The sequence below is a fragment of the Clostridium neuense genome (assembly GCF_045310695.1).
Lineage (GTDB): Bacteria > Bacillota > Clostridia > Clostridiales > Clostridiaceae > Clostridium_S > Clostridium_S neuense.
Genome location: NZ_JBJIAA010000019.1, coordinates 1 through 108,928, shown reverse-complemented (window position 1 = coordinate 108,928; position 108,928 = coordinate 1). Strand labels below are relative to the sequence as shown.

The following is a 108,928-nucleotide window of genomic DNA, read 5'->3' as shown; positions in this document are numbered from 1 at the left end:
TGAATCTGCGGTTTTACCTAGATTAGTACTGCTGTACTTATAAAACTCTTCATTATTTATGTCACATATTTTTATATCTTTATTTTTTATTTTATCTTTAAATTTATCTTGAGTTAATACTATTGTCGCTTTACTATTTTCAAGGGTATATTCTATTCTGTCCTCTGGATAATCTGGATCTATTGGCATATATGCTCCTCCTGCCTTTAAAATACCCATTATTCCTACTATCATGTTGACAGATCTCTCTACAAGCATTCCTACGATGACATCTTTACCTACTCCCTTTTCTCTTAAAGCCCTTGCTAAAGAGTTCGCCCTTTCATTTAGCTCTTTATAGCTCATCTTTTTATCTTCATATACAACTGCAATATCATCCGGTGCCTTTTCTGCATGCTTCTCAAATAATTCATTTATCGTTTTATTCCTTGGGTAATCTGCCTTTGTATCATTAAATTCTACTAATAATCTGTGCTTTTCTCTGTCTGTAACTACATCTATATCATTAATATTTTTGTCACTATCTTTTATAATATTTTCAACTAAATGTTTTATATTAGTAACAACATTTTCTATTGGCATGAATTTTTCAAATGCATCAATGGCATAATCAAAATTAATTTCAACATCCTTATCCTCATCAAATTCTCGAATAAACACAGCTAAAGCATTTCTTTCATGCCTATGACTTAATGTTTTTATATCTGTTTTTGTTCCATTAAAAGCTGCTGCATAATTATGATTTTCATAAGATAAGGTTATATCAAACAATTTCTGATCTCTATCTTTAGAAATACTTGTGTAAATTTCTCCAAAGGAGAGCTTTTGGTGTCTATAGCATGCCTTTAACTCCATCTTTATTTCATTCATTAATTCTAAAAAACTCTTTTTCTTTGATACTTCTATCTTTAAAGGTATAACATTGGCAAAATGACCTACTATTTGCTTATGACTAGCTTTTGTTCTATTTAATATAGGAACTCCAATTACTACCTCTTTTGAATTAGAAACTCTTGAAAAATATGTACCTAATACACCAAGGAAAAAATGAAATACAGAACATTTTTCCTTGGTGCAGTATTCCATTATTTGATTATATGTATTTCTCTTTATTGTTACACTTTCTCTATTACTAAATACCAGTTTATTACTTTTAATATTTCTAACAAATATATTTTGAGGAATACATTTAAATTTATCTTTCCAAAATTCTCTATCCTTCAAATACTTATCCGATTCTCTATATGATTTATTATCTCTTATAAATTCCAAGTAAGAATGTTTTTCTATCTCATTTTGAGAATTATCTATTTCATTGTAATTACTAACTAATTCTCTAACTATAATTGAATGTCCCCATCCATCTGATATTATGTGGTGTATCCTAGAAAAATAAAAATATCTATTTTCATTTACTTTAATAAGTACAATTTCAAATAGATTATCATTACTATTGAAATCAAATGGTTTTAAAAATTCTTCTTGCATCCATTGTAATGAAAACTTTTCAGAATACTCTTTTGATGAAAAATCATAAAATGGAACCTTATATTCTATTTTTTTCAATACTTTCTGAAATGGCTTACCATCATGTTCCTCTATTCTAATTCTTAAACTATCATTATCTCCAATGAGTTTTTGTACAGCCTTTTGGAAACTTAAATAATTAATGTTACCCTTAATATCAACATAACCACCAATATTGTATATTGGCTTATTTTTATATAAACATTGTTCGGTCCATACATCCTTTTGATATGATGTTAAAGGATACTTTTCCACTTCTTGATTGTATAATTGCTCTTTTAACATTTTTTGTATACCCCCATTGTCTAATTTACACGATAATAACTTGATTATGGCAAAATAGCTCCTAAACGTTTTCATTTTCTCCTAATTTTAACCTGTTATGCTATTTTTTAATTAGTTGTTACATGTTTACTATTATAGTACATAATGTCCATATAGTAAAGTTAATTGATTTTATTGAAATTATTTGAAATAAAATAGTGTAAATATTTTTACTTATACTTATTCAAAATTAATCATATTAAAAATAATCAACAAAATCATATAAAAAATAGTATGGTAAAAAAGCACAGTGAGTATCCCGAATTCATTTTGAGTTTCAGCTGTACATGATAATGATAAGTTCATACCATCAATCTCAAACAAATCGTATCCATTCCAAAGAATTGGAGTTTTGCTAAAATCCAAAATATCATTAGAGAGAAGAAAAAGCTCTTTAAAAGCTTCAAAGCTATGCTTTTCATAATACCAATCAAAAATTAAAGGACTACTTTTTCTACTCTGAAAAATTTTATTTTGCAATTCTCTTGATAAATCATTAAGTAAATTTAAATCATTAGGGTTTAAAATAAGTTTTTCCCAATAATCATCAGAAATAGTTTTAATTTTTTCAGTACATTAGATAGATTTTGGACACTTTATTTCATCCTCTTATCGTTACTTTTGTTGGCTATAAACATTTTTTTATTGATTATATTCAATAAAATGTTTACTATATATAACATTATATGTTATAGTTCTTCCAAGGAAGTGATTTTATGGTTAAAAGAAAAAAGATATTCAACACTAAAATCAAAGTACTAAGAGCTGAAAGAGATTTAACTCAGGAGGATTTAGCCATAGACCTTGGAGTAAATAGAAGTACCATACTTGAAATTGAAAGAGGAACTTTTAATCCTTCGTTAAAGCTTTCTTTTAAGATTGCAAAATACTTTGGAAAGACTATTGATGATATTTTTGAAATGATAGAGGAGGAGGAACAATAATGTTAGATAAGTTAATGCTTGAAATTAATGCTTTAATATCTGCTATATTTTGTGGTTCATTTTTTATAATAGCTTTAATTGACAAGGATGAAATGGAAGAGAACAATTTTAATGCTGCACTTAAGGAAGCTTCTGTAATAACAATTATATCTATATTAATCTATTGCTATTATATGCTTACAACAGGAACCAAAAGCATATCAATAAGCTTATTATTTTTAGCTGTTGACGAGCTAAGTGGGTTAACACTTATATTTAATTTTTTAGAACAAAAAGGAATTCATTTTTCTATAAAACTAAAAAACAGAAAACTTGGTAATATAATAATGTATATTTCTACGGCTTTTTCTTCAATACTTATTGTATTAACTTTTTTAAACTTAAAAATGCTTCAAAATAAATCTGGATTTATAGGATATGATATGCTTTTAATTTGTTTGAATTTTATTTTAATATCTATAATAATACCTTTGATGCCAAACGAAAAAAAGAGCATTGATAGAGAAGAAGTTAAAGAAAATAATAAAAAGATGGATAAAGTTTTTAAAATATTTATGCGTATGTTTTGTGTTTTCTGGGGGCTGTTTATAATTTATGTCATATATAGACTAGCAACTAGGTGAATGAGTATTATCTCAGAACATTAAATATAGGCCATAAATCTAAGAGTCTAAATCGTAAAATTCTAAGAGATTTCAATAACTCACTATCGTTCAAACAGATAGAAATCTCTAAGCCTTTTACGATTTAAACTCCAAGATTTATTGGCTTCTATTTAAATTGTTCTTTCAATAATACTCGTTCACCTTACCCGTAAAACAAGGTAAATTTTTCTTCGCTTCTCTACGAAAAATTAATCATATATTATCATATTACCATCAAACTAAAATAAGATTTTCTGTAGTGATCATCATTTATTGTGCATTGTGAATTGTGAATTGTGCACTAAAAAAGTGGTAAGTAAAAATTAAATACTTTTACTTACCACATGTTTTGACACTTTCTCTTCTTCAAATTTCTCTTTAAAGGCTTTCCTTATGAAGTAAAGCGATGTTAATATGACTATTACATCACCTGTTGGATAAGCAATAAAGGCACCTTTCATTCCAAAAATCTTTATAAACAAGGTAGCTAAAGGTATAAATATTACTATTTCCCTGTATATTGATAGAAGAAAACTCTTTCTTGCCTCGCCTATAGCCTGATAATAATATATTGTTACATAATACACTCCTAATAGTGGAACAAGAAGTACACAGGTTCTAAAGGAACTTACTGTTTGATCTAATAAAGCCTTATCCTTTAAGAAGAATCCTATTATTGGATAAGAAAATTTCATAAATACAATCCAAAATACAGTTGAAATCGAAACGATGTATTTAATTGAGCATTTTAAAATATTCTTTACCCTTTTATAATTTCCTGCTCCAAAGTTATAGCTTATTATAGGCTGCATCCCTGAGCTTATACCAATTACTGCAATAAACATAATCATTAAGACTTTTGTGACTATTCCGACAATAATTATTGCAGAATCTCCGCCAATTGGATGTAGAATGTTATTAAGTACTGCTCCAACAAAAGCATCTACCATCTCTATTATGAAAGTTGAAAATCCAACGGTTATGATTTCCCATATTATGCTTTTATTTACACATTTAAAGGTTAACTGTTTTGAAAATTTAATCTTAAACTGATTATTCGTTTTGACAAACATAAATAATGCAAATGCAAATGAAATTACTTGTGCTGTAATATTAGCAACTGCACTTCCTGTAAGTCCCATACCACAAACTACAACAAGAATGTAGCTAAATATTATATCAAGTGATATACCTATAATATTTGTATAAAGTATTATTCTTGCCTTACCGAAAGATATCATTATATAACATGCCACAATTGCAAGTGCCTGAAAAACTCCACCTATCAGAAGTATTGATACATATTTATCTGCTAAAACATAAATTTTATCGCTTGCACCAATAGCGTAAATAACAGGTTTTCTGAAAAAATATATTAAAATCGAAACCGTTATTAAAGAAATCAAAGTTAAAATAAGAGAATTCACTATTACGCTTTTTAATTCTTTTATATTTCTTTCTCCCAAAGCTCTTGCTGCATATGCTAAGGTACCAGATGCTATCAAAAGCCCAATTGCTATCATAAGCTTTTGTATTGGATAAGCTATCGTAACAGCTCCTATAGCTTCAGTTCCTACATACCTTCCAGCAAAAACTGTATCAACAGTATTATAAAGTTCATAAACTAATGATGAGAGTATCGCAGGTATCGCAAATTTAAAAAGCAATTTACTTATATTTTCTGTAAGGAAACTTTTATCATTTGCTCCCATAAAAACCACCTCAATTCTTGTAGTTTAAAGTCCTTCTAAACTACAAGTTAATTATACTATTTATATAAGGTGGAATTCATCAACTAAAGTGCTCACATAAAAGTACCAATATGCTATGTTGATAAAATAGCTTTTTTTCGCTAAAAGCAACTAAAACCAAATTTTTTACTTATTTATACCTTCTACGGCCCTTATAATTATCAATACAGCTCCGTAACCTTGAATTTTGCTTTGAATATTAAATATTGTACTTTTCTTTATACTCTTAAAATGTATACTAGGAAAAGATGATTTATGAAGTATCTCCTTTTCTTCTTTACTAAGTCTTTTAGGTCTCCCCATATCCATCCAGTAATTATAAGAAGAACCGATTTTCTCATTTATATCATATGCTGTTACTCTTACTGCTGAAGGTATACCAACAATATTAATAGAAAACTTCTTTTCAGTAATATTTCTACTTCCTCTAAACTTTGAAAACTTGTCAAAGAGATTAAGGTTGTCTATATCTTCATGATAACTATAAAGTAAAATCTGGTATTCATTATCACTCTTAGTAACTATATATCCATTTTCTTTAGCAACTAAGATGTCGCCTAACTTATTCATTAAAAAGTAAGCATAATATGAGGGTTTTTTTATTCCCTTATCATTTATAAGCCCTGGATATCCAAAGAAAACCTCATTTGTAAGATTAACCTGCTTATCAAGAACATCAAATGCCCTTAACACATTTGTACTTGACTTCTTATTTACAATGCTGTTAATTACAGAAGGCAGCATATATGCAGTATCATATATATAATTTATATCATCATTATAAGAAAATTTCTCTTCATCAATTGCAAGTTCATATTCTTCTAAAAGCAGTTCTTTAGCTTGTTTTACTACTTCATCCTTCATTTTATCTACAAATTGGAATTTAAATTCACTGAAGTTTACAGTATCTAGTTCATTAAAATAACTCAAAAAGGACTTTAATGCTTTTATAAATTCATCCTGTAAAAACCCATCATCATCAAGTACTATTAATACTCCTATACCAAGTGTATCTAAAAATTCTAAAACATCTCTAGCTCTATTCCAGTTATAAAACTTTGAACCCGGAAAGATTCCCATATCCTGACTAAATACATTTAAAATTCTTGCATACTTGAAGCCAATTTCATCCTGAATCATCTCAAGTATATCCTTATTGTCCTCAATTAAAAGTTCAAAAGCATCTCCAACATTAATTACATCCTTAAAGTCTTTTTCAAATTCACCAATTTCCTTTGACATATTAAGTGTTACCTTACATATCTTTTCTTCATAATTGTATCTATCATAGTCCTCAAGGTAATAGGTTATATGCTCAATGCTATCTTTAAGCTCAAAATAAGTTATTTTCTTCTGCTTTTGAAATTCTTCCTCATTGACCTTAAACTTTTTTCTGTATTGGGTTGGTGAACATTTAAAGCGAATTTTAAAGTGCTTATTGAAATACCTTGTATGTGAAAAGCCAACTTCTTCTGATATTTCAGATATAGTTTTATCCGTATCTAATAAAAACTTTAGTGCTTCATCAACTCTGGTTAAGTTAAGAAGATCTGTAAAGCTGTAACCTGTTGTATCCTTTATTTCATGGGACAAATAATGTGTACTTAAGAATTCTTTTTCTGCTATATCCTGAAGTGTTATATTGTCATTATAATTGTTAAATATATACTTTGTGATTCTGTGATATCTCTCAAGCTGCTCTTCTTTTTCTCTTAAATCTTCTCTTTCACTTGTGAGATAGTGAAAATTATTTATGAGATGATATAAAATTTTTACTAAGATGTCTTCGATAGCTTCATCATAATTATCTTGCCTTTGAACAGCTTCACAGGTTACTCTTGCAAGAAATGTCCTAAGTTCATCATACTCTTCACCCTTTTGACCATTATCATCAGTTATATTAGTGTAAAAGAACATATTCTGAATATCATTATAATATTTTTCAAAAAAATTTGGGTCAATATGAAATACTAATATCATATTGTTCTTATCCCTACTCACAATACTGTGGGCCTCATCTATATTGACTATTTCTATATCATTTTCAATAAGCTCATACTTATCGGAATCTATAGTCACATAAAACTTTCCTTTAAGAACATATAGTATTTCTATGGAATTATGCCAATGCACAGGATACTCCATTATGTTGGCACAATAAACATTAACTGGCATATCCTTTTTATAGGTTATGTACTCTCTTCTCATAAAACACCCCCTAACAAAAATAAAACCACATTCACTTTACACAAACATGATTTTAATATATAATAAAAAAGCTTATAATTTACCATTTTGAACTACAATAATTCTATTATATTATAGCATATTATAGTTTTCAATGTCAACATACAATTTACCCATAAAATCACTTGTTTTTATCAAAAATTTTTAGGAGGTAGTATTAATGTCTAATTTTAATGAAGATTCTAATGAAGAAGCCTTATATCTTAAAAAAGCTCTTGATTTTATAACTGAAGAGTTAAATAAAGAAACACAAAATATCAATAGCTTTAAAAACAACCTTATTACTTCTAACAAAGAAATGTGGCAGCAAACCTCTCATTCCTCGGAGGATTTTGGCAAAGCAGCAGAAATGAATCAATACCTTTCAGAGATAAATAATAAATCACATATATTTGAAAAATCCAATAAAAAAATATCAGCATATAAAAAAATGCTTTCCTGCCCCTACTTTGGCCGAATTGACTTCTCAGAGGATGGTTTTGATGAAACTGAAAAAATTTATATTGGGATGCATAACTTACTTAATGAAACTACAGATGATATTTTAGTTTATGATTGGCGAAGTCCAGTTGCCAGTATGTTTTATGAAGGTGAACTTGGAATAAACCAATACAAATCGCCTATGGGTATGGTGAGTGGTACTATATCCTTAAAAAGACAATATAAAATAAAAGACTCTAAACTAATCTATTACTTTGACAGCAGTGTTCAAATAAAGGATTCTATACTCCAAGAAATATTATGTAAAAATTCATCAGATAAAATGAAAAACATAGTTCAAACAATACAAAAGGATCAAGATGCCATAATAAGAGACACAGAGAACGAGCTTTTAATAGTTCAAGGGTGTGCAGGAAGTGGAAAAACCTCTATAGCTCTTCATAGAATTGCCTTTTTGCTTTATACTGGAATGTCTTCTAATTTGTCTTCAAATAACTTTATAATAATTTCTCCAAATTCAATTTTTAGCAAATATATATCTGGAGTTCTACCTGAACTTGGAGAAGAAAATGTGAATCAAATAACCTATGGTGAATTATTCTCTAAATATTTATACGACAGCTTTAAAATTGAAAAAAGAAGTGAAGAACTAGAAAAGCTAATACTTTCTAAAAATTCTCTTAAACTAACTAATATAAATTTTAAAGGTTCTGAAATTTTTGTAGAAATACTTAACAGACTTATGGATTACCATTCAAAAAAGCTTATTCAATTTACAGATGTATATTACGACAACAAGGTTATTTACTCAAAGGATGAAATTAAAAATATGTTTCTAAATAATAAAATAGGTATAGCTCCGGCTAGAAGGCTTAAGCGAATTGAGAACATGATATTAAGTAAAATTCACCCTATAAGAAAAGAAAGACTAAAAAAAATTGAAAACATTGTTAAAAACAGCTATGGACACGAATTTGAAATAAAGTCCTTCAGCAGATTACTATCAATAAAAGAAACAAAAGCATTCCTTAAGGATATTTATAAATTTACTAAAATAGACTACCTAGAATTGTATAAACTCTTATTTTTTAATTCAAAGTTATTTAAGAAACTATCTAAAGGTCTGCCTCTTCCATCAAACATAGATGAAATAATAGAATATACTAAAGAAAATCTATCTAAAAAATTTTTTACCTATGAAGATTCCACACCCCTTATGTATTTAAATTTAAAGCTAAATGGCATAAATAATTTTTCCCAAATAGCTCACGTGGTAGTAGATGAAGCTCAGGACTACTATCCATTTCAATTTGAAATCTTTAAACTTTTATTTCCTAGCGCTCGCTATACTATTTTAGGAGACTTTAATCAAGCTATGGAAAATAAAAAGGATGAAACAATATATGAAGATATAGAAAAAATACTTCACAAAAACAGATCCATAAAACTATTCTTAAATAAAAGCTATAGATCTTCCATAGAGATAAATGTATTTGCACAAAACTTTCTAGGCAAAAAAAACACTTCCATAAACTTTTTTGAAAGACATGAGGATAATCCGGAGGTAATAGAAGTATCAAATGAGTCTTCAGCATATAACTCAATAGTCTCCGATATAGAAAAATTTCGTCAAGATGGCTTTAACTCCATTGCAATAATCTGCAAAACTAATAAAGAAGCTAAAAAAGCTTATAATTCTCTTAGAAGCTTATCAAAGGTACAATTAATAGACGATGATGACTTAGAAATTGGAAATGAAGCTTTAATAATTCCATCCTATATGGCAAAAGGTTTAGAATTTGATGCTGTTATAGTATTAAATTCTACTGCTTCAAATTATAATAATGATTTTAACAAAAGACTTATATATATAGCTTGTACAAGAGCACTCCATAGGCTTAAGGTTTATAATCTTAGAAGTGCAGAATTATAAATTTTAAGGTTATAGTGAAAAACCAGAATTTAGCGAGATGATGTTGATTTGGAATATTAAATAAAGCTAATAAATCATTTAAATAATGTACTATAAAGGTTCACGCCAAAATTCCGTAGGTACGGAGGAATTTTTCCCTTGCATTACCGTGAGTGTGAAGTAACAATGCTGAAGGAATGATTTAAAAAAATTCTAATAAATCTTGGTTCAAAAATTGTAAAATACTTAGATATTTCAATCTGTTTGAGCAAAGCGAGTTATTGAAATATCTTAGTATTTTATGATTTTTGAACTTTAGATTTATAGGATTTTTTTAATGTGACGAAGCATTGTTACTTCGCGCTAAATTCCAGTTTGTCACGATAAATTTAATACTACTAATTTTAAACTTTCAAGTTATCTATAGTATGAGTGTTGACAAGTCATTATCAATAACTTATCATAAAATGATAATGCACAAAAAGGAGAAGATATAGGCATGAGTATTGTCGAAGTATTTATGATAGGCATAAGTCTGTCAATGGATGCCTTTGCTGTCGCCATTTGTAAGGGTTTAAATATGAAAAAAATCAATTATATACATACTGTAATAATAGCATTGTTTTTCGGTGGTTTTCAGGCTATAATGCCTCTTATAGGCTGGCTGCTTGGAAAACAATTTCAAAAATACATTGTAAACATAGACCACTGGATTATATTTGCTTTACTCGCTATAATCGGAGGCAATATGATAAAAGAAGGTTTTAGTGAAGAAGGTGATTCTTGTCCTGTTTCACAAGAAAAATTAAATTTAAAAGAGCTTACTCTCATGGCAATTGCAACAAGTATCGATGCACTTGCTATAGGAATTACTTTTGCATTTTTAAAAGTCTCTATCCTGCCTTCTGTAATTTTAATTGGCTGCACTACATTTACTTTATCGCTTATAGCTGTTTTTATTGGAAACTACTTTGGTGCAAAATATAAAAATAAAGCTGAAATTGCTGGTGGTATTATACTAATATTAATAGGAACTAAAACCCTGCTGGAGCACTTAGGTTTTATCTAAAACCAGTGCATTTTTAAAGACTATATTTTAAATAAGTATAAAAATCAACACATATTTAAGACATAGCCCTTTCATTATATTATAATTCTTTAAAGAAACTTAACAATTTCAGCTCATTTGTTAGGCTAAAAATTAACTTGTTTTATGTTATAATAAAGTTTGTATATAAAATTATATAGATAAACCGCTTCAACTATTTAAATTTATTTGTATCAAAATGCCCGGAATATGGCATTTTGATACAAATAAATTTCAAGTTTCAAGGTGGTTTATCTTTAACTAATTTACTAATGTTGAATATATATGTTTTTTATATATTTGAAAGGAGCTACATACATAATGAAAAAAGTATTTTTTGTGATAGTCACAGTTATTTTATTATCTGGCGCCACATATTTAACTGATAAAAATTTTTTTAAAACCTACAGTGGCCCTTCTCCAGCACCAACACACAAAGTCACAAAAAAATCACCTGTAAAAGAAGCTGCACCTAAAACCGACACTCCTAAAAAACAATTACCTGACACCTTATCCTATATAGTACTTGTTAACAAAACTCACAAACTATCTTCAGATTATGTACCACCAGATCTTCGTACCCCAAAAGTAAGATTTGAATCCTATGCTGCCCCAAATGTTCGAAAAATGAGATCAAATGCTGCCGATGCAGTTGAGCAATTGTTTGCAGATGCAAAGGATGATAGAATAACTCTATTAGGTGTATCTTGCTACAGACCATATTCCTACCAAGAAGAAGTTTATTCTGCAAAGGTAGAGAAGGATGGTAAAAGTGAAGCTGATAAATATGTAGCAGAGCCTGGAAGCAGCGAACATCAAACTGGTCTTGCTATGGATTTACTTTCAACTGAATATACTTCCTTAGATGATGGATTTGCAAAAACAAAAGCCTACGAATGGTTAAAACAAAACTGTGCTAAATATGGTTTTATAATACGTTATCCAAAGGAAAAGGTATCTGTTACAAAATATGATTTTGAACCTTGGCACATACGATATGTTGGCACAACAGCTGCTCAAGATATAATGAGTAAAGGCATAACATTGGAAGAATACCTTGGAATAACAGACTAAGAATAGTAATATTGAAACTACATATAAATTAAACTGCCGCTGAAATAATTTTGACGGCAGTTATTTTTTGAGTAGAGTACAGAGCACAAAGTACTCTGTACTCTATCTTATGTCTCCTATATCTTTAATTGTAACCTTAGAATCAAAATGCATCTCGGCATTCTTATAGGCTTCCTTCCAGTCTACACTTTTCCAATATGAATTATATTTTGCCCTAACTATCTCCCCTATTCCTATAGGATCACTCCCAACCTTCTGTGTATACTTTAAGGTTTGATATGAACTAGCTTTTATTTCATTATTAATAATAGCTTCGAGTTTTTTCTTCATAATAGGATCATCCGTTTTATCCCATTTGTATTCATCAATTGTTGCATTAAAATTTACATATATATTAACTACTGGTTTATTATCTTTAATTTCAACTTTAATCTTCCTCTTTTTAACTTTAAGTGTTGCTGTTAAATTATGTTCTCCCTGTTTTTCACTTCCTGCCTGCTGAATATTATTGAAATGAGCCCTTAAATCTTGTATTTGCTTATTCTGCATAGCAATAAGCATCATAGTTTCACTTACTCCAATTCTTCCAACCATCTTATCTCCAGAAAACAATGCACTTCCTATTGCCTCAACACCATCTCTTCTTAACTTTAAAAGAGGAGCTACAGGATCCTTGCCCTTATTAAAGTAAGCTATATGAAAATCATATATCCTTGTATTTGGTATATACGAATGTTCAATAGCAGCTTTTATAAGCTGATTAATATATATTCCAGGTCTTGGTTTATTTTTAAAACCTAGTTCAGCTTTCATTAATTCCTTCGTACTTCCATCCACTACAACTACATAAGAAAGCAGTGGATTTTCAGTGCCTCTATTCATCACATTCATTATATTAGCTATTCCCTTTTCTGCTACCTCATCAGAAAAAAGAAGCTGTTGTATCCTACCACCAAGCAGTAATTTCGAGGACACCCTATTATTCGTATCAATTGCCTGCATCATAGAATTTGCTTCAACCATCAAAAGATCTGTGGCATCTTTTCTGTCAGCGCCAATAACAGGAATTATAGAAGTAATTAGTAAATCCCTTTTTACCCCCTTATCGAACCCAACTTCTAGTACAAAACCAACTCTTTCAAAAATTCTTCTGTCCCAACAACCAGTTAGTACAAATAGGCACATAATGCTTGCTATAATTTTAAACGACCTCTTCATATCTTAATTATTCCTCCCCTATGTGCCACCTTTATTTTTAAGGAGCTTATCTTTAATAATTGAAATACCAAAACATACAATAAAAAAAGCATCAATAATAAGCGAATAAATCGAAAACACACCTACAAACTTTTCAGTTTCAGAAAAAGTTTTTGGTATTCTGCTTAATAACACCGTTAATAAAACAAGTAAAGTGACCTTTAAATTCCTTTTCTTTGCTGAAAACATTTTCTCTAAGCCATAATATGTACAAAACATAAAATTTCTAGCCACGCATGCAACTAGCGGTATCCAAAGTATTATAAAAAATAAATCTATTCTCTCTATTACAGGTATATTAATTATTCCAGAAAGAAATATAAGCGAAGTTGGAAGCTCTTTTAACATATTTTCCCCAAAAACTCCTGTAACAAGTGCTACCGTACTAGTGAAAAAAACTGTTACTACTAATACTGCAAGCTCTGCATATTTTAAAGCATTTTCTTTATCTTTAACACAAGGATAAATATAAACAACAAGCTCAAACCCAATATAGGTATATACAGTAGTTTTTACAGCCTTTAGTATAGGTATCATTCCTGCTTCGCCAATCGGGAGCAAATTCATAATATCAATATCTCTTAGTGCTACTACATACATTAGAACGGTTACAGTTACTATGAAAAAAAATTCATGGGCAACCCTACATATTGGAGTTAACCCATAATATAATAAGTACAAAGATGGTATTATGGTAAAAAAGCCTGTTACTAGGGACGGCGTATCTTTAAGAATTTCAGAAGCTACAATATCTCCAATTCTTCTTACTATTACACAGCCTCCAAAAAATGTATACGCTATCAGAAGTAAATTAAACATCTGACCAAGCCATTTTCCATATAAAAGCTTATTTATTTGTATTATAGATTTATTTGAATGCTTTCTTAATAAAATTAGTTGTATCAGCACTAGCAAGCTGCATACCATACCTCCTATTAATGTTGGTATCCATCCATCGTGACCAACCTTTTCTGCCAACTGATTTGGCAGCGTAATGATTCCAGTTCCAATTTCAGAGGTAACTACAAAAACAAAAAACTGCTTTGAGGTTATATCATTTTTCACTTTAATCATTGTTTTTACCTCTCTTTTTATCACGAGGATGTGTTAAAGTTGGTCTCCTTTTTAAGAATTTAAAAGGTACTCTTATAATGGTATCCTTTAAATCTTTAGGTCTAAATGGAATAATAGGTTGAAAATATGGCTGCTCCAAAGACTCCAAAATAACTAAATTTGCAAGCAAAAGTACGGTAATAGTTGCGATTCCAATTACTCCAAAAATAGCAGTTGCTATCATCACTAAAAATCTTATAGTTCTAAGTGTCAAGCCCATATCATATACCGGCGTCATAAAAGAAGCTATAGCTGTAATTGCAACAACTATTATCAGTAATTCGCTTACAATTCCAGCTTGAACTGCTGCCTGACCTATAATTATACCTCCAACAACACCAATTGAAGCCCCTATGTATGTCGGCAACCTTATAGCCGCTTCCCTTAACATCTCAATGACGATTTCCATTATAAACGCCTCCATTACTGGCGGGAAAGGCACTCTAGCCCTTGACTCTGCCAAAGGAATAAGCAAATTAAGAGGTACCATATAATAGTGGAAAGTAGTTAGTGCTATATAAGCACTAGGAAGATATATTGCTATTATTGCACTTATTACCCTTAAAATTCCAAGTAAAGATCCAAAAACCCAATGAGTAGTATAATCATCTAAAGCTTTAAAAAATGAAAACAACGTTACAGGAACAATTAAAACTACTGGAGTACCTTCTGTAATCACTAGAAGTCTTCCTTCAAGCAGTGCTGCTACTGCCCTATCTGACCTTTCTGTAGCTTGATACTGTGGAAAAATTGAATTAGGAAAATCTACAATCATCTGCTCAATATATCCTGCACCTAAAATACCATCAAAATCTATAGAGCTTATTTTGTCATATAATTTCTTAATAAGCTGCGGATCTGCTATACCATCCATATACGCTATATTTACAGTTTGATTTGTAGTACTCCCAACAGATATAGGCTTAAATTTAAGATTGGTATTTTTTATTTTTCTCCTTAATATTGATATATTTACGTTTAATGCTTCAACAAATCCCTCATGAGGCCCTCGTACATTCTTTTCTATATCTGGTTCCCGAATGCCCCTCTTTTCAAACTTCCTTATATTTGCACAAACAGCACCACCCATACCGTTTAATAAAAATGCAGTGCTTCCCGCTAAAACATCACTTATTACTGCTTCCATATCCTCATAGTGCTGAATATTATCAGCTGGCAAACTATTAATTCTTTTTCTATTAATTACAGTTTCATAGTCCATATTGCAAATAGGCTTTATAAAATCTCTTTGAATAAGATCTGTATCTATAAGCCCCTCTATATATATAAAATATCCTTCCGTATTATCATTTAAGAATACTTGTTTTCTTATGATATCAGGACAATCTTTAAATCTTTCATCTATAATTTTCATGTTATCCTTAAGTACTTCTGATATGTTAACTGAATTAGTATTTTTCACCTGCACTTCACCATCACTTTGACTAAAGTATTCATTTTAGTATCTCCTTAAAATAAAAAATAATTCAATCGCATAAATTTGAAGTTTTGGTTCCTTTATACTAAATGAATAAATAATTTAATATTTCACATAATACTAGAAATAGTAATCTTAGTAGGTACAGAGGTGATATAGTTGTTTAAATTCATAAAGAATGTATTCAAAAGCCATAAAACCCATGAAGTTAAACAATCATCTCAAAGCGATGAAAAAAAAATTTCAGCCTCATTAAAAAAGAACAAAAACTATATAAGTCATGAATTTGAAAATTGTTCCGATGTAGAAATAAGAGAAATTAAGATAGCTAATGACCCAAAATATACTGCTATGATTGTGTATATAGATAATATGACTAATTCTAGTACTATTGAGAACTCAATTATACGAAAACTTACGCTTAGATATGAAAGAAATACCTACGAGCTTGGAAGTGTAGAATACTGCAAATATCTCCTTGGAATATCTGATAGTCTTATATATACCTCCATGGAAGCTACAATAAATTCTATATTAAATGGTAATATTGCTATATTTATAGACGGTTTAAGGGTTTCGCTAACAATAGATATAAAAAAACCTCCTGGTAGAGGTGTTGAAGAACCTACTTCTGAAAGTGTTATAAGGGGACCTAGGGAGGGTTTTACAGAATCCCTAGCCACTAACCTTGTTTTAATAAGAAAAAGACTTAAAAATGTTAATTTAAAAACAGAATCCTTTACACTTGGAAGAGAAACTAAAACAAATGTTACTATTGTTTATCTATCTAATATTGCAAAGAAAAAAAATGTAGATGAACTAAAAAAAAGACTAAAAAAAATAGATATAGATGCAGTAATAGTAAACAATTATATAAAGGAATATATAGAAGACGATCCTCTATTCAGTATTCCAACTATATATGCAACAGAAAGGCCTGATGTTGTTGTTTCAAAAATACTTTCAGGCAGAATTGCAGTAATAACTGACGGAACACCCTTAGCTTTAACTTTGCCTGCAATTTTTGAAGAATTTTTAATGAGCAATGAAGACTTTTATTTAAATTTTATTACAGCAACTGTTATAAGGTGGCTTAGGTATCTCTCCTTTTTAATATCCCTTGCTCTGCCAGGCTTCTATGTAGCAATAACAACCTTCCATCAGGAGCTAATACCAACCCCTTTATTGGTCAGCTTTGTAAAGGCACGTTCCAGTGTTCCATATCCTGCCTTATTAGAATGTTTTTTATTGCTCACTGTCTATGAAATACTGAGGGAAGCAGCTCTTAGGATGCCTAAATCAGTAAGTCAGGCAATAAGTATAGTTGGAGCATTGGTATTAGGTCAATCCGCAGTTGAAGCTGGTCTTGTTAGTACTCCAATGGTAATAGTTGTTGCAACAACAGCAATAGCAGCTTTTACTATACCTTCCACAGATATGTATGAGGCATTACTTGTTCCTAGATTTATACTTCTATTTCTTGGTGGCACCTTAGGATTACTTGGATTAATCTGTGGCATAATAGTTTTTATGATTAGGCTTATAGCGCTTCGTTCCTTTGGAGTTCCTTATATGGAACCACTAGCGCCAATTGTAAAAAGTCAGCTGCCTGACATAATTATGAGACGTCCAATGTGGAATAAGCTTAAACGTAATTGGTTTATAACTGGCAAAGCATCTACAAAGCGAAAAACAAGATCATACATTAATCCAGTTGTAGAGGACATAAAAAAGTTGCTAAGAAAATTTAAAAATGGGGAATGAAGCATGAAAAAATTCACTGCAATTATTATGATAATTATTCTTGTGCCTTCAATTACTGGCTGTAGTAAAACAAAACAGGAAATTAATAATCTTTCCATACTTTTAGCAATAGGCTTTGATTTAACACCTGAAGGTAAGTATCTTTTTACAGCACAAATATTAAATACCCAAAAACAAAACTACAGATCTAAAAAAGCTCCTTCCAGTGTAGTGGTGTTTTCAAGCGAAGGTAATTCACCCTATGATGCTATGAACCATATGTCCACAAGCCTTGGCAAGAATTTATTTTTAGGTCATACTGCATATATAGTTGTAGGAAGCCGCTTAGCCGAAAATGGAATTTCACTTGTTCTTGATTCTGCTTTAAGAAGTCCTGACACTAGGCCTAATCGTCCCCTATTGGTAACAAAGGGAAACGCCTTAGATATAGTAAAAGCAGTAACTACCGATGAAAAAATACCTGCCAATGTAATTGACAATATACTAAGGTTCCAAATTGATAAAGGATATGTCCCCTTAACTTCAAGACTTGATTTTGCAACTGCCCTAGAGAGTAAAACCGCTGCGCCAATAGCTGGAATGATCAACCTTGAAAAAAATATAAATGCTGACAATACCTTTAAGGTATCTGGGACAGCTGTATTTAAAAAAGATAAACTTATAGGTTATTTAGATAAAAAAGAAACTAGAGGAATGCAGTGGTTAAACAGTAGAGTTAAAGCTGGAAACTTAGTAGTTCAAACTAAAGAAAATGGAATTATATCCTTTGATATATTAGAATCCAAAACTACAATTAAGCCAATAGTAAAAAATAACAATGTAACAATGCAAGTAAACGTAAAAGAAAAATCAAATATAATAGAAATGACTGAAGATATTGATCCCATGAAAAATCCAGAAAAGTTAAAAAAATTAAGTGAACTTCAAAATAAAGCAATAAAAAGTGAAATTGATCTTACATTAAACACAGCTCAAAAAAAGCTTAAAGCCGATATATTTGATTTTGGAGGTAAAATTCACAGAGATAATCCAAAGTTTTGGAATACAATTAAAGGTAATTGGGAAAAAATATTTCCGGAACTTAAAATTGAGGTAAATGTTGATTCATCTATAAAGAGACCAGGTATTATTTCAAAACCAATAAGGTAATAAATATTAATTATTTAAGGAGAAGCACATTATGAATACAAAAATATCTGCTAGTCAACTATTTGCTGCAATTACATTAGTGCCCTATGGCAGTGCTGTACTTTTTTACATTAATCCAGAAGCAAAGCAAGATGCTTGGCTAGCTATACTAATTTATATAATTCCAGCAGTAATATTACAACTTATATATACAAGCTTATGGAACAAGTATCCAAATGACACTTTAGTTACCTATATGCCAAAAATCTTTGGAAAAGTAATTGGCTGCACCTTAAGTATATTATATATCACCTTTTTTGCATATGAAGCTTCTAGAGTACTGCGTGATTTCTCTGAATTAATAGCTATATCATCAATGCAAAGAATACGTCCATACATAACCTCTGCAGCGCTAATGATTACAATTGCATATGCCCTTTTTAGTGGTATAGAAACACTTTCTCGCATAGTTCATATTTGCTTCTACCTATGGATTTTTTTCTTTGCAGCAGAATGGATATTTCTCTATGTCACGCCAAATGAATTAAAGTTTTATAATTTAAAACCATTCCTAGAAAACGGACTCATACCTATTATAAAAAACAGTTGGAAGTTAATAAGTTTTCCATTTGGTGAAAGTGTACTCTTTACAATGTTCTTTCCTATAGTTAAGGAAAAAGCAAAAGTAAGAAAATCTGCAGTACTTGCCATAATATTAGAAGGAATTCTTTTGTCCTTAAATACTATTATGTTTATAGCTGTACTTGGGGTAAGCTTTGCCTCAACCTCATTATTTCCACTTTTACAAACTCTGCGTACCATGCACATAGGCACAGTTTTAGATAGATTAGATATTTTTATAATACTTATTATGATAATAGTAGGCTTTATAAAGATAGGTTTCTTTACATATGGTGCGGTATTAGGCACAACGCAGCTGCTGAAATTAAAAGATACAAAATATATTTCATTGATATTTTGCATAATCATCACTATAACTTCACTTTTAATAGCTAGAAATTACCCTCAGCATATATATATTGGTCAAACACTAACTTTAACTTATGTTCATTTACCTTTAACTATTGCCATCCCAATTATTACATTATTAACATATGAAATCAAACATTTTATAGGAAGTAAGTGAAACTTATGAAAAGGTTTATTTCAATTTTTATATTAATCACATTTATATTCACCCTTTCTGGCTGCCGAAAGTCAAAACAGGAACTAAATGAGCTTGGTGTTGTTCTTAACTCAGGCTTTGATTTAAGTTCAGATGGTAAATACATATTCACTGCTCAAATTTTAAACACGCAGGGTGATACGGCAGCTACTTCTAAAAACAATACCAATGAAACTTCTTCTGATGTAGTTGTTTTTAGCGCCTTAGGAGATACTCCTTATTCCGCTGCAAACAATCTAGGAGAAAGCTATGGTAAACCTTTATTCTTTGGTCATAGTAGATATATAGTTTTAGGAGAAAATTTGGCAAGTTCTGGTTTATCACTGTTTATAGATTCATTACTTAGGATAAGAACAACTAGACCAGACACCTTACTGCTTGTAACAAAAGGTATGGCAGCTGATATTGTTAAAGCATCAACTTCTAATGAAAGAATTCCAAGCAATGAAATTGAAAATATTCATAAGTTTCAAAATGTAAAAGGCTATTCTCCAATGGTTTCTGGCCTTGAATTTGCAAACAGTTTATCAAACAAAACTAGTGCTCCAATTCTTGGAACCATTGCTCTAAAAAATAAATATGGTACTGATAATACCTTTGATGTATCTGGGACTGCAGTATTTAAGGGAGATAAACTCATTGGATTTATGAACGATACCGAAACCCGCGGCGTACAATGGGTTAGGGGAAGGGTTCAAGGTGGAATAATATTAGGTTATTTCTCCCCTAATAAATTAATCAGCTTTTTCCAGCTGCAATCTAAAAGTAAGATAACACCTATATTAAAAGGTAATTCCATATCAATACAAATTGATATAAAATCAGAAGGAAATGTAGTTGAAATGTCTGCTCCTCTAAATCCAATGAAAAATCATAAAATTATGTACGAATTAAACGCTTCACTGTCCAATGCTATAAAAAACGAAATACTTGCTGCCTTAAATACTGCACAAAAAAAATACAAATTAGATATATTTAATTTCGGAAACACTATAGAACAAAAATATCCAGACTTCTGGAATAAAAACAAAAAAAATTGGTCATCGATTTTTCCCAACATTAAAATTGATGTAAATGTAACTTCAAATGTAAATAGACCAGGAGTTATCTCTAAACCAGTAAAATAACTATATATAGTGAAGCCAGCTTAGCTACAAACTATATATGCACCATAATTCCTTGAAGATTGATATTTGCGTATATAAATAGTTTAAGTTTCGCATTGGTTTCGCAATACTAATGGAGGAATGCTGCCTTGAAAACAAAAATAAGTGCTCTAGAGCTAATTGCAAGTATTATGGTATTTGAAAATGGTACTGCTATACTTTTTTATTTAGCCGCAGATACAAAACAAGATGCATGGATAGCAATACTTATTTATACTATACCTGCTGTTATTATGCAAATTATATATACCAGTCTGTGGTATAACTATCCAAATGATAATATAGTTACCTATATGCCTAAAATCTTTGGCAAATATATAGGTTATTTCCTCAGCATAATATATATTTTATTTTTTATTTATGATGCTTCAAGAGTGCTGCGTGATTTTTCGGAACTCATGCTAATTTCCTCCATCCCAGCACTTCCTTTAACATTAGTTGCTGGAGTTCTAATTGCAATCATTTGTTATGCTACCTTTATTGGTATTGAAACTTTATGCAGAACAGTTGTTCCTTTCTTATTTATATTTCTATTTTTCTTTATTTTAACTTTTTTCTTTTTAATAACAACACCTTACACCTTTAATATTAACAATCTAAAACCTATACTTCATAGCGGTTTACCCTTTATAATTGCAAAAGGCTGGATTCTTCTAACTTTCCCATTTGGAGAAGTTCTCCCTTTAACCATGTTGTATTCATCCGTAACTGAACCAAAAAAAGTTAGAAAATCTGTAATTATGGCAACAATTTTTGAAGGATTAATTCATTCAACTAATTGCATAATATTTATATCCACACTTGGTTTAAAATTTGCCTCAACTTCATTATTTCCACTCTTAGAAACCTTTAGATTAATACATGTTGGTACTGCCTTTGATAGGCTAGACATATTAATAATAATTGTATTGTTATTTGGAGGTTTCTTTAAGATAAGTTTTCTTATATATGCCGCAATGCTTGGAACTGCATCGCTAATAAAACTGAATAATGTTAAGTACTTATCAATTCCAATTAGTATAATTGTTCTTATTCTTTCCAAGCTGATTGCCTCAAATTATCCACAGCACATAAAGATCGGCTTCGATTATACTGCCAAGTATATACATTTACCACTACTTATAGCAATACCAATTACAGCACTAATAATAGTTAATATAAAAAAATTCTTTCTACAAAAAAAGAATAATAACAAAACCTAATCAGTTAGTTTTTCTTTTTAATAGAAGCTATAACAATCGAAATAACAGGAAGTATAATAACATAAAGAATTGCATATACAGAATATATATTAATGGCTTGATATACTTCATCTGTATCTGAACTAAACATAATAATTGCCAATACAATATTTATTATCCCCATAGGAATAACTAAAGGTTTATATGATTTTAAGTTAAGTAACTGTGCCATGGATAGCACTGCTGCATATAAAAAAATACAAAGCTTTAAAAATACATTAAATAGATATATTACTGCTATTAATATCTCCATCCTTGTAATAACCTGACCTATATTTATAAGCTTTGCTACTTGATAAATTGGCAGCACCTGAACAGTATAGAGATTACCAAGTACAGCTATATTTCTTAAAATTACAATCAAAAAAATTATGCTTCCTATAATGAGTCCAGAAAACGCAGACTTTTTAACTTGACTTCTAGTATTAACATATGGGAAAATCATCAAAAACACTATTATCTCTCCAAATGGAATACTTATCATAAGATTGACACCTTGAACTAATTGTTTTAAATTTATTTTAAATATAGGTAACAGATTTGATAGGTCAATATCTTTTATCACCAATATGATTACAATTATATTTATTATTATAGCCAATATAATTATAATGGACCCACTTCTTACAATAACCTCCAGCCCTCTTTTTACCGTATACATTACTAATGCTGCCATAACTATTATAAATACTTTATTATCTATTTCAGTAAAAAGATATGTAGAAAAAAAATCTGCTATAAGCCTAAAATTTGTAGAAACTATAAACCAAAAATAAAAAACATATAGTATAGAAACTACCTTTCCAAAATACCGGCCATATACTAAATCATTAATTTCTATTAAGTTTTTTTTAGGAAATTTATCACTTAGTGAAATGTAACCATATAATAAAACTAATATTATAGCAAATCCAATTATCAAAACTATCCAGGTACTTTGCTTGGTTACTCCGCTTATAAATGCCGATGTAAGTGTCTCAGATTCTATTAACCCAATAATTAAAAGCATTAATTGTGTACTTGATATAATACCCTTCTCAATTTTCATAATTAAACTCCTCTGCATCTGTGAGTTAATTTTATTTATAATTTAAATGCAATACATCCTTTATAATGTACTCCACTGCCTTCATAGGATTAGGTATTGGCAAATTCATAATATACATTAAACTTATTATAAATGCTGCTATTAAAAATATAAAAAATACTATAAGTTCACGCCAGCATTTGTTTTTGATCAGTTCTGGAACTTCGAGGAATATTATGGCTATAAAGGTAATTATCAATAAAAATATCATTTTACTTCCCCTTTATTGTTCCTTTGACATAATTGGTTTTGTAATTCTACCTGTTCTTCTTAATCTAGCATCTACACTTACATCAACATGAATATTTTTAAATACTTTATTCCATTCCCCCTCCAGCTTATTCCACTCATTAGGATAATGTTTATATATAATATCTCCAAATCCAAATATATCTGCATTTAGTTCTTGTGATTTTCTTAGTGCAGCTAAAACCTCTTTTCTTATGACCTCCGCTTCCAGTCTCTCAATACTTGCAAAGGCTTTAGGATCAGATAAATCCTTTGAGGAGGTTTGCTCCTGTAAATCGCCTTCTTGTTTTATTTCTATTGTGATGTAAGGAATACCAGCTTTTATTTTAGCCTTTATTTTACTATTAGCATGAGTTGTTAATACATTAACATTTTCCCTACCATTCTCCATACTCACAACAACAACACCATTTCTTACTTTATCAATTCCCCACAAAAGTCCTCTAGTTTCCTGCTTATTAAGAGTTCCAATCATTTTATCCTTTTTAAATACTGCTGTTTCTGAAAGATATAATAGTCCTTTATCATCTTTCTTTGATCTTTGAACCATAGGAGCAACTGGTGCTGTAGTTTTGCTCATGAGTCTAGCTGCAAAATCCTTTAAAGTTACAGCTGGTATTTGTGAAACGTTTTGTTCGTTTTTAACCAATTCTCCTATACTTATTGCTGGAGTACTTTCAATAGCTGGTTCCATATTTAATATTTCACTAGCTGGTCCTTTAGCAACTAAAATCCATACTAAAAGACGAGTCTCTCTATGCCTTAAAAAAAAATCCATATATCTTTCAATGCCATTTGCTGCTGCACCGTCTCCAAATACAACAATTTGATTATGAGAAAAAAATAATTGACGATTCAGTTTGCGATTAAAAGCTTTTACTGCTTCCGAAATACTTTGCCCAGTTTCTTTTAAATTTAGATAATCAACGCCACCCCCAGGACTTCCTCCGCTTTTTGACATACCTTTACTTCCTGCTACCTTAGCTATCTGCACAGTTGTTTCTACCTCATCAGGCTGTTTTCCCTTGTCAACTCCAACGCCCATTACAATAGCTATCTTATTTAACTCACGAGCACTCCTACAAGCAGTTAAATTTAAAGCCATTAAAATACATATAACTATTTTCATTACCAAACTCATGTATTTTTTCATTGGATTCACCTCATGCATATATAAGGATATGGTTATTCCCCTATTCTTGATTTTTATTTTCTGTTGGTACTTGAGGCTTTGAGCCTTCACTTTGCCTTTTTAAGTTATTCCACCCTATGGTTCTAGGTCTTGTAAACATATTCCATAGATGTAATCTTATAATACTATCCTTTAAATCTTCCTTGCTCATTGGCGCTAAAGGTGATAAATATGGTGTCCCGAAGGATCTTAGGGAAACTATGTGTACTAATATAAACAGCCCTCCTATTCCAACTCCAAATATACCAAGACCTCCACCTAAAATAAGAAAAAAAACTCTCAAAATAGCTCCCACATCTGTATACACAGGAACTACAAAACTAGAAACAGCTGTTAACGCTACAATAATTACCATGATCCCTCCTACTAAACCTGCAGACACAGCTGCCTCTCCTATTACAAGTGCCCCTACAATGCTAACTGCCTGACCTACCGGACGTGGAAGTCTAACTCCTGCCTCCCTTAAAATTTCAAAGGTTATTATCATAAGTCCCGCTTCAAGAACCGCCGGGAAAGGAACGCCTTCACGCCCTGATGCCATGGTAAATAGCAAAGTAGTCGGTATTAATTCCTGATGAAAAGTAGACAGCACAACATAAGTAGCCGGCAATAGTACACTTATAAAAAATGCAAAAAGCCTTAAAAGCCTTAAGAAACTAGAAAAAAACGTCCTCGAATAGTAATCCTCTGCACTTTGAAAGCCTTCAATAAAAAGCATTGGTACCGTAAGAACAAATGGAGTTCCATCAACCAAAATTGCTACTCTGCCCTCCAGTATTTTTGCAGCTGTTATATCAGGTTTTTCTGAGTTTCCTACAGTAGGAAAAATTGAATAAGGTGCATCTTCTATAAACTGCTCAATATAACCTGATTCCAAAATAGCATCTGTATTAATTCTACTTAGTCTTTTCTTTATTTCTTTTATGAGTTTAGGGTTAACAATGCCTTTTAAATACACAATGCACACACTAGTTCTCGTTTGCACACCAATCTGCATAGTTTCAAAGATCAAATTTGGATTTTTTATCTTGCGGCGCAGCATTGTCATGTTTATAGCCATAGTTTCACTAAAACCTTCTCTAGGCCCCCTTACTACAGCTTCAGTCTTAGGTTCTTCTATCCCTCGAGTCTTCCACCCCCTAGACTGAATAACTAATGCTTCACTAGCCCCCTCCATAATAAATATAATATCACCAGATAAACAGCCATCTATAAGCTCACTTATATACTTAACCTTTTTTATTTCTCCAACAGAAATTATCCCATCCTTTACTACATCCAAATTTCCTGCTTCCAACTTATCCTCTAAATTATTCAATCTGCTTCCATTCATAAATGGTTTAATTACAGTTTCATTTATAGTAGTCTTTTCTGTCATTCCCTCTAAAAATATAACCGCAGCTTTTATTTGCAATCTAGAGCCAAAGGAAAATTCTCGATAAATTATATCACTGCTTGAGCCTAAAACTTGCTTTAGTACACCCAGGTTTTCCTCAAGTTTTTTAGAAAGTTTTGGCTGAGAATTCTCTTTTTCTTCTGTTTCATTTTTTACCTTCGAACTTTTAAGCTGCATAAATTTAAGTTTTTTATATAAATAATCAAGCATCCTTCTCACTACCTTTTTTATGCTTTTTTTCGCTATTTTTAAACTCTGGATTTCTATATTTAACCTTAAAAATATAGAGAAAAAACTCACATATAAGTGCTACAAATAAAACTGCAGCATAGCTCCAAGAAAATATGGTCATGAAAATTGGATAAACTCCTCTTCCTTCTAATGACTTTTTTAAAAATTCTACAATGCGCATATATTCTCCATCACCTTTAATAGTTAAAAATTAATTCTTTTCTTCTTTATTTTGTAAATCATTAGCAATAATAAAGGTGTAATATTGGTATAAACTATTCCAAAATACTGTGTATCAAAAGGAAACAGCCACTTGTGAAATGCATAACTAGACTCAAAGGCAAGTGAAAACCATAATAAAATAGCAGTTATAACAACAAGCACTAGCTTGTAATTACTAACTTTAAATAATGAACTAAAAGCTAATGCAACAGCGTTCAAATATATAGACATTTTAAAGAACCCACCTAAAAATATAATAATTATAGCTATGGAATCTATATTAGTTATTATGTTTCCTATATTAACAACTCTTACAGTTTCTAGCAAAGGAATAGTCGCTAATGAGGTGTATTTAGCTCCTAATACAGAAATGTCCATTAATACAGTAAAACAAAGCAGTATACCAGATAATATAACAGTTTTAATGGCTGTTTTTCTCACAATGCGTTTTTCACCTGCATAATTCCAGTACATAAGAAAAACAAACATTTCTCCAAAAGGAAATACTGATACCTCCGGAAGCGTTTTTATTATAGGTCCAATACCACCACCTAAAACCGGTGTTAAATTTGAAATTTCAATATCTCCAGACAAATAAACCAGTATGTATAAGCCTATTATAAATACTATTATTATAGGAATAACAACTTCACTTGCACGAGCCAGCACTTCAATTCCCTTTATTAAAGCATACAAGCTTACTAATACAAATATAGAATTTATAAACCATAGCTTAGCCTCCGGAAGTGTAGTTATAATTATAAGTTCACCAAATTCCCGAAGATTACGAGCGCAATGCCAAAAATATCCCAATGTGGTAAGCAGCACATATGGAATTCCTAGCTTATTTCCAAGTATAGCAATAGCTATGTCAACATAATTTTTGTCTGGAAATGCATTTTGAAGTTCTGTATAAATCCATACAAGTATTATCCCAATCAATAGAGCAAGCAAAATTACAATCCAGGCATCTTGCTTTGCTTCAATACCCAGAGCAAAAAGAGTAGTGCTTCCCACCTCAAATATAAACATTAAAGCAAATAACTGATGTTTACTTAGTCGTATCATTTCAATTTCCTTCTTATACAGAATTTCATCTTTAGCTGTATATATTTTTATCCATTAAAACTCATAATATTCATAATTAACCTAATTAAAAACTGCACTATAATTAATTCATCACTTAAATTGAAATATATACTTAATAAATGAGAGAAAATGTTCCTTTAAACCTCTTACTTGAAGGTATAGTATTGAAGAAATAATTTAAATAAAATTTTATAAATATTAGAGGGTAATTATTAAAAGTCTTAGATGTTTCAATCTGTCTGAGCTACGTGAGTTATTGAAACTTCTTAGAATTTTGAGAATACTCCTCTTAAATTTATTACTTCTATTTAATGTTTCAAAGTTTATAACTGTACTTACCTTACATTCCCACTCCATTTTCCGTAGGCACGGAGGAAAATGTTCCTTTAAACCTCTTACTTGAAGGTATGGTGTTTCAGAACAGTTTAAATAAAAGCTTATAAACCTTAGAGGAGTATTCTTAAAAGTCTTAGATGTTTCAATCTGTCTGAGCTACGCGAGTTATTGAAACTTCTTAGAATTTTGAGAATACTCCTCTTAGATTTATTGCTTTTATTTAATGTTCTGAAATACTATACCTTCAAGTACTTCCACTTGCCTTTGTTCATTCTTTTTAAATACATAATAGATCGTGAACTAAAATCAAAAAATATTCCAACTGCTACTGCTGCTAAACCTATAGCAAACCACTTATTAAGTATAAATGATGCAAAAATTCTGCAAACCCACAGTCCAACAAAAGATGTTATCATAACATACATTATATCCCCTGCTGATTTAAGCGTTGCCGAACATAAATTTAATATGGCCATCAAAGGCTCAAGTACTGCAAAGGTTCTTATTAGTATAAGTGATTCATTTATTACAAGAGGATCTTTTGAATAAAGCATAGCAAGCTGCCTAGAAAATATAAGCATAAGAACTCCTATAGCAAATCCAATTACTATAGCTATTTTAAGACTTTCATAAGCATAATGTTCTGCTTTTTTATAATCTCTTTCACCGAGGCTTTGTCCAACAAGTGTCATATTAGCTATTGCAAATCCAAATATAGGGAAGAAGGCAAGTGAGTTTATATTCATACCAACCTGAAAAGCCGCCATTGCCGTTGTTCCCATGCTTACAACAATAATTTCAAGAGCTAAAAATCCGCCTTGAAGTACAGCTTGCTCAATAAAGCCAGGCACCCCTATATTCGCTATTCTTTTCATAAGGCTAAGCTTTAATCTATAATTTTCTTTAAGCGTAAGTTTAAGCTTTAAGCCCTTATAATTGTACAAGGCAAGTACTCTAATAGTTACAGCTATTATTCTAGATATAGTTACCGCCATAGCAGAACCTTTTACTCCAAGTCCATGTACTCCCACAAAACCAATTCCAAACGTTAATGCATAATTTAAAAATATATTAATTACATTAACTATACCCGTTATCACCATAGGCGTCTTTGTATCTCCAGCTCCTCTCATAGCTCCTGAAACAATTATATCAAGAACGAAAAAAGGAAGGTTAAATACAATTATGTGAAAATAACTTAATCCTACATTAAAAACTTTTATATCCGAACCACTAAAGAAAATTTTAAGGATTTGTACTGAAAAGGTTCTTCCTACAATTGTCAAAATCACTCCAACAAATACAGCCATGTACATAGATTGAATAAGTGCTCTTTTAGCCTCAGCTTTATTTCCCTCTCCAATAAGCCTTGCTATTACAACCGTAGTTCCTATTGAAAGCCCAGAAAAAACAGTTTGTAAAAAACTAACTAGCATGTTATCCATACCAACTGCTGCCACAGCTTCCGTTCCTATTCTGCCCATAAATATTGTAGACACCATACCAACCATCATTTCAAGCATTTGCTCTAATATAGATGGCCATGCTAACTTAATTATTTCTTTATCCGATTTCTTGTCTAATTTAAATGCTAATTTCTTCATATCTCTATCCATTTCCTAACATATTTTTATCCTAAGTTTTGTCTATAATAATATAATAACTCAACGCGTAATTCTTGTCATCTAATTTTTTAACAAAACAATCCGTTTTTTTATATATTGTTTTTGAAATGGATGATTAATTGATAATTTAATATTTTTCAGCCTTCTTTTATAAAAATTATTTGTTTTTGAAGTAATCTTACTTTTATATCCATACTCATACTTTGTTTAATTTGCTTAAAGGTACTCATCTTTTTTGCTTCATTAATTAATTTTATTTTATCTTTTACATTAAGTTCTTTAAATTCTGTGCTCACCAATTCGCAATAAATATCGTCGATTTCTTGCTGCCTATCTACAAAGCTTTTTTCATTTTCTGACATCCTAATAATTTTATCACCCTCATAAAACTCCTCACAAGTTATTGGGGCATGAATGTATTCAATCCCTACTGCACACTCAAACGGAATTTTTATTGTTAAATTTTTTGCCTTCCCTTCTAACCTTGAACTATTGTGTTTAGTTTCTTCACTATATTCTATGCTTTTAACTACAACACCATCTAAAAAAAGTCTATTAATCTGTGAAATTAACTTGCATCTTTTTATAATAGCCTTTCTTCTAATATCTATTATACTTATTACATCTCTCGTAAAATTAATAGTATTTTCTAAGTTTATGTTAATTGTGGTTTCAGCTATAACTACAGGAAGTCTAACAGCTATGGTCTCTTGCTTATCGTTGTCAGTTACAAACGTAGACTTCATTAACTCAGACTTATTTTCTACATCTACTTCTACTTGTCTATTTTCTTTATCCCGCAGTCTTCTATGTTTATGCTTATGATTCTTCCGTCTTCTATGATTATTCATATAATACCCTCAAAGTATTGATTAATTTTAACGTTAATACATAAAATCAATAGAGCTCAACGCTCTATTGACTTTTAAAAATTCATTCTATTTTTTTCTTTTTATATCCCAGATGGTTCCTCCCCAATTTTGGCTTGGATAGAAGCTTCCATCTTCAGAATTCTGTTTATTTCCGTATCCATTTCCACCCGTTTGACCATATCCACAGCTTCCGCCGTAGCCTTTTCCGCCTGCTTGACCATAGCCTTTTCCACCTATTTGGCCATATCCATTTCCGCCTGTTTGGCCCTTTCCGTCACATCCGCTTCCGCCTATTGGACCATATCCACTTTTTCCATCGAATTTGTTTCCATCTATTGGGCCGTATCCACTTTTTCCATCATATCTGCCACCATCTAGCTGATCTCCTCCATCATATATACGACCATTGTATATCTGCTGTTTTTGAAGTAATTTAACACCAAGATATACTACAGATTTATCAATAAATTCATCAAACTCCTCTTCATTTGGGAAGCATCCTATAGGTCTTCCTTTTTCATCTATATCCGCATCATATACTTCAGACCATTCGAGTTCTGGATATACTGGTTCATTAAATCTTTCATAACTTGCTCTATCAGCTTCTCTTATATTCTTACCAATTCTCTTTTTATCATAGTACCTTGCTACATCAGGCTGCTTATTTGGGAATACTCTTGGAAACTTTCCATTAAAGTTTACTCTAGTAGCAACCTGAAAAGGAACATGAACAGTAGCATCTTTTATTACACCACATATTCCTGAAGCAGAAGTACCTTTTTTAGATGCGTATTCTATATTTTTTCTAATATACCCACTTATAAATACCTTGTCAGTTCCTCCAATATATCTAGCTTGAGTTAAAAATATTTCTTTTTCTATCCTCTTAATTTCATAAGCAGGTTCATCTAATTTTATTTTAGATTCAACATCAATTTGAATAACAAATTCTGCAAGAACTACAGGAACCTTAAACGTTCCTGGACGTATAGGCCAATTTTCTGCAAGCTCTAGTGTTTTTGATTTTATAACACTTGAATTACATGCGTTTGTCTCAATATTTGCTCCACCAGTGTACTCCATATATTACCTTCTCCTTCTTTTGAAAATAAGATACAATTCTGTACCCTAATATATAGTATTCACATTCATGGAAAAATTTGATTAAATATATTATAAATTAAAAAATAAATGTGGCATATACATTTTAATTAAATTTATAAAACTAAAAAATTGCCAGTACATTAATAAATAGTACTAGCAATCAGATTTCTAAATTATAGTATATAAATGTTACCAGTCACTGCCAACTGCATTATGAACGAATGCAACTATTCTATCTATTGGCAAATCAACAATTGAGCCAAGAGTATTAGGACAGCAGGAAGCAACTTGACCTACTTCCCCTTTACCTTCTTCGCCATAATTCATTGCTATATTTGCTACATCTTCATTACATTCTTTGCTTTCCTTTACTTCCTTAATTTCCTTACCTTCGAAGCCTTTTCTTTTCTTCTTCTTGCCACCATCTTCATAGCAATCGTCTTTTTCAGAATCACCATAAACATTATCTATATAAGGATTGCAGCAGCTTCCAAGGGCACAGCCTGGTGCAGGCCCTATTTGAGTTATAAGTCTTACAAAATTTCCACTAACTTTTACAAGCACTCCAGTAAAACCAAGTCCTGATTGCCCACCACTTGCAGTGTATATTGTAACTGTTTGCCCTAAATGACGCTCTATATCATTTACAATACTAAAGTCATCTGACATTTCCTCACCCTCTTATCATTTATATCCCAGATCCAATAGCATTGTGAACAAATGATGCTATTCTATTTAAAGGTATATCTACTATTGAACCAAGAGAATTAAAGTTACAATCAATTCTTCCATAATTTCCGCATCTTCCATAGCCGTTGCCATATTCGCCTTTACCATACTCACCTTTACCATATTCACCACCGTAATAGTTTCTACCGCCTTTATAACCATAGCCTCCTCCACAGCAGCTTCCAAGTGCACAGCCTGGTGCAGGTCCTATTTGAGTTATAAGTCTTACAAAACTATTATTTATAGCAACAAGCACGCCAGTAAAGCCAAATCCTGATTCTCCACCACTAGTAGTGTAAATAGTTACTGTTTGCCCTATAAATCTAGGTAATTCATCTAAAAAGTTACATTCATCATACATCTTAAGCAACTCCCTTTATCAATTTAATTTTTAATAGTTCCTACACCAACATATTATGTAGTTTTTAGTATGTGTGTTACATAATATGTGCATTACATATAACAAAAAAAGTTGTCACACTAAAAAATTATTCAAACATAATTATTAGTGTGACAGCTTTGCAAACTTCAATATTTATATATTAAACTAAATTTTAATGATGGAATAATCTTAGTTTAGAAAATGCCATCACCATATCATACTCATTGCAGGCATCTATTACAACATCATCTCTTATAGAGCCTCCAGGTTGTACAATATATTTTACTCCACTTTTATAAGCCCTATCTATATTATCTCTAAAAGGGAAAAATGCATCAGAACCTAAAGATACTCCTTTAAGACCTGAAAGCCACTTTAATTTTTCTTCTTTAGAAAGTCTCTCTGGAACAATTTCAAGTACATCTCCCCAATTTACTGTTTCTGCCTCTGTTGTATCATCTCTTAAATATTGATCAATAAAATTATCTTTTTCTGGTCTTGAAACTCCAGCTTTAAACTTCAAATTTAAAACTGCTGGGTGCTGTCTTAAGTACCATATATCCGCTTTTGATGCTGCAAGTCTTGTACAATGAACTCTTGACTGCTGTCCTGCACCAACTCCAATTGCCTGACCATCGATAGCAAAGCAAACTGAATTTGATTGAGTATATTTTAACGTAATCATAGAAATTAAAAGATCACGTTTTGCTTCTTCGGGTAAATTCTTATTGTTAGTAACTATATCTTTAAGAAGTTCATCAGTTATTTCAGCTTTATTTTTCTTTTGCTCAAAAGTTATTCCGTATATTTCTCTTTTTTCTATATCATCTGGTTCATAGTCATTATCTATTTTAATTATGCAGTAATTGCCTTTCTTTTTACTCTTTAATATTTCTAAGGCTTCAGCTTCATATCCTGGTGCAATTATTCCGTCTGAAACAGATCTCTTTAAAATTTTTGCAGTCCCGACATCTACTGTATCACTTATAGCTACAAAATCTCCATAAGAAGACATTCTATCTGCTCCTCTGGCTCTTGCATAGGCTGCTGCTACTGGTGATAAATCTATATCGCAAACATCATATGCTTTTTTAAGAGCATCACTTAAAGGAACTCCAACTGCTGCTCCTGCTGGACTTACATGCTTAAAGGAAGCTGCTGCTGCAATACCTGTTGCTTTCTTTAATTCTTTAACAAGCTGCCAAGAATTTAAAGCATCCATAAAATTAATATATCCCGGTCTACCATTTAAAACTTCAAAAGGTAACTTTCCATTACTAACGTAAATTTTTGCTGGTTTTTGATGTGGGTTACAACCATACTTAAGAATAATTTCAGAGTTTTCCATAACAATTCCTCCTAAAAATATATAATTTAACGCAAAAAAAGCTGGGCAAACATATGATATTACTGTTTACCCAGGCGGTCGATATAATTACAAATCATGCTCCCTATGGTAAATTCCATTTTTCCGCCAGTTACATGATTTAGATATTCAATTACTCAAATTATATAATATATAAATTATTTAGTCAAACATTGTTTTTATTGTGCTAAAATAATATAATGAAACTACTTTATATTAAAAACTCTACTCTGATAATATGGGAGGATTTATAATGAAAAAAGCAGCAGTCGTTTTTAATGGTGGAACAATTTCTATGAAGATAGATCCCAAAATACACGCAGCAGTACCAAGTCTATCAGGAGAGGAAATAATGTCAATGGTTACTGGAATAGAAGAATATGCCAATATCGAATCCTATAATTTTTCAAATGTTCCAAGTCCCCATATGACACCAGAAGATATGCTAAGTTTATCCCTATACGTAAAGGATTTACTCAAGAGAAATGACATTTCCGGAGTAGTAGTAACTCATGGAACAGATTCTTTAGAAGAAACTGCATACCTTCTTGATTTAACCATAAATTCAGAAAAGCCAATAGTAGTAACGGGCTCAATGAAATCAAGCTCAGAGCTTGGTTATGATGGTCCTTCTAATCTATCTGCTTCTATATGCACAGCAGTATCTGAGGAGGCAAAAAACTTTGGTGTTCTTGTTTGTCTAAACAGTGAACTAAACTGTGCAAATGAAGTTGTAAAGGCAAATTCAATGAGTTTAGATGCTTTTAGAACTCCAGGCTTTGGTCCTATAGGTATTGTTGATAACAATGAAATTTTTTTCTATAGAAACCGCGTAGAAAGACAATACATTGATACCAATAAAATAGAATCTAGGGTTGATCTTATAAAATGTGCCTCAGGAATGGACTCAAGTTTCATAGATTTTAGCGTAAATAGAGGTGCGAAAGGAATTGTTATTGAGGCAATGGGGAGAGGCAATATTCCTCCTCTCATGGTAGATGGCATTAAAAGAGCACTTTCAAAGGATGTTGCTGTTATTTTAGTATCAAGATGCTTTGAAGGAAGAGCATTGGACACCTATGGATATCACGGTGGTGGAAAAGAGCTCAAAAATATGGGAGTTATCTTTGGAGATACTTTATCCGGTCAAAAAGCTAGAATAAAGCTTATGCTTGCTCTTGGGAAAACCAATGATCTAAAATACATTAAAAATATATTTGAAGAAGGTCACTATAAAAATGATGCGAAGTAACAATGCTTCGTTGCGTTAAAAAAATTCTATAAATCTAAGACTCAAGAATCATAAAATTCTAAGATATTTCAATAACTCGCTATTGCTCAAACAAATTGAAATGTCTAAGTATTTTACGATTTTTGAGCCAAGATTTATTAGAGTTTTTTTAAATCGTTCCTTCAGCATTGTTACTTCGCTCCCACCGTAGGTACAAGGAAAAAATTCCTCCGTTCCTACGGAATTTTAGGTGTAAACTTGTGCTGGCCATTATATTAAAGCCTTATACCAAAATGGCATCAGCAATAAGTTTTTGATTTTCTGTAGTGAAATGGAAGAAAATCATTGTAAACTGTGAACTAATTTACTTCGCATTCTTTATATATTATAAATTAAACACATGTATACAAAAATTCATTGACTATATTACAAAGGGGGTAATTATTTTGGATTTGAGAGAAAAAATAAAAAACATTCCAAAAACTGAGCTTCACTGTCATATTGATGGAAGTTTAAGGCCTAGCACTATAATCGAGCTTTTGAGAAAAAATAATCTTCCTTTACCTGTTTCAAATTCAAGTAACATTGAAGATAATTTTAAAATAAGCGGAAATTGCGGTTCTTTAAAGGAATATCTAAATAAATTTGATTTTCCTATTAAAGTCATGCAAAAAAAAGAGGATCTTTATAGAGTAACCTTTGAACTATTAGAAGATGCAAAAAAAGATGGGATAAGATATATTGAATTAAGATTTGCTCCCTATTTTCATACGGCTGAAGGGCTAAAGGTAGAAGAAGTTGTTGAGGCTGTTCTCTCTGCCATGAAAGATGCTGAAAGTAAGCTTAATATATATTCTGGTCTTATTTTATGCGCTATGAGACATGAACCAGTTTCAAAATCTATTGCTGTAATTAACCTGGCTCGAAAGTATACTGATAGCGGCGTTGTCGCAGTAGATCTAGCAGGAAACGAAAGTGATTTTCCACCAGAACTCCATAAAGCTGCCTTTGACCTAGCATACGAGGCTGACATTAATATAACCATACATGCTGGCGAAACTGGAATTTGTAAAAACATAATGAAATCCATAAATATACTTCACGCCTCCAGGATAGGTCACGGCATATTTGCCTACAAAGATAAAAGCACTTTACATTATCTTATAAAAAATCACGTTCCTCTGGAGATGTGTCCTAAAAGTAACTTAGATACAAAAGCTGTAGGCTCCTATAAAGAGCATCCAATTAAAACTTATTTTGAAGATGGATTAAGAGTAACTTTAAATACAGACAATAGGACCGTTTCAAATTTGAATCTTGTTGATGAATATATGAATCTTGTAAATATATTAGGATTTACAGAAGCCCAAATTCTTCAAGTTATGCGAAATGGCTTTTTATCAGCCTTTTGCAGCGAGGATTTAAAAAATAAACTTTTAAATGAATTTGAAAAAAGTATAATATAGTAAAACTACTGTAAAGCTTCAACTATTTATGTTCTAAAACGTCAACCTTCAATGGAGCATGGTTCATATATAGTTTGCAGCTTAGCTGGTTTTACTATAATTTAAGAAAGGATTAGTTTATGAGAGTTGATAGTATAATTTTTGATCTAGATGGTACACTTTGGGATTCAATTGAAGGAATTTGTGGAACTTGGAAGGAAGTTCTATCAAATTATCCTGATATAAAAAGGGTGATAACTCCTAAGGACATGGAAGGATGTATGGGACTTCAAATAGCTGATATAGGTAAAAAGCTATTCCCAGATTTGCCAGAGGCTATGCAGATGGAACTCATGGAAAAATGTTGCGAAACAGAGCAAATTTATCTTGGTGAACATGGTGGGAAATTATATCCAAAGCTAGAAGAAACACTCGAAAAGTTATATCAAAATTACAAGCTATTTATAGTAAGTAACTGCCATGATGGATATATACAGTGCTTTTTTAAGGCTCATAAATTAAATAAATATTTTTCTGATATTGAGTGTTCTGGTGTAACTGGATTATCAAAAGGCGAAAACAACAAACTCATCATTAAAAGAAATAACTTAAAAAATCCTGTTTATGTAGGTGATACTATAACAGATGCTGAATCGGCAAAGGTTGCTAAAATTCCATTTGTATATGCAAGATATGGCTTTGGACAGGTTGAAAAATATGATTATGTAATTGATAGTTTTGAGGAAATTTTAAGACTAAATTTATAAAATAAGATTAAATTTATAAAAGTTGAAAATTAACCTTCACTAAAAATTAATATTTAACACTAAATATTATACAAAAAAGGCATATACTTATAATATCGAATTATGCCTTTTGGCTTTACCTTTTTGTAATATCATTTTATAAATACTACTTATTCAATTGTCTTTATAAAATCCGGATCTGCCTTTGAAAGATTTATGTCCTCCACATGTTTTGCAACATTGAAATTTGGGCTTCTCATTGAGCCACCAAGAGCTTTTATTTCCCCCTCAATTTTTTCTTTGTTTTTAGAATCCGTATCTATTATAATTTTATAATTTACATCTGCTATTTCTTCAAAACCTCCCATACCGCTTACCATTGGGCTAGCTGCCAGCATAGGTGATTTATCCCTTTCCCCATCTGGTGCACCTGCGTTAAGAACTAAATCGGAGTTAGTTGGGCTAGATAAAAGCTCACCATTGCTGCCTTCTGTATTCCTCTTTAGCTGAAAATGATCATTTATATCCACATAAGCATTAATGCCTTGATTTTTTAATTTTTGCACAACTTCATTTGCATTTTTTATCCCTTTAAAAAAAGCTTCAATCTTCATGTTTTCCTCCTAAAAAATTTTATTTATATACTAGTCTTTGTTTTGATATATTTTTTATACATTTATCAAGAATTTACTCATCTATTGAAGTAAGCTCCTTTGTGTTTTTTTGAAATATACAAAACTTCAGAAGCATTTAGTCCAGCGTAAAATACCTCCTCCACGTTATGAATTTTATGAAGCTTAAGCTGATCTTTAACCCATTGTTCATCATGTTTAGTTCTTTTCAAATTATCATACAATATCTTACCATCAATAATTATGTCTGTCATTAGACCACTATAGTTTGTTTTAACATTTAAATCTCCAGTTGTTACAGGCTGTTTATCTAATTTGGGCAATATGGTTAATTCTCCATCGCTTTCTATAGCTGCAATCTCTACATCCTCTATATTAAATATATCCTTTTCCCTAAGGAGCATCATTAGTTTATTTACAGTAATTCTTGCCGATTTAAAATTATGATCCAGCAACTTACCGTTACTTATTAGTATGATTGGTTCACCATCTACTATCTTTCTAAAATTAATACTCTTAATATCTAAATAATCTGTAATAACCACCAATATGGTTATTACAATTGCTGAGGTTGCAGCCAAAACTGGTGATTCATGTGCTCCTAATGCTATTCTTGCTCCAATAGAACCAATTGTAACCCCAACTATAAAATCATAAAAGGTTATTTTTGATATTAGTTTTCTCCCAATTATTCTTCCTAAGACCAATAAAATAATATAAGAAAATACTCCTCTAAAACCTGCTAGTATAATTTCCCTTGTCATAGTACACTTCCTATATAAATTATTTTAGCCTTGGTATACTGCCACTCAAAATTATTCAACCACAACTGAGGCAGTTCCAAGGCCTTATACTATATATTTACCTTTGGCTGTATAATTATTCAGATTTACTTTTAGCAGATATTATAAAAAAATAACTCGTGAGCCATTAGCTTTTGAGTTATTTATTAAGTACTCGCTTATATATTTCCTAAACTTACTTTATTAAGATATTTTTTAGCGGTTTTCTCTGCATTTTTCATCAATTCTACATCCGTTGGCGGATTTTCAAGCTTATACCTAGGAAAGTACCTAGAAAGGTGGAGTGGTATTTCTGGACTTATGTTACTTAAAAACTTAGCTATTTCTTCTACTTCCGTCAGCTTATCGTTCTCACCGCTGACTAGCAAAGTAGTAATTTCTACATGACAAGCCCTTGCTGCCCTTTCTATAGTTTCTAGTACAGGTATCAAATTTCCTCCACATAAATCTTTATAGTAAATTGTGTTAAAACTTTTTAAATCTATATTCATTGCATCTACATACGGAAGAAGCTTCTTTAAAGGCTCTTCTTGTATATAACCATTAGTTACAACTACTACTGCTTTATCCGGACTTGTTTCCTTTAAAAGCTTTGCCGAATCATACACATACTCATACCAAATACTCGGTTCGTTATAGGTAAATGCTATTCCTATGTTGTCCTTCATCGACAACACTGTATCTACTAAATCTTCTTTAGATACAAACTGACTTTTGGCTACAGATTGAGAAATAGTATAGTTTTGACAAAAGCCACAGGTAAAATTACAGCCAAAGCTTCCAACGGAAAAAATTTGAGTATGTGGTTTAAAATAATACAGCGGCTTCTTTTCTATAGGATCCAAAGCAGCAGAAGTAATTTCTCCATAGTTTATTGTAACAAGCTGACCATTTTCATGTGCTCTAACGCCACATTTTCCAAAGGTTCCATTTTCAATAACACAATTATGTGGGCACAAGAAGCAGTGAACCTTATTATCTTTAAGCTTTTCATAAAACATAGCCTCTCTCTTCACGTTATCACACTTCTTCCCTATGCCTGATTACTTTAAACTTCTCTATAGAGTATTCTTCATAATGATCTATGCCTGCCTTATCTAAGGCTATTGACAACTGTTCTTCTACTGTATTTACTCCTTCTAAATCTGGGAGCAGAAGTCCAGTTTTACCCTTACTTCTTACAATGACACCATATTTTTTGGGATCAAGCTCTTTCCTTGAAGCAGGTTCAGGTTCTGTTAAAACATCCACCGAAAAAACAATATCCATTAATTCTTCTTCTTCTACTTCATAAAATCTAGGATCATTTAACCCAGCTTCTATAGCATTACGTACAATTTCTTCTGCCACACTATTTGTTAAAGGAAATATAGTTCCTATGCAGCCTCTAAGCTCTCCATGCTTTTTTAAAGATACAAAAACACCTCTTTTTGTATTTTTCATCTCATCTGTAACATAGTCCGGAAGCTTATTAATACTACTGCCCGTGCTTAAATATGTGGTAAGGCTCTCTCTTGCAAGTCTTACATATGAATCACTCTGATTTTTTCTCTTTTCATAGCTTGCGGTTCGAATTGCCTCTATTTCTTTAAGCTTTGGTGAATCCTCAGAGGAAACCTTAAATTTCATAACACCGTAGCCTACCCCAAAGGTTCCTTCATAACTTAAAAGCTCTCCACTAAATTTTTTCCCTTCAAGAGCACCTAATAAGATAGCAGTTGAACGCCTTCCACATTCACCGGCATTACATATTGTCTCTTCATCTATACTGAATACACCTTTAACATCACCCTTTTGCAAAAGTCCAAGAAATTCCTTATCAAATTTTTCACCAAAAGGACTGTATTCATAAGGACCCTCTTCTTTTAATTTATGTGACAAATCTCCACTTGCTATAAAAACCGCATTTTCATTTAGCTCCTCTACAGCTTTATTAATTTGAACACCAAATTTATATAATTCTATATCACTTAAAGGAGCATAAGTAATATGTACAAGCTTATACCCCTTATAATATTTATTTATAAAATACAAGGGAACCATAGCACCATGATCCAAAAAAACAGATGCATTATACTTGCCTAAAAGGGAATTTGAAACCATTACACTAGGTATTCCTTCATTATACACAAGTTCATATATTTTGTTAGTAAGTTTCTTATCAATTTCAAGCTCCATAGAAACATTGTTAACGCCAAATTTCTCTAAGTCTCCATAAATTTTATCCTCGTAGCTAAGAGCAACAGCATCCTGGAACATAACACCATGCGGAGTTACAATTATAATTGTGCTTGGTGCTTTTTCTGCAATTTCTTTTGCAACCTCATCAAAGCTTTTACTGGTAGCACTAATCTTTTTTTCTTCTCCCCTTCCAACATCCGGAAGTACTATAGGAGGATGGGGAAGTAAATAGAAACCCTGTAAACTCATAAAATCACCTCTAATATTTTTTATGTAATTTAGTTTTTCCTATTTTATTAGATTAATGCCTACTATTGTAGGATCGTGTAAAAAATATATGTATATCCTTTTTACAAGTCACCTATGAGACTTAATGCTCGACATAAACACCTTTTTCACAGACTCCTATAGTTGAACTACTTCTTGTACTAAATCATTGGATAAAGATTTTTCCAAAGCAAATCTAATATATTTCCTTGATCTCTGTTATAAGCATTTATAGCTATGACTGCATTCTTTTCTGGAAGTATAATTCCAAACTGTCCATACTTACCATCTGCACGATAAGATTTGTTAGGTCCATGCCAAAACAAATAACTATAAGCATTTGAATACACATCATCTCTATCTGTAGAAATTTGAGGCTTTGCAGTAGCTTCCACCCATTCCTTAGGGATAATTTGCTTTCCATTCCAAATACCCTTTTGCAAATAAAGCTGGCTAAACTTTGCCAAATCATTCACAGTAAGAAATAATCCGCCTGCACCAAAAGTATTTCCCATAGGATCACATTCCCAGGTTGGTCTTAATGTTTGAAGTGGCTCAAATAGCCTTGGCATTAAGTAATCAACTAAATTACAACCTGCTTTTCGTTGAACAATCATACCTGCTAAATATGGTCCAACATTACTATATAAAAATTTAGTTCCAGGCTTATACTTGAATGGGATTCCTAAAGAAAATTTTACCCAATCTTTTTCCTTCATTAATGGTCTTTGAGTTCCCATTAAATAAGCTTCATCATGTCCAACACTCATTGTAAGCAAATGTTTTACTTTTAAACTTTCTAACTCAGGCGGAATCTTTTTCGGAATCGATTCTGGAAAATATTCAATAACTTTATCATCTAAATTTATTAATCCTTCCTTTATTGCCATACCAACTGCTGCCGAAGTGAAGCTCTTACTTGCAGAATATTGATTCATACGCATCTTTGGCTCCCAATCGTACTCTGCAATTTTTTCTCCATCCTTTATTACAATAATTCCACACATCGTAACGTTTTCAACGCTTTTAATAAACGGTTCTAATATACTGTTTTTCACTTTACTTACACTCCCCCATGCTATAATTTACTTGGAAAAATAGAAAACTATTATCCAAGTAATGTAATTATACCACACGATTAACTCTACTCTGTTTTAAATTTCTAAATCAGTGAAACAATATTACTTTAACTTAATAAAAGAACCCTCACAATTTGAGGATTCTTTTATTAATGCTTTAATTTTTCATACCATCCAAAGGCAACTACTACCTTATTAAAATCTGAACTTAAGGATTTTATGACTAGAGTATAATTTCCATTTTGACCTTCTATAAATTTTCCGTCCTCTTCACCTACCAGAGTTGTTTTAGGAGGTACTATTCTTTCATACACATTGATTCCTTTTTGCGGAACTTCAGTGGTTGATTCTATAAACCGAATATCCACCCTGTTTTCTGGAAGTGGTCTTAAAGCTGTATTACTAGGTGAAACCTTATCTGATACCTTGCCCCTTTCAGAAAAATCAACATTCAGCCAAACCTCCGCAGTTAAGTATTCATCTGAAAAATTTGAAATAGTAAATACATTCGCATATAAATTAACACCCGAATCACATGAATTTACTAAACCTGCCCAAGCATTCATTCCATTGCCTACTTTTAAATCTTCTGTTTGTCCTACAAAATATCTTCCCTGCATAGATTTAAATAAAGGTACAGGAATACTAATTACCTCCTTAGGTCTAACACTCTTACCATTTGAAACATATTTAATGTTTTCATATGACATAGTTTTTTCATCTCCCAAGATATATCATTTTAATAATATACTATTCAGAAGAAATAGGTTATGTTATAACGATAGCTTCATACGCTTTTTACTGAAACATTAATTAGCTTTTTTTAACTGCTAATTTTCTTTGATTTTTAAAATTAATGGTGCTCACTAAGCCTTGAGGCAGTCTAACTAGTATTTTGTTAAGTATCCCCGGAATTATTATCTTCTTATTTTTTAAAAGGCCCCTGTAGGCAGCCTCTGCCACAACACTTGCTTCCATGGCACCTGGCATATCTCTCTTCCCCGCAGTTTTACAAAAATTTGTTTTTACTGCTCCAGGGCACAAAGCAGTAACCGTTACTCCATACTGCTTTAATTCCTTACTGATAGCCCTTGAAAAGGATAATACATATGCCTTTGTTGCATAATATACTGCAATAAATGGTCCCGGAGCAAATGCCCCCGTAGAGCCTACATTTAAAATTTTGCCTTTTCCTCTCCTTACCATTTCTCTTGAAAACAGCTTAGTCATTTCAGTAAGTGTGCTAATATTTAGTTGTATCATTTCTATATCTCTTATAAGCTCAGTTTCATGGAAAAATCCAACTACACCTACTCCCGCATTGTTTATAAGCACATCTACCGTAAGTTTCATATTCACAACTTTTTCAAATATCCTGTTTGCAGCACCAGCTTTTGATAAGTCTTCTATTATAATCTCCACGCTGATACCATATTGTGCTTTTAGCATAGAAGCTAATTCATTCAGCTTTTCAGCATTTCTTGAAACCAAAATAAGATTATACCTATGAAAAGCAAATACTTTTGCAAGCGCGTATCCTATTCCACTTGATGCACCAGTGATTAAAGCCGTATCCTTCATAATTATCTCCAATCCATAAAACTAAAATAATAACTTTTTAATTTACATTTGCTTTAATCTTAATTATATTTAGCTATCCTGTCAATTACTAAACTGCTTTAGATGTTTCTTTAAAAAATCCAGCGTTTTAGCCATTATATCGTGAGTTCTGCCATTATCATTAAATAAATCAAATGCATGTCCTCCATCAGTATGATTATAAATATCAATGCTTAAATTATTATCCAGTGCTTTCATAATAAATTTATCAAGAGAATCATTAAGTATAGGATTATCAAGTCCTGCTCTTGCAATAAGCATCGGAGGAATATCATGTGGATTTTTATCTATAATATTTATTGGAGAATATTTTTCTACCTCCTCAGCTTTTATATTAACATCAGCTCCAAACAATTGTGCTGCAACTTTAAAATCAGAGATTCCATAATATGCTGCTATGCATTTCACATTATTAGAAAAACTATTAATACCAGCATATAGACCAAATGGAGCGCCTCCAGAAAAGCACCAAATAGCAATCTTATTTTCATCTATACTTAACTTATCAGCATTTTCTATTAAAAACTTAATAAGCTCATTTATGTCACTATTAACCTCCTCAATCGTAAATCCATCTGATAAAACTCTATGATTAAAAGTTACTGCCTTCAAACCAGCTGCAGCAACTAGTTTTCCCAGTGAAACATATTGGCCTACTTCCTTAAAATTTATATTATGAGCTTCTCCATGCACCAGCACTACAGCAGGTGATTTTTCTTTCGAATTTTTACTAAAGTACATATCCATAAAAAGTTTTGTATTTTCATAAGCCTTATATACTATATTCTTTGATACATTAACCTCTTCCATACTGTCAACTTTATATACCACTTCTTTTTTCAAAATATCTTCCATCTCAAATTTCTCCCTTCACTATATGCTATAATTATAGTCATTGGATTTCTCGTTGTTAAGTAGGCACTTATATGTGTTATAGTAACCTTTGGGATACTATTTTATAGAAGGAGATTATAAAATGAATGATAATAATTGCACAATGATTCATAATGGAATTCCATATAAATGCTCTATTGCATTAGCTTTAAGTGTAATTGGAGGCAAATGGAAACCTCTTATACTATGGCATTTACAGAATAAGGTTCTGCGCTTTGGGGAGCTTAAACGCATTCTCGAGACTATAACTCAAAAAATTCTAACCCAAGAACTTCGAGAACTTGAAGCCGATGGGTTAGTAAATCGCAATGTATACGCTCAAATACCGCCAAAGGTAGAATACTCTTTAACCAAAAAAGGTCTTACAGTTCTGCCTATTTTAGATATGATTAGTGAATGGGGAGCAGACTACTGCAGCACAATTAATAAAGAAGCTAAATAACTTACTTTTCATCTAAAGATAAACCACTCTGAAACTTGAAATTTATTTTTACCCAAATGCCGTCTTCTGAGCATTTTGCTGCACATGAATTTCAATAGTTGAAGAGGTTTATCTATATAGATAAACAAGCTGAAAGTTTAAAATAGCTGATGTTAAAACTTTACAAGTAATATTTTGGACGTTTTAATCAGTTGACAATGGACAGAGGACAATTGATATATGTTCATATAACCAACATGTTCCAAAATACAATTCAGCTGTTTTAATATTCCAAGTTGTCTATCTTTAGCAGCAATTTTATCTTTATATCAGTATCTGTTCCAGGCAAGGGATTGTTAACAATTAATTTTAAATTAGGACTATCAGAAACATCAAAACTAGCAAACTCAAAAATCATCGTTTCCGCTGCTGGATGCTTTATCTTCTTATGGAATCCAATTTTTGTTTCAACTTCATACTTAGACCACCACAAACTAAACTTTTCGCTCTTTTTCTTAAGTTTTTCAATAAACTCAATAAGCCATAGATCATCAATATATTTTGCCGTTGTTGAACGAAACCTTGCAAGCATCCCTTTTGCATGAAACTCCCAGTCAACAAATAAGCTTTTATACGCATCATTATTAAACATCATCCAAACCATATTTCGCTCACATACATTTATTTTATTAAAATCGCCAAATACAGCACTTGCTGCTTTATTCCAAGAAATAATATTCCATCTTGTGTCCATTATAAAAGATGGACTTAATACTAAGCTATCTAGTACTCGTTGAAGAACTGGAGTTACTATTATTTCACTTGAAGAAATCTCTTCTTCTAATACCTGCCCTGCTAAAGTATAAAGATGGGCTTTCTCTTGCTCATCAAGTAGTAAAACCCTTGCCAAACTTTCCAGTACAGCTGATGACACTTTTATATCCCGTCCTTGTTCAAGCCATGTATACCAAGTTAAACCTATTCCAGAAAGTGCTGCAACCTCTTCCCTTCTAAGACCTGGTGTACGGCGCCTTAAGTCTTCTGAAAGGCCAACCTCCAATGGTGAAATTTTGGCTCTTCTTGTCTTCAAAAAAGCTCCTAGTTCCTTATAATGCTCTCTTTTCATATTAAAACTTCCATTTCTATCCTATTATAATTTATACCAGTACAAATAAGCTTCTGTCACCGCCATAAATAACACGCTAATATATTTATATAACAATAAAATATAAGGAGAAATACTAAAATGAAAATATTATTTTTAAATGGTTCACCTAGAAAAAATGGATACACAGTTAACATAATGAAATGCATAGAAAGAAAAATTAATTCCAAACATTGTATTGAATGGATACATGCATACGATTTAAGGATTAGACCTTGCTTAAGCTGCCTAAAATGCAGACCAAATAAGGAATGTCTTCTTCCTAAGGATGACGCACACATGGTATGGCACAAAATTCACTCTGCTGATGTTTTAATCATTGGTAGTCCCACTTATTTTGGAAATATATCAGGGCAATTAAAGCTGCTTATAGATAGAAACCTAACTGCCTTTGAAAGTATGCCTGCAAGTGGATTAGAACCACCAACTCCTTTGCAAAAAGGTAAAAAAGCTGTTATGGTTACCACCTGTAATACTCCATACCCAATTAGTGAACTTCAAAATCAAGCAAAAGGTACTCTCCAAGCCATCGAAGCAATTTTTAAAGCTGGTGGATACACCATAATTGGAAGCATAATTGGAGATGGTTCTCCTTCTAAAAATGAAATTTCACTAAATATAGAAGAAAAAGCAGAATTCCTTGCGCAACTCCTATAAATCACTTGTATCTATAACAAGATCACATTTTGCTTCAATTTTTAATGAAGAAAAGTAATGTTCCTCCATAGGAATCCACTTGCCTATAAAATTTTGCAGCATTTTTTCTCCATTACGCTTTAAAATACGTTCCTGCTGAACTTTTGGAGCTATAGTCAAAAAAATCTTGTAATCATAAGCCTTTTCTAGTGATTTGTGAAGGCTATATGAACCTTCAATAAAAGTAAGGTTTTTAAACTCTTTATGTATAGGTTCTCTTAGCATTCCTTTTGAACAATCATAAGGCCTATAGGTAACTGCTTCATGCTTTTGTAAACCTCTAAGAACTTCCTCTTTAAACCTTTCATAATGCACATTTCCACCAGGCTCTTGAAGTCTTTTTGGGGTTTTAATATCGAAGGGCAAGAAAAAGTCATCCATATGAAATACGTTGCAAGAAAATCTCTTTTCAAAGAGTTTAGCTAAAAAACTCTTACCACTTGCGCACCTTCCATCAATGGCAATAATCACAGGGGAATTCTTACTCTCTAATTTTTTTACAGCTTCAAAAGCAGGCAAATACTTAGCATAAGTTTTTTCATTTACATCTATTTTCTTGTAAAATTCATTTGGCATAGCTATCTCCTTAAATACTTTGCTTTACTTTAATTAATTATTATAATTAGAGTATAATACTTTATCAATTAATTACAACAGTAAAGTACCCTATGAACTATAGATAAACGCTCAAATACAACTAGACTAAAATAAAAGAAAGCAAATCTAATAATTATCAGATTCACTTTCTTTCATAATTAAAGCTAACCTTTAACAGCACCAGAAATCAAACTTTTTTGTACCTGATTGCTTAAAGGTATATATATTAAAATTGTTGGTAGGGTTGCAATAACAAGTCCCGCTAAAATTGGACCCCATTCAGTAGCATGCTGTCCTGCCATTCCCATGATGCCGACAGTCAAGGTTTCCAATTTAGGGTTGTTTAAAAAAGTATTTGCAAACATCAATTCATTCCAGCTTGACAAGTATGTAAAAATCGCAACGGTTGATAAAGCTGGCTTCAATAAAGGTAGATCAATCTTCATAAAAATTTGATATATATTACATCCATCAATGCACGCAGCCTCTTCTAATTCTTTTGGTATTCCTTCAAAAAAACCTGTTATTATAAAAATCCCCATTGGAAGTGCAAAAGCTACATATGGAATTATTAAAGCCCAATAGGTATTTAATATATTTATCTTTCTTAATATTAAAAATAGAGGTAATAATGTAGAATGTATAGGTACCATCATACCTAGTAAAAATATGCCTAATGTAATTTTACTAAATTTCCACTTCATACGAGTTATAGCGTATGATGCTGTTGCTATAAGAATACTTGAAATAACAATAGTTAAAGCAGTGACAATTACACTGTTTATAAAAAATACTCCTATGTTGCCACTGGTAAGAGCACTGTTATAGTTAGAAACTCTCCATACCTTAGGAAGTCCAAGTACATTGCCACCAAAAATCTCTCCATTGTTTTTAAATGAAACTAGCAGCAACCAAACTAACGGATATAACTGAATTATTCCAACTATAATTAATACTATCATTAAAAGTATACCTTTAATACTTATTTTTTTCTTTGAAGCTGCTTTCAAGGTTACTTTAGACTTCAACTCAATCTGCTCCATAAAAATCCCTCCTATTCCTCATTAAAATTCATCGCCCTTTCTACGCTGAAATGCCTTACGTATTATTAAGGTGAATACTAAGCATTCTACAATAATAAATGTGGACATAGCGCTTCCATATCCATACATGTACTTATTAAAAATAGTATTGTACATCAATGTACTTGGAACCTCACTTGCATGTAGCGGTCCTCCATTTGTTAAAATGTAAATTAAATCGAAGGATTTAAAAGAACCTGTAACTGCAAATACTACACACACTTCTAATATAGGTTTAATAAGAGGAATAGTTATTCTAGTAGCCATATGAAACTCAGAAGCTCCATCAATTTTTGCTGCCTCATATATATCTGGGGAAATAGACTTAATTCCAGCATACATTAAAAGCATATGATATCCTATATATTGCCATAAAATTGGAATAAAAGCTGCACCAAGGGCAGTCTTTCCTTCTGCCAGCCAAGCATGTGATAGTCCACCCAAGCCTATCCCTTTAAGAATTATATTTAACATACCATACTCAGGATGATATATTTTCATCCAAAGCTGACCGATAACTACCGTTGATATTATTACTGGTATAAAATATATAGTTCTAAAGAAGCCTTCACCCTTTACACCTCTAGCTAAAATCAAAGCTAATAAAAGAGATATTGGCAATTGAATAACTACTGAAAGTAAAGCAAGAACAAAAGAGTTCTTTACCGATTTTGTAAAACCATCTGTATTATTAACAAATAAATTTATATAATTCTTTAAGCCAACAAATGTTCCCTTTCCAATTCCATTCCAATTCAACAAGCTATAATATGCTGAAAAAATAATAGGAAGTATAATTATTACGGTAAACACTAGTGCAGCTGGAAAAACAAATAAGAATATTGCTTTTTTATCCTTTAAAATCCTATCCATTACTTAATACCTCCAAGAATTATTTGAATTCTCCTGTTAATTAAATACTATAGATAGACAAAATGGTGTGAATTTAAATCTTTCACGTTGTTTATCTATTATGGTTCATAATTAACAGGAGCTTCATAAAAAAGCTTTATCTACTTTTTATTAATTGCCTGCATTTGCTTTGCAAAATTCTCTGGAGTTATTTGTTTACCAAAAATCTGCGCAACTAAATCCTTATGGGTATCTGCATCTGAACCTGCAAGATAACTATCCCACCAAACAACATTTCCTGTAGCTTTTTTAGCTATGTCATTTACCTGCTTAATAAGTGGATCAAATTTTGATTCATCATCACTTAATTTCCATGCTGATACTCCGGCTCCTGAAGTGGATAATCTCTTAGCTATGTTCTCTGATAAATATTTTGCGGCCTTAGCAGCTTCAGCTTTATGCTGTGTATTTGCATTAACCATGAAGCCAGCAATAGGCCCACCTAAAATTTCATTTTCGTCGCCTTTACCGCCAGTAACGGCTGGAAAATTTAAAGCTTCTACTTTGCCCTTAACTGCTGAACTATTTTGTTCAGTAGAACCTGCAAACCAGCTTCCGTTATAATACATTGGTACCTTTCCTTGAAGGAACGGTACTTCTGATTCATCTCTAGTCAGTCCAAGAGCTGCTGAATCAAATGCCCCAACATCTATAAGTTCCTTTAATTTTGCTGCTGCATTAACAAAAACAGGATTTTCAAATGATGCTTTTTTAGCTAAAGCATCATTGCTTAATTTAGCACCACCTAAGCGAAGTGCTAATGCATCGTAATAAAACATTCCAGGCCATTTATCTTTTTCTCCAACAGCTATAGGAGTTATTCCCTTAGCTCTAAACGCTTTCACTGCATTTACTAATTCGTCATAAGTTGCAGGTATTTTTATACCATTCTTCTCAAACAATTCCTTGTTAACATAGAATATACCTATATCACTGGTATACGGAAGACCATAAACTTTATTATTATAGGTTAAATAATCTAGGGATCCTTTAAGCAATTTATCCTTAGTTCCATCTTTTAAATAATCATCCAAAGGCAAAACCTTACCTGCATCAATAAATGGTTGGGAAAAACCAGCTCCCCATGTGTAAAATATATCTGGAGCTTCATTAGCCGATATAGCTGTTTTTATTTTAGTCTTATAAGCTTCATTTTCAGTTCCCTCTGCCACAATCTGCACATTCGGATTTGCAGCATTCCACTGCTTTACTACTTCCTCTACATTTTTCTTATTTGAGTCAGTATCAGAAGTCCAAATGTGCCAAAATTTCAATGTGATTTTTTTATCTCCCCCAGCACTCGAACCATTAGCAGAACTACTACCACACGCCATAAGAGTTGAAGATAATGCAAGTGTTAGTGCTAATGCTGAAATTCTCTTAAACTTTTTATTCATATGACTTCCCCCATTACTATTTTGTTTTTGTTTACAATAAGATAATATTCCATAAACGTTTTCACTTGAATTGAAAATTTTTACTTTTTCTTTAAATATTTTTACCTGTTTAATTTAGCCTTCCTATATTCGCTAACAGAAACTCCAGTATATCTTTTAAAGCAAGTACTAAAATAGCTAGAATCAGAGAAGCCAACTTTTTCACTTATCTCATATGCCTTGAAATCTGTATTACTAATGAGCATTATAGCTTTATCAATCCTAATCTTGCTCAAATATTCCATAAAATTTATATCCATTTCTTTTTTAAATATCCTGCTTAAATAACTTGGATTAACAAAGAACACCTTAGCTGCTTTAGCTAAAGATAACTGAGAATCTCCAAGATTTAATTTTATGTATTCGATTATGTCATCAATAAGTTTACTAGACTTTTTGCTTTTGTGATAATTTACTATCTCTAAAGCTTTAGAACTAATATCTGTTACATATTTTTTGATATCTTGAATCGTATCAAGCTCAAATATACTTTTATATATATTATACTTTTTCAGGTGAAACTCTTCCGCATCTCTATTAAACTCCTTTAGAACTTCAAAAATTATAGATATATAGCCAAAAGCATATTCCTTTATAGTATTTTTAGACATACCTATAAGCATATCTTTTTTTTCAAAGATATCATCTATAATACCCTGTACCTTTTCTTTTGAACCAGATAAGAAATATACTTTAAGCTTATCATCAATCTCAATAGATGTGTTCACGTGATTTTCTGTACATAAACTTATATTGCTATATTTTATTATGGAATCCTGACCCATAATTAATCTATAATTTATGGCCTCCAACGCTTCCTTATACGACTCCTTTATATTTTCTATACCAATTTTAGTACTACCAATTCCAATACAATAATACAGCTCAAATTTATCGAAAATATTGTCTTTTAAATCTTGAGCTGCTCTTTCAAGTACATTTTTCTCACTGTTATCTATAATAACTATTCTATAATCATCATCCAAAAAAATATTTATATCATCGTATTTCTTTAAACTATCCTTTAATTTGTCCAATATCTTAGTTTCATAAATTGTCTCCTTCTTTGAATAGTTATCATGATACTTTAATATTAACTCCATAGCTGCTACCTGAAATTTACTATGCTTAAACTTAAAATTTAAATAATCCATTTGCCTTTTTACTTCATCAATATTCATATCTAAATGAATAAGACTATTAAAAAGTCTTTCTCTTAAAAAGGGTAAGCTTTCAGCAAATTGTTTCTTAAGATTAATATACTCAGAGACAACTTCACGTTCATTTTCTATTTCTTTTTTTACCTTTAAGGCTGTCTTAAGTACTACCTCATCATTAATAGGTTTCAATAAGTAATCCTCAATTCCAGCTCTAATGCTCCTTTGTGCATACTTAAAATCATCATAACCTGAGATAACCACTACCTTGATTCTAGGATACTTTTTCTTTATAAAATCGGCACACTCAATGCCATCCATATTAGTCATACAAATATCCGTAAAAACAAGCTGCGGCCTATATCTATCAATTACCTCTATTGCCTCTTCCCCAGATGAAGCCTCTCCTACAATTTCCATGCCAATAGAATTCCAGTCTATACATCTTTTCAGCAATTTTCTTACTAGGTGCTCATCGTCAACAATTACAACTTTAACAATATTACTTTCCATCATTACCCTCCTCACCTATAGGAATACAAATTGTAACCTTTGTTCCTTTTCCAAGCTTACTTTCTACTTGAAAATTGCTTTTACTATTATAAAAAATATTTAACCTTTCCATAGTTCCATGCAGGCCTATCCCCCCAGCATTATGCTCTTGTATATTTATAAGTGTATCCGTGCTCATTCCAACACCATCATCTTCAACTACAAGTTCAATGCAATCTTTTTTAAGTAAAGTTCTTACAAATATGTTGCCTCCTCTTCTCGTAGGCTTTATTCCGTGATATATTGCATTTTCTATTAAAGGCTGCAGAACTAACCTTAATATTTTATATTCATTAGCTCTTTTATCTATATCCATATGAACGCTAAACATATTATCATATCTTATTTGTTGTATCGTAAGATAACTTTTAACTGTTTGTAATTCTTCCCGAATGTATATAACCTCTCTTCCATTACTAAGGCTTGTCCTATAAAAATTCCCTAATGCCTTTATAATTTCATACACCTCATTATTTCTTCCATCTAATGCCAAACAACTTATGGCATCAAAAGAATTGTAGAGGAAGTGAGGTTTTATTTGAGATTGCAGCACATCTAGTTCAGCCTTCCTTTTTATCTTTTGCTCCTTCACAATTTGTTCTATTAAATTCTCTATTCTGCAAATCATGGTGTTGTATACATCCTTTAGCTTTCCAATTTCATCATTTCCTGTACTTACACTTACCTTCTTAAATTCGCCATTTTCAACTCCTATCATAGATTTTATTAGCTTGTCTATAGGTTTCGTTATGCTGTAGGATATTAATATTAAACCTAATAGGCACATAATACCATTTAGTATAAGCATATTAAGTATAATTGTCTTATATATATTGGATTGATTTGAAAGCTCCTTAAAAGGCACTATACTAATTACTTTCCAGCTTAGGTTATTTTTCAAATAAGATATAATATAATCATTTCCTTTTACTTTCTTAATATAGTAATAGTGACTTCCTTGTACTTTATCTTCAATACAATATTCAGATAAATTATTATAATGAATAATATTATTGTTATTCTCATCCCTAAGCAAAATATTAGTGCTTCCTTGCCTTGTAATATTATTAAAAGAATTTACAATTGCTTCTTCTGGTATATTTACTATCATTGTTCCTATAGGCTTCTGAGTATCTAAATCATTTATAACTCTCATAATTGATACATAATTTTCGTCAGGTTCATTAAACAGACCCCCAGCGTTAAGTTTTATTATAGCTCCTCCCTTTGCCTTAAAAATTTCATCATACCACTTAGTTTGTTTTATATCTTCAAGATTGAAAGACTTATATGATTTTTTATCCACAAAGTATCTATTTCCGTAGTTATCAAATATATAAACAGAAGATATAAACATATTTGATTGTATAAATTCTGTAAGGTATCTGTTGGTAGCAATTTGGCTATCATAATTAAAACCATTGTATCCACTGCGCAAAACATTTTGAAGTCCTTGATTGGACAGTATAATCTTTGATTCATTATTAACTGTATACATAAGCACGTCCAAACTGGAATCTATTGTTTGCAAGGTCTGAAGAGCCATTTCACTTACCTTACGTGTCATTATCCTCTTATTTATCTCATAATATATAAAGGTGCTGAAGGATATTGATAATACAGATAATATAAGATAACATACTACTATTTTTGTACCTATTTTAAAGTTTTTAAATTTCTTAATTAATTTTTTCATATTAATACTCTCCAATACACAAGACTCTATTCTGTTTTAATATGGCAATATCCTTTAAAAGCTTTATTTACCTAAAAAAGTAAAGCTTTTCATCGATGTAATCCATTATATCACAATTTTTTAATTAAATTCAATACACTATAAAAAAGCACTAATCACCGAAGATTAGTGCTTTCTAAAGATAAACCATCTTGAAACTAGAGACTTTAATCCAACTGTCACCATTATATCCTAACTAATATCTCATTTATAGCTTCACTTACCTCTTTTCTTTTGCTGTAAACCCATTCTGCATCAAATTCTAAATTAAATATCTTAGAAAATGAATAATACATATTTATTTTTTGGTAGTATATTTCTAAATTATCTAGATTACCTTCAAAACACTGAGGTTTAAATAGAACATCATGCTTACTTATAAATAACTCATCTACATAACCCAAAAATGTATTCATAAGTTCTTCTCTTGATACATCAAATGGAACCTTGAGCAAATCCCACTGTATTTCTTCTTTTAGTCTATACTTCTTTATCTTATCTAAAATTATTATGTATTCACTAATGTCCATTTTAGTATAGTAGTTCAGCTTTTCTTCCCTAGTACTCCACAAGGCTAATTTTTCGCTTAAAGGCAATCCCTTAATTTTAAGTATGGCATCAGATGGTCCAATAACTGCTTTTTCTATATCACTATCTAAAACTTCTAGCCTATCTCTAATAAAATCTTGAGTGTCTCCAACACTTGCCACATATCCTACATCGTAAATTCCAATTCGACCTGCACGTCCAGCTATCTGCTTTACTTCCTGTGAAGTTAATTCTCGTATTTCTTCTCCGTCAAATTTTTTTATAGTGACAAAAATAATCCTCCTGATAGGCAAATTAACTCCCATACCTATTGCATCGGTAGTTACTAAAACCTTTGTTTCCTTATTTATAAATTGCTCATACTGCATTTTTCTAACCTCAGGTGGTAAATCTCCATATATTACACTAACTTTGATACCTTTAGTAGAATAATTCTGGGCTATTTCAAGTACTCTCTTTTTAGAAAATACTACAACAGCATCACCAGCTTTAACATCCTTATAGTTAAAGCTTTTATTCTCAACTTCCAGTGGAATAGCTCTTTTGTATTCCTTAATTTCATAGTCATCTCTACAGTCTTTCAAGATTGTCTCCAAAATTCCTCTAGCATTAGCTGCTCCACATATATGAATCTCACTGCACTTTAAGCCAAGAAGGGCTCTGCTCCATGCCATTCCCCTTCTTTCATCTTTAATCATTTGAATTTCATCTATAACGGCTATGTCATAATATTCGCTTAAATTAACCTTTTCTATTGTACAAGAAATATGTGTTGAGTCCGGTTTTAATATCTCTTCTTCTCCAGTTAATAAGTCACAAACTACGCCCTCATTATTTAGTTTTTCAAAATTCTCTAAAGCTAATATTCTAAGTGGCGACAAATATACTCCCTTTTTTGCTGTTTTAAGACGTTCTACAGCATTGTAGGTTTTTCCTGTATTAGTATCACCTAAATGAATATAAATTTTTCTGTGCATTTTTCTGGTTTCAGTATATTCATCCTTAGGATTTTCCGGGAACTTTTCTTCAAACTCTTTGGCGATTAACCTTGGTATATGATGTTTAGTGAGTACCGTCATAAAACCTGAATTTAAAAAAGCATTATAATTTCCTTTTATAACCTCTCCAAAATCAAAATCCGTACCATTTTTCTTATTATAATAATCAAGCATTCTCCTAGAAGTTTCCTCTAGAAGTTCTTCATAACTGTCATATATATCTTTAAAATCTCTAAAGCCTTCCCTTTCCATCTCCTTTAACTTTCTCAATTTCTTTCTTATTGCTGACTCTTGTTCTACAAGTGCTCCTGGTTTTGAATGATATACTATTTCTTCAATTTGATTAAATTGACTTTTTATCTTTTTAAATTCCCTTTGTGCTCCATTTTTTTTCATTTATCTTCCTCCATATGACCCCATTTAAATATACAAATAATTCCAATACTAGGCTGTACTTTAAATGAATTTAAAAATAAACACTCATTTAAGGCAAAGCCTAATATAATTATAAATATTATTTCAATATAAAACTATATCTAAATAAGCTGTATGGTAGTAAGGCTAAGATGTGATCGAAATCAGCTTATTAATTATTCATAATTTTGAGACCTGTTAATTCTTTCTTTTCCCACTCAGTTAAATCATCAAAGGTTCTAAATACAAAGCCTTGGCTTTTCAAATATTTTATTATGCCTGGAAGTGAATCCACCGTAAAATATTTATAATAGGTGTCATGCATAAGTACTACTGCAAACTTTTTATCTTTGCACTGAGTTCTAATATTATTTTTAATCTTTTCAACTGGTACTACGTGACTATCTGCATCACCAGAGCAAACATTCCAATCAACATAATTTATTTTACCCTCAGATAGCTTACCCTTTATAGCGGTCAAAACGGATTTACTCAAAAAATCATTAGTAGAGCCTCCGGGAAGTCTAACATATGGAATAGGATCTTTTCCAGTTATGTTTTTTATAGAGCTTTTACATTTTTCATAGTCCTCTTCATATGAGGATAGATTCCTATATATCTTTTTATAATCATGTGAGTAGCAATGTGTTCCTATAGACATACCACTGTCACTTAGTTCTTTTAATACAGCAGGATTTTCCTCTGCTTTTATCCCAACAACGAAAAAAGTAGCCTTTATATTATTGTCCTTTAATATTTTTAATATTTTTCGTGTATTATTGGGCGAAGGACCATCATCAAAGGTTAGAAAAACTTCCTTATTCGGATTATTATATCTGTTTTTGTTTAAATCATATCCATACACAGAATTGCCTAAGAAAAAAGTCACTAAAATAACAATTATAAAATTAATAAATACACAATTTCGTCTCATCTCATTACCTTCTTTTGTAAAATAATATCAAGCTATTTTCACTCTCTATAGCATATTATTAGCTTAATAACGCAAAACTATTATGGATATTTATTGAACTTTAAAAAAATAAGCTGTTGTAAAAAATTACAACATGATATAGATAGACAATTGGCAATTGGTAATTTGAACCTTTTAGCTTGTCTATCTTTATATAGATGATATAATATACTTTAAGCAGATAAAATGGAGGAACTTCTATGAATATTAAAGTATTATGGACAATATCTGACAACATGGGTACTGCAGCAGATTTGAAAATGCTTAAAGATATTAAGCACATGAAGGTAGATGTGATTACAGCAGATAGAGAAGATAAGGTTTCTCTAGGCTTTGCTTTGACTGGTAAAAAATATATAGTACCCAGCGGAGCTTCTGCCGATTATATAGAAAGTATAAAAAATATATGTAAAAAAGAGGGTATAACTACTTTAATACCTCAATACGGAGATGAATTAGTTCCATTATCCCGCAATATACCACTGTTTGACGGCCTAGGCGTAAAGATAATTACAACATCGGATACTGAAAAACTTAGTATTGCTAATAATAAAATAGCCTTATATGACTACTTTACTGAAAGCAATTTTATTCCTCAATATAGACGTGCATGTACATTAAATGAAATAGAAAAAGCTATATTTGAATTAGGCTATCCTAACAAAGCAGTCTGTTTAAAACCTGCAGCATCAGAAGGTAGTAAGGGCTTTCACATAATAACCAATGAAAAAATAGATATATTAAATGAAAGACCAGGAACCGCCAAAATACGATGGGAAGTATTAAAAAGCCAATTGGAGCAATATAGTAAGCTTCCAGATATTCTTATTATGGAATACTTACCCGGCACTGAATACAGCGTGGATTGTGTGTGCAAAAATGGTGAAACAATTGTATGCATTCCTCGCCAGAGGGTTGAAACCTCTATGGGTATAGCTATTGAATCTATCATAGAAAAAAATGACGAACTCATAGCTATATCAAAAAAAATAGTTAAGGCTTTAAACCTTTCCTACAACATAAATATACAATTTAAATATTCAAGGGAAGGACTGCCTAAATTAATAGAAATAAATCCTAGAGTATCTGGTTCTCTTGTAACCAATTTAGGTGCTGGCATAAACATGCTTGAAGTAGCTTTAAACTTGGCCTATGGACTACCTCTCCCAGACCTAAATATAAAATGGGGTGCCAAAATGCTTAGATATTGGGATCAGATATTCATGGAAAAATAATTTGCGGGGCTGTCACATTAAATATATTCAGTCATGGTTTTAAATTTTACGAACTAACTTAATCATTGTACAGTTCACAATTCACAGTAAAGGAATAAAAAGATTATAAATATATAGTTTTAGATTTTTTGAAGCGATAGCGGATAAAAATCATCCTTCACTGTCCTCTGTCAATTGTACTCTATACTCTAAGCAAAATCTTACACTTACGGGATAAGTTTGGTGTTAGTCATTTCAAACATTCAAGTTGTCTATCTATATTGCCGTCCTTCACACATTAATTTTAAACTTATAATTATAGCCATAATACATGAATAGACTACACACAGCAAGTATGGAATATTACTCCCGTGATTGTATTCAGGAGTTATTAAAAGAACATTGGCAAACATATTTTCTGTAAAATGCCACAAGGACACTGGAATAATATTTCCCTTTGATTTTTTAGTAATCCAGTAGTAGCCAAAGCTGTCTGCAATACAACCAAGCCAAAATAATATGAGTGGTGCTGACATAGTTCCCAGCCAAAAGAAATGATAATGCCACAATGCCCAAATGGTTCCCAGAAGTATAGGTGCTAATAAATATCCAAGTGGCTTGTCCAATCTCTCTTGTAAAAATCCTCTCCAACCAATTTCCTCTGCAATTAGGGACCATGCTATTATTAGAAGCTTTTTTACAGTAATTCCTTTCATAAACGTAGTATTACTGGCAAAAACACACCACGTTAATTTTGCGGCAACAAGCAGCACTATTGGTATCATTACTCCAAGCAAAACATAATTTACTTTTATATTTTTAATATAACATTTCTTCAAAAATTTCCGTATACCAATTTTTACATTAAAGATTGAGGTTACAATTATTGCTGAAAGTGTTGGTGCTGCTGCCTCAATACCAAACAATATAAAATTTATAATCCCAGACTTAAATACCCCTTTCTCCAAAAGAACACATATTAGCGGAAGTCCGAATGCAAAGATTAAAAATAAAACAATGCTATTCTTAGTATTTTTATTTCTCACGTTAACCTCTTTTCCTCCTAATTCCATATATTTTAAACTTCAAACTCTAGACCACCAAGACTTGTATATGAATTAGGAAAAGTTTCTCTTGCATTTAATTCCGCTTCAGTTCTATCTTTAAAATCAGAATACATTAATATTAGCTTTTGTACAGTATCCATAGTTAGCTCAGAATCAAAAACTTTAAAATTACCGCATATTACATCTACAGGAAAGCCCCATCATTCTATCTCTAGCATTTTTTCAATAATTTTATCTGACAAGCTGTTTTTCATATAATTTGAACCAATCAAGCCCATGTTCTCCATAGCCCAAATCAACTGTATCAACATACTTAAAGCCGCACTTTTCATATAGCTTAATTGCAGGCATATTTTTTTCATAAACATCCAGTCTAAGAGCTTTAGCATTATTCATAATAGCATGCTTAGTTGCAAAATCCATTAACGCTTTACCTACTCCGCACTTTAAAAAGTTTGGATGAACTGCAAAGGTATATATAACAAAAACATCCGAATAATCAGATTCAAAGCTCCATTTAACCTTGTAATATGCCTCTTCAGGTTTGTGCCTTAATATAATAGAACCAGCTATTCTTCCATTACACCTTGCCACATAAAGAGCATTTTCTTTAATACCATTGGCTGCATCTTCTCTAATAGGATATATACCTTTTATCCATCCAGGATAATTTATTCCTTCTGCTAAATAATCATTTAAGTCATTATAAAGCTGTTCCAATTCATCTATATCATTCACTGTTCCTACTTCAACAATTAAATCCATTTTTTTAATTCCATCCTATATATTTAAATTTGAAAATACATCATAAATTTTATTTGCTTAATAAAGCTTATTTGAGAACTATTTTAAAAATAAACAACATAGAACATTAAAATTATCATTTGTAAATTTATAGTTGTAAACCATAATTTGTCAAATACTACAGTTAAGGGTTTTACCTGCAGTAAAAAGCTATGGATAAACGTGGTATTCACAATTTAAATCTTTCACGTTGTCTATCTATATAAATTTGTTATGTGCGGCTTTTTTCTGAGCACAGACTATTGACATAGTATTTACACCTAAAAGACCTGCAACAGCTTCACATTTTGCCATAAACAAATGAAACACATTGTTTCTATCTATTTCACTTAGGCTTTCATAATTCCCCTGCCCTTTTGCTATTACTACATCTGCCTCATAAAATTTTTCTTTAAATTCACTGCTTACTCTACCCATAACAGTTCCCAAGGAGCCATCCCCATTTTCAATCACCTCAGCTACCTCATGCATGTCCACCATTTTTGCATCTTCAAGTGTAATATCATTAACTATGACTTTCCCTCTTACTGCAAAATATACTTTAATACCTGGAAATTGATTTTTTATGTACTTTATAAATAACTTATCCAAACATATTTCTCCACAATTATCGCCCAAATACATAAGTATTTTAGCATTCTTTAAACTTTCATATAAGCTTCTGCTATCATCAACAACGAGCTTTGTTTTTTCAATATTCCTTAATTTTTCTTTAAGTACATTTACATCAAAGCTATGCTTAGCTTCGAAATCAATTAGATTTCCCGTTATGGCAAGCTTAAGTGCTGTATTAAATTTGTCATTTGAATTGTAAATCATTTCTTCGATTTCCTTCATCATTTTTAGAACTTCTCTGTTATAATATTTCTTTATCTCATCATAAGGATTATCATCTTTTATATGTCTAATTATAATTTGCCATATTTCTCCTGCAATCTCTGGATTGCATTTATTATAGTCAACATCGCTTAAATAATTAAGAGCTTCTTTCATTAATTCTTCTTTTCCATGCCTATCAAGCTCTGACAATTTCATAAGCTTATTTACTTGGTTAATATTACAGTTAATACAATTGAAATTTAACTTCATAATTATAATGCCTCCTAATATGATTGTTCATTAATTGCACATGTTTGGTTACTTTATACATAGCAAGATCAATAGCCTCATTATACCATTGGTGCCCATAATTACAATTACTAATGATAGAATTTAATAAAGCAGGAGAATCGCTACTACCTCTAGCTTCTCCTGCTTTATTCTTTTTGAAACATTCAATCTCTATAAAAATGAACATTAAAGTTACATTTATCTCCTCGTGTATAATTACGTGTAAATTCAATAACCCGATCCTTCTCATCATAACTTGTACATTCAAAGAGCATAACCGATAAATTAGAATCTATTCCAAGCATACGTGCATCTCTCTGATCAAGTTGAGTTAAATCGAGGGTCTGGAAAGCTCTTTCTATTTTAATACCATAAAAATCATATACTTCATAAACAGAGAAAACTCCAAGATCAATACCTTCAAGTTTAGGAACTATGTATTTGGGTATAAAAATTTCCTCTAGTGAAACAGGGACATCATCTGCTAGGCATATACGCTTTATGTAGTAAATTTCATCTTCTGGTTTAATTCCAAAAATTAATGAATACTTATCTCCTGCTTTCCTCAAGATTTTGGTAAGCACCTTAGTGCAAGGTTTAGTATTTTTTTCCCTCATAGTTTGAGTAAATCCACCTAAAATCTCTAAATCCCTCTCAACTTTGTTACCTACAACATATACGCCTTTCCCTTGCACCCTCTTTAAAATACCCTCATTTACAAGAGCGTCAATTCCATTTCGCACGGTCATTCTGTTTATACCATAAGTTTCAGCCAAATCATTTTCTGATGGGATCGCCATACCAGGCATATATTCGCCATCCTCAATTTTGTTGCGAATTACCTCTCGAAGCTGCAAATAAATAGGGGACTGATAATTGATTTCTTCTTTACTCAAACAAGGCACCTCCATACTAAATTTTTAAGCAAGCATTACCAAGCACCACTGTACTTAAGTGTATTAGTCGCACTTTCTGAAACCATATGCATGCACTCTTTTAATCCTTTTTCTACAAAGGTTACAATCACAAGCCTATAAACCTTCTTCTGCATTTTTTCATGCATTCACTGATAAATTCCTCATCGCCTTCATCGCAGGAAAAGAAAACATATTCCACATCATAATCTTTAAGTATTCTATCTTAATTAATGTAGTGTTTCCGCGTAAAACTTTTATATGTGAGGTATCACTGACTTTTCCATCAGAACCTCTAACATTATTTTAACATATTTATAGTCTCCCACAACACCAGTATAAGAAGCTTCTCCGCCAAGTTTACTGGGTTAACACCTGTAAATGTCTGATTAAGGCTTTCATATACATCCTGCAATTATCTCCAACCACAGCAAGTTTCATATTTTCCCTACTTCTGTTTTAATACGCTAGCAAATCTTACCTTATCTGACCTTACAATGGATTTAAAATACTCCACAGGTTCTTCCTTCTCATCATAAACAATACCTGTAAGATAAAAAACTGCTTGACCAGGCTTGATGTTTAAAAGCTCTGCCTCATACTCAGTAGCGTAGGCAATTCCAACCCGCTCTTCTCCCTTCATTATTTGTATTCCGTATTCCTTCTCAAAAACCTCATATAAAGACTCTCTAGAAAAATCATGAAGCTTGAGCTTTTGAAAATGCTTAGCATCTATAAATGAATTTTCAATGGTTACGGGCTCCTCACCTATATAACGGAGACGGGTCAGTACATATACATTATGTCCCAAAGGTACATGCAGCTTTTTAGTAGTTTGTTTATTGCTCTCTATCATATCAAGCGACAATATCCTGTCCGCATAAGACTTTCCATTATCACTTACTTCTTTAGAAAAAGATCTCAAGCCCTGAAGGTTTCTTACTAATTTGGGCTCAGCAACATAAGTCCCTGAGCCTTTCTTTTGATATACCTTTCCTTCTACCACTAATCTTTGTATAGCAGAACGAAGAGTTGACCTATTAAATCCCCACATTTCACATAGGTCCCTTTCAGAGGGAAGCCTATCATGTGGTGCTAATTTATTTTCAATTATATAATACTCAATTTTTTCAATAGCCTCATCCCGAGAACGGTTTCCATTCTTTTCACCCATTGAATTTCCTCCTATCAGTTCTTTTGTAGGCATTTTTTTATTCAAGTATTATAATATCACACCTATAAAAATTGGCAATATAAATATTAATACTTCATAATTCCACCGTAGCAACGTCTTCCATAAAGATTGTGATTCTTACTTGTTGCTAAATAATCATTTAAGTTTCAGGGTGGTTTGCTTTCATTTCAGTAATGAAATTATTTCTTCACCTTTTCTAATCTTACCTATTCTAGGGAAAATATACTTACAAACATAATCATGCTCTTCCTTTGTTGAAGCTGTCATTGCATCTTCAATAAAAATTTGATTCATATAGCATTCATTATAAGCAATGCACTGGTAATAAAAAATGCATATCTAATTCCAAAATAAGCAGCTATTTGTCTCCCTAATATAGCACCTCCAAACGTGCTTAAATATATTGCAATATGCTTTATAATACAATAATAAACTATAAATTATAGTTTGATAAATACTTCTTATAATGTTAAACTATCCTTAAAGCACGGTTACAAGGAGTGATACTCGAATGCAAAAAAGAAATTTAACTAAAGAAAAAATTATACAAGTTACTTTTTCATTAGCTGATGAAATAGGCCTTGATCAAGTTACCTTCCAAAAAATCGCAGAGAAACTTGGCATAAAGTACCCATCTTTGTATAATCATTTCAACAATATGGATGATCTTAAAATCAAAATGACAATATACTTTTTGACTAAATTAAATTTAGAAATAATGCAAAGATTAATTGGTAAAAGTGGTGAAGCTGCCATAAGAGAATTCGCTTTTACCTATAGAGATTTTGCTTTTGAAAATAAAACTGCTTACGAGTTATTCTTAAATATAAAAAGTACCAAAAATGAGGAAGTGTATCTTTTAGCAAAACAAACTACTGATATTATTAATAAAATTCTAAATTTCTATGTCAAAGATACAACCGAATTAATTCATAAAAATCGTGCATTAAGGAGCCTTTTACATGGTTTTGTTTCTTTAAGCTCCTTTGGATATTTTCAAGGCAAAGCAAATTTAGAAGATAGCTTTAAAATAATGATTGATGATTTTATTTTATTAATCTCAAAAAGCGGCAATATAAAAAAGAAATAACCTGCACCATTAATAAAGATAATTTACTGTATTACCTTTATTAATGGTGCAGATTATTTTTTACTTTTTTCATACATAAATATAAATACTTTAAGTTCTTAGACTCTTTACCCCTACTTACATCTACTCTCAAACACACATAAGGTATTAGGATGAAGCCATAAAATTGAAGCTGGTAAACTGCAGCGTACTTTTTTCTCTAAAAATCCATTAAACGCTTCAGTTTTTTCGTCTCCTGCTACTATAAATAAGATTTTTTCTGAAGCCATAATTTGAGAAACTCCAATTGTAATACCGTAATTTATCGAAACATTAGTAGCCTTTAACATATCGTGAGTTTTGGTTTTACTGTCTATCTTTACTACATGTGAAAAAGGCTCAAGATATTCTCTTGGTTCATTCAAGCCTAAGTGTCCGTTTTTTCCTAAACCAAGTATACATAAATCAATAGGACCATACTCCTTTAAAAACTCATCAATTTTCTTACATTCACTTTGTCCATCTTCTGCACCACTGTTAAAGCCTATATAATTTTCAGCCGAAATGCTTAAAGGCTCTAGAAAATTTTTTCTCACATAAAATTCACTAGTGCAAGGATCTTCTGCCTCTACTCCAAACCAATCATCAAGCTTTAGTATCCTTAATTTTGAAATATCAATATTTTCTTTAATAACCCTTTCTATAAAAAGCTTATAAGCAAGAGTTGGTGAACCTCCTGATGCTAGACAAAATAGTGCATTAGGCTTTTCCTTTACACATTTCACCATAGCTTCTGCACTTATTTCACTAAGCTTTTCATAGTTCTCTGCTTCAACTAATTCAATTCCTTTTTTCAAATTACTTCCCCCCCAATATTAATTTTTATAGCCCTAGTATTCCAAAGCTATAACCTGCTATACCAAGCACCATAAGTACAAGCATACAAATCAAAGGCGATACTTTTTTCTTTAAAGCTAAGCACACTATAAAAGTTACAACTAAAGGCGCAAGATTTGGCATTATAGCATCCATCTGTTGTTGAGCTGTAACATTTACAAGCTTTCCATCCTTTATATAACTGTACATTGTGACTACAATATTAACTTTAGTAAGCTTAGCTACAAGTCCACCTATAATAGTGTAAGCCAATACTGTCATTATATTTTTAAGTCTTGGCATAAAATTTTTTATATTTGCTATGATATTCACACCTTTTTCATAAGAAAAAAGCAAAACGTTATATCTCATAAGCAGCCTAATTGCATTTATTGACAGAAAAAACATTATAACTCCTGACACATCGCCTCTTATTGCTATTCCAGCACCAACTGCTGCTAAAATTGGCCTTATAGTTCCCCAAAATATCGGATCACCGATACCAGCAAGTGGACCCATCATAGCAATTTTAACCTGTGCAATATCTCTTTCATCTAGCTTTTCTCCTCTAGCTCTTGCTTCTTCCATTGCAATATTAACGCCTAATATAATAGAAACAAAAAATGGATGTGAATTGTAATACTCCATACTTGCCATTACAGCTGGCTTAAGATCTTCTTCTTTTTTGTATAATTTTTTTAATATAGGCATAATACAAAAGCAATAACATAAGTTTTGAAGTCGTTCATAATTCCAGGATACTTGAAAGATTTGAGTTCTTAAAAATACCCTCATTAAATCCCTTTTAGATATCTTAATATTACTTTTACTGCTTTGAACTTCAGTTTCTACCTTTTTAACTCTTCTTTTATCTTCTTTCAAAATTAAAGAGGTTATGTGATAATACACTACAGCAAAGCTCATTCCAATCAAGGTTAAAGCAAATATAGTTACATCTGAAAAAGTTATTATTATGAAACCAATAAAAAAGAATGGAAGTAGTTCTTTGACACTTAAAAGGTTTAAAATCATAGCATATCCAACAATGACCAAAAATCCTGATGATATCTGTAAGCCTGAAGTAATTTGTTTTGGAATTGAATTTAAAAGTTCCTGTACTAAAGATGCATTTGCAAAATATCCTATGATTAACGCTGGAATTGATACCCTTAAAGCGCTTGGAATTGCTGCTAAAAGATGTGCTGTTGTCACTCTTGAGAACTTTCCCTTTTCTACTCCTATTTCTGCAAAATGCATTAGAGCAATGTCAATTGTTCCCTTCTCGATTATCTGCAAAAATTGACCTGCTACAGCTAAAGGAATTGCTATGCTTATTGCCACCCCTGCATTTTGTCTTCCAAGTATTTCAAGTATAGCAACGGTTATTCCTGCAAGAGCCGGATCTGGAGGCACTGCAGCACCTATTGTCATCCAACCTAGTGCAATAAATTCCATAGATGCACCAGCCATAACTCCTGTCTTTAAATCACCAAGGGCAAGACCTGTTAAAGTACCTGCAATTAATGGTCTATGAGTTTGAAACTCTTCACATGAAGAATCTATGCCGGAAATAGAGGAAAATATAAATAAAAGAATCGCTTGAAAGGTAGACATGGCATCCTCTCCTATACTAAATGTACTTCAACAAATTTGTACTTGTATCTGTAGGTAATATTCTTATTTCTAGCAAAATATCCTTCTCTGTTATTTTCTTTAAGGCATTAATCTCTATTTCATCTGCATAAACCGAAGTACTTAAACGCTTTCTTCCCTTTTTAAAGGACATTCCTCCTATGTTTACACTCTCTAATACTCCGCCTTTATTCACAAATTCAAGTAATTCAAAGGGATTTCCAAAAATCATCATTAAGTCTTCGTATTCAATCTCTTCGGCGTAAATTTCAAGAGCGCTGTCAACATCACAAAATAACACCTTTATGTTTTCAGGGGTAGACATTTCAATAACAGTTCTCCTCATTTCATTATTTGCAGCTTCTTTATCAACTACCATTATTTCACTTATATTTTCAATGGTACACCAATTATTTATAATAAGTCCGTGCACTAATCTGTCATCTAATCTTACTATCTTCAGCAAAGATATCCTCTCCCTATTGTTTAAATTTTACCTTTAGCTTCATTTAAGGATTTAAACTTTTTACTTACGTTTATAATACCATTTTTACCGCTCATTATAGCTATTTCTGAAACTTCCTCTAAACTTTTATTTCTATGCGGTAAAATGTGCAAAAGCATAGGCATATTTAAACCTGTAATAACATTTATATTGGGATTGCTTAGCTGCATCGAGGTTGCATTATAAGGTGTACCTCCTAATAAGTCTACAATAATAAGTATTTTTTTTAAATTCAAAGCCCTAACCGCATCATTTATTTTAATTTGCAGGCTTTCCAAACTTTCATCTTGTCCAAGACAAATTGCTTGAAGCTTTTCCTGCTTTCCATAGACCATTTCAACTGATTGTATCAGTGATTTTGCATATGGACCATGAGATATTGCAATTATTCCAATCATATTTAATACACTCCTATTTGTCGAGTTTAAATCTAAGTCAACTAATTAAATCACAAGAAACCACTATAATTATATTAAATCTACTATGGATAATTGTAAATCCTTTTAATCTTCCATGCGCTTAATCACTTACAATCCTAAAGTTTACTTGCTGCTGCCTTATCAATAATAAATGTAACATCTTTATGAAGCTGAAGTATTGAAGCTGGCACCTTAGGGTCTACCTTACCCTTAATAGTTTTTTCCACAGCTTCAGCTTTTCCCTCTCCACTTGCTATAAGCAAAATTTTCTTTGAATCCATAATAGTTTTTATTCCCATGCTTATTGCTTTTTTAGGTACACTTTCTTTATCTTTAAAAAACCTAGAGTTTGCTTCTATTGTTCTTTCATCAAGAGTAACGAGATGAGTTCTAGTTTCAAAGTTTACATTCGGCTCATTAAAACCAATATGTCCATTAGCACCAATGCCTAAAATTTGAATGTCTACTCCGCCCTCTTTTTCAATTTCACTTTCATACCTTAAACATTCTTCTTCTATATTTTTTGCATTTCCATTAGGAATATTCACATTTTCCAATGGTACATTAATATATTTAAATAAGTTATTCATCATAAAATAATGATAACTTTGCTCATTCTGTTTTTCTATTCCATAATATTCGTCCAAATTAAAAGTTTTAACACTTCCAAAATCTATTTCTTTTTTATTGTACAAATCAATTAGTTCCTTATAGGTTCCTAGAGGAGTGCTGCCAGTTGCGAGCCCTAAAACACTCTTTGGATTTAAAGTAACTTGACTTGATATAATTCTTGCAGCCTTACTGCTCATTTCATCATAATCCTTAACTATAATTATTCTCATTAAAGTACACCTCCTAGTATATTAATTATGAAGTAATATCATTTTGGAATATTAAATAAAATTAATAAATCTAAGCATCAAATTGTCAAAATCTTAAGAGCTTTCAATAACTCGCTAAAAAAATGCTCAAACAAATTGAAAGCTCTAAAGCTTTTAACAATTTGCCACTAAGATTTATAAAATTTTATTTAAACTATTCCTTCAATGCTATTACTTCACCAGACACAAAATCAAGGAAAATTTTTCTCCGTTTCCCTACGAAAAATTAGCTGTAAATACGGTTAATCAATATAAACGAATAGCAATATATGGTACAGAAATTTAATTAAGCAAAAAGATTTATGCCTAAAATTCCGTAGGTACGGAGGAATTTTTTCCTTGCACCTATGGTGGGAGCCAAGTAACAATGCTGAAGGAACGGTTTAAAAAAATTCTAATAAATCTTGGCTCAAAAATCATAAAATACTTAGAGTTTTAAATCTGTCTGAGCCATAAGCGAGTTATTAAAAACTCTTAGGATTTTATGATTTTTGAGGCTTAGATTTATAGAATCTTTTTAATGTGACGAAGCATTGTTACTTCGCACTTTTTATTAAATGCCTTCACTAGCTTCTTCATTAATAGAATTATTATCAGTAAACTTCTTAACAAATCTTCCTGTAGAATTTTTGCTAGAATTTATTACAAAATCAGCAAGTGTACCTATATCCATAGTATCTTTTTGAAATATAGCCTCTATAATCGATCCTACATTGCAGCCTGCTATTACCTCTATATTTTCATTTTCTAAAGAAAGTTCAGCTGCACATTTAAATGGGGTTCCTCCTAAAATATCACATATAAATAAAGCTTTATCTTGCTTATGCTCATTTAATTTTTCCCTCATTTTATCCTTTAACGTAGCATCATTATCATCTTCTGTAAAATCTATATACTCTATTTCTTCATTTCCGCCAGCTAAAAATTCTATTGAAGTTTTTATCAAACTGGCATACTTACCATGACCTGTTACAAATAAAATGTTTTTCATGTTATAGCACCCCTAAAGCTGATAATAAAATTGCACATACAAATGTAAATAAAATAAGTATTGTTGGATTTATATTCTTTTTCTTTAAAAAGAAATACATTAAAAGTGTATATCCCATTGGAAGAAGATTAGGGAATATCTTATCAAGAAAATCCTTCTGTATTGAAATTGAATGTCCAGAACTTACTGCAACCTTATATAAAACATCTATATGAACATATGAAGCTATTAATGCTCCTATAACTGTTACTCCAAGTATTGTAGCTGATTTAGATATAAGCTTGGAGTTTTTCTGTATGGTATCGATGGCTTTAACTCCTAAATTATAGCCAAGGCGTGTCCACAAAATACGTGATGCAAAAATGCATACATATGCTGCAAAGAAAATTATTGGTCCAAGTACATTGCCCTGACTTGCAAAGGATGCTGAAATACCTGCTACTATAGGAAGCACTGTGAACCAGAATATAGCATCACCAATACCTGCAAGCGGTCCAAATAGAGCTACTCTTAAACCTTTTATAAGGCTTCTTTCTTCATTGTTTTCTTCTAGAGATATTATAAGTCCCATTAAGAAACCAACTGTAGTAGGTGTAGTATTTATAAATTCTAAGTTATCCTTCATTGCTTGAGATAACTTTTCCTTGTCATTCCCATATATTTTTTTCAAAAATGGAAGCAGTGCATAAGTCCAACCGCCGGCCTGCATTCTTTCATAGTTAAAGCTTGCCTGAAGCAAAACGGTTCTTAATCCCAGTTTGGTAATATCTTGTTTTGTTAATTTTTTATTAGATTCCTTCACTGTAATCGTCACCAACTTTCATATTATTCTTTAATTGTTCATCTCTATCTCTAGCGCTTTTATCATTAAAGAATTGATATAATGCAAGAGCTGCTCCTATAAGTGCTACTGGAAGCAAGTTTGAAAAATTCAAGAAAGATGCTGTTACAAAACCAACTATTAAATATGGAATAAACTCTACCTTTAGCATAACCTTTAATAAAAGACCAAATCCAACTGCTGGTAATATATTTCCTGCTATCTCAAAGCCATGTGATAACCATTGTGGCATACTAGCTACTAAAGCCTTCATAGGTCCCTGTGCAACATATGCGCATAAGAAAACCAATACTCCATAAGTTATTCCAACTATTAAAGTAGTTAAAATATTAAGTCTTGCAAAAGCCTTTGTGTCTGCATCTTCAGCATACTTTTGTGCTTTTACCATGAATACTGAAAAAGCTGAGTAATAAAATAATATGATATACTGCATAAGAAAACTAAATGGAAGTGCAAGTCCAATTGCTGCCTTAACATCTAACTTAGCTGTATATGCTATAACTGTAGTCATTACACCTGCTAAAATAGGGTTTGGAGGCTGAGTTCCTCCTACTGGTGTCAAACCCGCAAAGGCTAGTTCTGTTAATGCTCCTGCAATAAGTCCTGTATGAAGATCTCCTAAAATAAGTCCTGATAATGTACAAACTATTATTGGTCTGAATATATATAAGCCCTCAAGCCAAAAGTCGAATCCACATATGATAGCCATAATAGATAATAAAATACCTTGGATCAGTGTAACACTATGCATTGCTCTTCCCCCTTTTTATTCGATATCGTGCTTTATATCTCCAGGTGTATCTTGTATATATACCTCTACGCCCTTTGATTTTATATACTTCAAGTTTTCTAAATCCTTATCGTCAACATACACCTTTTTAGTGATTGCTCTTTTTCCTTCTGAAAAATGCATATTTCCTACGTTAACCTTTTCAATTGGAACGCCGCCATCCACAAGTTTTTTAACTGTTTCTGGAGTTTTACAAACTATAAATATTTTTTGCGATGGTGCTGCTTTTCCTATTACCTTTATAGTTTTTTCTATTGTAAAAAACCTAATGCCTACTCCAGAACTTTCTGCTGTCATTGTCATTAACTGCTGCTGAACTGGTTGATTTGCAGCCTCATCATCAACTACTACAAGTAAATTAGCTCCAAGTGAAGATGTCCATGTAACTCCAACCTGTCCATGTACTAATCTGTTGTCAATACGTACTAATAAGATATTTGGTTTCATAATTTATCCCCCTTTATTTTTTATATAAACAATAAAAGCAAAAACCATGCCAAATAGTGTACACTACTATTTGGCATGGTCTTAAAGCTTGAAGTCACTCACTTTATTTTTTATACTGTCATATATGAAACCTATTTCTGATATTGGTATCTCAACTTTATAGAACTGTTCTATTACACTAAAGGCTTTTTTCACTAATTCTATAAAGTGTATATGATACTTTAGAAATTCCTCTGATTTATTATAATTCATAATTGGATCTTTTATAACTAATCTCTCAAGCATGCAGGATATGTGTATGTATAAACTTATCTTGAGATCATTGGGCAGCTTAAAGCCAATCCCTATTTCAAGATTATAAAGGGCATTTTCCACTTGATCTATTATCTTAGAAGGATTTAATATGGTTAAATAGTTAATTACATTTTCAAGAGTGAACAGTTTTACTACCTCTCTGTTGATTTTATCTATGACTTCAATATCTACAACATCTCTTAGGGCATTCTTGAGCAAGGATTCTCCCTTTTTCATAATAAAGTCTTCTACAGATATATATGGAACATCTTCTATGCTAGGATCGCTTGTTCCAATTATAAGTCTTACATCATATTGTTTAAATATATTGCCCTCTTTACCATTTCCTTCAAGTCCTTCATAATCGTAGGCAATAACCTCAACTTCATCATTTGTAAAACACTTATCCATTAAATCTTTAATTTTTTTAGCCGCTCCTATACCCGTAAGACACGTAGTTATTATAGCATTTTTTCTATTTTTACTTAAAGGTATATAATTATACTTTGAAACATTTCCCTTAACTGCTTCCTTAGCAATTTGCTCAACAGATTCTGAATTTAATATTCTACTTCCAACATCTAAAGCAAGATACGTAGATATGTTGTTTATTATAGCAAGGTCTCCATAAAACTCCTTGGTTATTCCCTTATATATGCTTTCTAAAGAACCCATATCAACTAAAATTATTAAGCCATTTGAAATATTTGTTTCTCGTATATATGAATTAAGCTTAGTTACAATTTCAGGTGTAGACAATTCCAGTGGCATGTCAATAGCCTCAAAAATGTACTCACCAAGCATTCTATTTGCAACACTTGCAATGCTGCTTGCTGTTGAATATCCATGAGCAATTAGAACTGCACTTGTTCTATCGCTTCTTTTCTTTTGATTAAAGGATTTAATGTATATAAGCATATACAAATTTAGTATTTTATTTAAAGCTATGTCCAAATTAGTTTCAATGGTTTCAATTATTTTTGTTACAATCTTATACTCTTTGGGATACTTTTCACTCATATAGTCTATCAATTCATTTATATCTTCTTCATTTTCATTATAATATTCCATAAAATATATCACTATATAAGTTATTATTTCTGAACTATTAGCAAAATACTTTATTCCATATTCAGATTCTATGTATACTAGAATGTTTTCAGTGATTTTTTTTATAGAACCAAACATAACAGCATTTCTTCTTTTATCAATTTCATTGAATATTATTTCATCAACTAATTTATTGAAGTTCTCCAGACACTTTCTAAAAAATTCTTCTTGAGTTATGTCATTTTCTTTAAATTCCTCTGCAAATTTAAAAATCTCCGAAGTTAAATCTGATATACTGCTTGAGCTTTTATTAAAATAATGTGTGTCCTCTATACCGGATGAAGATATAAACATATCCGCAAAATTAACATTGCTTAAAATCCCATCAAAGTTTTCCATAAAATCAATAGGTAAGTTGTTTATTTTTATTTTAAGAACCTTTATAGTCTTGTAGCTGGAACCTTCAAGGGCACTGGCACAGCTTAATTTTATTACATTTATCAGCCCTCCTATGTTCCCACCACTCTTGCTTTTTAAAAGAATATTTATAACTTTATTGCTTACAAGTATGTCCTTTTTTATAGTTATAGCTTCTTTTTTATATATGCTTTGGATGATTTCAAGCTTTTCACTCAGCGGTCTTTCTTGAAAGCTTGGAATTTTAACTATTAGAGGTATTCTCCTTAAAAAGGTTTCAAGAAAATTGTCTTTTGGATTTTCCGTAGTTGCAAAAATCATTCTCACCTTTGCACTTCTCCATCTTTCTGCTTCTCCAAGTCTTCTAAAAACACCTTTGTCTAAAAATAGAAACAATTTTTCTTGTCCTTCTGGCGGTAATCTATGTATTTCGTCCAAAAATAGTACTCCTCCATCCGCCTCTTCAATAAGTCCTGGTCTATCTCTTTCAGCTCCAGTATAAGCTCCTTTAACTGAACCAAACAAAGTTGCAGAAAGAAGCTCTGGATTATTTGCATATTCTGCACAATTGAATATGACAAATCTTTCTGGACTCTCTATGGAGTTTGAAGCCTTTGCAAATTCATATATAATTTGTGCAAGAAAGCTTTTTCCAACTCCAGAGCTGCCAATGAGAAGTATAGGAAGTCCCATAGGAGGATATAAAACTGCTGACTTGCATTGATCCACTACATATTTTAAACTTCCATTATAGCCTATTAATTTTTTAAACACTTCAGAAACATTTCCTTCTTTAGCATCACCTTTTTTGCTTTCTAAGCAATTAGTTACTAGCTTTAATTCTCCCTTTCTTTTCTTGTATACCTCCATATCAATAAAATAAACAGGTCTAGTGTTGATTTTTATTGCCTTTTCCTCTTTATTTAATACATTCAATAAATGGCTTACAATATTTCTTTGGAGGCCTAAACTATCTGAGATGTCCTTTGCTGTAACTCCACATTCCTTTTCACCATCAATTTTAAGAGAAAGTTCTCTCAAGCTTTTCATAATATTTTCTTTATTAGTCATTCCTCTTCAACCTTCCAGTTATTTTTTCATATGTAACTCATTTGTACCAATATATTTATGAAAACGTGCTTCATTTTTTTAATTTATCATTTATACAATAATAGCATTACTAATATTTTTATTCAACAATATAAATGCACTTAACTTTCTTACTACATTTAAAAAAGAATAAAGCAGAAGAATATACATATATCGATGCTTAAAGGGATTGAAAATTCAGTAAGTTGAAAAATTGAAATTGGCGAAAATGGACTTGAAGGTGCCTACAGGGAGTTATTTGAAGAAACAAATATCTCTAAATATGAAGTATCAGTATCTGGCGACGAGAATGAACTATTGGGGTCAGACTTAAACCATAACTTTTTTTTGATATGTCTTTATATGCAGGTGAAGAAACATAGGGCATATGCTTGAACAAGTTAATATGTACAAAGATGCAGTTTTATTATCTTTACAACATAGTCTTTCAATTAATTCTATACCACTTTCCACATTTTCATCACCTTAGATTAAAATTTTTATTCACACATTAAAGTCCTCTGACTTAAAATTACTGTAATAACGTCCCTGTTTTGCCGTAAACTTTAATACACAGTAATCAGAATCCATCACACCTTGTTTATAATACATGGTATCACCCTCCTGCCATATTTTTTTCTTTGCTTCTGGTGTTTCAAGGACTTCCACTATTCCAACAAGGCTTACACCTCTAAAAAAGCGTCTATCAACAAAGTATATACTTGCTTTAGCATTTTCCCGAAAATATTTTACTTTATTTGATGATGTATTTGTTGAAAACCAAAATGTTTTAATTCCTTCACGTTCACGTGGTGACAGCATTGCCTTGCTAATAGGAAACCCCTCATCATCTATATAGCTAATAATTGTCAGCTTGCTTTTATCAATAAGATTGCCAATTGTTTGCTCTGGATTTCTCATTATAAAAATACCTCCTTTTTATATTTTCTCTTATTTTAGCAGGAACCTATTGGGTTGTACATTACACACTTTTTTGTTTGTATAACTTCAAATTAATCCCTTTTCCTGCAAGAAAGCTTCTCTGCCATCTTCTTTCATAAGTTCAATTCCTATTTTTTGCATAGCAACTACAACTTCTAACATTCGTTTTCCTTTTTCAGTTAGTGAATATTCTACCTTTAATGGGTATCCATCAAATTGCTTTTTTTCAAGCATACCAAAAGCCTGTAGTTCACTGAGGTGTTGAAGTAACATTTTTTGCCCGATTCCTTCTATACTTTTTTGTAAATATGCTAAAGACGAAGTTCCTTTTCCAAGTTGCCATAATATAATTGGTTTCCACTTTCCACGAATAATATCATGAGTTAATTCCAGAGGACAAGTATATTCCTTTCTTAATTTCATTATAATCCACCTTATCTTTATATAATTCTTCCCATTATAATTTCATCACGATATGTCCCATCCTTAAGCTTGAATGCATTTTTAGTACTGCCCCAAACTTCAAAACCATACTTTTTATATAAGGAAATAGCCTTTTTATTATCTGAAAATACACCCAGTTCAATTTGCTCATATCCAATTTCTTTTGATTGTTCAATTATTTCTTTAATAAGTGCATTTCCAATACCATTGTTCCAATATCGTTCCTTTATAGAAATTCCAAATGCCGCTCTATGTTTAAGCTTAATATAATTTCCTACACAACTGATGCTTGCATTACCTGCGAGTTCATTATTAATAAAGGCTCCAATCATCATGTTTTGATTGCTATTTAAATTGTCCTTAAGAAATTCTGCTTCTTTGTCCATAGGTATATTAATTTCTTCAGCATACCTAATCATAAAATGTGTTTCTTCTGATGTCATTTTTAAATACCCAATCATTTTTTCTGCATCATGCTCGTTTGGACTTCTTAAAATACATGTTGTCCCATCCTTTAATTTTATTTTCTTTTCTCTAAACTCCATTGAAATCCCCTCCAATTAGTATAAATATAAAATCACTTATATCTTTTATAATATTGTTCATTTTGTATTTTGTAAAATATTTCTTAATTATAACATATTTTCTAAACCAAAAGTTCAAGTAATTCATATATAAACATTTTTTGCAATAACAATTACAATCAATTATAATATCGTTAAATCCATAGACATTTATAAAGGAAGTGAAGTTATGCCAAAAATAATCATTATAGAAGATACTGATACTATACGAGAAGAGCTTAAAACTTTTCTAACAAGGTACTGCTACGAGGTTATTGCTCCAGCAAACTTTGAAAATATTATTGAATATACTCTAAAGGAAGAGCCAGATTTAATACTCTTAGACATAAATCTACCAATATTCGATGGTTATCACATATGTAGAGAAATAAGAAAAAGCTCTGAGGTACCAATAATAATAGTTACAAGCAGAGACAGCGAAATGGATGAACTCATGAGCATGAATTTAGGTGCCGATGACTTTATCACAAAACCTTATAACACTCAAATTCTTGTGGCAAGAATTGCATCTGTATTAAGAAGAGTTAATGGCTCTAAAGCTCCAGACACCATTGTTTATAATGATTTAAAACTTAATTTATCAAATGGTTCTATTACATATCACGGCAATGCAGCAGAGCTAACAAAAAATGAACTTAAAATACTCTCTTGTCTCATAAAAAACAAAGGAAAAATAGTATCAAGAGATGATCTAATGAATTTCATGTGGAATTCAGATATTTTTGTAGATGATAACAATTTATCAGTTAACGTTACAAGGTTAAGAAAAAAACTTGAAGAAGTAGGAATGAAGGAAAGCATAGAAACAAGACGCGGATTAGGATATATACTGCCATGAGTTTAATACAATATTTAAAAGACAGACATTTATTCTTATTGATTAATTTTGTATTGTTTATTATTATATGCGTCATTATGAATTTAGCTAATGTTGGAATGGGCATAATTCTTCTAATCTTCTGCATATGGTTTATACCTCTTTTTTCTTTAATTTCTATGGAATTTATTAAATTCAAAAAGTTTTACGATGAACTAAACAGCACCGCAGAAGGGCTAGATAAAAAATATTTACTATTTGAAATTGTTAAAGAACCTGATTTTATAGAAGGTAGGCTTATATATGACTTATTAAAACAAATAAATAAAGCTATGCACGAGCATGTAAAAAAATATAGAGATATGCAAAATGAATACAGAGAATATATAGAAACCTGGATTCATGAAATAAAAACACCTATTGCATCAACAAGGCTAATTATAGAAAACAATCAAACTGAAGTTACTAAAAATATTGATTATGAAATAAAAAAAATTGAAGATTATATTGAGCAAGTACTGTATTACTCAAGAAGTAATAATGTTAGTAAGGATTATATTATTAAAGAAGTTTCTTTAGTGGAGGTTGTAAAAAATGCAATAAAGAAAAATTCCAGAGATTTTATAAATAAAAGAATATCTGTAGATATAGAAGCTGTATACGGCTCTGTTTATAGTGATGCTAAGTGGCTGGAATTTATACTGAATCAAATAATAGGAAACTCCATTAAATACTGCAAAAGAAACGAAGACAAGGTAAAAATATATTCTGCTAGAAATAGAGATAACATAATACTTACCATAGAAGATAACGGTATAGGCATTACAAGCAAGGATATAAATAGAGTTTTTGAAAAGGGGTTTACCGGAGAAAACGGAAGAAGGTTTGGCAAATCTACTGGTATAGGGCTTTATTTGTGTAGGAAACTATGTAAGCAACTTGGATTGGGGTTAACCCTAACTTCACAAACTGGAGAAGGAACAAAAGTTAATATTATCTTTCCTTTAGGCAATATTAAATATAGATAAACCGCTTCAACTATTGAAATTCATTTGTACCATAATGCCCAGAAGACGGCATTTTGGTACAAATAAATTTTAAGTTTCAGAGTGGTTTATCTTTATTAAGTTAATTAATGGATTTATAGTTATTACAAATTGTGATAGCTGTAAATCCATTGTTTTTAAACTTAAATATCTAACATTACAAAAATGTAATCTTAATGAAATGCAAACTAATATGTATACGCATAAAACCCTAGTAAAATAATAAATGTAGACAAGATATTAACCAATAGGAGGAGATTTTAATCATGAAAAAATTATTAGTTCCAATAATCGTAGTTATTTTAATTGTAGGCGGGGGTGGCCTTCTTTTCAAATATTATAATGGTCCAAAAATTACAGACGGCGTTATATGTAAAAGTGTAGATAAAGATGGAAAACCAGTTAATAGGACTGCTGTATTTTCACCAAAGGACACTATTTATTTTTCTGCAAAAGGGAAAAAATTTTTGGCTAAAAAAGCAAGAGTTATATGGTACAAAGATAAAATTACCAGAGCAAACAGACTTAAAGTAGATGATAACATAGCTATAAGCAGTGCTGGATATTTTAGTGATAAGCTATCCGTTCCAGAAAGTCTTAAGCCAGGTTCTTATGCTGTTACTATTTATGTAGCTGGTAATGATGTAGTAGAAACCTTCGGCAAATTTGATGTAAGTAAGTAAACTTAATACCTGCCTAAAAGTGCACATAATCAAAGGGAGGAAACCGTTATGCAGAATATATTGAGTGTAGAAAAAATCGAAAAATACTATGGTAACAAAGGCAATATAACAAAAGCTCTTGATAATATAAGCTTTAAGGTGGATAAAGGAGAGTTTGTTGGAATAATGGGTCCATCCGGCAGCGGCAAAACTACCCTTTTAAATTGCATTTCAACTATTGACACTGTTACCACAGGTCACATTTTTATAAATGATAAGGATATTACAACGCTTAAAGCTAAAGGTTTGGAAGAATTCAGGCGAGATGAACTTGGTTTTATATTTCAAGACTTTAATCTTTTAGATACTCTGACGGCTTATGAAAATATAGCCTTAGCTTTAACAATACAACAGAGAAAAAGCAGCGAAATAGACGCATTAATAAAAAAAGTTGCAGACAAACTAGAAATTACGGAGGTTTTAGATAAATATCCTTTTCAAATGTCCGGAGGTCAAAAGCAAAGAGTGGCTTCCGCAAGAGCCCTAGTTACAGAGCCTTCACTTATATTAGCCGACGAACCAACTGGAGCCCTAGACTCTAAGTCCTCAAGACTTCTTTTAGACTCCTTTGAAAAGCTTAATGAGGAGCTTCAGGCTACAATCCTCATGGTTACCCATGATTCTTTTACAGCAAGTTATGCTCATAGAATTTTATTTATAAAGGATGGTCGTATTTTTAACGAACTAATACGAGAAAATGATACAAGAAAGCAATTTTTCAATAAAATAATTGAAGTTGTATCTTTACTTGGAGGAGACGCCAGCGATGTTTTCTAAGATAGCAATAAATAATGTTAAAAAAAGTATTAAAGATTATTCTATATATTTCCTAACCCTAACCTTTGCAGTATGTATTTTTTACAGCTTCAACTCCTTAGGAGCTCAAAAATCCGTACTTGAGCTAAACAAAAGTACTGAGAATTATATGGTAATACTTAATAAACTTATAGCAGGGATATCAGTATTTGTATCTTTTATTTTAGGTGGCCTTATAATTTACGCAAACAACTTTTTAATAAAAAAGCGTAAAAAAGAATTAGGAATTTATATGACCCTTGGCATGGCAAAAAGTAAAATTTCAAAAATATTAATATTAGAAACCTTTTTAATAGGTTTATTGTCCCTTGCCGCTGGAATTTTACTAGGAATCATAGTATCACAAGGGTTATCAATAATTACAGCTAAACTTCTAGTAGTTAATATAAACAAATTTAAATTTATTGTATCCCCAAGTGCAATAATAAAATCTGTTTTGTACTTCGGAATAATATTTCTTTTAGTAATGATATTTAATCAGGTTATCATTTCTAAATATAAATTGATAGATATGCTAAATGCCGCAAAGAAAAATGAAGACATAAAGGTAGAAAACCCTGTTATATCAGTGCTTATATTTCTTTTGTCCGCTGCATTACTTATAACAGCCTATAGTTTAGTGTTAAAGGTTGGATTAAATCCTAAAGATATTAAATTTACAACTTCAATCATACTTGGAGTTATAGGAACTCTGTTATTGTTTTTCAGTTTATCAAGTTTCTTTCTTCATATCATACAAAAAAACAAGAAGCTCTATCTTAAAAATTTAAATATTTTTGTATTGAGGCAAATAAACAACAAGATAACTACTAACTTTATATCAATGTCTGTAATATGCCTTATGCTTTTTCTCACCATTACACTTTTATTCACTATGTTTGGCTACAAAAGCAATCTAGATAAGCTGGTAAAAGGCAACACTACATTCGATGCTTCAGCCAAGCTTAATATTGATAGTGATGATCAAAAGGTAAAGGATATTAAAGGGTATCTGGACAAAATGGACTTTAAATTTAATGCTTATGAAAAATATACCTTTTATAATGAATATAAGCTTGATATACAGCCAGATAATTTATTTAAAAATTATTTAGATAAGCATGAACAAGAAGATCCGGAAAAATACCTTCTGGAAATCCCTATATCCGCTGTAAAAATATCCGAATATAATTCAATAAGAAAACTAAGCGGGCAGCAAGGCATTACACTAAAAAGCAACCAAATTCTAGTTATATCTAACTATGAAGACATTAATAACGCTTTAGATAAATTTATAAAAAATCATAATATCGTAAATATAGATGGTAAAGCTTATAACATAAAAAATGAAGCTCCAATAAAAACTAACCTTGTCACTACAGGTTCTGATTTAAATTTCCTTTATCTTATAATTCCTGATAATTTTAGTGGAAAGCTCAAATTATATTCAACAGGATTTAATGTAATGTTTTCAAAAAATAATGGAGAAAAATCAGAAGAGAAATTTAAAAATCTATTTAAAAACTTTGCAAATAATAGATATAAAGATGGATACTATATTCCTATCTCCGGAAATACAATAGAACAAGTGCATGCCCTTGTATATGGTTCATCAACAATTATTGTTTTTATTGGAATATATCTAGGCATAGTATTTTTGATATCCAGCGCAGCAGTATTAGCTCTGCAACAACTATCAGAAGCAAGCGACAGCCTAGCTAGATACAATTCCCTAAAAAAAATAGGTGCCCCTCAAAAGCTAATAGATAAATCTATACTCATACAAACTTTAATCTATTTTATGGCACCCTTAACTTTAGCAATTATACATTCTACTGTAAGCGTAAGCATAGCAAACAAGGTGTTTTCAATGCATAACGGTAATACACTTGGGAGCTCTTATTTCATGATAGCTTTAGCACTTATCATAATATATGGAGGATACTTTTATGCAACTTATATGGGATTTAAAAATGTAGTAAAGAACACTATATTATGAAGTTACAAAGCTTCCACCATCTACATGAAGCACCTGCCCCGTAACATAAGTGGAGTCCTCTGATGCTAAATAAACATAGGCAGGTCCTAGTTCTACCGGCTGTCCTGCTCTTTTCATAGGTGTATCTGTACCAAAAGTGGTTATATAAGAAGCAGGATAACTGGCGGGCTGAAGTGGTGTCCAAATAGGTCCCGGTGCAACGCCATTTACTCTTATTCCCTTTGATACGAGAGAAAGTGCCAAGGAACGAGTAAAACTCACAATAGCACCTTTAGTACTGGAATAATCTATAAGCATTTTGTTACCATTATAAGCAGTAACAGAGGTTGTGTTTATAATAATACTTCCCTTCTTAAGATATGGAAGTGCAGCTTTAGTAACATAAAAAATCGAAAAAAAATTCACCCTGAAAGTAGTTTCAAATTGCTCATCTGTTATATTTTCAAGACTTGTTTGAGGATACTGTACTCCAGCATTGTTAACCAGTATATCTAATTTTCCAAGCCTATCGACAGTATCCTTAACTATGCTCCTGCAAAAAGCTTTATCTCTTAAATCGCCAGAAATGAGAATACATCTTCGTCCCTGAGCTTCTATTAAAGCTTTTGTTTCCTTTGCATCTCTATGTTCATTATAATAAACAATTGAAACATCGGCTCCTTCCTTTGCATAAGCTAAAGCTACAGCTCTACCAATTCCACTATCTCCACCAGTAATAAGAGCAACTTTATCCTTTAATTTTCCACTTCCCGTATAGTCAGGATCATCAAATATTGGTCTTGGAACCATTAAATACTCAAACCCAGGCTGCATAGGCTGATGCTGAGGTGGAAATGCTATTGGAACCTTTTTACATTGTTTTTTAAAACCTAAATATGGATATACATATACCAAAGGTTTTCCCCCTAAAAAAAGACTATTACTACAGCGTATGCAAAAGTTCTTAGTATTGTTACTCTTTTCATAACTGTAACATAAGGCATGACCTAATTTCATCAACCTATACTGCTATAACTTCATTATTATATTTAAATTTTAGAATCAATTATATTTCCGTCAAAACCATTTATATAATTATTTAAGCTGCTTATGTAATCACTGCGAAACTGTTTTGTGTCAGTATTATTACAAAGCTTCCAGCACTGCATTAAAAGAAAGGGAATATCCTTAAAAGACTTAGAAGCTTCAATATATTTGAGCAATACTAGGTTATTGAAGTTTCTTAAAATTTTAAAGATATTCCCTTTAAATTTATTTAATATTTAAAAATACTATTACTTAGATACATCCCATTTTTCAAGATTTGCATACATTCCAAAGGCTGTTGCTCCGCCGTAGGTAAGTCTCTTATTAACGGCAGTCATACTACTTGGTGCATATGTTCCAATTACTGGTGAATCATTAACATAAAGTTCCTGAACCTTGTTGTAAATTTCTGTACGTTTTGCTTTATCTACAGTAACTTTACCCTGTGCAAGAATTGAATCCATTTGACTATTGCTGTACGCACTTAAGTCAAGAATTTGACCACTTGCTATATAAGCTGTTATATCTGGGTTAACAGGATCAAAAGTAAAACCAGCTAAGAATAAATCATAGTCATGCTTTTTAGCAAGATTTAGAGCTGTAACAAAATCATATTTTTGAATTTGAGTTTTAATACCAACTTCTTGAAGATTTTGTGCTATTACATTAGCAGATTGCTCACGAACAGTGTTTCCAGTAGGAACGTTAAGTTTTAAAACCTTACTTGAGTCCCAATTTGCTTCTTTTAATAATTCTTTAGCTTTTGCGGGGTTATAAGTTGGATAATCTAAATCTTTGTTAAAGAAATTACTTGATTTAGGATAAGGTCCTACAATTTCTTCTCCAGCACCTTTAAGTAAATTATCAACTATTTGTTTTCTATTTATTGCATATGAAATAGCTTTTCTTACGTTAGCGTTAGAAATTCTATTAACATTGACTTCCATAACCTGTATTCCACTAGGCGCACCTTTTGTAACTGCTATATTTTTCAAGCTCTTAAGCTTTGAAATATCATCATTTGGAAGTTGTCCAACCAAAGGATCGTTTGTGTCAATTTCACCACTTTGAAGTTGTACAGTTAACTCAGTTCCCTGCATTATTTTAAAGTTAAGCTGTGAAAGCTTTGGTGCTCCTCTAAAATAATCCTTGTTAGCAGCCATTTGTACGTATTGATCTTTTTTATATGTAACTAGTTTAAATGCTCCATCAGTTACATTTGGATTTTGGAAAAATGCCGCTTTAAACATTTGATCAAGTGGAGTATCCTTTAAAACGTGCTTTGGTACTGTTTTTAAATATTGGCCTATTAAATCATCAAATACAACTGTATCAACCGGCTGTTTAGTTATCAAATTTATAGTATGATCGTCTACTTTTTTAGCCCCATCAAAAGCATCCGTACCATTTGTGTTCTTTCCCGCATCATTTAATCCAGCAAGCATATTGAATTTAGATGCAATTGTGGATGCAACCTTAGGATTTGTTATGAGATTTAAAGTAAATAGAACATCGTCTGCTGTTACAGGTTTTCCGTCTGTCCACTTTGCGTTTTTGTTCAATTTTACAACAAAAGTCTTGTTATCTGCTGTAGTTATTGAATCCGCAAGCCCCGGAACAAACTTCAAATCACTTGAAAGTTCAACCAGTGGTTTAAACAAAACCTCTGTCATGTTATTTTGACTTTGGTCCGATGAATCAAGTGCATTAAATCCACTTGGTGCATTAACTATACCAACATTGACAATTTTTTTTGCATTTCCACTTTGTGAAGTACTGCTACTTGAAGCTCCACAAGCTGAAAGAGTTAAAGTAGTAGTACTTATTAAAGTTAGAACTACTGCTTTAATAAGTTTCTTATTCATTTTTTTGCCCCCTAATATTTCATTTGTAAAAGTTTTTAATAAAATTAACAATTTATTAACTACCTTATTGCTTATAATACTGTAATTTCATAAGTATGTCAATTTTTTATAGAAATTTTAGTTAAATTGAAAATTTTAGGCATGGCAAATTAACACTTAGCTTTAATAAAATAATGGAATAAAAATAAAGTGTCAACAGCTTTTACAGCCATCAACACCTTACTTTTAATTTATAGTTTTATATTTTATTTTACATCCCAATTTTCTATGCCAACGTACATTCCTGCTGATTTTGGAGTTGCTCCTACTACTCTCTTATTGACAGCTCCTATTCCAAGAGGTGCATACACTCCAACTGATGGAGCATCATTACTGTATATCTCTTGAACCTTGTTATAGATTTCTGTAACCTTTGCAGAATCTACAGTTGTTTTTCCTTGCTCCAGAAGTGCATCCAAGGTTGGATTGCTGTATCCACTTAAATCCAAAGTTTGACCTGTACCTATATATGCTGATATATCTGGATTAACAGGGTCTACTGTAAGTCCAACTATATACAAATCAAAATTATGTTTTTTACCAAGAGCTAGGCTTGTAACAAAGTCATATTTCTGCATTTGTACCTTTATTCCTACATCTTGAAGATTTTGAGCTATAACATTAGCCGCTTGTTCACGACCAGTGTTTCCAACAGGAACATTAAACTTCAATACTTTGTTTGGATCCCAATTAGCTTCTTTTAATAACGCCTTTGCCTTTGCTGGATCATATGAAGCATAATCTAAATCCTTGTTAAAAAACTTACTTGATGGTGGGTATGCTCCAATAATTTCCTCTGCTGACCCTTTTATTATATTCTTTATTATTTGCTTTCTATTTATTGCATAAGAAATAGCTCTTCTTACTCTAGGATCAGGTATAGTCTTTACGTTCATCTGTAAAGTTTGATCGTTAACTGATGCTTTTTCTTTTATAACATCGATATTTTTCATAGTCTTAACTTTTTCAATATCATCATTAGGAATTGTTCCTATAAGTGGATCATTCATATCAATTTCACCACTTTGAAGCTGTACAGTTATTTCAGTTCCTTGCATTATTTTAAAATTAAGCTGTGAAAGCTTAGGTGCTCCTCTGAAATAATCCTTGTTGGCATCCATTTGTACATATTGATCTTTTTTATATGTAGCAAATTTAAATTGTCCATTAGTTACATTTGGATTTTGGAAGAAAGTTGCTTTAAATACTTGATCTGCTGGTACGTCTTTAAGTACATGCTGTGGAACAGTCTTTAAATATTGTCCAACTAAATCTTCAAATATTGTCTTATCTACATTGTCTTTTGTAATAAGCTGTATTGTATGATCGTCTACTTTTTTAGCTCCTTCAAAACTGTCTTGCCCTGAGGTGTTTTTACCTGAGGCATCTAGTCCTTTTAATATATTAAACTTAGATGCAATAGTAGAAGCAACCTTAGGATTTGTTATAAGTCCAAGGGTAAACATAGTATCATCCGCTGTTACTGGCTTTCCGTCTGTCCACTTTGCTTTCTTATTCAATTTTATTGTAAAAGTCTTGTTATCAGTTGTTTCAATAGAATCAGCCAGCGATGGTTGGAATTTAAAGTCTTCATCAAGTTCTACAAGTGGCTTAAACAAAATTTGCGTCATATCATTTTGCGCTACATCAGAAGAATCCAATGCATTAAATCCACTTGGAGCATTCATTATGCCCACATTTATTACCTTTTTTGCCGAACTAGTAGTCTTACTATTACCACCACTGCTTGATGCACCACTACTTCCACATGCCGATAACCCAATACTAGCAGTGCAGGTTATAGCAATTACTAACGTTTTTAAAATTCTTGATTTCATTATTAGCCCCCCTACTTTTATAAAATTAGTAAAACAATACAAATTAGAAGATTTAAAAATTTTATAAATAATACTTTTAAATGCGCTTCGCCCCTAAGTGCATAAAAATAAAATTTTTAATATCAATAATTGTTTTATAAATATTTTATAATAATATTACTTTATAAAAATAATATTGTCAATATATTTCGTATTTTGTTGATAAATTTATTTTTATATTTTCAAATTTACTCACAAATAAAGAAAAAACAGGAATACTTAGATATTTCAATTGTTTGACCGATAGGGAGTAAACATGCACAAGGTTTGGGCTAATATAAAGATGACTAATACAGATTAAAGAAGGATAATGGGATTACATCCCAAACCCCGTATATGATTGTTATCCTTCTATACCTAAAGCAACCACTCTTTCGGTACTTCTTCCATTATTCCTATCTATACATTAAAATTCACACCCAAAATTCCGTAGGCACGGAGGAATTTTTTCCTTGTACCACCGTGGGAGCGAAGTAACAATGCTGAAGGAGCGGTTTAAAAAAATCCTAATAAATCTTGATTCAAAAATTGTAAAATGCTTAGATATTTCAATTGTCTGAGCGCTTTTTTAGCAAGTTATTGAAATATCTTAGTATTTTATGATTTTTGAACCTTAGATTTATAGGATTTTTTTAACGCGACGAAGCATTGTTACTTCACATTATTTTTAAAATATTCCTAGTATTCTTCTCTTATAAAACGGTTTGACGTCCTTTACAGCATTCTTGCCAAAGCTTTCGTTAGCTCCTACCATATCGAGATACATTCCCTTCAAGTATGGGGAGGCTGCCTTAGCAATTCCCTGAAATACTTGATTCTTTTCTCCTCTAAAATCTACCACTATTAAGTAGCTTTTCTCATCATCCTTTAGCATAAGCCTTAGGTATGCCGCTTTAATACATTTATTCTTTTTCATATGTTCCTTAACAGCTTCTATCATCCCAGAAGGATAATCTTTAGGTTCACCAAGCATAACCTTAGTGTCTTTCTTTATAACATTTTGTTTTACTGCCGTTACCTCATCATTATTATCCTTTTCCTTTTTATATTTTTCAATCATAGCCTTGTTATTTTCATTTATGCGAAGACAAGTTCCATTGCAGTTTACAGCTATACCTTCCATTCCTTTAGATAATGCAAGCAAATCGTCATAGGTTGCTATATTGCCACTCCACACAGCTTTATCATATACCTTTTGAAATTCTACCCAATCTGTAAAGGCTGGCAGCCAACTTTTATCGTTTTTGTCCACTAAATTTGCGAACTGCATTATAGTACCACTTTTTAAGGTTTTTACTCCATCAGCATTAGGAGTTGTTTTTTCCTTTTCCTTTAAATGCATAGGTATTAAATACTTTGCAGTAATAACTTCGTCTAACATTTTGTCCTCTAATCTGTGAAGTTCTTGAGTTTTTCCTGCGTAATTGTTTTTTGAATACATAGCTTGAAAAAATCTAAGCATTGCAAATTGCAAGTTAGGATTTGTAATTGGAATACTTATCTTTGGTGTACTGCTCCAATCTGGAGGAGGTAGTACATCATCCCTGTTTATCTCCGTTGTATATTTACCATTGTCTAATAATATTTTTTCTATCCCCAACCTATGGAAATCAGCAAATTCTCTTATGACTTCTTCTTTATTTATTTTTTTCATTTCTAGCATGACCATCTGCTGTAAAAAATAATCTTCTGCGTTATCAGCATACTCTTTTTTTGAAAAAATCCATGTCCTCCCTTGAACATCAACATATGGATAACCCGTATTCTTATCATAAGCAATATACAGTTCCTCTGCTGTTTTTACCCTTTCCCTAAGTGTTTTATGAAATACTTGAAACTTATTATCAAAATCAACGTTAGGCAAGTTTTTCTTGTCCTTAAAATACTTAGCAGAATAAATTAAAAATATAATTTCTTGAATTTCTATATTTTTTAACTCCTCAACAGATTCATTCTCACTTAACAAAAACTTTTTTGTGAGCTCATTTTCCCTTTCTTCTGTCATATTCTCATCTCCATTCTCATATCCTCATGTATAAAATTACCATAGTTTCTATCATATATCAACATACAACCATATACATATATAACTAAAAAGATAGAAATTATAGGTAACAATTTTTTCTACAAACCGGAAGCTATAGCAGTGGACACTATTAAGTTCTAAGGTTTACCTGAGCGTAGCAAAAGGTAAATCCACCTTCACTGTACTCTGTACTTTGTGCTCCGTACTCTGATTTAACTTCCAGTTTGTTAGGATAAGTCCAGAACCTGTAATTTTCAGATTTCATGTTATCTATTTATAAAAATTGCGAAGTAACAGCATCTTGGAATATTAAATAAAATTAATAAATCTAAGTGTCAAATTGTTAAAATCTTAAGATATTTCAATAACTCGCCGTTGGCTCAAACAGATTGAGATATCTAAAGCTTTTAACAATTTACCACTAAGATTTATAAAATTTTATTTAAACTGTTCCTTCAATGCTGCTACTTCGCCAAACCGGGAATGTAAGGTGAATTTTTCTCCGTTTCTCTACGAAAAATGTACTGTAAACATGTTTAATCAATGAAAATCAATAGTAATATATTATAGAAATTTAATTAACTCCAAAGATTTACATCTAAAATTCCGCAGGCACGGAGGAATTTTTTCCTTGTACCACTGTAGAAGCGAAGTAACAATGCTGAAGGAGCAGTTTAAAAAAATCCTAATAAAGCTTGGTTCAAAAATTGTAAAACACTTAGATATTTCAATCTGTTTGAGCAACGCGAGTTATTGAAATATCTTAGTATTTTATGATTTTTGAACCTTAGCTTTATAGAATTTTTTTAATGCGAAGAAGCATTGTTACTTCGCATTCTTTTATTTAACTGCTCCTTTTAAATCATATAACTGTCCGCTGCCGAAGCCTCCCTGACCCTGCATGTGATTTGCATTATTTTGAGAGCTTGATGTATTTTTAACTTTGCTTTCAGAATTATTTGTGCTGCTAGTAGAAGAGGAATTGCTCCATTCACTTGAATCAACTAGTATACCGTTTTTCTGAATCCACTGCATTATGGTGCTGTTGCTGCCGCCTCCCATACCGCCAGTTAATACATATCTTACTTCGCCTTTTTTAACTAATTCTTTAAACTGAGCTAAGGTTATTGTGTTATCACTTCCGGAAAAACCTCCAAGTGTCATTACACGCAATCCATTGTTTATTATTAAACTATCAGCACTTTGAGAAGATGAAACTACGAGCTGGTATTTTTCATTAGCCGCGTTTTTCTCTAAAAAACTTACTAGCTTTGAATTACTCTGAGTACTTTCTATGTCTCCGCCCATCTGCATTCCCTTACTACCACCGCTGTTCATAAGCAGCTCTAAGCCTGCAGCTGGCATATTATTTGATACGGCATATTTTAAAGTTGCTGCTGATCCCATGAAAGGTATTATTAGAATTCCTGTAAATGCAAGAGCTACTGCTCCCTTTTTCAACTGCATATTCTGATTTTTAATGAACTTCAATATACAAAGTCCTATTGAAAATGCAAAGGTTAAAACAATTGCTGCTCCTGCAACAATCTTTACTGTACTTGAAAGGCTGCTTGCAAAATACGATAATTCAAGTGCCTGCGCTGCACTATTTATCATGAGAGCAACAGGTAAAATCCAACTCTTCCAGCCTCCTTCTTTATAAAGCTTCCACATAGAGCAAATTCCTATACCTGTTAAAGCTGCTGCTGGTGCTGCCATCATAGTTAAATAGTAATTGTGGAACAAACCTTTTGTAAAGCTGAAGTATATGAACTCAGGGAATAACCACATAACCCACATTACTATTGAAACCTTTTTAGCATTATCAAGCTTAAATTTCAGCCTTTCCTTAAGTGCTGCTGCTATAAATCCTAAGAAAGCAATCGGTAAAAACCACATTATTTGATCGGATAATATGTTCTTAGAAAATAATCTAGCAAGTCCAGAAGCAGTCTGTCCTCCAAAATTACCTGAAAGTCCTGAGGTCCCTGCAAAACCACCGCCGCCTGACATCTTACCATTGAAATCTCCAAATCTTCTCCCATCACTGCTGCTTGTATTCGCTTTAGAAGAACTTGAACCACTTTGATTACTTGGTGGTTGCCCTTGAGTCCCGCTAGGTGCTCCATTAGACTGACCACTTGGCGGCTGTCCTTGAGTTCCATTAGGCTTACCATCAAATTGACCACCTAGCATTCCGCTTGGTCTTTCACCACCCATACCACTTGGTCTTCCACCGCCGCCCATTCCGGAAGAACTGCCGCTTAATCTCTCTACTCCATTGTGTCCAAATATTAAATCCATAACAGTATTGTTAGTGCTGCTGCCTACATATGGTCTGCTTGAGGCTGGTACCAAATCAACTACTACTGCCCATGAGAATGAAACAAAAACTAAAACCAAACTTCCTACAACAAGATGTATTATCTTCTTCTTTAAAGAAACTGTGCTGCATAAAAGATAAACTAGATATATTGCCGGTGCCACCATGTAAGCTTCGAGCATCTTTATATTAAAGCCAACACCAACTAAGGCTAAACTTATTATTATATATCTCATTTTGCCCTTTTCCGCTGCTATAGTAAGTGCCCAACAAGCAAATAATAATGTCATAACTAAAGTATTGTCTATTGTATTATTTCTGCTTACTGCTACAAATACAGGTGTTATAGAAAGACATAAAGCTGAAATTAAACCTGCTGCATTTCCAAAGGATCTTTTTACAATTCTATATAAAACCCAAACTGAAACCACTCCTGCAATAGCTTGTGGAAGTAACACGCTCCAGCCGCTAAAGCCAAATATCTTAGCTGAAATTGCTTGAAGCCAGAAGCCTAAAGGCGGTTTATCTACAGTTACATAGCCTGTTGGATCAAAGGCTACAAAGAAGAAATTTTTCAAGCTCATAGTCATGCTCTTTACGCCCGCTGCATAATATGGATTTCCATACCCCTCTAAGCCTATATTTACAAAATTAAGTACTGCCGACAGTATTAAAATTAAAATTATTGCAATTTTTTCACTAGTAAGTTCTATCTTTTTAATCAATTTTAACGCCTCCTCTATTTCTTAAAATATCAATTAAAACTTTCACGCTGTATGCAAATAGTAAAACATTTAATGCAGATGTAACTACCAATACTGGTGTGTAGCCTATGGAATTACCACCTTTAATGGCTTGCAGAAAAACATAGTAAGTATTTGAAAAAACCGTTATAGTAAAGCCTATTATAAGAGCTAGTATTCTCTTATCTTTAAGGTATATATAAGCTAAAATTGATAGCGCAACAGCTGGAAACAAGTATCTTTCATGCATGCTGCTGGCGAATGTAAATACCCCTGATATTTGAATAAGTAAAAGTGCTGGTACCAGCTTTTCATTGTTTCCTTTAATATAAATTACAAAGGAGAATATTGTGATTAATAAAATAAATGCCATTCCCAAATTATGATAGCTTATTCCAAGTATTGTACCTGTATCCTTTGCAAAATTTTTTCCTATAAGACTAAAGAAATTAAAACCATTAACCGATGCGTAAGGGTACTCACCCACTGTGCTAGAATATAGTTTAAAAATCCAAGTAATTCCGTTATTTAATGCAAAGGGAAGTGCTATTAAAGCTGCTGTGCCTAAACTAATCAAAGCTGCTTTTGTAAATTTCTTTACGCTTTTAAGTCTTACAAGCTCAAATAACAATACTGGAAAAAAGATTATCCCCTGAGGTTTCATTAGCACTGCTGCTGTAAAAAATATTGATGAAATTCCCACCTTTTTTTCTACCAACATATATGCTGCTAAAACAAGGAGCATAGTGAAAAAGGAATCCACCTGCCCCCAAACACTTGAGTTAATTAAAACCGCTGGATTAAACAAGTAAACTGCCGCAAGAATGGTGCTCATACTCCCTTTTAAATGCTTGCCCGCTAACTTATATATAATAAATGAAGTAAAGATATCTGCAAATATTGAAGGCAGCTTTAGCAGTAAATTGAAATAGGAACTAAAAGCCGAGGTACTCCCTATCTTGCCTATAACAGCTAGCACATACATATACAAAGGTGGATAATCTGCATTTCTTGCATTTGAATATACCTTCGTTAAGCTATTACCAGCAGATACTGCCCAGCTTTTAAAGAGATTTAAGTCCGATGAATACTCTGGCAATAGTACTGCTATAAATAATCTCAAAAATAAGGCTATACCAACTAAAACCGGTATTAAAAATTTTTCACTGATTTCAAAATCCTTTATTCCCTTGCGAATCCCTATAATAAATAATGCAGCGAAACAAATTATAAATATAATTGAGTACATAATAACTTCTACAGAATAGGTGTTAGCCGTGGAATTCATACCTCTTCCCATGCTTGAAGGTCTTCCATTTTTATTCTGCCTTCCTCTAAAATTACGAGCTAACTGTCCATTATTATTTATCTGTATATTCGGCAGCTTCCCTGTATCTGAATTTTTGTTGTTTCCATTTGGCATGCTAGGAGGATTATTATTTTGCTTTTGAGACCGCAAGCCACCTGGTGCCACTCCCTGAAAGCCAACTTTTGATTGATTAGCCGAGCTGCTTGTGCCAAGTTTATATATTTCATATCCACTTGAAAACATTAATAATGCAAGGACAAGTATTAAGCCTACTTTAATTAACATATTCCTTCTATAGTTATTCATTTTTCTTCTCCTTAAATTTTTATACTGCTACCTCATTACTTCCTTTACCCTTAAATATAAACAAATTATATACTACATAGTTGAAAACCTGCAAAAACAGAGTAACAATAATCTTTGAAGCATAAACATTTATGTGAAGTCTATTGCTTAAAATATTAAGTCCAATAAGAGAAATTGCAAGGGAAATTAAATTCGTTATTACAAACTTTGCAAATTGTGCTGCAGGATTTACCTTTTCTTTCTTATCGTTAAAGGTCCACAGCTTATTAAGCACAAAGCTATTGATTATTCCCATGCTGTAACCTCCAACCTGGCATAGGAGTTTATCTATGTCAAATATGCTTAAGAGAAGAGAAAAAGTTATAAAGTCTACCCCTGTATTAATGCAGCCAACAATTCCAAATTTTATAATGGATTTGTATTTTTCATACAGTCCTTTAAGCTTCATCCTTAAAACCCTCCTTATCACCTATAATGTAAAGAGGTCTCCCCTTAGCTTCATCACCCATGCGGCTTATATATTCACCCATTATTCCAAGTATTATAAATATGCCTCCTACTAAAAAGAAAATCATTGAAAGGGCTAAATTTAAACCTGAAGCATGCGTACCTGTGATAACAGCTTTTAGTAAATAGGCTATAAAATATATGACACTAATTGCACTAACTGCCCCTCCTATATATAAAGGAAATTTTAGAGGCTTATATGAAAATGAAACTATACCATCTGTTGCAAATTTAAGCATTTTTTTAAGTGGATACTTCGTTTCACCTGCAAATCTTTCATGCCTTACAAATTCAACTCCTGTCTGCTTATATCCAACCCAGCTAACAAGTCCACGCACATACCTATTGTGCTCTGGAAGTGACTTTAATTTGTCGCACACTCTTCTATCTATTAATCTAAAATCTCCTGTATCTACAGGAATATCAATATCTGTCATGCTTTTTAAGGTTCTGTAAAAAGCCTTTGCTGTAAATTTCTTAAAGAAGGTTTCCCCCTCCCTTTTAGCTCTTCTTCCATAAACTACATCGTAGCCTTCCTTCCACTTTTTAATCATCTCCAGTATAACCTCTGGAGGATCCTGAAGATCAGCATCTATAACTACTACTGCATTTCCGCTTGAATAATCCATTCCTGCTGAAATTGCTAATTGATGTCCAAAGTTTCTTGAAAAGCTAAGTAATTTTATATTTTTATCCATATTACAAATGGTTTTTGCTATTTCTACTGTTCCATCTTTACTTCCATCATTTACAAAAATTATTTCATAAGCTTCTTCTGTAGAATCCATAACCCTTTTTAGTCTTTTATAAGTTTCGCCTATTACAAGCTCTTCATTGTAAACTGGAACCACTATAGAATATTGAATCTGTGACTTACTCATTTTCATAACCTCCGTTCCATATCTTTATCATGGTTTAAGTTTACAATAAATGCTCAGTTTAAATCTCCGCAGAATTGTGGCAAATTTGAGGTATAATGATTTTTTAAATGATACTTTAAATCTTTCATGGTAAACTATAACTAGTAGTATGAAACCATCTGCAATTTTTTGTAGGTTTACAAGTAATAAAAAAACTAAGAGTGCAGAGTAGGGAGTGTTTAATGTGGATAATAAATTAATTTATATTGCTGATGATGAAACCAATATTAGAAATATTATAAAATCTTTTCTTATAAAAGAAGGCTTTGATGTTGAAACCTTTGATGATGGAAGTAAGCTATTTGAGGCTTTTAATAAGAAACCAGCTGATATGCTTGTAATAGATATAATGATGCCTAACATGGATGGCTATTCCCTTTGCTCTCTTGTACGCCAAAAAAGCTCAGTACCAATAATAATAGTATCTGCAAAGGATACTGAACCAGATAAAATAGCAGGACTTACACTTGGAAGTGATGACTATCTTACCAAACCTTTTAGCCCAATGGAGCTTATTGCTAGAATTAAAAGTATTTTTAGAAGAATAGAACTAGATAATTCCAGCAGCCCTGAGCCTAAAAATTTAATCCTTGCAGACCTTGCCATAAATTCAGATTTAAAACAGGTTGAATTTAATAGTAGAGATATTGGACTTACAAAGATGGAGTTTGAGGTTATATATTACCTTGCAATTAATAAAAATAGGGCTGTAAGTAGAAGTGAACTTTTAGATAAAATATGGGGCTTTGAAAATGAAGTTGAAACCAGAGCAACTGACGATATGATAAAAAGAATAAGGAAAAAGCTTACTGATGCGGGATCTACTTTAAAAATCGAAACAGTGTGGGGCTTTGGTTTTAAAATTCAAGACAAGGGGTGATACAAATGATTAAGTTAAAACAGCTAATGAAGAGAAAGTCTACAATTAAGGGTAGAATTTTTAAGTACAATCTTATGGTAATATTGTTTTTGATTACTCTTACCACTGTAATTTTCAATGTTGCTGTCCGCTTGTACATTCAAAATGATATTATCGGCCAGCTAAACAAATTAGCAAGCAGCATAGAAGGTACAGCCCTTGAACATGGTCCAGACTTTTTTAAACCAGATGATGGTGAGCATACTCCTCCGCCAAAACCTTTGTATCATGCTTCTTCATCTACTTCCGGTAAGAATAATGACCTTTTTAGGTATTATTTCATGCTTGATAGGTCACTAAGAAAACCTCTTTCTGTTTTGAGTGCCGATTTCGTTTTAATTGACAAAAACAAAAGTGTAATAAATCCATCCTCGGAAGATAACAGCAAAATACCAACTGATCTGCTTTCTAAGCTTAAAAGCCAAATTGAAACTTCCTCAAGTAAAAACTACAAAGATTCAATAAGATTTTCTGTAGCTGGAACCGAATATGCTGCTGTCATAAGACCTGTATCTGATAAAAATACCTTTGGTCTTGGCTGGATAATTATTTATTCAAGTGTTCAAAAAATAAATCAACTTCAATTTTGGATAAATGCTATACTTTTTGTTATTTTAATTATTGCAGCCTTAATTACAGTTATGCTATCTTCACGTATAGCAAAAAAAATATCAGAACCTTTTTCCTCTTTAAATGAGCATATACGTTCTATTGCAGAAAGAAATTTTGGTGAAAAAATTGATTTGCCTGTAGATTACGAGCTCAGTGAACTTGTGAACAGCATAAACATAATGTCCGAAAAGCTAGAAGTTTATGATAAAGCTCAAAAAACTTTTCTTCAAAACGTATCCCACGAGTTTAGGACACCGCTTATGTCTATTCAAAGTTATGCTGAAGGAGTAAAGTACGATGTAGTTGATGGTAATTCTGCTGCAGATATTATAATAGATGAATCAAAGCGTTTAACTCATCTTGTTGAGGATTTGCTCTACCTTTCAAGACTCGATTCTATAGAAGAAAATTATAATTATGCTGAAATTGATTTTATAGAGCTCATAAACAGCTGTGCAGACAGATTAAATGCCATTGCTCTTAAAAATAATGTGAAAATTTCAGTTAATAACCTTAGTAAGAATATCATCATATACTGTGATGAGGAAAAACTTTCAAGAGCACTTACTAACATAATGAGTAACTGCATAAGGTATGCTAGTTCAACTATAACTGTAGTTTCAAACATAACTCTTAGTAATAAACTTGATATAACAATTTCCGATGATGGTCCGGGTTTTGACGAAAAAGAACTTCCAAATATATTCGATAGATTTTATAAAGGCAAGAAAGGCAAATTTGGTCTTGGTTTATCTATAAGTAAAAATATAATTGATAAGCTTCATGGCAGCTTAACTGCAGGTAATGGCAAAAAGGGAGCAGAATTTTCAATACAAATCCCAATTAAAAATTCCTAATTGACATTGCAAAACTTTTTTAGTACAATTACTCTTAATGTATAATTTCATACTTACAAAAGGGAGTAGTTTGATAGATATCGTCAACATATTGGTTTAAATATAAACCTGGCGATGTCCACAAAATGTGAAACGAGACTTTTGGTACACTATATAAAATCATCAAGCTTCATTGATAATTTTATATAGTGTACCAGAGGTCTTTTATTTTTTGCCTGGGAGGAGAAAAAATGATAATATCACTTTTAGTTATGCTTGCTGCAGCAATTTTAATTTACCTTAGCTGCGAATTATTTGTTAATGGAATTGAATGGGTAGGTAAAGCCTTTAACATTTCTGAAAGTGCAGTTGGTTCAGTTTTAGCAGCTTTTGGAACAGCCTTGCCCGAAAGCATTGTTACACTTATAGCTGTTGTTTTTGGGAAAAATTCAAATCAGAAAGATATTGGTATTGGATCAGCTCTAGGTGGACCTCTTGTTTTAAGTACAATTGCCTATGCTGCTGTTGGAATTAGTATACTTATTTTTAGCGGCAAAAGAAAAGCTGGTAATTCTGTTAATACTAACAGTTCCAAGTTATCAAGAGATCAAGCTTGGTTTATGTGTATTTTTGTATTTAAAATTGGATTAGGTCTTGTAGCTTTTGCATTGAAACCTTGGCTTGGATTTTTATTTTTATTAACTTATGTGGTTTATTTTTATAAAGAAATGAGTGCTGACTCCAAAGGTATTGTCTCAAAGTTAGAACCATTAAGATTTAGTGCTAAAAGTGCTAATCCTAAAAAATCATTAATTTTACTTCAAACCATACTCTCACTTATGCTTATTTTCATAGGATCACAAATGTTTGTAAATAATCTTGGCACTTTAAGTATTTCTCTTGGAATGGCACCCCATATGGTTTCTTTATTACTAAGTCCAGTTGCAACAGAATTACCAGAAACCCTAAATGCAATTATATGGGTAAGGCAAGGGAAAGAAAATTTAGCTCTTTCAAACATAAGTGGTTCTATGATGATTCAAGCTACAGTACCAAGTGCGCTTGGAATTATTTTTACTCCCTGGCTTCTTGATAAATCCCTTATCCTTTCGGCTATTATAACCTTTATTGCTATTTTTTCATTATGGATAACTCTAAGAAAAAAACATTTATCAGCTAAAAGATTATCGCTTAATGCTACATTATATGTTGTTTTTATTATTGGAATAATCCTCATAAAATAATAAATATAAATCAGCTTTAACAATGCTGAAGAAGTGATTTTATCCTCAAATTAAATTACTCATGAAAATAATTTGTGGAAAATTTATTGCATTTATTTTAAAAGTAAATTACCCCTTAATTGTAATATTGTTGTTATATAAAGTATCTATAACCAACGATACTATAAAAAATAATATAAATTTGGGGGATACAAAAGATGAAAAAAATTATAATTATACCTGCCCTTTTAGTTATAATTTTATTAAAAGCAGGTACAGTCCACGCTAAAATATTTAATTCTGATACTAATACACCACTAAATAAAGAATGGAAAATCCAATTTAATTCCGACATAGATGCAGACTCTATAAATAAAAGCAGACTTTATGTTACGGATTCTACTGGTCAAAAGTTCAATATTAGTTACAACATAAATGGAAATACAGTAACTTTAAAACATACTGACAGCCAATTTACTCCTAACGAAAAATACACTGTACATGTTGCAGCTGGTATTAGAGATACTAACGGAAAGGTTCTTAAAACTGAAGTTACTAAGGATTTTATAACCTCAGACGAAAATTATGCTTCAAAGGAAGTAGTAGATCTTGACTTACCAGAAAATAGATCAAAATTTAATCTTCTTATTGGTGCCTGCCTCAGAGTAGCCCCTGTTTCCTCTGGATACAAAACTAAGGATATTTATGTAGCAAGCGTAGTTGACGCAACAACTAAAGAAGCTTTTACTAATATCCCAGACAATATAATGTTTAAAAAATCTCTCTCTATATATAAGTATATACAGCCCATTAAAAGTTTTACAGATTTTAATGTTCTGCTATCAGACACACAATTTTTAAGCAAAGTAACTATGACTTTTACAAAAGAAAAACCTTACTTCGTCAAAGAATTTAATATAGATGTTCCAAGTATCGGGTACACTCAAGGCTTGTGTTTTGTAGCAAAAACTATAACTGAAACTTCAACACTTTATGATGGTCTTTATATGGATGGTGGTATTTGTAAAAATGGTACTTCCTCCGTAGATTTTAAAGGTCCTTATGATGATACAAAAAAATACATACCAATTGATTTAGTTGATAAGGACTATACAGTTAAAAAATACATAAATCCATATCCTTATTCATACTATTCATCAGAAAGTGAGTCTAAAGCCGCAGATGATAAGTATACTTATAAAGTAGATTTCGTGTCTCAAAGTCCTGGTATATACAAAATAGATAATGTTTCTGGTGAAAAATCAAAAATTGCCGATGGTGACGGTTCAATTTACTATATTGATAAAAACTATATATATTATTCCGTTAGCTCAGACAATTACACACTTAGCCGAATGAATAAGGATGGTACTGGTAAAGTTTCACTTGGTGTAGACTTTATAAGGGAATTAAAATATGATAATGGATGGTTTTACTTTACTACCTCAAGAAGTGGTGCAAACATGTACAAAATGAAAACTGATGGAAGTGTATTAACGCCTATAGGAAATGACCAAGCCGAAAGCTTTATGGATCAATATGACGGTTATATTTACTATGAAAATTATAGTGATGGAGACAAGTTGTACAGAATAAAAACTGATGGCACAAATAGAGAAAAAATTAGCGATTTAGACATTTCAGGTCTATCCATTACAATAAGAGATGACCGTATTTATTATCTATATAACCAAAACATTTATAAAATGAAGCTTGATGGCACAGAAATAAGTTCTCTATAAAAAACAGATTAAAGAGCAAGGAGTAGGGTGAAGGATGATTTTTCTCTACTCTGCTTTTCAATTTCCAGTTTTTCAACATAAATTTACTAATGCTAATTTTAATCTTCCAAATCGTTTCTTTCTGAAGTACTATTTCTTATCACATCAAGCATATCGTTCTTATTGCATTTTTCACAAGGATAAAATTTACAGCAAGCGCAATTTGTTAATTTTCTTGCCTTGCAGCACTTCCTTATTTTGCAATCACTAGTCATTTTCCATTCTGTTTCCAAACAGCCTGTACAATAAATTTCTTTAGCATTAAATTTACAATTTGGAGTTGACCACTCCTTTGCCAATCTTTTCTTATCCTTCATATTACCGGATATAGATACCTTGTAAGCAGGACATTCTCCGCAATTAATTCCGCATGGAGATATCATTTTTAAATCCTTTTCCATAAAAACACCTCTTTATTTTTCAAAAGTATAAAGTAATCCATTTTTAGCCTTACCAAAGCTTGGACCAGTAAATCCATTAAGTAGCAGTTCCTTTCTTATGTAATACATTATAGCACCATGGCTTATTTTGAAACATGCATAACTTAAGCTTCAGTATGGTAACCCTTTATATACTTCATATTTTATTATTTTTACCCCATACAATAAGTTCCGTTCTGCTCTTTAGTTCAAGTTTTTCAAGTATCTTAGAAACATAATTTTTAACAGTACCTTCTGTAACAAAAAGCTCCTGTGCAATTTCCTTATTGCTTTTGCCTTCTAAAACATGCTTTGCAACTTCAAGCTCTCTTGGTGTAAGTGTTTCTAGAAGTTTTTCCTTCTCACTATCATCATTTTTAGGCTCAGAAACAGGCTTCAAGGAATTTAATGCATTTACAACCTTAGCTGTAACCTTAGGATTCAAAAGCATTTCGCCTTGAGTAACACTTTTAATTGCTGTTAATATTTCCTTAGAACCAGAATCCTTAAGGATATAGCTGTCTGCACCATTTTTTAGTCCTTCAAATATATATTCATCCTCATTAAAAGTAGTTAATATTATAATTTTTACATCAGGATATTTCTCTTTCATAATTTTCGTAGTTTCAATACCATTCATAACAGGCATCCTTATATCCATTAGTACAACCTCAGGCATTTGATCTTCTACAATCTTTAAAAGCTCCTGACCATTTGAAGCCTCTCCGATAATTTCAATTTCTTCATGAAGGCTAAGTATCATCTTAAGCCCTTCCCTTACAATTTCCTGATCATCGACTATTACAACCTTTATCATAATTCCTTCCTCCCCGCAGGTATAATTGCATCAATTATAAATCCAGTTCCATTTTTACAGTAAAATTTAACAGAGCCCCCAAGGTCAGTTACTCTCTTCTCTATCCCAACCATTCCATTAGATTTATTAATATTGCTGCAGCCTAACCCATTATTGCTAACTTTAAATAGTATATTATCACAAGACTTCTCTATTTCTACATTAAATTCTTCCGCTTTTCCATGCTTAATTCCATTTGTTATGCCTTCCATTACTGTCTTATAAATGCAGCTTTTTATATTGCCTGTTTCCTCTTCAATTCCATCATACATCTTCAAATTAAACTTATATTTTTCATTGCTCTTAAAATTTTGAAAGAGCTTATTAATTGCTTCATGCAAATTATTTACTGAAGAATCTTCTTTCATTACACTTACTACCTCTCTAAGCTTTATTATACAATTCTTTGATATAGCGTGTGCTTTATTTATAACTTCTTTTGCTTTCTCCGGCTTTATATCTACCACATTTTCAGCATACTCCAAATTCATGTTTAAAGCTATAAGCGAATGTCCTATTGAATCATGAAGCTCCTGAGCAATTCTTTTTCTCTCTCTTTGAGCTGTAAGCTCCTCTATTTTGGAAGAGTACTCCTTTAACTTTAAATTTGCATCATTGAGTTCTTTATTTAATTTTTCTGTCTTCATTTTTTCAATAAACATACTTCTAATTACAAAAATAACTACGATTATATTTAGATATTTAAAAAATATCTCTTGAAGGCTAAGATTAGTCTTAAGTTTATATGGAATAACAATACTTATAAAATTAACTACCATAAGAAAAGCAGGTATCTTTTCATTAAAAATAATCAAATCTATAACCAATGTAATAACATACATATCAGACCCATAGCCGTCAATTTTACAAGAAAAATAAACACTCAGAATACTACTTAATATAAAAGATAAGCAATATCCGATAGATTTATTCTGCTTAAAACCCTCTCCTCTTATAAAATCATTAATTCCTGCAATCATAATTAAAGCAGTTGTAAATAATGCAAACCTCAAATCCTTATGAAATACAAGTAAACCCTCATAAAACATTATAAGTAAAGCTGAAACTCTGCCAAATTTAAAGGCTAATAATCTAGCTTTAGGAGATAAAAAATCAATCAAAAGTATCCTCCTCCATCCTGTTTATTAAATTATATCACCATACGTGCCTCTTCTCTATATGACTAAAGTAATACATAAATTGCTGTCTAAAGTACTATTCAAATTGGGTACTTTAGTGAATATTAAAGTACTCATTTATACAGTAAAATTGACTTAAATGATAAAACTACTTTTAACTAGAGTACAGATTACAGAGTACAGAGAAGGTTGATTTATCTTCCTTTCGTCAGATAAATCTAAAATTATATAAATGCAATTATGTTATATTTTAAAATAATGTCAATATTAAGTTTTAAGATTTTCTGGAGCAAAGCGGAAGAAAATCATCCTTCACTGTCCTCTGTCAATTGTACTCTGTACTCTAAGTTAAATCTTAGTTTTATAGGATAAACCTGAAATTTGTTGTTTTCAAGTTTCAAGTTGTTTATCTATAAATGAATGGAGGTATTACGATGCTTGAATTAATAAATCTTACAAAAAAATTCGGAGATTACACTGCTGTTGATAATATAAGTTTAAAGGTTAATGATGGTGAAGTTTTTGGACTACTTGGCCCAAATGGTGCTGGGAAATCCACAACTGTATCTATGATAAGTACCGTTAAAGCACCTACCAGTGGAGAAATAAAAATCAATGAAAAATCCCTTAGTAAAAATCCTATTGAAGCTAAAAAAATAATGGGAATAGTTCCACAGGATATAGCCCTATATCAATCTTTAAGTGCAAAGGATAACTTAGAATTCTTCGGCAGCCTTTACGGACTTTCAAATAGTGAAATAAAAAAAAGGTGTGATGAGGTGCTTGAAATAATTGAATTAAAGGATAAAAAAAATCAAGCTGTCAGCGAATTTTCTGGAGGCATGAAAAGAAGAGTAAATATAGGCGTTGCACTAATGAACAACCCTAAATTATTAATACTTGATGAACCTACCGTTGGTATAGACCCCCAATCTAGAAATCACATACTCGAAACAGTAAAAAGATTAAATGAAGAAAAAGGCATGACAGTAATTTATACAAGTCATTACATGGAAGAAGTTGAGTTTCTCTGCAGAAGAGTTGCAATAGTTGATCATGGAAAATTAATAGTTCTTGGAACAAAGGAAGAACTTAAAGAAAAAATAGATGCTTGTGACACCTTAACTTTAAACTACAGCACAGCAAATGAAAAAGCACTTGAGGCTATAAAGACTATACACGGCATAGAAAAAGTATCTATTGATAAAAATGAAATTTATATGCTTGTATCCCCCAATAAAACAAATGCTATGGATGTTATTGATAAGGTTAGAGGTCTTGGAATAAAACTTAAGAGCTTCAAATATGAAGAAGTAAACTTAGAAAGTATATTCCTTCAAGTAACTGGCAAATCCTTAAGAGAATAGAGAGGAGGAATTATCTTGATTAGATTATTAAAACTCATTTTACTGGATTTAAAATTGCTTTCAAAAACTAAAGTATTTTATTTAAAATTAATGCTCTTTCCAATTGCTATAGTTTTAATCTTAGGAACCGCTTTTGGAAATCAAGATTCCACTAAACCTGTTTCAAAATTTCAAGTTGGCATCTTTAGCGAAGACTCTGCTGTTACAGAAGATAATCAAAACTTCTCTCTTGGAGAAACCCTTAAAAGTGATGTTTTAGGCTCTAAGGACGCAAAAGCATATTTTTCTATAACAAAAGTAACAAGCTACAGTGAAGGTAAGAAAATGGTTAAGGACAAAAAAATAGCAGCTTTTGTATACGTACCAAAGAATTTTACAAAAGCTTATTTAGACAATACAAAAACCAATATTTCACTAATTGCTGACAATAGCAACTTATTAAACAAAATGATTGTAAAAAGTATTTTAAATAAATTCAATCAAAGCATAAACACCATAAGAATCGAGGAAAATGAAGTTCTTTCAAAGGCTTCACTTAAAACCCCTAATTTGCAGTCTATTATTAGCAAAATTCAAAATACAGATTATTCCTCTGAACTTTCTACCGTAGCAACAAATAAAAATATCAAGCCTACTAATGTAATGACCTACTGTACAATTGGCATCTGCGTAATGTTTTCAATATTAACAGCTCTTGAACTTGCTCACGGTATAGTTGACGATAAACTAAATAATACACAATTTAGAATAAAGACAACTCCTACTAAGGATCTTCAATATGCCCTTGGTAAAATATTCGGAATGATTTTAGCTATTGCTGTACAAATGTTTATAGTATTAACCGCCTGCCATTTAATATTTGGCGCAGCTTTAGGAAATCCTCTGTACCTTCTTATAGTAACTATTTGCTACGGTTTTACTGTAGGTTCTATAGTGTTCTTCGCTGGCACAGTGGCTAAGGATCAAACCTCTATATCAAGTTATGCTTCTCTTATTCTTTGGGGCCTAAGTGTTTTGGGTGGAAGTATCATTCAAAAAACTGCTCTTCCAGAGGCTATGCAAAAAATTCAGCAGATAGTTCCTAACGGTAAAGCAATAAATTGCTATTTAAGGGTATGCGAAGGCAGTAATTTTTCGGCTAACTATACAGATATTTTAGAGCTTTTAGGCTTAGGCTTAGTATTTCTTATAATCGCACTGCATTTTTATAGTGCAAAATCAACTCAAAAAGGAGATAACGAAAATGTTAAGAATGATAAAAAACCAATTAAAGCTGCTGTTTAATAATAGAATTGCTATGTTCTTTGCTATTTTAGTACCCATTGCCTTAACTTATGTTTTTTCAAGTGCTGGTTCTAATAATAAAATAAATTTATATTATGCAGATTTAGATAAAACTCCTTATTCGAGTGGACTTATAAGTATGCTAAAAAATAATGAGGATATAAAGCTTATCTCAGCCTCAGAAGCTGCTGTACGAGAAAAGGTTGATAACAATGATGTTCCTGAAGCTTTAATAATAGATAGAAATTTTCAAGAGGATCTTTTTAATGATAAAAACCTAAATATAAAACTGGTTCAAAATTATCCAAGTTCAGAAGGTGCCATAGTTAAAGAAGCTGTACTCGGTGAAGCAAATACACTTAAAAAAGCAGCCATAGATTCTCAAAGTATTTCTGATGGTTTAAATATACCTAAAGATACAGTATCAAACGATCTACTAAAAAAACTAAAAATCAATTCAAATATTTCTATAGATGATAAAGGTGGTTCTATGAATCAAAACAAAGCAACTACAAGCTTAATAGGCTTCCTTTTAATGTTTCTTTGGTTCGTTATAATTCAAGGCTTTAGAACCTTAATTGAAGAAAAAGAAAATGATACCTTTAGTAGAATACTAAGTGCGCCTATCAGTTACTCTAAATACCTTATATCTAAAATAGCTTCAACTTATATATTTAGCCTTATTTTGCTTGTAGTAACTTTAGCAATAGGAAAGTACGCTTTTAATATAACCTTTGCGCAAAGCCTAAGTGCAGAAGCTGCTATATTTGCAATTTATCTATTTGCTATAACTGGAATTGTAATGATATTTGTTCCTTTTATAAAAAGACAGCAAACTCTAACAATACTATGTTCAATATTAATGGCCTTAACAGGAATGCTCGGCGGTTCCTTCTTTCCACTAGATAAAGTTTCCTCTAAGGTTATCCTAACACTTTCAAAATTCACTCCAGAAGCCTGGGCAATAAACTCAATTTCAGATATTACCTTTAATAACGCAGCACTAAACTCTGAGATAACTTCAATGATTGTTCTTGCCGCTATGGGAATTGTAGGCCTTGTAATTTCTTATACTCTTTTAAATATTAAAATAAAAGCCGAAAGGGCTTAACGGAGGGATTTAAAATGAATATATCAACTATTTTATATATAATCATGTTACTTGTAGGAATTCTTTTGAATATTTTTATAGGAAAACTTGCTGTATTAATTTTTAAAAAGGACGGTACTCTTCCAAGAATTCCAATTAGAGTTTTAGGTATAGTACTTATACTTCAAGCCATAGGATATTTGTTTCACATTTGATAAAAGTGCCAAGTAACAATGCTTAGTCACATACACATATGAGGGATTTGGACGAATTTTTATATCACTCATATCTAGTTGTAGAAAAATCTGCTGATGTCCCCCCCCACATATGTTTACCTTCCTTACATAAGACAAAACGATATTTAGCTGGCTAAACGAATTCAATTATAAATTATATATGAATGTTACAATAATTGAGTATATAATCAAAAATGCATTAAAGGAGATTAATTATGAATAATATAACAAATGAAAGTAAAGAGATTAACAGAATAGCCTCACTAGAGTCTATTAACATAGGTGGAGTAGAACAATGGATTTCAATAAGAGGAAACAACATCAATAATCCAGTTATATTAATGCTTCATGGTGGACCAGGTTCATGTGATATGTGTATGTGGAAGGATTATGGAGCAGAACTAGAAAAGCATTTTATTGTTGTAACCTGGGATCAAAGAGGTTCAGGTAAATCATATAAAAGTTTAGCGCCTGAAGAAAAAATTACAATTGAGCAATTTATTTCTGATACACACGAATTAGTTACAACTCTAATGAAAAGATTCAATAAGGAAAAAATATATCTTCATGGACATTCATGGGGAAGCGTTTTAGGTATTAAGACAATTTTAAAGTATCCAGAATTATTTTATGCCTTTGCTGGTACAGGACAAGTTGTCAATAGTTCTATTACCGAAAAAATAATATATGATTTTGCGCTTACTAAAGCAAAAGCTTTAAATAATTCTGAAGCTATAAATGAACTAGAAGCTATAGGAGCGCCACCATATAGTGGAAAAGATAGTTTTGAAAAATCCTCTATAAACGATAAGTGGTTTGCTAAATTTAACGGCTACTATTTTAAAGGCGGCTTTAATGAAGATTATGTGAAGCATATTATGGCAGCTAAAGAATATACTATGGAAGAGAAAAAGAACTTTAGCCAAGCTATGCTAAATTCAGGAAAGTTATTATTTAATGAATTAGAATCAATAAATCTTATAAAAGAAGCTCCTAAATTAGAAATTCCAGTGTATTTTATGATTGGAAGATATGATTTTCAAAATCTGCCATATGAGAAAAATCCAATTGAAAATTATTTTGATATTCTAGAAGCTCCAAAAAAGGAATTGGTTTGGTTTGAAGAATCAGCACATTTCCCACAATTTGAAGAGTCAAATAAATTTAATGAATTATTAGTATCTAAATTATTATAAAGTGGCTGTCGCATTAAATATATCCAGTCATAATACTTAAACATTGCGAACTAACAGAATCTTGAAATATTAAATAAAATCAATAAATCTAAGCGTCAAATTGTTAAAATCTTATTTAAACTATTTCTTCAATTCTGTTAGTTCGCCAAACCGGAAATACAAGGGAAAATTTTTTCCGCTTCTCTACGAAAAATTCACTGTAAACATGGTTAATCAATAGAAATCAAGAGAATTATATGGTATGGAAATTTAATTGGTTATAAAGATTCATACCTAAAATTCCGTAGGTACGGAGGAATTTTTGAGGCCACTGAAAAAGTCCTAATTGAATAAAAGATTAATGCATTTTCCAAAAACTGATAACAG

Annotated in this window: 98 protein-coding genes, 1 pseudogene and 1 riboswitch; of the genes and pseudogenes, 31 read left to right on the top strand and 68 right to left on the bottom strand. The window is 31.5% G+C overall.

The window, feature by feature from the left end; translation table 11 throughout:
- A partial coding sequence (locus ACJDT4_RS19940) for a condensation domain-containing protein (RefSeq protein WP_406789357.1) occupies positions 1-1,812 on the bottom strand: 1,812 nt, incomplete at its 3' end.
- Between the two features lie 219 nt (positions 1,813-2,031).
- Positions 2,032-2,415 carry an S-4TM family putative pore-forming effector gene (locus ACJDT4_RS19935; protein ID WP_406789360.1) on the bottom strand — a complete coding sequence of 128 codons (384 nt, stop codon included), beginning with the start codon at positions 2,413-2,415 and terminating at the stop codon, positions 2,032-2,034.
- A gap of 152 nt (positions 2,416-2,567) precedes the next feature.
- On the opposite strand from ACJDT4_RS19935, the gene ACJDT4_RS19930 reads away from it, so the two are divergent.
- A complete protein-coding gene (locus ACJDT4_RS19930) occupies positions 2,568-2,795 on the top strand; it encodes a helix-turn-helix transcriptional regulator (protein WP_406789356.1) in 228 nt (75 codons plus the stop codon).
- Entirely contained in the window at positions 2,795-3,418 is a 624-nt protein-coding gene (locus tag ACJDT4_RS19925) for a hypothetical protein (RefSeq protein ID WP_406789355.1), read from the top strand. Before ACJDT4_RS19930 ends, ACJDT4_RS19925 begins: the two co-directional genes overlap by 1 nt.
- A 344-nt stretch (positions 3,419-3,762) precedes the next feature.
- On the opposite strand, the gene ACJDT4_RS19920 is transcribed toward ACJDT4_RS19925, so the two are convergent.
- Together ACJDT4_RS19920 and ACJDT4_RS19915 are read right to left on the bottom strand one after the other, a co-directional pair.
- Positions 3,763-5,151 (bottom strand): MATE family efflux transporter, encoded by a 1,389-nt coding sequence (locus ACJDT4_RS19920; protein WP_406789354.1) that lies wholly within the window; start codon positions 5,149-5,151, stop codon positions 3,763-3,765.
- 165 nt (positions 5,152-5,316) lie between these two features.
- On the bottom strand, positions 5,317-7,398 hold the full coding sequence (locus ACJDT4_RS19915; RefSeq protein WP_406789353.1) for a helix-turn-helix domain-containing protein: 2,082 nt from the start codon (positions 7,396-7,398) through the stop codon (positions 5,317-5,319).
- A gap of 199 nt (positions 7,399-7,597) precedes the next feature.
- Here ACJDT4_RS19915 and ACJDT4_RS19910 point away from each other — a divergent pair, with 199 nt between their 5' ends.
- The 3 genes from ACJDT4_RS19910 (at position 7,598) to ACJDT4_RS19900 (ending at position 11,951) form a co-directional block, all read left to right on the top strand.
- A complete protein-coding gene (locus tag ACJDT4_RS19910) occupies positions 7,598-9,811 on the top strand; it encodes a HelD family protein (RefSeq protein WP_406789352.1) in 2,214 nt (737 codons plus the stop codon).
- Positions 9,812-10,283: 472 nt separating this feature from the next.
- On the top strand, positions 10,284-10,859 hold the full coding sequence (locus ACJDT4_RS19905) for a manganese efflux pump MntP (RefSeq protein ID WP_479723310.1): 576 nt from the start codon (positions 10,284-10,286) through the stop codon (positions 10,857-10,859).
- Positions 10,860-11,198: 339 nt separating this feature from the next.
- Complete coding sequence (locus tag ACJDT4_RS19900) at positions 11,199-11,951, top strand: M15 family metallopeptidase (RefSeq protein ID WP_406789350.1); 753 nt, start codon at positions 11,199-11,201, stop codon at positions 11,949-11,951.
- Positions 11,952-12,053: 102 nt separating this feature from the next.
- Here ACJDT4_RS19900 and ACJDT4_RS19895 read toward each other — a convergent pair whose 3' ends face one another.
- From ACJDT4_RS19895 to ACJDT4_RS19885, 3 genes are read right to left on the bottom strand one after another with little or no spacing between them, the layout of a single operon-like run.
- On the bottom strand, positions 12,054-13,169 hold the full coding sequence (locus ACJDT4_RS19895; RefSeq protein ID WP_406789349.1) for a Ger(x)C family spore germination protein: 1,116 nt from the start codon (positions 13,167-13,169) through the stop codon (positions 12,054-12,056).
- A gap of 18 nt (positions 13,170-13,187) precedes the next feature.
- A complete protein-coding gene (locus ACJDT4_RS19890; RefSeq protein ID WP_406789348.1) occupies positions 13,188-14,282 on the bottom strand; it encodes a GerAB/ArcD/ProY family transporter in 1,095 nt (364 codons plus the stop codon).
- On the bottom strand, positions 14,275-15,744 hold the full coding sequence (locus ACJDT4_RS19885) for a spore germination protein (protein WP_406789347.1): 1,470 nt from the start codon (positions 15,742-15,744) through the stop codon (positions 14,275-14,277). The genes ACJDT4_RS19890 and ACJDT4_RS19885 overlap by 8 nt, the downstream gene beginning before the upstream one ends.
- Before the next feature lie 174 nt (positions 15,745-15,918).
- Between ACJDT4_RS19885 and ACJDT4_RS19880 the strand changes: the two genes are divergently transcribed.
- From ACJDT4_RS19880 to ACJDT4_RS19860, 5 genes are all read left to right on the top strand, one after another.
- Positions 15,919-17,523: a spore germination protein gene (locus ACJDT4_RS19880; protein ID WP_406789346.1), complete on the top strand. Its 1,605-nt coding sequence runs from the start codon at positions 15,919-15,921 to the stop codon at positions 17,521-17,523.
- A gap of 3 nt (positions 17,524-17,526) precedes the next feature.
- Complete coding sequence (locus ACJDT4_RS19875) at positions 17,527-18,672, top strand: Ger(x)C family spore germination protein (protein ID WP_406789345.1); 1,146 nt, start codon at positions 17,527-17,529, stop codon at positions 18,670-18,672.
- A 31-nt stretch (positions 18,673-18,703) separates the two neighbouring features.
- Complete coding sequence (locus ACJDT4_RS19870; RefSeq protein ID WP_406789344.1) at positions 18,704-19,798, top strand: GerAB/ArcD/ProY family transporter; 1,095 nt, start codon at positions 18,704-18,706, stop codon at positions 19,796-19,798.
- Between the two features lie 5 nt (positions 19,799-19,803).
- Positions 19,804-20,964 (top strand): Ger(x)C family spore germination protein, encoded by a 1,161-nt coding sequence (locus ACJDT4_RS19865; RefSeq protein ID WP_406789343.1) that lies wholly within the window; start codon positions 19,804-19,806, stop codon positions 20,962-20,964.
- 128 nt (positions 20,965-21,092) lie between these two features.
- A complete protein-coding gene (locus ACJDT4_RS19860) occupies positions 21,093-22,205 on the top strand; it encodes a GerAB/ArcD/ProY family transporter (protein ID WP_406789342.1) in 1,113 nt (370 codons plus the stop codon).
- 4 nt (positions 22,206-22,209) lie between these two features.
- On the opposite strand, the gene ACJDT4_RS19855 is transcribed toward ACJDT4_RS19860, so the two are convergent.
- The 12 genes from ACJDT4_RS19855 to ACJDT4_RS19800 form a co-directional block, all read right to left on the bottom strand.
- Entirely contained in the window at positions 22,210-23,292 is a 1,083-nt protein-coding gene (locus ACJDT4_RS19855) for a GerAB/ArcD/ProY family transporter (RefSeq protein ID WP_406789341.1), read from the bottom strand.
- Positions 23,293-23,323: 31 nt separating this feature from the next.
- Positions 23,324-23,542: a hypothetical protein gene (locus ACJDT4_RS19850; protein WP_406789340.1), complete on the bottom strand. Its 219-nt coding sequence runs from the start codon at positions 23,540-23,542 to the stop codon at positions 23,324-23,326.
- Between the two features lie 12 nt (positions 23,543-23,554).
- The gene (locus tag ACJDT4_RS19845) at positions 23,555-24,733 is read right to left on the bottom strand and encodes a Ger(x)C family spore germination protein (RefSeq protein WP_406789339.1); all 1,179 of its coding nucleotides are present in this window, start codon (positions 24,731-24,733) and stop codon (positions 23,555-23,557) included.
- A gap of 40 nt (positions 24,734-24,773) precedes the next feature.
- Entirely contained in the window at positions 24,774-26,378 is a 1,605-nt protein-coding gene (locus ACJDT4_RS19840; RefSeq protein ID WP_406789338.1) for a spore germination protein, read from the bottom strand.
- Positions 26,371-26,580, bottom strand: a complete 210-nt coding sequence (locus ACJDT4_RS19835; RefSeq protein ID WP_406789337.1) for a hypothetical protein — start codon at positions 26,578-26,580, stop codon at positions 26,371-26,373. The genes ACJDT4_RS19840 and ACJDT4_RS19835 overlap by 8 nt, the downstream gene beginning before the upstream one ends.
- A gap of 23 nt (positions 26,581-26,603) precedes the next feature.
- The gene (locus ACJDT4_RS19830; RefSeq protein ID WP_406789336.1) at positions 26,604-27,689 is read right to left on the bottom strand and encodes a GerAB/ArcD/ProY family transporter; all 1,086 of its coding nucleotides are present in this window, start codon (positions 27,687-27,689) and stop codon (positions 26,604-26,606) included.
- A 593-nt stretch (positions 27,690-28,282) separates the two neighbouring features.
- A complete protein-coding gene (locus tag ACJDT4_RS19825) occupies positions 28,283-29,650 on the bottom strand; it encodes an MATE family efflux transporter (protein WP_406789335.1) in 1,368 nt (455 codons plus the stop codon).
- 158 nt (positions 29,651-29,808) lie between these two features.
- The gene (locus ACJDT4_RS19820) at positions 29,809-30,522 is read right to left on the bottom strand and encodes a DUF7852 domain-containing protein (RefSeq protein WP_406789334.1); all 714 of its coding nucleotides are present in this window, start codon (positions 30,520-30,522) and stop codon (positions 29,809-29,811) included.
- 87 nt (positions 30,523-30,609) lie between these two features.
- Positions 30,610-31,626 carry a CsxC family protein gene (locus ACJDT4_RS19815; protein ID WP_406789333.1) on the bottom strand — a complete coding sequence of 339 codons (1,017 nt, stop codon included), beginning with the start codon at positions 31,624-31,626 and terminating at the stop codon, positions 30,610-30,612.
- A gap of 210 nt (positions 31,627-31,836) precedes the next feature.
- The gene (locus ACJDT4_RS19810; protein WP_406789332.1) at positions 31,837-32,316 is read right to left on the bottom strand and encodes a hypothetical protein; all 480 of its coding nucleotides are present in this window, start codon (positions 32,314-32,316) and stop codon (positions 31,837-31,839) included.
- Positions 32,317-32,335: 19 nt separating this feature from the next.
- Positions 32,336-32,737: a hypothetical protein gene (locus tag ACJDT4_RS19805; RefSeq protein ID WP_406789331.1), complete on the bottom strand. Its 402-nt coding sequence runs from the start codon at positions 32,735-32,737 to the stop codon at positions 32,336-32,338.
- A 193-nt stretch (positions 32,738-32,930) separates the two neighbouring features.
- Complete coding sequence (locus ACJDT4_RS19800) at positions 32,931-34,106, bottom strand: phosphoribosylaminoimidazolecarboxamide formyltransferase (protein WP_406789330.1); 1,176 nt, start codon at positions 34,104-34,106, stop codon at positions 32,931-32,933.
- Positions 34,107-34,167: 61 nt separating this feature from the next.
- A riboswitch (ZMP/ZTP riboswitch) is annotated at positions 34,168-34,250 on the bottom strand.
- 127 nt (positions 34,251-34,377) lie between these two features.
- Here ACJDT4_RS19800 and ACJDT4_RS19795 point away from each other — a divergent pair.
- From ACJDT4_RS19795 to ACJDT4_RS19785, 3 genes are all read left to right on the top strand, one after another.
- On the top strand, positions 34,378-35,376 hold the full coding sequence (locus ACJDT4_RS19795) for an asparaginase (protein ID WP_406789329.1): 999 nt from the start codon (positions 34,378-34,380) through the stop codon (positions 35,374-35,376).
- 425 nt (positions 35,377-35,801) lie between these two features.
- A complete protein-coding gene (gene add / locus ACJDT4_RS19790) occupies positions 35,802-36,821 on the top strand; it encodes an adenosine deaminase (RefSeq protein ID WP_406789328.1) in 1,020 nt (339 codons plus the stop codon).
- A gap of 119 nt (positions 36,822-36,940) precedes the next feature.
- Positions 36,941-37,567, top strand: a complete 627-nt coding sequence (locus ACJDT4_RS19785; protein WP_406789327.1) for an HAD family hydrolase — start codon at positions 36,941-36,943, stop codon at positions 37,565-37,567.
- A gap of 149 nt (positions 37,568-37,716) precedes the next feature.
- Here the strand turns inward: ACJDT4_RS19785 and ACJDT4_RS19780 are convergent, their stop codons facing one another.
- The 8 genes from ACJDT4_RS19780 to ACJDT4_RS19745 form a co-directional block, all read right to left on the bottom strand.
- Complete coding sequence (locus ACJDT4_RS19780) at positions 37,717-38,160, bottom strand: hypothetical protein (RefSeq protein WP_406789326.1); 444 nt, start codon at positions 38,158-38,160, stop codon at positions 37,717-37,719.
- 77 nt (positions 38,161-38,237) lie between these two features.
- Positions 38,238-38,942, bottom strand: a complete 705-nt coding sequence (locus ACJDT4_RS19775) for a DUF421 domain-containing protein (RefSeq protein ID WP_406789325.1) — start codon at positions 38,940-38,942, stop codon at positions 38,238-38,240.
- A gap of 197 nt (positions 38,943-39,139) precedes the next feature.
- On the bottom strand, positions 39,140-39,997 hold the full coding sequence (amrS, locus tag ACJDT4_RS19770) for an AmmeMemoRadiSam system radical SAM enzyme (RefSeq protein ID WP_406789324.1): 858 nt from the start codon (positions 39,995-39,997) through the stop codon (positions 39,140-39,142).
- A 4-nt stretch (positions 39,998-40,001) separates the two neighbouring features.
- Positions 40,002-41,411 carry an AmmeMemoRadiSam system protein A gene (amrA, locus tag ACJDT4_RS19765; RefSeq protein WP_406789323.1) on the bottom strand — a complete coding sequence of 470 codons (1,410 nt, stop codon included), beginning with the start codon at positions 41,409-41,411 and terminating at the stop codon, positions 40,002-40,004.
- Positions 41,412-41,590: 179 nt separating this feature from the next.
- Positions 41,591-42,487, bottom strand: coding sequence for a serine hydrolase domain-containing protein (locus tag ACJDT4_RS19760; RefSeq protein ID WP_406789322.1), 897 nt, complete (start codon positions 42,485-42,487; stop codon positions 41,591-41,593).
- A gap of 170 nt (positions 42,488-42,657) precedes the next feature.
- Positions 42,658-43,218, bottom strand: a complete 561-nt coding sequence (locus tag ACJDT4_RS19755; RefSeq protein ID WP_406789321.1) for a DUF6143 family protein — start codon at positions 43,216-43,218, stop codon at positions 42,658-42,660.
- Between the two features lie 103 nt (positions 43,219-43,321).
- Complete coding sequence (locus ACJDT4_RS19750; RefSeq protein ID WP_406789320.1) at positions 43,322-44,089, bottom strand: SDR family NAD(P)-dependent oxidoreductase; 768 nt, start codon at positions 44,087-44,089, stop codon at positions 43,322-43,324.
- A gap of 81 nt (positions 44,090-44,170) precedes the next feature.
- Positions 44,171-44,983, bottom strand: a complete 813-nt coding sequence (locus ACJDT4_RS19745) for an alpha/beta hydrolase (protein ID WP_406789319.1) — start codon at positions 44,981-44,983, stop codon at positions 44,171-44,173.
- 121 nt (positions 44,984-45,104) lie between these two features.
- Between ACJDT4_RS19745 and ACJDT4_RS19740 the strand changes: the two genes are divergently transcribed.
- Positions 45,105-45,464, top strand: coding sequence for a winged helix-turn-helix transcriptional regulator (locus ACJDT4_RS19740; RefSeq protein ID WP_406789318.1), 360 nt, complete (start codon positions 45,105-45,107; stop codon positions 45,462-45,464).
- Between the two features lie 262 nt (positions 45,465-45,726).
- Here the strand turns inward: ACJDT4_RS19740 and ACJDT4_RS19735 are convergent, their stop codons facing one another.
- A complete protein-coding gene (locus ACJDT4_RS19735) occupies positions 45,727-46,569 on the bottom strand; it encodes a helix-turn-helix transcriptional regulator (protein ID WP_406789317.1) in 843 nt (280 codons plus the stop codon).
- Between the two features lie 120 nt (positions 46,570-46,689).
- On the opposite strand from ACJDT4_RS19735, the gene ACJDT4_RS19730 reads away from it, so the two are divergent.
- On the top strand, positions 46,690-47,265 hold the full coding sequence (locus ACJDT4_RS19730) for a flavodoxin family protein (RefSeq protein WP_406789316.1): 576 nt from the start codon (positions 46,690-46,692) through the stop codon (positions 47,263-47,265).
- Here the strand turns inward: ACJDT4_RS19730 and ACJDT4_RS19725 are convergent.
- The 8 genes from ACJDT4_RS19725 to ACJDT4_RS19690 form a co-directional block, all read right to left on the bottom strand.
- Entirely contained in the window at positions 47,260-47,880 is a 621-nt protein-coding gene (locus tag ACJDT4_RS19725) for a uridine kinase family protein (protein ID WP_406789315.1), read from the bottom strand. The two genes, ACJDT4_RS19730 and ACJDT4_RS19725, sit on opposite strands and share 6 nt — an antisense overlap.
- 185 nt (positions 47,881-48,065) lie before the next feature.
- Positions 48,066-48,944, bottom strand: a complete 879-nt coding sequence (locus tag ACJDT4_RS19720) for a carbohydrate ABC transporter permease (protein ID WP_406789314.1) — start codon at positions 48,942-48,944, stop codon at positions 48,066-48,068.
- A gap of 21 nt (positions 48,945-48,965) precedes the next feature.
- Positions 48,966-49,856, bottom strand: coding sequence for a carbohydrate ABC transporter permease (locus tag ACJDT4_RS19715; RefSeq protein ID WP_406789313.1), 891 nt, complete (start codon positions 49,854-49,856; stop codon positions 48,966-48,968).
- Positions 49,857-49,996: 140 nt separating this feature from the next.
- Complete coding sequence (locus tag ACJDT4_RS19710) at positions 49,997-51,292, bottom strand: extracellular solute-binding protein (protein WP_406789312.1); 1,296 nt, start codon at positions 51,290-51,292, stop codon at positions 49,997-49,999.
- 101 nt (positions 51,293-51,393) lie between these two features.
- A complete protein-coding gene (locus tag ACJDT4_RS19705) occupies positions 51,394-53,001 on the bottom strand; it encodes a response regulator (protein WP_406789311.1) in 1,608 nt (535 codons plus the stop codon).
- Entirely contained in the window at positions 52,991-54,736 is a 1,746-nt protein-coding gene (locus tag ACJDT4_RS19700) for a cache domain-containing sensor histidine kinase (RefSeq protein WP_406789310.1), read from the bottom strand. Before ACJDT4_RS19700 ends, ACJDT4_RS19705 begins: the two co-directional genes overlap by 11 nt.
- A 224-nt stretch (positions 54,737-54,960) precedes the next feature.
- On the bottom strand, positions 54,961-56,718 hold the full coding sequence (locus ACJDT4_RS19695; RefSeq protein WP_406789309.1) for a helicase-related protein: 1,758 nt from the start codon (positions 56,716-56,718) through the stop codon (positions 54,961-54,963).
- 190 nt (positions 56,719-56,908) lie between these two features.
- Entirely contained in the window at positions 56,909-57,670 is a 762-nt protein-coding gene (locus tag ACJDT4_RS19690; protein WP_406789308.1) for a polysaccharide deacetylase family protein, read from the bottom strand.
- A 239-nt stretch (positions 57,671-57,909) separates the two neighbouring features.
- On the opposite strand from ACJDT4_RS19690, the gene ACJDT4_RS19685 reads away from it, so the two are divergent.
- Positions 57,910-58,944: an ATP-grasp domain-containing protein gene (locus ACJDT4_RS19685; RefSeq protein WP_406789307.1), complete on the top strand. Its 1,035-nt coding sequence runs from the start codon at positions 57,910-57,912 to the stop codon at positions 58,942-58,944.
- A gap of 251 nt (positions 58,945-59,195) precedes the next feature.
- Here the strand turns inward: ACJDT4_RS19685 and ACJDT4_RS19680 are convergent, their stop codons facing one another.
- The 8 genes and pseudogenes from ACJDT4_RS19680 to ACJDT4_RS19645 form a co-directional block, all read right to left on the bottom strand.
- The gene (locus tag ACJDT4_RS19680) at positions 59,196-59,996 is read right to left on the bottom strand and encodes a CPBP family intramembrane glutamic endopeptidase (RefSeq protein WP_406789306.1); all 801 of its coding nucleotides are present in this window, start codon (positions 59,994-59,996) and stop codon (positions 59,196-59,198) included.
- Positions 59,997-60,001: 5 nt separating this feature from the next.
- Positions 60,002-60,130, bottom strand: a complete 129-nt coding sequence (locus tag ACJDT4_RS19675; protein WP_406789305.1) for a hypothetical protein — start codon at positions 60,128-60,130, stop codon at positions 60,002-60,004.
- 91 nt (positions 60,131-60,221) lie between these two features.
- Positions 60,222-60,755, bottom strand: coding sequence for a GNAT family N-acetyltransferase (locus tag ACJDT4_RS19670; RefSeq protein WP_406789304.1), 534 nt, complete (start codon positions 60,753-60,755; stop codon positions 60,222-60,224).
- A 237-nt stretch (positions 60,756-60,992) separates the two neighbouring features.
- Entirely contained in the window at positions 60,993-61,883 is an 891-nt protein-coding gene (locus ACJDT4_RS19665; protein WP_406789303.1) for a damage-control phosphatase ARMT1 family protein, read from the bottom strand.
- A gap of 185 nt (positions 61,884-62,068) precedes the next feature.
- Complete coding sequence (locus ACJDT4_RS19660; RefSeq protein WP_406789359.1) at positions 62,069-62,809, bottom strand: GntR family transcriptional regulator; 741 nt, start codon at positions 62,807-62,809, stop codon at positions 62,069-62,071.
- A 26-nt stretch (positions 62,810-62,835) separates the two neighbouring features.
- Entirely contained in the window at positions 62,836-62,967 is a 132-nt protein-coding gene (locus ACJDT4_RS19655; protein ID WP_406789302.1) for a hypothetical protein, read from the bottom strand.
- Between the two features lie 299 nt (positions 62,968-63,266).
- A complete protein-coding gene (locus tag ACJDT4_RS19650) occupies positions 63,267-63,992 on the bottom strand; it encodes a GntR family transcriptional regulator (RefSeq protein WP_406789301.1) in 726 nt (241 codons plus the stop codon).
- 183 nt (positions 63,993-64,175) lie between these two features.
- Positions 64,176-64,304 (bottom strand): annotated as a pseudogene (locus ACJDT4_RS19645) (hydrolase); the annotation flags it as partial.
- A gap of 220 nt (positions 64,305-64,524) precedes the next feature.
- Between ACJDT4_RS19645 and ACJDT4_RS19640 the strand changes: the two are divergent.
- Positions 64,525-65,103 carry a TetR/AcrR family transcriptional regulator gene (locus tag ACJDT4_RS19640; RefSeq protein WP_406789300.1) on the top strand — a complete coding sequence of 193 codons (579 nt, stop codon included), beginning with the start codon at positions 64,525-64,527 and terminating at the stop codon, positions 65,101-65,103.
- Positions 65,104-65,216: 113 nt separating this feature from the next.
- Here ACJDT4_RS19640 and ACJDT4_RS19635 read toward each other — a convergent pair whose 3' ends face one another.
- The 13 genes from ACJDT4_RS19635 to ACJDT4_RS19575 all read right to left on the bottom strand — a co-directional run bounded on the left by ACJDT4_RS19635 (position 65,217) and on the right by ACJDT4_RS19575 (position 77,245).
- Positions 65,217-65,939: a 6-phosphogluconolactonase gene (locus ACJDT4_RS19635; protein ID WP_406789299.1), complete on the bottom strand. Its 723-nt coding sequence runs from the start codon at positions 65,937-65,939 to the stop codon at positions 65,217-65,219.
- Between the two features lie 25 nt (positions 65,940-65,964).
- The gene (locus tag ACJDT4_RS19630; protein WP_406789298.1) at positions 65,965-67,572 is read right to left on the bottom strand and encodes a PTS system mannose/fructose/sorbose family transporter subunit IID; all 1,608 of its coding nucleotides are present in this window, start codon (positions 67,570-67,572) and stop codon (positions 65,965-65,967) included.
- A 16-nt stretch (positions 67,573-67,588) separates the two neighbouring features.
- On the bottom strand, positions 67,589-68,056 hold the full coding sequence (locus ACJDT4_RS19625; protein ID WP_406789297.1) for a PTS sugar transporter subunit IIB: 468 nt from the start codon (positions 68,054-68,056) through the stop codon (positions 67,589-67,591).
- A 20-nt stretch (positions 68,057-68,076) separates the two neighbouring features.
- Entirely contained in the window at positions 68,077-68,493 is a 417-nt protein-coding gene (locus ACJDT4_RS19620) for a PTS sugar transporter subunit IIA (protein ID WP_406789296.1), read from the bottom strand.
- Between the two features lie 137 nt (positions 68,494-68,630).
- A complete protein-coding gene (gene nagB, locus ACJDT4_RS19615; RefSeq protein WP_406789295.1) occupies positions 68,631-69,356 on the bottom strand; it encodes a glucosamine-6-phosphate deaminase in 726 nt (241 codons plus the stop codon).
- Positions 69,357-69,948: 592 nt separating this feature from the next.
- Positions 69,949-70,386: a PTS sugar transporter subunit IIA domain-containing protein gene (locus ACJDT4_RS19610; RefSeq protein WP_406789294.1), complete on the bottom strand. Its 438-nt coding sequence runs from the start codon at positions 70,384-70,386 to the stop codon at positions 69,949-69,951.
- A 1-nt stretch (position 70,387) separates the two neighbouring features.
- A complete protein-coding gene (agaD, locus tag ACJDT4_RS19605) occupies positions 70,388-71,188 on the bottom strand; it encodes a PTS galactosamine transporter subunit IID (RefSeq protein ID WP_406789293.1) in 801 nt (266 codons plus the stop codon).
- Positions 71,175-71,978: a PTS galactosamine transporter subunit IIC gene (agaC, locus tag ACJDT4_RS19600; RefSeq protein ID WP_406789292.1), complete on the bottom strand. Its 804-nt coding sequence runs from the start codon at positions 71,976-71,978 to the stop codon at positions 71,175-71,177. The genes agaD and agaC overlap by 14 nt, the downstream gene beginning before the upstream one ends.
- 15 nt (positions 71,979-71,993) lie before the next feature.
- Entirely contained in the window at positions 71,994-72,464 is a 471-nt protein-coding gene (agaB, locus tag ACJDT4_RS19595; RefSeq protein ID WP_406789291.1) for a PTS galactosamine transporter subunit IIB, read from the bottom strand.
- A gap of 81 nt (positions 72,465-72,545) precedes the next feature.
- Complete coding sequence (locus ACJDT4_RS19590) at positions 72,546-75,296, bottom strand: sigma-54-dependent transcriptional regulator (RefSeq protein ID WP_406789290.1); 2,751 nt, start codon at positions 75,294-75,296, stop codon at positions 72,546-72,548.
- Positions 75,297-75,818: 522 nt separating this feature from the next.
- Positions 75,819-76,235, bottom strand: a complete 417-nt coding sequence (locus ACJDT4_RS19585; protein WP_406789289.1) for a pyridoxamine 5'-phosphate oxidase family protein — start codon at positions 76,233-76,235, stop codon at positions 75,819-75,821.
- Positions 76,236-76,322: 87 nt separating this feature from the next.
- Entirely contained in the window at positions 76,323-76,679 is a 357-nt protein-coding gene (locus ACJDT4_RS19580; protein ID WP_406789288.1) for a winged helix-turn-helix transcriptional regulator, read from the bottom strand.
- Between the two features lie 17 nt (positions 76,680-76,696).
- A complete protein-coding gene (locus ACJDT4_RS19575; protein ID WP_406789287.1) occupies positions 76,697-77,245 on the bottom strand; it encodes a GNAT family N-acetyltransferase in 549 nt (182 codons plus the stop codon).
- A gap of 208 nt (positions 77,246-77,453) precedes the next feature.
- On the opposite strand from ACJDT4_RS19575, the gene ACJDT4_RS19570 reads away from it, so the two are divergent.
- The 5 genes from ACJDT4_RS19570 (at position 77,454) to ACJDT4_RS19550 (ending at position 82,663) form a co-directional block, all read left to right on the top strand.
- Positions 77,454-78,122 carry a response regulator transcription factor gene (locus tag ACJDT4_RS19570; RefSeq protein ID WP_406789286.1) on the top strand — a complete coding sequence of 223 codons (669 nt, stop codon included), beginning with the start codon at positions 77,454-77,456 and terminating at the stop codon, positions 78,120-78,122.
- Positions 78,119-79,129 carry a sensor histidine kinase gene (locus ACJDT4_RS19565; RefSeq protein ID WP_406789285.1) on the top strand — a complete coding sequence of 337 codons (1,011 nt, stop codon included), beginning with the start codon at positions 78,119-78,121 and terminating at the stop codon, positions 79,127-79,129. Before ACJDT4_RS19570 ends, ACJDT4_RS19565 begins: the two co-directional genes overlap by 4 nt.
- Before the next feature lie 284 nt (positions 79,130-79,413).
- Positions 79,414-79,830 (top strand): hypothetical protein, encoded by a 417-nt coding sequence (locus ACJDT4_RS19560; protein WP_406789284.1) that lies wholly within the window; start codon positions 79,414-79,416, stop codon positions 79,828-79,830.
- Between the two features lie 48 nt (positions 79,831-79,878).
- Complete coding sequence (locus tag ACJDT4_RS19555; RefSeq protein ID WP_406789283.1) at positions 79,879-80,646, top strand: ABC transporter ATP-binding protein; 768 nt, start codon at positions 79,879-79,881, stop codon at positions 80,644-80,646.
- Complete coding sequence (locus ACJDT4_RS19550) at positions 80,636-82,663, top strand: ABC transporter permease (protein ID WP_406789282.1); 2,028 nt, start codon at positions 80,636-80,638, stop codon at positions 82,661-82,663. Before ACJDT4_RS19555 ends, ACJDT4_RS19550 begins: the two co-directional genes overlap by 11 nt.
- Here the strand turns inward: ACJDT4_RS19550 and ACJDT4_RS19545 are convergent.
- The 8 genes from ACJDT4_RS19545 to ACJDT4_RS19510 form a co-directional block, all read right to left on the bottom strand.
- On the bottom strand, positions 82,658-83,557 hold the full coding sequence (locus ACJDT4_RS19545; RefSeq protein ID WP_406789281.1) for an SDR family oxidoreductase: 900 nt from the start codon (positions 83,555-83,557) through the stop codon (positions 82,658-82,660). The two genes, ACJDT4_RS19550 and ACJDT4_RS19545, sit on opposite strands and share 6 nt — an antisense overlap.
- 380 nt (positions 83,558-83,937) lie before the next feature.
- On the bottom strand, positions 83,938-85,554 hold the full coding sequence (locus tag ACJDT4_RS19540) for an ABC transporter substrate-binding protein (protein ID WP_406789280.1): 1,617 nt from the start codon (positions 85,552-85,554) through the stop codon (positions 83,938-83,940).
- Between the two features lie 245 nt (positions 85,555-85,799).
- Positions 85,800-87,431 (bottom strand): ABC transporter substrate-binding protein, encoded by a 1,632-nt coding sequence (locus tag ACJDT4_RS19535; protein ID WP_406789279.1) that lies wholly within the window; start codon positions 87,429-87,431, stop codon positions 85,800-85,802.
- A gap of 706 nt (positions 87,432-88,137) precedes the next feature.
- Positions 88,138-89,475: an enhanced serine sensitivity protein SseB gene (locus ACJDT4_RS19530; protein WP_406789278.1), complete on the bottom strand. Its 1,338-nt coding sequence runs from the start codon at positions 89,473-89,475 to the stop codon at positions 88,138-88,140.
- Between the two features lie 861 nt (positions 89,476-90,336).
- On the bottom strand, positions 90,337-92,541 hold the full coding sequence (locus ACJDT4_RS19525) for a glycosyltransferase family 39 protein (RefSeq protein WP_406789358.1): 2,205 nt from the start codon (positions 92,539-92,541) through the stop codon (positions 90,337-90,339).
- Positions 92,537-94,177 (bottom strand): hypothetical protein, encoded by a 1,641-nt coding sequence (locus ACJDT4_RS19520; protein WP_406789277.1) that lies wholly within the window; start codon positions 94,175-94,177, stop codon positions 92,537-92,539. Before ACJDT4_RS19520 ends, ACJDT4_RS19525 begins: the two co-directional genes overlap by 5 nt.
- A 19-nt stretch (positions 94,178-94,196) precedes the next feature.
- Positions 94,197-94,625, bottom strand: a complete 429-nt coding sequence (locus ACJDT4_RS19515; protein WP_406789276.1) for a GtrA family protein — start codon at positions 94,623-94,625, stop codon at positions 94,197-94,199.
- Positions 94,615-95,565, bottom strand: coding sequence for a glycosyltransferase family 2 protein (locus tag ACJDT4_RS19510; protein WP_406789275.1), 951 nt, complete (start codon positions 95,563-95,565; stop codon positions 94,615-94,617). Before ACJDT4_RS19510 ends, ACJDT4_RS19515 begins: the two co-directional genes overlap by 11 nt.
- A 223-nt stretch (positions 95,566-95,788) precedes the next feature.
- On the opposite strand from ACJDT4_RS19510, the gene ACJDT4_RS19505 reads away from it, so the two are divergent.
- The 4 genes from ACJDT4_RS19505 (at position 95,789) to ACJDT4_RS19490 (ending at position 100,936) form a co-directional block, all read left to right on the top strand.
- Positions 95,789-96,484, top strand: coding sequence for a response regulator transcription factor (locus ACJDT4_RS19505; RefSeq protein WP_406789274.1), 696 nt, complete (start codon positions 95,789-95,791; stop codon positions 96,482-96,484).
- 5 nt (positions 96,485-96,489) lie between these two features.
- On the top strand, positions 96,490-97,992 hold the full coding sequence (locus tag ACJDT4_RS19500) for a sensor histidine kinase (RefSeq protein WP_406789273.1): 1,503 nt from the start codon (positions 96,490-96,492) through the stop codon (positions 97,990-97,992).
- 230 nt (positions 97,993-98,222) lie between these two features.
- A complete protein-coding gene (locus ACJDT4_RS19495) occupies positions 98,223-99,215 on the top strand; it encodes a sodium:calcium antiporter (RefSeq protein WP_406789272.1) in 993 nt (330 codons plus the stop codon).
- Positions 99,216-99,412: 197 nt separating this feature from the next.
- Positions 99,413-100,936, top strand: a complete 1,524-nt coding sequence (locus tag ACJDT4_RS19490; protein ID WP_406789270.1) for a DUF5050 domain-containing protein — start codon at positions 99,413-99,415, stop codon at positions 100,934-100,936.
- Between the two features lie 98 nt (positions 100,937-101,034).
- On the opposite strand, the gene ACJDT4_RS19485 is transcribed toward ACJDT4_RS19490, so the two are convergent.
- The 3 genes from ACJDT4_RS19485 to ACJDT4_RS19475 all read right to left on the bottom strand — a co-directional run bounded on the left by ACJDT4_RS19485 (position 101,035) and on the right by ACJDT4_RS19475 (position 103,371).
- Complete coding sequence (locus ACJDT4_RS19485) at positions 101,035-101,376, bottom strand: DUF3795 domain-containing protein (RefSeq protein ID WP_406789269.1); 342 nt, start codon at positions 101,374-101,376, stop codon at positions 101,035-101,037.
- Positions 101,377-101,551: 175 nt separating this feature from the next.
- Positions 101,552-102,211, bottom strand: a complete 660-nt coding sequence (locus tag ACJDT4_RS19480; RefSeq protein ID WP_406789268.1) for a response regulator — start codon at positions 102,209-102,211, stop codon at positions 101,552-101,554.
- Positions 102,208-103,371 carry a sensor histidine kinase gene (locus ACJDT4_RS19475; protein ID WP_406789267.1) on the bottom strand — a complete coding sequence of 388 codons (1,164 nt, stop codon included), beginning with the start codon at positions 103,369-103,371 and terminating at the stop codon, positions 102,208-102,210. The genes ACJDT4_RS19480 and ACJDT4_RS19475 overlap by 4 nt, the downstream gene beginning before the upstream one ends.
- Positions 103,372-103,823: 452 nt before the next feature.
- On the opposite strand from ACJDT4_RS19475, the gene ACJDT4_RS19470 reads away from it, so the two are divergent.
- The 5 genes from ACJDT4_RS19470 to ACJDT4_RS19450 all read left to right on the top strand — a co-directional run bounded on the left by ACJDT4_RS19470 (position 103,824) and on the right by ACJDT4_RS19450 (position 108,562).
- A complete protein-coding gene (locus ACJDT4_RS19470) occupies positions 103,824-104,756 on the top strand; it encodes an ABC transporter ATP-binding protein (protein WP_406789266.1) in 933 nt (310 codons plus the stop codon).
- Between the two features lie 15 nt (positions 104,757-104,771).
- Entirely contained in the window at positions 104,772-106,040 is a 1,269-nt protein-coding gene (locus tag ACJDT4_RS19465; protein ID WP_406789265.1) for an ABC transporter permease, read from the top strand.
- Positions 106,000-107,151, top strand: a complete 1,152-nt coding sequence (locus tag ACJDT4_RS19460) for an ABC transporter permease (RefSeq protein ID WP_406789264.1) — start codon at positions 106,000-106,002, stop codon at positions 107,149-107,151. The genes ACJDT4_RS19465 and ACJDT4_RS19460 overlap by 41 nt, the downstream gene beginning before the upstream one ends.
- Positions 107,152-107,165: 14 nt before the next feature.
- A complete protein-coding gene (locus tag ACJDT4_RS19455; RefSeq protein ID WP_406789263.1) occupies positions 107,166-107,345 on the top strand; it encodes a hypothetical protein in 180 nt (59 codons plus the stop codon).
- 236 nt (positions 107,346-107,581) lie between these two features.
- Positions 107,582-108,562 carry an alpha/beta fold hydrolase gene (locus ACJDT4_RS19450; protein WP_406789262.1) on the top strand — a complete coding sequence of 327 codons (981 nt, stop codon included), beginning with the start codon at positions 107,582-107,584 and terminating at the stop codon, positions 108,560-108,562.
- Positions 108,563-108,928 lie beyond the last annotated feature (366 nt).

Excerpts from the sequence above, each read along its gene's own strand:
- ACJDT4_RS19580 (WP_406789288.1), bottom strand. The coding sequence starts at position 76,679 with ATGAAATTAAGAAAGGAATATACTTGTCCTCTGGAATTAACTCATGAT.
- ACJDT4_RS19560 (WP_406789284.1), top strand. The coding sequence starts at position 79,414 with ATGAAAAAATTATTAGTTCCAATAATCGTAGTTATTTTAATTGTAGGC.
- ACJDT4_RS19730 (WP_406789316.1), top strand. The coding sequence starts at position 46,690 with ATGAAAATATTATTTTTAAATGGTTCACCTAGAAAAAATGGATACACA.
- ACJDT4_RS19665 (WP_406789303.1), bottom strand. The coding sequence starts at position 61,883 with ATGAAGTTAAATTTCAATTGTATTAACTGTAATATTAACCAAGTAAAT.
- ACJDT4_RS19705 (WP_406789311.1), bottom strand. The coding sequence starts at position 53,001 with ATGGAAAGTAATATTGTTAAAGTTGTAATTGTTGACGATGAGCACCTA.
- ACJDT4_RS19590 (WP_406789290.1), bottom strand. The coding sequence starts at position 75,296 with ATGACTAATAAAGAAAATATTATGAAAAGCTTGAGAGAACTTTCTCTT.
- ACJDT4_RS19695 (WP_406789309.1), bottom strand. The coding sequence starts at position 56,718 with ATGAAAAAAAATGGAGCACAAAGGGAATTTAAAAAGATAAAAAGTCAA.
- ACJDT4_RS19510 (WP_406789275.1), bottom strand. The coding sequence starts at position 95,565 with ATGAGTAAGTCACAGATTCAATATTCTATAGTGGTTCCAGTTTACAAT.
- ACJDT4_RS19805 (WP_406789331.1), bottom strand. The coding sequence starts at position 32,737 with ATGTATGATGAATGTAACTTTTTAGATGAATTACCTAGATTTATAGGG.
- ACJDT4_RS19675 (WP_406789305.1), bottom strand. The coding sequence starts at position 60,130 with ATGGATACTGTACAAAAGCTAATATTAATGTATTCTGATTTTAAAGAT.
- ACJDT4_RS19780 (WP_406789326.1), bottom strand. The coding sequence starts at position 38,160 with ATGAAGATTGAAGCTTTTTTTAAAGGGATAAAAAATGCAAATGAAGTT.
- ACJDT4_RS19745 (WP_406789319.1), bottom strand. The coding sequence starts at position 44,983 with ATGGAAGATATTTTGAAAAAAGAAGTGGTATATAAAGTTGACAGTATG.
- ACJDT4_RS19815 (WP_406789333.1), bottom strand. The coding sequence starts at position 31,626 with ATGGAGTACACTGGTGGAGCAAATATTGAGACAAACGCATGTAATTCA.
- ACJDT4_RS19785 (WP_406789327.1), top strand. The coding sequence starts at position 36,941 with ATGAGAGTTGATAGTATAATTTTTGATCTAGATGGTACACTTTGGGAT.
- ACJDT4_RS19530 (WP_406789278.1), bottom strand. The coding sequence starts at position 89,475 with ATGACAGAAGAAAGGGAAAATGAGCTCACAAAAAAGTTTTTGTTAAGT.
- ACJDT4_RS19470 (WP_406789266.1), top strand. The coding sequence starts at position 103,824 with ATGCTTGAATTAATAAATCTTACAAAAAAATTCGGAGATTACACTGCT.
- ACJDT4_RS19930 (WP_406789356.1), top strand. The coding sequence starts at position 2,568 with ATGGTTAAAAGAAAAAAGATATTCAACACTAAAATCAAAGTACTAAGA.
- ACJDT4_RS19680 (WP_406789306.1), bottom strand. The coding sequence starts at position 59,996 with ATGGAATTAGGAGGAAAAGAGGTTAACGTGAGAAATAAAAATACTAAG.
- ACJDT4_RS19825 (WP_406789335.1), bottom strand. The coding sequence starts at position 29,650 with ATGAAGAAATTAGCATTTAAATTAGACAAGAAATCGGATAAAGAAATA.
- ACJDT4_RS19520 (WP_406789277.1), bottom strand. The coding sequence starts at position 94,177 with ATGAATAACTATAGAAGGAATATGTTAATTAAAGTAGGCTTAATACTT.
- ACJDT4_RS19555 (WP_406789283.1), top strand. The coding sequence starts at position 79,879 with ATGCAGAATATATTGAGTGTAGAAAAAATCGAAAAATACTATGGTAAC.
- ACJDT4_RS19650 (WP_406789301.1), bottom strand. The coding sequence starts at position 63,992 with ATGGGTGAAAAGAATGGAAACCGTTCTCGGGATGAGGCTATTGAAAAA.
- ACJDT4_RS19460 (WP_406789264.1), top strand. The coding sequence starts at position 106,000 with ATGTTAAGAATGATAAAAAACCAATTAAAGCTGCTGTTTAATAATAGA.
- ACJDT4_RS19535 (WP_406789279.1), bottom strand. The coding sequence starts at position 87,431 with ATGAAATCAAGAATTTTAAAAACGTTAGTAATTGCTATAACCTGCACT.
- ACJDT4_RS19485 (WP_406789269.1), bottom strand. The coding sequence starts at position 101,376 with ATGGAAAAGGATTTAAAAATGATATCTCCATGCGGAATTAATTGCGGA.
- ACJDT4_RS19565 (WP_406789285.1), top strand. The coding sequence starts at position 78,119 with ATGAGTTTAATACAATATTTAAAAGACAGACATTTATTCTTATTGATT.
- ACJDT4_RS19855 (WP_406789341.1), bottom strand. The coding sequence starts at position 23,292 with ATGAAAATTGAGAAGGGTATTATATCAAGTACACAATTAATGCTTTTA.
- ACJDT4_RS19795 (WP_406789329.1), top strand. The coding sequence starts at position 34,378 with ATGAAAAAAGCAGCAGTCGTTTTTAATGGTGGAACAATTTCTATGAAG.
- amrA (WP_406789323.1), bottom strand. The coding sequence starts at position 41,411 with ATGAGTTTACAGGGTTTCTATTTACTTCCCCATCCTCCTATAGTACTT.
- ACJDT4_RS19685 (WP_406789307.1), top strand. The coding sequence starts at position 57,910 with ATGAATATTAAAGTATTATGGACAATATCTGACAACATGGGTACTGCA.
- ACJDT4_RS19740 (WP_406789318.1), top strand. The coding sequence starts at position 45,105 with ATGAATGATAATAATTGCACAATGATTCATAATGGAATTCCATATAAA.
- ACJDT4_RS19735 (WP_406789317.1), bottom strand. The coding sequence starts at position 46,569 with ATGAAAAGAGAGCATTATAAGGAACTAGGAGCTTTTTTGAAGACAAGA.
- ACJDT4_RS19865 (WP_406789343.1), top strand. The coding sequence starts at position 19,804 with ATGAAAAGGTTTATTTCAATTTTTATATTAATCACATTTATATTCACC.
- ACJDT4_RS19690 (WP_406789308.1), bottom strand. The coding sequence starts at position 57,670 with ATGAGACGAAATTGTGTATTTATTAATTTTATAATTGTTATTTTAGTG.
- ACJDT4_RS19775 (WP_406789325.1), bottom strand. The coding sequence starts at position 38,942 with ATGACAAGGGAAATTATACTAGCAGGTTTTAGAGGAGTATTTTCTTAT.
- ACJDT4_RS19840 (WP_406789338.1), bottom strand. The coding sequence starts at position 26,378 with ATGCTTGATTATTTATATAAAAAACTTAAATTTATGCAGCTTAAAAGT.
- ACJDT4_RS19610 (WP_406789294.1), bottom strand. The coding sequence starts at position 70,386 with ATGAAAAACATTTTATTTGTAACAGGTCATGGTAAGTATGCCAGTTTG.
- nagB (WP_406789295.1), bottom strand. The coding sequence starts at position 69,356 with ATGAGAATAATTATAGTTAAGGATTATGATGAAATGAGCAGTAAGGCT.
- ACJDT4_RS19835 (WP_406789337.1), bottom strand. The coding sequence starts at position 26,580 with ATGCGCATTGTAGAATTTTTAAAAAAGTCATTAGAAGGAAGAGGAGTT.
- ACJDT4_RS19455 (WP_406789263.1), top strand. The coding sequence starts at position 107,166 with ATGAATATATCAACTATTTTATATATAATCATGTTACTTGTAGGAATT.
- ACJDT4_RS19870 (WP_406789344.1), top strand. The coding sequence starts at position 18,704 with ATGAATACAAAAATATCTGCTAGTCAACTATTTGCTGCAATTACATTA.
- agaC (WP_406789292.1), bottom strand. The coding sequence starts at position 71,978 with ATGCATAGTGTTACACTGATCCAAGGTATTTTATTATCTATTATGGCT.
- ACJDT4_RS19750 (WP_406789320.1), bottom strand. The coding sequence starts at position 44,089 with ATGAAGGATACGGCTTTAATCACTGGTGCATCAAGTGGAATAGGATAC.
- ACJDT4_RS19830 (WP_406789336.1), bottom strand. The coding sequence starts at position 27,689 with ATGATACGACTAAGTAAACATCAGTTATTTGCTTTAATGTTTATATTT.
- ACJDT4_RS19655 (WP_406789302.1), bottom strand. The coding sequence starts at position 62,967 with ATGCATGAAAAAATGCAGAAGAAGGTTTATAGGCTTGTGATTGTAACC.
- ACJDT4_RS19450 (WP_406789262.1), top strand. The coding sequence starts at position 107,582 with ATGAATAATATAACAAATGAAAGTAAAGAGATTAACAGAATAGCCTCA.
- ACJDT4_RS19850 (WP_406789340.1), bottom strand. The coding sequence starts at position 23,542 with ATGATATTTTTATTGATAATTACCTTTATAGCCATAATATTCCTCGAA.
- ACJDT4_RS19910 (WP_406789352.1), top strand. The coding sequence starts at position 7,598 with ATGTCTAATTTTAATGAAGATTCTAATGAAGAAGCCTTATATCTTAAA.
- ACJDT4_RS19500 (WP_406789273.1), top strand. The coding sequence starts at position 96,490 with ATGATTAAGTTAAAACAGCTAATGAAGAGAAAGTCTACAATTAAGGGT.
- ACJDT4_RS19710 (WP_406789312.1), bottom strand. The coding sequence starts at position 51,292 with ATGAATAAAAAGTTTAAGAGAATTTCAGCATTAGCACTAACACTTGCA.
- ACJDT4_RS19915 (WP_406789353.1), bottom strand. The coding sequence starts at position 7,398 with ATGAGAAGAGAGTACATAACCTATAAAAAGGATATGCCAGTTAATGTT.
- ACJDT4_RS19550 (WP_406789282.1), top strand. The coding sequence starts at position 80,636 with ATGTTTTCTAAGATAGCAATAAATAATGTTAAAAAAAGTATTAAAGAT.
- ACJDT4_RS19820 (WP_406789334.1), bottom strand. The coding sequence starts at position 30,522 with ATGAATAATCATAGAAGACGGAAGAATCATAAGCATAAACATAGAAGA.
- ACJDT4_RS19540 (WP_406789280.1), bottom strand. The coding sequence starts at position 85,554 with ATGAATAAGAAACTTATTAAAGCAGTAGTTCTAACTTTAATAAGTACT.
- ACJDT4_RS19920 (WP_406789354.1), bottom strand. The coding sequence starts at position 5,151 with ATGGGAGCAAATGATAAAAGTTTCCTTACAGAAAATATAAGTAAATTG.
- ACJDT4_RS19570 (WP_406789286.1), top strand. The coding sequence starts at position 77,454 with ATGCCAAAAATAATCATTATAGAAGATACTGATACTATACGAGAAGAG.
- ACJDT4_RS19845 (WP_406789339.1), bottom strand. The coding sequence starts at position 24,733 with ATGAAAAAATACATGAGTTTGGTAATGAAAATAGTTATATGTATTTTA.
- agaB (WP_406789291.1), bottom strand. The coding sequence starts at position 72,464 with ATGAAACCAAATATCTTATTAGTACGTATTGACAACAGATTAGTACAT.
- ACJDT4_RS19900 (WP_406789350.1), top strand. The coding sequence starts at position 11,199 with ATGAAAAAAGTATTTTTTGTGATAGTCACAGTTATTTTATTATCTGGC.
- ACJDT4_RS19810 (WP_406789332.1), bottom strand. The coding sequence starts at position 32,316 with ATGTCAGATGACTTTAGTATTGTAAATGATATAGAGCGTCATTTAGGG.
- ACJDT4_RS19490 (WP_406789270.1), top strand. The coding sequence starts at position 99,413 with ATGAAAAAAATTATAATTATACCTGCCCTTTTAGTTATAATTTTATTA.
- ACJDT4_RS19925 (WP_406789355.1), top strand. The coding sequence starts at position 2,795 with ATGTTAGATAAGTTAATGCTTGAAATTAATGCTTTAATATCTGCTATA.
- ACJDT4_RS19480 (WP_406789268.1), bottom strand. The coding sequence starts at position 102,211 with ATGATAAAGGTTGTAATAGTCGATGATCAGGAAATTGTAAGGGAAGGG.
- ACJDT4_RS19515 (WP_406789276.1), bottom strand. The coding sequence starts at position 94,625 with ATGAAGCTTAAAGGACTGTATGAAAAATACAAATCCATTATAAAATTT.
- ACJDT4_RS19670 (WP_406789304.1), bottom strand. The coding sequence starts at position 60,755 with ATGGATTTAATTGTTGAAGTAGGAACAGTGAATGATATAGATGAATTG.
- ACJDT4_RS19875 (WP_406789345.1), top strand. The coding sequence starts at position 17,527 with ATGAAAAAATTCACTGCAATTATTATGATAATTATTCTTGTGCCTTCA.
- ACJDT4_RS19640 (WP_406789300.1), top strand. The coding sequence starts at position 64,525 with ATGCAAAAAAGAAATTTAACTAAAGAAAAAATTATACAAGTTACTTTT.
- ACJDT4_RS19720 (WP_406789314.1), bottom strand. The coding sequence starts at position 48,944 with ATGGAGCAGATTGAGTTGAAGTCTAAAGTAACCTTGAAAGCAGCTTCA.
- ACJDT4_RS19620 (WP_406789296.1), bottom strand. The coding sequence starts at position 68,493 with ATGATTGGAATAATTGCAATATCTCATGGTCCATATGCAAAATCACTG.
- ACJDT4_RS19585 (WP_406789289.1), bottom strand. The coding sequence starts at position 76,235 with ATGAGAAATCCAGAGCAAACAATTGGCAATCTTATTGATAAAAGCAAG.
- ACJDT4_RS19495 (WP_406789272.1), top strand. The coding sequence starts at position 98,223 with ATGATAATATCACTTTTAGTTATGCTTGCTGCAGCAATTTTAATTTAC.
- ACJDT4_RS19895 (WP_406789349.1), bottom strand. The coding sequence starts at position 13,169 with ATGAAGAGGTCGTTTAAAATTATAGCAAGCATTATGTGCCTATTTGTA.
- ACJDT4_RS19725 (WP_406789315.1), bottom strand. The coding sequence starts at position 47,880 with ATGCCAAATGAATTTTACAAGAAAATAGATGTAAATGAAAAAACTTAT.
- ACJDT4_RS19800 (WP_406789330.1), bottom strand. The coding sequence starts at position 34,106 with ATGGAAAACTCTGAAATTATTCTTAAGTATGGTTGTAACCCACATCAA.
- ACJDT4_RS19715 (WP_406789313.1), bottom strand. The coding sequence starts at position 49,856 with ATGGATAGGATTTTAAAGGATAAAAAAGCAATATTCTTATTTGTTTTT.
- ACJDT4_RS19575 (WP_406789287.1), bottom strand. The coding sequence starts at position 77,245 with ATGGAGTTTAGAGAAAAGAAAATAAAATTAAAGGATGGGACAACATGT.
- ACJDT4_RS19630 (WP_406789298.1), bottom strand. The coding sequence starts at position 67,572 with ATGTCTACCTTTCAAGCGATTCTTTTATTTATATTTTCCTCTATTTCC.
- ACJDT4_RS19755 (WP_406789321.1), bottom strand. The coding sequence starts at position 43,218 with ATGTCATATGAAAACATTAAATATGTTTCAAATGGTAAGAGTGTTAGA.
- ACJDT4_RS19700 (WP_406789310.1), bottom strand. The coding sequence starts at position 54,736 with ATGAAAAAATTAATTAAGAAATTTAAAAACTTTAAAATAGGTACAAAA.
- ACJDT4_RS19890 (WP_406789348.1), bottom strand. The coding sequence starts at position 14,282 with ATGATTAAAGTGAAAAATGATATAACCTCAAAGCAGTTTTTTGTTTTT.